The 115,343-nt window shown below is 39.5% G+C and carries 52 protein-coding genes and 3 tRNA genes (1 of these 55 running past the window's edge); 24 read left to right on the top strand and 31 right to left on the bottom strand.

The genetic code is table 11. From position 1 onward, the window contains the following. On the top strand, positions 1–281 hold the end of the coding sequence (locus tag ORQ98_RS12130) for a formylglycine-generating enzyme family protein (RefSeq protein ID WP_274689074.1). 580 nt of this gene lie to the left of the window's left edge; 281 of the gene's 861 nt are visible here — the last part of the coding sequence; the start codon falls outside the window, past its left edge; it ends in the stop codon at positions 279–281. Positions 282–297: 16 nt separating this feature from the next. Here ORQ98_RS12130 and ORQ98_RS12125 read toward each other — a convergent pair whose 3' ends face one another. The 7 genes from ORQ98_RS12125 to ORQ98_RS12095 all read right to left on the bottom strand — a co-directional run bounded on the left by ORQ98_RS12125 (position 298) and on the right by ORQ98_RS12095 (position 10,999). Beyond that, a complete protein-coding gene (locus ORQ98_RS12125; protein ID WP_274689073.1) occupies positions 298–2,784 on the bottom strand; it encodes a LysM peptidoglycan-binding domain-containing protein in 2,487 nt (828 codons plus the stop codon). 14 nt (positions 2,785–2,798) lie between these two features. Beyond that, positions 2,799–4,031, bottom strand: coding sequence for a DUF4123 domain-containing protein (locus ORQ98_RS12120; protein ID WP_274689072.1), 1,233 nt, complete (start codon positions 4,029–4,031; stop codon positions 2,799–2,801). A 22-nt stretch (positions 4,032–4,053) separates the two neighbouring features. After that, positions 4,054–6,057, bottom strand: coding sequence for a type VI secretion system Vgr family protein (locus ORQ98_RS12115; RefSeq protein WP_274689071.1), 2,004 nt, complete (start codon positions 6,055–6,057; stop codon positions 4,054–4,056). A 123-nt stretch (positions 6,058–6,180) separates the two neighbouring features. Next, positions 6,181–6,576 (bottom strand): hypothetical protein, encoded by a 396-nt coding sequence (locus ORQ98_RS12110; protein WP_274689070.1) that lies wholly within the window; start codon positions 6,574–6,576, stop codon positions 6,181–6,183. Positions 6,577–6,793: 217 nt separating this feature from the next. Then, positions 6,794–7,264: a hypothetical protein gene (locus ORQ98_RS12105; RefSeq protein ID WP_274689069.1), complete on the bottom strand. Its 471-nt coding sequence runs from the start codon at positions 7,262–7,264 to the stop codon at positions 6,794–6,796. Between the two features lie 811 nt (positions 7,265–8,075). Then, positions 8,076–8,420, bottom strand: coding sequence for a PilZ domain-containing protein (locus tag ORQ98_RS12100; RefSeq protein WP_274689068.1), 345 nt, complete (start codon positions 8,418–8,420; stop codon positions 8,076–8,078). Between the two features lie 74 nt (positions 8,421–8,494). Then, positions 8,495–10,999, bottom strand: coding sequence for a DUF1631 domain-containing protein (locus ORQ98_RS12095; RefSeq protein WP_274689067.1), 2,505 nt, complete (start codon positions 10,997–10,999; stop codon positions 8,495–8,497). Between the two features lie 656 nt (positions 11,000–11,655). On the opposite strand from ORQ98_RS12095, the gene ORQ98_RS12090 reads away from it, so the two are divergent. The 3 genes from ORQ98_RS12090 (at position 11,656) to ORQ98_RS12080 (ending at position 11,894) form a co-directional block, all read left to right on the top strand. Next, positions 11,656–11,731, top strand: a tRNA-Asn gene (locus ORQ98_RS12090). Positions 11,732–11,733: 2 nt separating this feature from the next. Beyond that, positions 11,734–11,810, top strand: a tRNA-Pro gene (locus tag ORQ98_RS12085). An 8-nt stretch (positions 11,811–11,818) separates the two neighbouring features. Beyond that, positions 11,819–11,894, top strand: a tRNA-Lys gene (locus ORQ98_RS12080). An 88-nt stretch (positions 11,895–11,982) separates the two neighbouring features. On the opposite strand, the gene ORQ98_RS12075 is transcribed toward ORQ98_RS12080, so the two are convergent. Together ORQ98_RS12075 and ORQ98_RS12070 are read right to left on the bottom strand one after the other, a co-directional pair. Further along, the gene (locus ORQ98_RS12075; RefSeq protein ID WP_274689066.1) at positions 11,983–12,174 is read right to left on the bottom strand and encodes a DUF3094 family protein; all 192 of its coding nucleotides are present in this window, start codon (positions 12,172–12,174) and stop codon (positions 11,983–11,985) included. Positions 12,175–12,335: 161 nt separating this feature from the next. Then, on the bottom strand, positions 12,336–13,517 hold the full coding sequence (locus ORQ98_RS12070) for an acetyl-CoA C-acyltransferase (protein ID WP_274689065.1): 1,182 nt from the start codon (positions 13,515–13,517) through the stop codon (positions 12,336–12,338). Positions 13,518–13,717: 200 nt separating this feature from the next. Between ORQ98_RS12070 and ORQ98_RS12065 the strand changes: the two genes are divergently transcribed. The 3 genes from ORQ98_RS12065 to ORQ98_RS12055 all read left to right on the top strand — a co-directional run bounded on the left by ORQ98_RS12065 (position 13,718) and on the right by ORQ98_RS12055 (position 17,838). After that, a complete protein-coding gene (locus tag ORQ98_RS12065; RefSeq protein WP_274689064.1) occupies positions 13,718–15,361 on the top strand; it encodes a fatty acid--CoA ligase in 1,644 nt (547 codons plus the stop codon). Positions 15,362–15,655: 294 nt separating this feature from the next. Continuing rightward, positions 15,656–16,831: a response regulator gene (locus ORQ98_RS12060; RefSeq protein WP_274689063.1), complete on the top strand. Its 1,176-nt coding sequence runs from the start codon at positions 15,656–15,658 to the stop codon at positions 16,829–16,831. A gap of 356 nt (positions 16,832–17,187) precedes the next feature. Continuing rightward, a complete protein-coding gene (locus ORQ98_RS12055) occupies positions 17,188–17,838 on the top strand; it encodes a YiaD family glycine zipper/OmpA-like lipoprotein (RefSeq protein WP_274689062.1) in 651 nt (216 codons plus the stop codon). A 54-nt stretch (positions 17,839–17,892) separates the two neighbouring features. On the opposite strand, the gene ORQ98_RS12050 is transcribed toward ORQ98_RS12055, so the two are convergent. From ORQ98_RS12050 to ORQ98_RS11990, 13 genes are all read right to left on the bottom strand, one after another. Then, complete coding sequence (locus ORQ98_RS12050; protein WP_274689061.1) at positions 17,893–18,288, bottom strand: hypothetical protein; 396 nt, start codon at positions 18,286–18,288, stop codon at positions 17,893–17,895. A gap of 18 nt (positions 18,289–18,306) precedes the next feature. After that, a complete protein-coding gene (locus tag ORQ98_RS12045; RefSeq protein WP_274689060.1) occupies positions 18,307–19,095 on the bottom strand; it encodes an anti-sigma factor family protein in 789 nt (262 codons plus the stop codon). Then, a complete protein-coding gene (locus ORQ98_RS12040) occupies positions 19,092–19,604 on the bottom strand; it encodes an RNA polymerase sigma factor (protein WP_274689059.1) in 513 nt (170 codons plus the stop codon). The genes ORQ98_RS12045 and ORQ98_RS12040 overlap by 4 nt, the downstream gene beginning before the upstream one ends. Positions 19,605–19,628: 24 nt before the next feature. Continuing rightward, entirely contained in the window at positions 19,629–20,003 is a 375-nt protein-coding gene (locus ORQ98_RS12035; RefSeq protein WP_274689058.1) for a COG4315 family predicted lipoprotein, read from the bottom strand. Between the two features lie 146 nt (positions 20,004–20,149). Next, positions 20,150–20,569 carry a Spy/CpxP family protein refolding chaperone gene (locus ORQ98_RS12030; protein ID WP_274689057.1) on the bottom strand — a complete coding sequence of 140 codons (420 nt, stop codon included), beginning with the start codon at positions 20,567–20,569 and terminating at the stop codon, positions 20,150–20,152. A gap of 278 nt (positions 20,570–20,847) precedes the next feature. Then, complete coding sequence (locus ORQ98_RS12025; RefSeq protein WP_274689056.1) at positions 20,848–21,858, bottom strand: acyltransferase; 1,011 nt, start codon at positions 21,856–21,858, stop codon at positions 20,848–20,850. A 138-nt stretch (positions 21,859–21,996) separates the two neighbouring features. Continuing rightward, positions 21,997–22,668: a response regulator gene (locus ORQ98_RS12020; RefSeq protein WP_274689055.1), complete on the bottom strand. Its 672-nt coding sequence runs from the start codon at positions 22,666–22,668 to the stop codon at positions 21,997–21,999. A 179-nt stretch (positions 22,669–22,847) separates the two neighbouring features. Next, the gene (locus tag ORQ98_RS12015; RefSeq protein WP_274689054.1) at positions 22,848–24,272 is read right to left on the bottom strand and encodes an ATP-binding protein; all 1,425 of its coding nucleotides are present in this window, start codon (positions 24,270–24,272) and stop codon (positions 22,848–22,850) included. A 74-nt stretch (positions 24,273–24,346) separates the two neighbouring features. After that, the gene (locus ORQ98_RS12010; protein WP_274689053.1) at positions 24,347–24,814 is read right to left on the bottom strand and encodes a hypothetical protein; all 468 of its coding nucleotides are present in this window, start codon (positions 24,812–24,814) and stop codon (positions 24,347–24,349) included. A 72-nt stretch (positions 24,815–24,886) separates the two neighbouring features. Next, positions 24,887–25,357: a DUF4234 domain-containing protein gene (locus tag ORQ98_RS12005; protein ID WP_274689052.1), complete on the bottom strand. Its 471-nt coding sequence runs from the start codon at positions 25,355–25,357 to the stop codon at positions 24,887–24,889. Between the two features lie 28 nt (positions 25,358–25,385). Next, positions 25,386–25,874, bottom strand: coding sequence for a hypothetical protein (locus tag ORQ98_RS12000; RefSeq protein ID WP_274689051.1), 489 nt, complete (start codon positions 25,872–25,874; stop codon positions 25,386–25,388). A gap of 31 nt (positions 25,875–25,905) precedes the next feature. After that, the gene (locus tag ORQ98_RS11995; protein WP_274689050.1) at positions 25,906–26,766 is read right to left on the bottom strand and encodes a hypothetical protein; all 861 of its coding nucleotides are present in this window, start codon (positions 26,764–26,766) and stop codon (positions 25,906–25,908) included. A 13-nt stretch (positions 26,767–26,779) separates the two neighbouring features. Next, positions 26,780–33,193, bottom strand: a complete 6,414-nt coding sequence (locus tag ORQ98_RS11990) for a hypothetical protein (protein WP_274689049.1) — start codon at positions 33,191–33,193, stop codon at positions 26,780–26,782. A 659-nt stretch (positions 33,194–33,852) separates the two neighbouring features. On the opposite strand from ORQ98_RS11990, the gene ORQ98_RS11985 reads away from it, so the two are divergent. The 9 genes from ORQ98_RS11985 to ORQ98_RS11945 all read left to right on the top strand — a co-directional run bounded on the left by ORQ98_RS11985 (position 33,853) and on the right by ORQ98_RS11945 (position 86,151). Then, positions 33,853–71,436, top strand: a complete 37,584-nt coding sequence (locus tag ORQ98_RS11985; RefSeq protein WP_274689048.1) for an Ig-like domain-containing protein — start codon at positions 33,853–33,855, stop codon at positions 71,434–71,436. Between the two features lie 84 nt (positions 71,437–71,520). Next, positions 71,521–72,345, top strand: coding sequence for a peptidylprolyl isomerase (locus ORQ98_RS11980; protein ID WP_274689047.1), 825 nt, complete (start codon positions 71,521–71,523; stop codon positions 72,343–72,345). 506 nt (positions 72,346–72,851) lie between these two features. After that, a complete protein-coding gene (locus tag ORQ98_RS11975) occupies positions 72,852–73,748 on the top strand; it encodes a peptidylprolyl isomerase (protein WP_274689046.1) in 897 nt (298 codons plus the stop codon). Positions 73,749–73,812: 64 nt separating this feature from the next. Next, positions 73,813–77,076 carry an Ig-like domain-containing domain gene (locus ORQ98_RS11970; RefSeq protein WP_274689045.1) on the top strand — a complete coding sequence of 1,088 codons (3,264 nt, stop codon included), beginning with the start codon at positions 73,813–73,815 and terminating at the stop codon, positions 77,074–77,076. Between the two features lie 77 nt (positions 77,077–77,153). Beyond that, positions 77,154–83,360: an Ig-like domain-containing protein gene (locus ORQ98_RS11965; RefSeq protein ID WP_274689044.1), complete on the top strand. Its 6,207-nt coding sequence runs from the start codon at positions 77,154–77,156 to the stop codon at positions 83,358–83,360. 3 nt (positions 83,361–83,363) lie between these two features. Then, the gene (locus ORQ98_RS11960) at positions 83,364–84,278 is read left to right on the top strand and encodes a hypothetical protein (RefSeq protein WP_274689043.1); all 915 of its coding nucleotides are present in this window, start codon (positions 83,364–83,366) and stop codon (positions 84,276–84,278) included. Positions 84,279–84,295: 17 nt separating this feature from the next. Continuing rightward, positions 84,296–85,177, top strand: a complete 882-nt coding sequence (locus tag ORQ98_RS11955) for a hypothetical protein (protein ID WP_274689042.1) — start codon at positions 84,296–84,298, stop codon at positions 85,175–85,177. Positions 85,178–85,219: 42 nt separating this feature from the next. Beyond that, positions 85,220–85,591, top strand: coding sequence for a hypothetical protein (locus ORQ98_RS11950; RefSeq protein ID WP_274689041.1), 372 nt, complete (start codon positions 85,220–85,222; stop codon positions 85,589–85,591). Continuing rightward, entirely contained in the window at positions 85,552–86,151 is a 600-nt protein-coding gene (locus tag ORQ98_RS11945) for a hypothetical protein (RefSeq protein ID WP_274689040.1), read from the top strand. Before ORQ98_RS11950 ends, ORQ98_RS11945 begins: the two co-directional genes overlap by 40 nt. Positions 86,152–86,381: 230 nt before the next feature. On the opposite strand, the gene ORQ98_RS11940 is transcribed toward ORQ98_RS11945, so the two are convergent. Together ORQ98_RS11940 and ORQ98_RS11935 are read right to left on the bottom strand one after the other, a co-directional pair. After that, positions 86,382–86,846: a signal peptidase I gene (locus ORQ98_RS11940; protein ID WP_274689039.1), complete on the bottom strand. Its 465-nt coding sequence runs from the start codon at positions 86,844–86,846 to the stop codon at positions 86,382–86,384. 410 nt (positions 86,847–87,256) lie between these two features. Next, on the bottom strand, positions 87,257–87,829 hold the full coding sequence (locus tag ORQ98_RS11935) for a hypothetical protein (RefSeq protein ID WP_274689038.1): 573 nt from the start codon (positions 87,827–87,829) through the stop codon (positions 87,257–87,259). 504 nt (positions 87,830–88,333) lie between these two features. On the opposite strand from ORQ98_RS11935, the gene ORQ98_RS11930 reads away from it, so the two are divergent. Then, complete coding sequence (locus tag ORQ98_RS11930; RefSeq protein ID WP_274689037.1) at positions 88,334–96,529, top strand: calcium-binding protein; 8,196 nt, start codon at positions 88,334–88,336, stop codon at positions 96,527–96,529. Between the two features lie 101 nt (positions 96,530–96,630). Here ORQ98_RS11930 and ORQ98_RS11925 read toward each other — a convergent pair whose 3' ends face one another. The 5 genes from ORQ98_RS11925 to ORQ98_RS11905 form a co-directional block, all read right to left on the bottom strand. Then, positions 96,631–97,545 carry an acyltransferase gene (locus ORQ98_RS11925; protein WP_274689036.1) on the bottom strand — a complete coding sequence of 305 codons (915 nt, stop codon included), beginning with the start codon at positions 97,543–97,545 and terminating at the stop codon, positions 96,631–96,633. A 513-nt stretch (positions 97,546–98,058) separates the two neighbouring features. Continuing rightward, positions 98,059–100,167, bottom strand: coding sequence for a phosphate acetyltransferase (pta, locus tag ORQ98_RS11920; RefSeq protein WP_274689035.1), 2,109 nt, complete (start codon positions 100,165–100,167; stop codon positions 98,059–98,061). Positions 100,168–100,175: 8 nt separating this feature from the next. Further along, positions 100,176–101,390 (bottom strand): acetate/propionate family kinase, encoded by a 1,215-nt coding sequence (locus ORQ98_RS11915; RefSeq protein WP_274689034.1) that lies wholly within the window; start codon positions 101,388–101,390, stop codon positions 100,176–100,178. A 301-nt stretch (positions 101,391–101,691) separates the two neighbouring features. After that, entirely contained in the window at positions 101,692–102,132 is a 441-nt protein-coding gene (locus tag ORQ98_RS11910) for a hypothetical protein (RefSeq protein WP_274689033.1), read from the bottom strand. Between the two features lie 416 nt (positions 102,133–102,548). Beyond that, complete coding sequence (locus ORQ98_RS11905; protein WP_274689032.1) at positions 102,549–104,117, bottom strand: hypothetical protein; 1,569 nt, start codon at positions 104,115–104,117, stop codon at positions 102,549–102,551. A 543-nt stretch (positions 104,118–104,660) separates the two neighbouring features. Between ORQ98_RS11905 and ORQ98_RS11900 the strand changes: the two genes are divergently transcribed. The 7 genes from ORQ98_RS11900 (at position 104,661) to ORQ98_RS11870 (ending at position 113,316) form a co-directional block, all read left to right on the top strand. Continuing rightward, positions 104,661–105,929 carry a hypothetical protein gene (locus ORQ98_RS11900; RefSeq protein WP_274689031.1) on the top strand — a complete coding sequence of 423 codons (1,269 nt, stop codon included), beginning with the start codon at positions 104,661–104,663 and terminating at the stop codon, positions 105,927–105,929. Positions 105,930–106,028: 99 nt separating this feature from the next. Further along, positions 106,029–106,877, top strand: a complete 849-nt coding sequence (locus ORQ98_RS11895) for a hypothetical protein (protein WP_274689030.1) — start codon at positions 106,029–106,031, stop codon at positions 106,875–106,877. A gap of 407 nt (positions 106,878–107,284) precedes the next feature. Then, positions 107,285–109,261 carry a coiled-coil domain-containing protein gene (locus tag ORQ98_RS11890; protein ID WP_274689029.1) on the top strand — a complete coding sequence of 659 codons (1,977 nt, stop codon included), beginning with the start codon at positions 107,285–107,287 and terminating at the stop codon, positions 109,259–109,261. Positions 109,262–109,415: 154 nt separating this feature from the next. Beyond that, positions 109,416–109,985, top strand: a complete 570-nt coding sequence (locus ORQ98_RS11885; RefSeq protein WP_274689028.1) for a hypothetical protein — start codon at positions 109,416–109,418, stop codon at positions 109,983–109,985. Between the two features lie 3 nt (positions 109,986–109,988). Next, positions 109,989–111,080 (top strand): hypothetical protein, encoded by a 1,092-nt coding sequence (locus ORQ98_RS11880; RefSeq protein WP_274689027.1) that lies wholly within the window; start codon positions 109,989–109,991, stop codon positions 111,078–111,080. A gap of 73 nt (positions 111,081–111,153) precedes the next feature. Next, positions 111,154–112,251, top strand: a complete 1,098-nt coding sequence (locus ORQ98_RS11875) for a hypothetical protein (protein WP_274689026.1) — start codon at positions 111,154–111,156, stop codon at positions 112,249–112,251. Between the two features lie 423 nt (positions 112,252–112,674). Next, positions 112,675–113,316 (top strand): site-2 protease family protein, encoded by a 642-nt coding sequence (locus ORQ98_RS11870; protein ID WP_274689025.1) that lies wholly within the window; start codon positions 112,675–112,677, stop codon positions 113,314–113,316. Positions 113,317–113,373: 57 nt separating this feature from the next. Here ORQ98_RS11870 and ORQ98_RS11865 read toward each other — a convergent pair whose 3' ends face one another. Beyond that, positions 113,374–115,014, bottom strand: a complete 1,641-nt coding sequence (locus ORQ98_RS11865) for a pre-peptidase C-terminal domain-containing protein (protein ID WP_274689024.1) — start codon at positions 115,012–115,014, stop codon at positions 113,374–113,376. A gap of 164 nt (positions 115,015–115,178) precedes the next feature. After that, the gene (locus ORQ98_RS29600) at positions 115,179–115,322 is read right to left on the bottom strand and encodes a transposase (protein WP_425347684.1); all 144 of its coding nucleotides are present in this window, start codon (positions 115,320–115,322) and stop codon (positions 115,179–115,181) included. Positions 115,323–115,343: the final 21 nt, after the last annotated feature.

Below are 115,343 nucleotides of genomic sequence, written 5' to 3'. Positions count from 1 at the left end.
CTTTCGCCTTCCCTGTTGAAAAGTTTTCTCCTAACTCAATAGGAATTTATGGTATGGAGGGAGGTAGGAGTGAGTGGGTAAATGATTGGTATGATGAAGGTTACTATAAAAGCTCACCAGTAGATAACCCTAAAGGTCCTGATAAAGGAGTCAAAAAAGTTTACAGAGGAAGTGATAGAAATGGCGATTCTAATTTGATTTATTTATATAGAAGATATACTAATGATATTAATTATTCTAGTCGAAGCATAGGTTTTAGATGTTCTTGTAAAGTTAAATAAGAAGTTTGTGATTTTATTAATCCTGATTCTGTTGTTTTTGAAGTTTTTGTTTTAATATTAAAGCTTGGTCTCTATAATTTTCTTGTAATAAAAATCTGTAATACTTGTTTAAGTAAAGATCAAAGTCAAACCAATTTATATATCCCTTTAGGTAAGCTTCTTTTTCAAGATCTTCACTGACCTTCTGAACAATTAACTTGATAGTTTTTTCATCTCTTTTTATAGTTTCGTCATCAATAATTACTCTAGCAAGTGGCGCTGCTATCTTATCAATGCTTACTTTAGGGGAATCACGATCAAATTGTCGTACTTCGATACCACCCCACCAACGATCTAATTTTTCTTCAAAGGCTTTGACAATCTCATCTTCACTAAGATCTTTTGTTATATACCCTTGGCTGTGAGAGGGCCACTTAAATTTAGCAATATCCTGTGCTTCTATAAATTCTTTTTTGAAGTCAAATTTAATTTCAGCAAATTCTCCCCATTGGATTTCAATTTTTATTTTACCAGTTACTCCTGTCCAATGAGCAAGTAATCTAGCTGATAACCAGCTTTCATCAGCGATGCTTCTTATGTTTGGCTTTATGAAACAAGTCCCTTTGGTTTCAACACCTGAACACACAAGGGCTTCAAGGGTGGCAAAGTCTGCTAGTTGTGCCCTTAAACCTATTTCTACCTCAATTTTACCGGATATTTCCAGTTCACATGAACTGTTCTTACTAGGCTTATCTTCAGTCAACCAGGCCATGCCACCCTTGGTTGAAATTTCACCTTCTATTTTTAAGTAGACCTGAGCACCAATATCTTGATTATAGCTAATGCCTAGCCCTATCTCTGCATTGAGATTGATTAGTTTTAAACATAAAGAGAGTTCAAAGTAATTAAAAGCTTTATAACTTTTTTTGCTTTCTTTACAGCACCATTTAGCTGTTACTCCTCCTTTCATTAATGAAAAACCCATTTTTATATAAAGGCCAAACTTAGGTCCTTTTGAAAGCTCATTTAGTGCAGTGAAAATTTCTTCTATATGGGCCCCTGTTTCTATAATAGCATTTAGTGCATTAAGTGCATCTATATTTAATTTAGTTCCATTGCAAATAATTGATACGCCCATAGGTAAATTAAATTTGGAGTCATTTTCAGTTACTGGAATGACCTCTCCGTTTTCATTCCCTCGATCTTCTTCTGTAGTTAGTACTCCATTTTCATCAACTGGTCTTCCTTTTTTATCAGTTCTGTTGCCTTCAGAGTCATAAACTATATCTGTTGTATTGCTTTTCCCAAATCTAGAGTGGGTCGTATACTCGTGTAGATTCTGCTTTTTATCTTTATCGTTAAATAATACTCTTGGGATATCGTCTTGAATAATATTGCTACTACCATAACTACGCCGTCCTTTTTCAAAGCCTTTCCAAGCAGGAAAACCTACCTCAAGTTCCCATATGTCTGGGCTATAAACTCTGATAACTATATCATTCAAGCACATTCCTGATGCAGTATACTTTTTGTAAACGGGGTAAAATTTTTTATAAATACTTAATAGTTGAGTGATTTTTTTGTTTGCTGTGTCAAGCGTATTTTTTTCTCCATAGATAGCCATTAGAGTAAATTCTTTTAAGTTGTTTTTAGATTTTGCCTGAATAGCATGGTTCGCATAATATATTTTGTCAGGAGCTTTTTCTCCTTCAAGTGTAATAGTGATCTCATCATAGTAATGACCATCTTTTAGTTTATTGGCAACTACTCCATAGTACTCTTTAGGTTTTTCTGTTAGCTTTTGCCTTTTTTTATGTGAACACTTAATAGTAAAACAGCAAGTCTCCATACATTTTTCACAAGGCTTTGTTGCACTACTTTGAGTAGCTGTTTTTTCATCTGATTGGGTTGTATTATCTTCTTTGGGCTCAGTCGTAGCTGTTTCTTTTGATTCAACTAGTTCTGGTTCGACTGGTGGTTCGAACTTACTAGTCGGTGATCCATATTTACCGCTTGTTGTATCAAACTTAGAAGTAGGTGAACTAATGGTATCAAATTTACTTCTTGGTCTATCAAATTTTGAGTCTGGCCAACTAGCTTTAGTGCTTGATGTACTAGCTGATTGCTGTGTTGTAATCTGGCTTTCTTTATGTGCTGGCAATGACGATTCGATTGTTGCAGTTTTGCTGGTAGGAAGTTTGCTTTGATTAGATATTGGTGTAGCAATATCTCTTGTTGACTTTGGAGTACCTGTCTTTAGTTGCCAGTCATTAACTTGTTCTTTACCTGGCTTGATAGGTGTTTGAGTAGGGGTGATATTTTCTAGCTCTTCAACTGACTGTGGTAATGTTTCCTGGGTTGGAGTAGGAGCTGGAATTCGCAAATACTTAGTTTGCAAAAGTAAATTGTCATGGCCAGTTAAAAAAGGGTTAGCTTTATCTAGTTCATCAACTGATACATTATGTGCTTTTGCAATACTCTCAAAAGTGTCACCAGGCTTTACTCTGTATGCATGTAAGTTCATAGTTAGACAACTACTTAATACTCATCAGTTGTTTCTTGAGTCAATAAATTAAAAAAATGAACAAGTGCAAAACGGTATTTATTAAACTCACGAGAAAAGTAACTCACTGGTATATATCGTTGCTGGTTATCGATAAGTTCATTTTTATAATATTGATATAAATATGCCATTGCCTGAAAAGCTTGCTGTTTTTTATTGAGTAATTCCTTGTATGTATTCATATATAATACTCGCTTACCCATATCTTGTTCATCAAATGGCTTGATTGGTGTTATTGTTCCGTCATCTTCAAATAGTATTTCATAGGTTATGCAGCGTATTGGATCAAAAGGGAGTTCAGGATTTTCATATACTAAGGCAGCATATTTTTCTAACAACTGTACTTTTTCTTCACTATCATATTCGCTGTTATCTAGTATTGCTGACTCTAGATAGTTCAACTCCTGTTCAGGCATTGCCTGGCCAAATTGATTCATAACCTCAATTAACCTGATAACGAGTGCTGTTTTTTCAATATCGTATTCTGCAGCCTGATCAATCCAAAACTGAATCATATTATGCATTTGTTTTTTAGTTAGACTGGTATAATCTTGATTGTTGCTAATAAGCTGATTAGCAATGGTTTCTTCTACTTTTATTCGATGTTCATCCAACAAACTTTGCCATTGGTTAGTACTAAATTCATACCAAGGTTGTTGTTCTGGAATCTCACTATCCATTGGCTCAGGGTTCAACCATAATACCCAGTCTGGTGCTAATACATTTTGGAAGCGCTCAGCATGGTAATGATTGGGTACAATTAGATGTTCAACTGGTCCTAGTAGCTGACATTTCTCTAGCTCATTACTTGATTGTAGTAATGGATTAATCACTCTTGGGTCATAATGACGAAAAATAAGTTCTTCTGAATCTGGTGACTTTATATAGAGAATACTTTGTAAATAAGGTAATAGTTTATCGAAATGGTAGTCATTATTGATTGCTAAGAGTAGCCCCCAATTTTCAGGTGCTTTATTGGTAATTAAAAAGTTCAGTAATCTTGAGCTAGATGTAAGTAATACCAGGTAGGGGGAAATTTCAATGCATGATTCTAATTGAGTTTTTTTATATAGAGGAAAAAAATTAGCCTCTGGTTCAACGTCAAAAAGTGTTGCTGTAAAGTCATTAAATATAACGGTGTCTATAACACCGTACAAATTTAAATTTTTACTAAAGATATGTTGTTTAAGGTAGTCTGCAACTGTCATAGGATGCTTCTTCGAGTTTTGGTTATAAACCACAATCCTCACATTCTTCTTTTATTCGGCAGTCTTCAACTAATGGAGTGCCGGTAAGTGATGCATTAGTCAATGCTGCCATGACACCACTGACGACTCCTACTGGTAATGACAAACTGAAACTCCCATGCCCCACCTTCCCAGCCGTTATCGTTGATTTAGGCGACACAAACACCCCGGCGGCATTTACCTTTATAAAAGAGCCGCCTGCGGTGACGGTGGCTTCGTTTCCAGCTTCGATAACCATTTTCATACTGGCTTGGAATTGTTGTTCAGTGCCGGTTTTTTCGGTGTGTATACTGGCGGTCTTTAGTTGGTATTGCTGGCCGCTGGTGATGTTTTCAGATTGGCCTATTTCGCGGTTGGCTAGTTGGTCTTTTTTTCGGTGGTGTTCGCCTTTGATGGTTTCATAGCGGGATGCATCGACGATTAAGTGGCGGTTGGCTTGGATTTGTTCTCGCTGAACATGTTTAACGATTAAATTCCAATCTTTTTCGCCATGGAAAAAAATTTGTTCTTGACCTTTTTTATCTTCATAGCGAATTTCATTAAAGCCGTCACCACCTAATGAGCTTTGGCTTTTTAGTGTCAGCCGGGTTTTATTAGGGGGTAGTTTATAAGGTGGTTTGTTATTGGCGTGATAAATTCTAGAAAGGGCGATGGGTTGGTCGGGGTCGCCATTGATAAAGTCCAGCATTAATTCCTGGCCGAGGCGGGGCAGGGTGAGTTGTCCCCATTGTGGGCCGGTCCAATTATGGATGACTCGTACCCATTTTGATGTATTTTCATCATTCTGGCCTTGGCGATCCCACTGAAATTGGATTTTTATTTGCCCATATTCATTGGTATAAATTTCTTCGCCGGCGGGGCCACTGACAACTGCCGTTTGTAAACCTTTTAAGTGTAGTTTAGTTTGCTGGCTTTTTATTCGAAAGGGTTGTTCGGCAGGCATTGCTGTAAAGCTATTATGGTATTGGCTGCCTCTATTGGTAGTGGCTTCTTCTTCCTCAGCTTGAGGTTGCTCGCCCACATGATTGACTTGTTTAATAATAACTTCCTGATTAAGTCGGTTGGTAGGGTGTTGTTGGAGTTGCACTCGATAACCGGCAATTAGGCGTACGGATGTGCTTTTACCTACTATATTAACCTGGCTTGCCTGGTCTGCTTCGAGCTGTCGTTTGCCTTGTTTATTGCCTGCATCTGGACGAAGATATTGGCCAGGGTAATGATAGCGCTCCAGTTGTTGATAGTGTTCGGCATTTTGGCTGACTTCCAGATCTAACCGTGGGTTAGTAAAGTCGTAGTCTCTTAATGAGACTTTACCTACCCCCACAGCTCGCTTAAGTGAGAGAGTAAACGTTGTATCTTGCTCTGCAACCATACTGGATTTTGCTTTAAATATGATGTTTTTACCTTCAATAAAAGTGAATGCAGGTTTGCTATCGCCAAAAATAAGCGTGTGTCGCTCTTCTTTATGTTCGAAGTGGAAATGAATGCCATCTTCAGCCATTAGCCGGCAGATAAAGTCATAATCTGTCTCCTGGCTTTGCACGCAATAAATACGAGGTTGATAGCTATTGGCTAAACGAAACTCGTAGTTTTCTCCACTGATATTGGCATCTTCCAATACTTGCTTGATGATTTCTGGTGTAGTGAGCTGCTGGAAAATCTGGCTGGTCGCCCGAAATTTTAAAAACCAAAGTTTTGGTACAATTTGTAGTTGGTAGCGACTAAAACGTCGACCTACGGTTAATTGTTTAAACTGACTCACTTCTCCATGAATAAGCCGAGATTGCTGCTCATCTAACAATGTTAACAGAGCGGCTTGTTGATATAGCTGTTTGAAGTTCAAAGCAGGGTTTTCACAAACAACGAAAACATTGAAACTGTATGTATCAGATAAGTTTTCAGTACCAGTGAAAGAGACAACGCGCAGTTCATCTTCACACCCTGATACTGTAATGGTGAATTGACTTCTATTAGCGGCTACTGGCATACAACAACTTTGAGTTACTGCAGATTAACGCTTAAAATTTATACAAAGATAAGAGTAGCAGGTGTTATTAGTGCTGCATCCTATAAAATAGGTATGCAGCTAATAGAATAGAAGCGCGATGGTTTACTGACTTTTTAGCTGGTTCAGTTGTTGGCTCATATCCTTGAGCATTTGTTTAAGCTGCTTAATTTCTTGTTCTAGGGTTGCAAGCCTATCGTTATAACCTTGGTCCAGATGGTTAATAATTTCAGAGCCAGACTGCCGACGCTCAATTTTCATTGCGTAGCTACCTTGCTTATTGGCTTGGCTGATAATCGTTGGGTTGCCGAATTCATCTTGTTGAAAAGTCAGTTGGTGCTGCTTAAATATCTCTGTTAGGGCTGCTCTGGTTTTGCCATCCAGCCCCTGTTGTTTTAAAAATTCATCTACGGTTTGATCGCTAGCCAATATGGGGTCACTGAATGACAGGGCAGGTATAGCAGTTAGTATTGTTGTTAGAACTAAGCTATGTGGCTTCATATTTTATATCCTTAACTATTGAAGCAGATATACTCTTCGCTCCTAATTACCTATTAATATAGGCTCATGAGCTTGGTCATTTGATGGTCTCACCTAAAAAAGCCTTCGCATTGAGTATATATTTCCTATAAGTTAGCCACTATACGCTAGCAGACGAGTAAATGCACTGTTTGGCTTGAGTGTTAAAGTGGAGTGTTTAACCTTTAGGAGCGTCCTATTAGAGGTGCCCTTTAGCCAGCGGATAACAATAAGGCGTGTATTTACCCAAACGAAATGTTTTTAATTGTCGAATACGGTAGTTCACCGGTTGGTTGTGACTATCAAAGATAGCCATAGTGCAGCTATGGCTATCGGTATTAGCGGGTGATTGAAAAAGCGGTGTGTATTGCTCATTGGCGTTGGCATGAAACTCAACAACTATCTGGCAAATATTATTGCCATAGGGTGGTGTTCCAACAAACCAGAATGTATTCATCTTGTTGGCAGGTATCTTAATTATTTGAGGGTCAAAACTACTGCTTGCGTAATTAAAATATTCACCCTTAGAGCAATTATTTTGATTGCTGAAGATAATTCCCTGATAAAAGGTTTTCAGGGTTGCTGTTGGACCATCAAAAGTGGGTTGATAGGTAGTGGCACAAGCAGACATTAGTGTAGAGCAAATTATGGTGAAAACAGCTTTGGTCATTGGGGTAGGTGACAATTAGAGGCTAAAACATGTGAATAAAAATTTTGTCTAATATCTCACAAACCTGTTATATAGACAATAGTTTTGTGAAGCTTGAGTATTTCATCTGGCCTTTAGGATGCTGCTGAATAACACACTTTCAGCGGCTCCTTTGGGTGAATTGATAATATTATCAGTATTCAGTCAAAAATATGGTTTATTATTTGTAGAGGCTTTGGTTTAAGTGACTGAGTTTTTTTAATGGAAATCGGCTGATATAAAGTAAAATAAGAAAAAGAATAAAACAAAAGCTGTATGAAATAAGAAAAGCAACTGTGCTACTTAGTTTATAATGCCAGATCAGAGAGTCATTTAATGCTGTAACTAGCGTTATTGGCTGTAGTAGTAGAGGGGTGCTACAGCAATCACAACTATCAAACGATTTACCAATGAGAGACAAGATAAACCAAGTCATAGTAACTGAAAATAAACTACGGATTACTGTCCTTATCGATTTCATTTTATTATCACAGCAGCAAAGTCAGGTAGTGCTTTAATACTATGTCGATCATCCTGTAGCTTTTTTGCTAAGGGTGAACGCATAATAAAAGCATTACCTAAACGTTAAATTAATAGAGGTGCCCTTTAGTCGACAGGTAGGGTATTCAAGTGTGACAGGGTAGTCTACTTAAACAACAAAGTATTACCAGCTGATACTTTGGGTTGCTGTAGCTAATACTAAGCACAGCTAATATCTAGTTTGGATATTCCATTAGACAGTAAAGGCTTAGATTATGTGGGCCGAACCGTTTGCTTAATTTGCTGACAAACCTTAAGCCGTTTTTTGTTCAAGCAACTCCACAAGTTGTTGTACTTGGCGTAAGCCGTGCTCTGATATATCAATGACTTGAAAGCCAGCCCAGCTATGTTCAGGTGTGTTACTGGCTTTTAACCATAACAACTCAGCAGCCAGGTCAATCGTATCTTTACCGCCAGCAGTAAATGATATTTTGATTTGGCATTGATATAGCCGACTGACGGAAAGTGGTTTGGTTGTGATCAGCATAAAGCCTTCGGTAGAGATATTCACTAGCGCTCCCAGGCAGTCACCTGAAAGCGTGTCGTAAACATTAACAGGTTGAACTGCTTGTGTCCGTAATAGCTGACGTTTTTCCATGGTAGATACCTATTTAAACCTGCTTATGCCATTGCTAAGGCAAATGTTAAGTAACAATTTAAAAAAACATCGGGCTAAGAAATAGTAGCCGTTTGCTTCTTGCTTAAACGTCTCAATACACTGTGGATAGTATCCAGTGCACGATCCATCAGTGGAATTTTTTCTATATAACTAATTTCGGCATCTCCACTGGTAAGCTCTCTTGCTAATACTTCAATTGACTTAACAATAACTCGATTACCTGATTTATCGACAAACATATAATTCCAGGTAGTAGGGCTAAACCAAGACAACTTCATATGGGTAGGTTTTTGCTTTGCGTTAAACTTAAACCAAGTACCAAATTCCAGCGCCTTTAATTGTTTAACCAGGCTTTCATCAATTCCCTCTAAGCCATTTGGTAGGCTTTCAGTGTCGTGTTCTACTTCCATACCTGTTGGCTCTGTTTCAGCAGGTGTTGTTATTTGCTGCTTTGTTTGTGCTGGGTTGGTGGTAGTGACAGCTTCAGGCTTCATATCTGTGGGAGGCTGAGCCTTTATTGCTGCTCGTTGGCAGAGCACGATTGGTTTAATTGCTGCAGTAATATCGTTGGCCTGGTAACTGCCTAAAGCTAACAAGGTTTGCTTAATATCATGCATTAAATGAGGCTGGCGCTCTTTCAATAGCTGTTTTTCTTCCCCGGTATACTTGGGCAAGACACTCCAAAAAATTTCATCGACAATTTGCAAGGCTTTACGCCAGGCAGGGCTGTCAGTGCCATGGCGTAATAGAATAAACACCAAAACATCATGCCATTGGGTTTTGATAAACTCGATAACTGCCGGAGGTATCTTATTACTGGTTGATAACTTTTTACTAATCACCAGATTAGCTCGGTTACGAGCGGCTACTAGTTTATCCCTTCCTTTAGCTGCTTCAACGGCCCGCTTTTCAATGATATCGTTTTGTTTTTTGACTGTTTCAATGAACGTTTTAAACTCCGCTACGAGTTCATCAAATAAACTGATATCACCGCTAAAGTCTTTCACAACCCGTCGTACAATGTGTTGAATCTTTGCTAAAACACCACGCTCGTCGTTTTTGGTGGGCGGCCATAAAACAGCGGCTTGGGCCATTGAGTTTAACAGCCGACGGGCAGGGTGTTGGTGTTTTACAAAGAGCTCTTTATCAAGCAGTGCAATTTTTAGATAAGGTGTATGTAAATGGCTTAATGCTGTTTTACATACATCAGGTAAGTTTTCATCATCCAGGATAAAGTCAAACAGCATACCGACCAGATCGATAATATCGGCATCTGCCTGAGCTATCGTATGGCTTTGCTTGTTTTGGCTTAGCTCATTAACAAAGTGTTGTTGAATCTGATCAACCGGCTGAGGCTTATCAAAATTGAGCTGATCTTCCTGCAAGCTGCTTTTTTGTAAGGTACCTAGTGCAGAAAGTAATTCTTTTTGACTAAAGGTTTCAGCATTGGGTTTATCAGCCAAGTCAGAAAAGCTCAATATGCTTTTAAAGTTACAAGGCTCGTTTTCAGCGTCTACTAAATTATATTTACGTTGTAAGTCTATTAATCCATTAATGGAATCAAATAGTTGTTGACTCACTTCATCCCACTGTTCTGGAGCATGAGCCGCATAAGGGTTATTAGTGGTTAAGGCATCAACAGCTTTCTTTGCAGCTATAGAGTGCTCATTAGGCTGGCCCTGCTCGTCATTCAGAGGCTCATCTACTACTTGTTCTTTTGTGGTGCTATTGGCAGCAATAGTAGCTGCAATTTTGGCTGCTTCACTTAAAGCCGTCATGTCGCTTTCATTCGGCTGTTGAGCATTGGATTGTTGTGGTTTTGACTTGGACTTATGCTCGCTAGTGGTTCCAGTATATTTTAAGTTCGGTAATATATTGGCCTCAATAAAGTGATTATTAATGGCCTGATAGGTTGCAGGTAGTTTGGCAATAACATAAATGTCAAATAACTGATAAAGTGCTTCTTTTATTCGCCTATCAACTTGGATAGGTTGTAGTGCTTCGCTTAATACCTCAATAAGCTGTTTAGGGGCAATAGGGTTAGTTTCGTCGGTGACTTTTTGGCCGCCGACTAAAATAGATAACCGTTGATTCATGCCATATAAAACTTCTGCACACTGGCCTGCTGCACGGGTGGCAATATTAAGTAAGATCATTGATTCTTCATAAGCTTCATCATGAAGCACTGATAGCTCATCAAATGTTATTTGTTGGCCATCTTCAGTATCTGTGGGTTTTGGCGTAAAGGAATCAATGAAGTGTTGAAAACGTGCGGATAGTTTTTGGTGGAAATCCCGCTCAACCTGTGGCCGCTGAATACGCAACTCTCTCATCCCATCAAAAAATAGCGACTGGATCTTATTGCTTTCAGCTTTGTCTGCTGCATCAAATAGCGCATCATCAACATGGTCAAACATTTCTGCCAGTGCTTTGGCAGTAAAGTTCATCATAGACTTGCGACATGCTTGTAATAGTTCGGCATGCTGACTATTGCCATCTCTAAATTGAGGGTGCTTGCTATGTAAGTTAACTACTTTGGAGTTATCCTGCTTGCTCATAGGGATCCTTGTGAAGTGAATCCATGCAAATCGTTGAGACTAATCTAAGGAACGTGCACGAAATAACTTACAGTTTTGGCTCCAATCCATCCCGCTTGGCTGTGTTGCAAAAACTCGACGTAGGCCCACTATGCCTTCTTTTTTGCGCCTTGCCAAACGGGCACCTTGGAATAAAAAGCTAGCAAGTTATTTCGTGCACGTCCCTAAGATTCTAAGCAAAAGTAGCCGGAAGATAAATTTTAAGAGAACGCTGGGCTACGGTTACACGCGTAATCAATATCACTGACTATATAAGCGGTAGCACTACTAACTACTACTAGTAGTATAGTAGTTGCCTAGTTATTGCATTGGCAAACCAGTAAAACCACTTATAAACTAGCGCTTAGCTTAGTTAAAAAGCCAGTATGCCTTTAGGTAAGCTTCAACTGCCGCAGAAAAAAATTAAGAATTTTTACGCTAACCCTTGACAGTTTTTCTCACTAAGGTATTATGCGCGCCACCAACGTTGAGGGGGCAGCCAAAACTGCTTCTAAAACAAGCTTCTAAAGCAGGTGGGCTTTTAATCTGTAGGATTTTACGTAAAAATCTGGTTAAATGAAGCTGGTCACTTTACAGAGGATGATTAAACTAGTAAGTTATCCGTCCGCTGTTGAAGATCCCCGATAGCTCAGTTGGTAGAGCAAATGACTGTTAATCATTGGGTCACTGGTTCGAGTCCAGTTCGGGGAGCCACTCGGGGTATAGCGCAGTCTGGTAGCGCGCCTGCTTTGGGAGCAGGATGTCGGGAGTTCGAATCTCTCTACCCCGACCATTTTCTAAGGGTCGTTAGCTCAGTTGGTAGAGCAGTTGGCTTTTAACCAATTGGTCGCTGGTTCGAGTCCAGCACGACCCACCATTTCCAAATCTACTTCTTCTTATAGTTAAATCTTTTCAGTTTTTTAAATCCCCTTATTGCTTCTTGTAACTATATAAATAGCTTTTCGTTAGCTGGTTATGCTGTTTACATAAAGCCAGGCAATGAGTCTACTGAGCAGGCCAAAGCCAACTACCACTAAAGTAATAATTAAAAGTAGCTTCATGGGTTTAAATGGCTGTCGTTCTACTTGATTAACAGGGGTGTTAAGAAACTGCTCCACCCGTTTCATGTCTTCTTTGGAAAGTTTGTTGTTGGTCATTTCACCACTTCTATATTTTTAGCCTTTTCCCTAAGAGGCTGTTGAAAAGGTATTCTTAGCACCCTCTCCCTCTGGGAGAGGGTGTATTTATTTTGAAGGGCTTTGAGTAGACTTTCATAAAATCCCCCTCAATCCCCCTTCTTCAAAGGGGGAGGTAATAGTTACAACATCTCAATTGCTACAGCGGTTGCCTCTCCACCACCAATACATAGCGAAGCAACTCCTCGTTGTTTGCCATAATGCTTTAACGCATACATTAAGCTAATAATGATTCGTGAGCCGGTAGAGCCAATCGGATGCCCCTGGGCACAGGCGCCACCATGTACATTCACTTTTTCATGGGGTAAACCGTGTTCTTGCATGGCGAGCATCGTCACCATGGCAAAGGCTTCATTAATTTCAAATAAATCCACTTGGTCAGCATGCCATCCCACTTTATTAAATAAGTTGGTCATCGCACCTACTGGAGCAGTAGTAAATAATGAAGGGTGTTGTGATTGGGTCGCATGGCCAACAATTCTTGCCATGGCTTGAATACCTCTTGCTTCGGCCTCAGTTTCTGGCATCAGGACCAAAGCAGATGCACCATCTGAAATTGAGCTGGAGTTGGCAGCAGTAATCGTACCGTCTTTACTAAATGCAGCGCGTAAGTGAGGGATTTTGTCTAGTTGAGCATTGCCAGGTTGTTCGTCAATTTTAACAATAGTCTCCCCTTTACGAGTTTTTACAGTAACTGGCGTAATTTCTGCGTCCAACTTGCCTGACTCAATCGCTTGCTGAGCTCGTTTTAAGGAGGTAATTGCAAAGTTATCCATATCTTCTCTGGATAGGCTATGTTTATCGGCGGTCTCCTGAGCAAAAGACCCCATCAAACGACCGGTTTCAGCATCTTCCAAACCATCTAGAAACATATGGTCTTTAACTTCGGCATGGCCCATTCGATAACCGCTGCGAGCTTTATCCAGTAAGTAAGGGGCATTGGACATACTCTCCATACCGCCAGCTACCATAATTTTATTCGTACCTGCTTTTATAAGGTCATGGGCCAGCATAACGGCTTTCATGCCAGATCCACATAGCTTATTAATTGTTGTACAGCCAGTCGCAGGTGGGAGCCCAGCTAATAATGATGCCTGGCGGGCAGGGCCTTGTTTTAGCCCTGCAGGCAACACACAGCCCATAATCACTTCTTCAATTTCTTCTGGTTTCAGGTGGGAGCGGTTGAGAGCTTCTTTTATTGCAGCAGCACCTAATTGTGGTGCAGTAACAGAGCTTAGTGCACCTTGAAAGCCACCCATTGGGGTACGAGCACCATTGACGATAACAATCGAATCCTGACTCATGATCTATCCTAATTGGTGATAATAGCGTTATTTTTTGATATGACTTTATCGTGCTCCACCGGTTTTGGCTAGCCCAAAATATTTCAGTACTGTAAGTCAGTTAACGTATACTAGATTTTGAGCAAATGTAACAAAAAGGTAGATAAAATTTTTACAGAAATATTAAATAGAAATATTAAAACAAAAAGGAATTTCCGGTAATGAAAACCAAGATAATTGACCCTACTCAATCTGCTTATAATTACCCCTTACTGCTGAAACGACTGTTACTCTCTGGTGGCCGTTATGAGCCCAATCGAGAGATTGTTTACCGTGATCAAATGCGCTACAACTATTCCACATTAAAAGAACGCATCTGTCGGCTAGCTAATTTACTGGTAAAAGCAGGGGTAAAGCCCGGTGATGCAGTGGGGGTGATGGAGTGGGATAGCCACCGTTATCTTGAGTGTATGTTTGCAATTCCGATGATTGGGGCCATTATCCATACGGTTAATATACGGCTGTCGCCTGATCAGGTGTTGTATACCATGAATCATGCAGACGACACATTGGTACTAGTCAATGATGAGTTTTTACCGATTATTGAAGGTATTCATGACCAGCTAAAAACGGTCACTAACTATGTGCTGCTGTCTGATAATAAAAATGCAGCAGTGCCTGACAAATTACCTTTTATTGGCGAATATGAACAGTTATTGGCTGAGGCCGATTCGCACTATGATTTCCCGGATTTTGATGAAAATAGCGTAGCAACAACTTTTTATACAACAGGCACTACCGGTAACCCTAAAGGAGTATATTTCACTCACCGCCAGTTAGTGTTGCATTCATTAGTCATTGCCCAGGCACTGGGCACCTTGTCTGGACATGATTTAATGAAGTCTTCTGATGTGTACATGCCTATTACCCCGATGTTTCATGTGCATGGTTGGGGGGTGCCTTACGCAGCGACCATGTTAGGTGCAAAGCAGGTTTATCCTGGCCGATATGAGCCAGAAATGCTGCTCAAGTTGTATATGACAGAAAAAGTTTCTTTCTCCCATTGTGTGCCGACCATTATGTTTATGATTGTTCAGGCAGCCAAGGCCAATAATATTAAGTTTGATAACTGGAAAGTCTTAATTGGCGGTTCCGCATTACCCAAAGGGCTGGCTGTTGCAGCAAGAGAGGTGGGGATTCATCTGAATGGGGCTTATGGTATGTCCGAAACCTGCCCTCTATTAGCTGTTGCTTATTTAAATGATGAACTACAGGCGCTAAATCCTGATGAGCAATTGAATTATCGGATTAAAACGGGCATTCCTTCAGCGCTGGTTGATTTAGAAGTAATGGATGAAAATGGCAAGTTATTACCTCATGATGGTAAGTCAGTAGGCGAAATAGTGTGCCGTACGCCCTGGTTAACTCAAGGCTATTTTAAAGAGCCAGAAAAGAGTGAAGACTTATGGCAGGGAGGGTGGTTACATACAGGCGATATGGCCACTATTGACGAGTTAGGGTTTGTGCAAATTTGCGATCGCATGAAAGACATTATTAAAACCGGTGGTGAGTGGATTTCATCCCTTGATTTAGAAAACCTGCTTTCACAACACTCGGCAATAGCAGAGGCTGCTGTTGTGGGCATACCTGATGATCGTTGGGGAGAGCGGCCTTTTGCTATGTTGGTGTTAGAAAAAGATCAAACGGCAACGGCGGAAACCATTAAACAACATTTACAAACATATGTTGATACAGGTGAAATTAATAAGTGGGCGATTCCTGATCGTATAGAATTTGTCGAGGCAATTCCTAAAACCAGTGTCGGGAAAATAGATAAAAAGAAAATTCGAGCAGATATCCAATAATCAGAGGCCATAAACAACTATTAGAGGTGCTCTTTACTACTCTTATAAAGGGATTTATTATCTTGAAAAATTTATGGTCTTTAAGAGTAGTATACCCAATACGAATGGTTTTTAGGTGCGGCCATCAAGTGACGAGGCTCCATGAGCCTATAAATAATAGGTGATTGGGGCGAGGAATGAAGATAACAAAACCTAGAAATCATTCGTGAAGGGTATATACCCAATACGAGTCATTGCCCATCAGCTACACTTAATGGGATTAAAATCGGCTTTTGTTTTCCCAAGGAGGGGGGTATGTCGTCGCAACATACCATCGCAATTTATGATGAGTCATTCAATGGTCCTTTAACCCAACGGCTTACTCAATACTTTGAAGTAATCCCTTTAAAGGTTGCCGATGACTGCTTTACTGCTGCTGAAAATCCGGCTGTTGATGTCATTGTGTTACGGGTGATAGGGAGTGATGAGCAACTACTAACCTTGTGCCAACAACTCTATGAGTTTGATCAGGGCAATAATATTTCAGTGGTATTGGTGGCGGACTGCCAGGAGCTAGACTTTAAAGTGAAAGCGCTGGAAATGGGGTGCCATGACTTAATAGCAAGTACTGTGTCAGACCAGGAGTTGAGTGCTCGTATAACGAAAGAGATATTCCACTCGATTGCCAGCCGGCAGTTGAAGAAAAGATTGCAGTTAAAAATACCTGAGTTTGCTGAAGATAAGCAAAAATTTTTGTTAAATACCGTTATCGATTTTAACTTAGAGGCACTGCAGACTGAGAATATTGATGAGTTGAGTCAGCAACTATTTAAAACCATGAGGGCCTTTAATTTAGAGTGCAGCTTGCAATTACGCTGTCATAATTCAGTAAAAAATATGGAAGCTCATGGTATGGCAAAGGCGCTGGAGTCGCAGTTGCTTGATCAGTTAAAAGGAATGGGAGAGCGCTACCAGTTTGGTAAAAAAATGATATTTAATTATGGTGATGTTTCATTGTTGGTTAAAGTCATTCCTGAGCAAATTAAGCAAGATAAAGATTTAGTATTTACGCTGATTGAAAAAATCCTTCAAGTCATTGATCGCCAACTATCTGTGTTAGAAGAGAGAAACCTGCTTAAAGAACAGCGAGAAATAATGAAAATGTTAGTTCTGAGGGTTCATCGTTATGTGCAAAAGACAGGGGATAGCTGTCAAGAAGTAATACAACAAGTAGCGACTATGACGGAAAAGACCACTCAACAACTTGTGCAGGCTATTGCTCGTTTACCTATTGATGACAATGACTTGAGTTATTGTGAAGAAATTATTAACCATAATACCCATCAGTTTAATGCATTGCTTGAGCGGGGTAGCTGTTTAGATGAAGACTTTGAGCAGATGATATGTCGGATGGCAGATATCGTTCTCTCTAATAAAGCCACTGATCGTGTGAGATTGATCTCTGAGTTACTGACCAGAAAGCCAGTCTAATCTTTAGTTATTGTTCAATAAAGTGGTGAGAGATTTATCAAAAGTGCAAGACACTCGGTAGATAGGTACTGGAATTGTGTTTTGAGGTATGCTCATTCACAAGTGATTTTTAAGCTTCGCATAGGGTATGAGCGCAGTTCACCCTTTATATAGGCCCATGGGGCTTCGTTATGCGCTGGCCACCCCTAAAAAACCACTCGTATTGGATATATATCTTTTTTATGCCGATTTCACAAACTTTGATCGTTTACTTTTTGTCGTCAAACAATGAGGTTACAATCGGCTGAACTAAAAAAGTGGCCAGTAGGTCACTATTGCTTTATGAAAGTAATCCACTTTTTGTATAGGATGCTTATATGATAAAGAAAATTGCTGCAACAACTTTGGCTGTAACAGTGCTGGCGGGCTGCCAAACGACCAACCCTTATACCGGGGAGGAAGAGTTTAATAAAACCTCAAAATACGGTGGGATTGGTGCACTAGCCGGTGCTGTAGTGGGTGGTTTGGCTGATGGTAAAAAAGGTGCCCTTAAAGGTGCAGCTGCAGGTGCTGCGGCAGGTGCTGGGTATGGCTACTATGTTGACCGGCAAGAAGATAAGCTAAGAGCGCAACTTCGTGGTACAGGTGTACGGGTACAGCGTCAAGGCAATCACTTACGCTTAATTATGCCAGGTAACATCACCTTTAATACTAATTCATACGACATTCAGGCTGGGTTCTATCGAGTACTCAACTCAGTATCAACTGTGTTGAAAGAATTTGATAAGAATGGTGTTGAGGTTGTTGGCCACACTGATAGTACTGGTGGTTATCAATATAACCAGCAACTGTCGCAGAAACGGGCGCAAAGTGTTGCTAGTTACTTGATCAACCAAGGTGTGACACCAAACCGGGTCAGTTATTATGGTGCCGGTCCTGACAACCCGATTGCTGATAATAGTTCGACGGGTGGTCGCCAGCAGAACCGCCGGGTAGAAATTAACCTGAAGCCGCCTGCTCAGTATTAATCCTTTCTACCCTAATTTATGCAACGTTAGGGTATACTCACCAGAAGGTAAGCTTTACCTTCTGGTGAGTTTGATTGCTAGCGCTGCTACAAATCCCCAAACCCAATTAAAAAATACAACAAATACTGGTGTCAGTAACCCAAGCTCAAGTCCAGCCATACCTTTATGGGCCTTATAGGGGAATACCACAAACAGTTGAACAGCCGTTGGACCTAAACTCAACAGGCTGCCTTTAAGCAATAGTTTAGATTTCATAAAAGGCAATAAAAACAATAGTCCCCAGATACCACCCCATACAATACGTGGGTAAAGCCAATCAGGGCTTAAAAAAGGGGCAATAGCAACATCCATTGCTCTGGTAATACCGAAATAGCCAAATGACCAAACCGTTAAGCTATTGGCAAGAGCACCCAAACAACCTGCCGAGAAATAAATCATTAGTTTTTTCATTGATATGCCATCAATCAGTTATGAGCTGAGTTGGTCGTAGGTCAATTCTGCCAACCCCAGTAATTGATCGCGCGGTAATTCACCTGTTAATGCATAACCTAATTCGCGGTCTACCCAATAGAATACACCTACCTTATTAGTTTGGGTGTAGTGAAAGGCGGTTTCACGATTTTCTGTTGCATCATGGCGAACATAAAGAGTAAGGCGATTGCCAGCATTATTTTCGTACATAAAATGCGCAACAGGGCCTTTGTCACCTGGTAATAGACGTCCACCGACTAAACGGTAACCACGGCTTGTTAGTTGAGGGATACGCAGCTGAATACCCAATCGTTTTGAAAGCCACTTAACAAGATGAGCTTCTTGATCTGCTCTTACTTCAACGGGGTGGCGCACTTCAGGGGTGTAAACCACATGCGCTAAAGTCGCCTGTTGAGCAATGGGTAAAAACGATGGTGGAGGGGTGGCAGCAATAGGAGGAATGTTTTGTTCTTGAGTGTACTTACCTTGAAGGTTAAAACCAACTATTCCACCGAAAGTCATCCAGGCAACAGCGGCAGCAACCCGAAACCAGGCTGATCTCTGAGCAGCAGGGCGGCGAGCAGCTAGTTTTAAATGATTGGGTATAGGGGCTGATAACTCAGCAGTAAAATCTTGCTGGATGAGTTGTTGCTGCTTTTTCCAATTATTTATTTGATTCGCTTCTTCAGGGTGTTCTGCTAGCCATTGCTCAAGCTCGTTGTGACGGGCTGGATCCAGTTGGTTGTCCACATAGGCATGTAGTTCATTTTCACTTGGCTTGTTCATTTCACAATCCTCAGCGAATGCGGGTGGCTATCATTGCTTGGATTATTATTGTTAGCAAGTATGGTGGCCAGTTTGGCACGGGCTCGGGAGAGTCTTGACATCACTGTCCCTTGGGGAATACCGAGAATTTTTGCTGTGTCAACGTAGGAATATTCTTCAAGGGTGACCAGCAGCAGCACTTCGCGCTGTTCAATTGGCAGTTGAGCAATAGCGACTCGGATATCACGTAGCTCCAAAGCATCAGCTTGGGTAGCTCGGCTGCTGGGCTCTTCATTGAGTTCATGGTAAGGGTCGGGCTGTGGTATGCGGCGACGATATTGGTTAACAAACACATTGTGCATAATTGTCATTAACCATCTATCCAGCCGACTACCACGTCGAAATAATGATAGCTTTCTCCAGCCTCTTTCCAACGTGTCTTGCACTAGGTCATCTGCTGCGTGTTGGTCGCCTGTTAGAGCAATCGCATAACGGCGCAAGCGGGGTAAATGAGCCTCAAAGCTATCCATACATCACCTCAAGAACAGCAATGATTATTGAACAACATGCCATACATTTTTAAAGCCATCGCCAGTGGTATCACCTGGTTTTTGGTCTTTAATCCAAAAGTATAGGGGCTTGCCCTTAATCGCCCACTGTTTGCTGCCATCATCTCGGGTAACAATGGAAAAGTCCCCGCTAGGCTTAGCCGCTTTGTCTGCATATAAAGGGGGCCAATTGACCGCACATTTGCCATTACAAACGCTTTTCCCTGAATTGGCGACATCTTTATCAAAGGTATAAAGCGTCATGCCATTATCCCCTACCAAAATGCCATTTTGTTTTTGAGCTGGCCCGTGGCCTGCATTAGCACAAGCAGCAGTGGTCGCAATAAATAGTGCGGCAGCGGTAAGACGTAGTTTATGCATCGAGTTACTCCTATTAAATAAATAAAACTATTAGCGAAAAGTAGTTTGTTGCTTTTCGCTAACAGTCATACTCATTAACAACTTGATTAGTGGAGTTATTCCCGAGCAATAATAAAAAAGTTTGTCGGTTATTTTAAATATCTATCCTATAGCCCTGTATTTTCTCCACGCGCAGAGTGTCTACCTTTGAAACCAGGGCCTTGTTCGCAATTAAAACGTTTTTTATGCTGCTGACGACGCTCTTTACGCTTTTCATGAAGTTGCTGGAATTTATCAATTTGTTCTGCTGATAAAACACTGGACAGCTGACTAACAGTGCTTTGATGTATTTGCTCCATTTCAGCTTGAATTTGTGGCCGATACTTTTCATGAATTGCACAACGTTGTTTACGCTGGTTGCTCATGATGGATTTAAATGCTTCTTTTTGCTCAGCAGTAAGGGATAGTTCCTTGGCAATCTTAGGTCCTTTATGCTTTCCAGGATGGGGTTCACTCCAGGCTAAGTTGTTGAAAGCTAAAGGAAGCGTCAGTGCCATTGCTGCTAAGCCATAACCTAGTTTGTTCATTGTGTGGTACCTCGTTCGTTGCTGTTGTTTGTTGATGATTTAAAGGTACGTAACAAATGAGGAAGAAATGTGAACGAAATAAGGAACTTGCCATTCGCTAAGAGTATAGCCAAAGCGAAGGGTTATTTATCTCCCTAAGAGGGTGTTGCAAAAGGTGATGAGCGAAGCAAAGACAAGGCAAAAATCGGCGAAAAGGCGGAGTTTATACTTAATAAATGAGTACTTTGAGCCGATTTTTAACGCTGTATTTGCAAGCGCAGTAGTTTTGCGACAGCCTCCTAAGGTGCTAGCCACTTGGTGTACTGACTCCTCCCCAACAACCAACTCGCCAGTAGCGCTAAGCCCCCAGCCAGACTGACCCAACAGAATATCGTCAATAAAGGGTTAGCAAAGTAAAGCTCATACTCTTTTAATGGCCAAAGAAAAATAGGGTGAATAAAATATAAACCGAGGCTGTATTGACTGACAAAGCTGACGACTTTTTTACAATAGCCTTTGATAAAACGGCTGCAGTATAAAAGAACCACAAATACCATGCCTGCAATGAGCACCCGATTAAGGGTTTTATAAGACAACCAGCGGCCAACAGTAAAGTCATTATTTTCTAAACTAAGACTAACCACCATTGCTATGGTGGTAATAGTAGCGGCTAACCCAGCTAGCACTAGTAACCAGTTAACCCCTTGTATGGGGTGCTGCCATAATAAGTAACCGAAAACTAAATAGCCTGAGTAAAGCACTAATTTATGAGTAAATGCTCCATCAAAATAAAATAAATGACAGCCTGATGCTGTTAACCAGGCTAACAATAATAGGTATAGAAAAATAGGCTGATCGCTTTTTACCAATGACTTAAGTAGCGGGATAACGAAATAAAGCGGGATAAAGTAATAAAAGAAGCCCAGATGATAATAGCTAGCTTTTTTATAAATAGTTTGTAATTTGGTTATTATTATATCAGGGTTAAAGCCTGTGTAAGTAAGCCCAGAAAAGCAAAGATAAAATAATGACCAGGCTAAAAAAGGAATAAATACTTTAAGTAATCTACGTTTGGTATAATAAGTAAGGTTAAAGGGGCGACTATCATGCAGTAATAATGCGCCTGAAATCATTATAAAAATAGGAACAGCCCAACGAAAAAAACTATCAACACTAACGGCGATTAACCAATCATTAAGCGGAACTTCATTGAGTAACTGACGGTATGGGCTGATAACATGAATAGCAACAACACCAATTGATGCAATGCATCGCATAAGATCAAAAGCAATCTCTTTATCTTGCTGCATAAGAGCCCCTTAAAACACAATTTAAGGAGTTCACTTTGCCATTGATAATTGCTTAAATCTTATTGAAGATTTTAAAACTTTAAACCGAACTTGTTTAAATATATAAATAAATTCATATACAGGAAATAATTAACAAAATTATTCACGAAAGGTGTAACCCGCTCCATATACCGAATGAATAATTTCTTGCTCATCATGAATAAGGGCAAGTTTTTTGCGAATTTTTTTGATATGGCTGTCAATGGTTCGGTCACTGACTATTCGGTGATCTTCGTAAATTCGCTCCATCAACTGTTGACGATTGAAGATTCTGCCTGGTTTATCTACCAGTATCTGCAATAATTTAAACTCAATGGCAGTCAGTGGAACAGGTTCATTAAAATAGGTGGCTGATAGCTGCTCTGCGTCTAGCTGCAAAGGACTGGCAGTGGTTTCAGTATTTGGCTGGGGGTGAATACGACGTAACACGGCTTTCACCCGAGCGACCACTTCTCTAGGGCTATAAGGTTTGCAAATATAATCGTCGGCACCTAGCTCAAGGCCTAATAAGCGGTCTATTTCATCAACCCGGGCTGTTACCATAATAATGGGAACATTGGAAAAGCTTCTTATTGCTTTGCATATTTCTAAGCCATCCATTCCAGGTACCATTAAATCCAGCAAAATTAGCTCTGGTTGATTAGCTTTCACCCAGGCAACGACCTCAGTACCTTCATGAAGCATTGAGGGGTTAAAACCTGCATGCTGAAGATAATCGGCCAGCAACTGAGCTAGTTTGACTTCGTCTTCGACAATCAGAATTGGCTTCATAATTTACTTAGTTTCTTAAAGGGCGTTGAAAATAAACTTAGTGCCTGATATGGAATAACAGGCTATTCTTCGCCGCTCTTGAAGAGCCATCCCTGGCTCATCAAGAGCTAAAGCAACATCCATGTTGCCGCTACAAAATAGCCTGTTACACCATATCCATTAATTTTTGCGATACTTTCCTAAAGCGGTAAAGCAATCATTAATTTTAAACCCCCAAGAGCAGAGTGCTCTGCCTTGATTGTGCCATGATGCCCATCAACAATCGCTTTAACAATCGCTAACCCCAAGCCAGACCCGCCTTTGTCTCGCTGCCTGGCGCTATCCACGCGATACAGCCGCTCAAATAATAAGGGAAGGGCGGAGTCTGGTACACTGGGTGCCGAGTCTTCCCAAGTGATAGTGATAGCACCATTTTGTTGCTGAAGGCTAACCTGAATACGACCAGGATTGTCTGGTGTACTGTCTGTATAATGGATGGAATTGACTAACAGATTAGTGAACAACTGCTGTATTCGGTTGGAGTCAACAGCGATTGTTGTGTTTTCACTAATGTCAGACTTAATGGTAAGTGCTAGATTGTGGGTGCTGATGAGTTGGTTGTGTCGCTCAAGCATATTGTGCAGGATAGGCATAATAGCCTGCTGAGAAAGCTGGTAGCTAACGGCACCGATATCTTCAAGGGCTAAATGATGTAAATCATTCACTAAATGGGTGAGTCGGCCAAGGTCCATTTTTAACGATTGAATACTGTCTTGGTTAAGAGGGCGAATGCCATCTTCAATGGCTTCCATTTCCGCTTGTAATACACTAATAGGGGTGCGTAATTCATGAGCAATATCAGCGAGCCATTGTTTACGCAGCTGTTCCTGTTGGCTTAATAACTGGCTCAGGATATTAAAATCATTGGCGAGTAAGCCCAGCTCATCGCGTTGATTTGTCGATAATGGTGAATGGGCCTGGCGATTTGCCAATTGATCCATGGCTATACGTAACCGTTGAATCGGTTTAACGATGGAACTGGCTAAAGGAATGGCCAGCAGGGCCATGATAATTACAACAATTGCCGTAATAATAATCATCAGCTTTTGATGCTTTTCAGCAAAGGCAATGTCGTTAAACTCAGTCAGCTCTTTACGGGGGATTAGCCCAACATAGCCAACCACTTGTTGCTGATATTCAATAGAATGCAACAGTGGTGTTACTGTGTTAGGCACCCTGCCTACCAGTAATTGTTTATCTTGATCAAACAGCAAAAAACGGCGTACATATCTCCTGAAAGGTGGTGGATGTTGAGTAAGGCGGTTAGCTAACCGAGGAGATAAGGCAGAAATGACTAACTCGCCCCAGCGGGGAGGGTGAATCACAAGCCCTTGCCAGTTTTGGTATTGCTCATAATAACGAGTGACAGCAGGCGCCAGTTTTTCAAGTTGAGCACTGTCACGTTGGTTAATGTAGCGAAGAAAACCACGATCAAAGCTCCACTGCATAAAGCTATACATGGTTAAAGCTACCAGGCTAGTAGCGATAACAACCAAAATGCACAGCTTCCAGCGAATGCTGAGAAATATTCTAGGGGGTGGAGGCAGGCTTGATTTGTCGTTCATGGTTTTATACTAACCATGAACAGTGAGTTCAGCAATATAAAGCTAAGTAAGGAAGAAGGCAAAGCCGACTAAAACTACCTTGCACTATCAATAATCTGATTGATTTTATACTGCAGGTAAATGTTGGTGAAAAAGAAAGTTTTAATGCCTCCAGCAAAATACTTATCACCTCTTTTTGAACCAGTCAGTTCATTAAGCCGGTTTCTAAATGCATAAAGCCAAATGATATAGACAACTGTCATGGTTAAAGAAATAAAGCCAAGTAGGGCAAGTGAAGCCAAACTAGAAATGAAAAACAATGACAGTATCATTGCAACGTACCCAACTAAGGCTATTCCTGTTAATACACCAGAAATAGGTCTTTGGGTAATAGAGTTGAGTACTTTTGTTCTCTTGTGGAACCAAACTGGGTAGTAGATAAAGCCAAAAAACATCATAAAAAAGAATACACCCCAAGCACTAAAACGAGGGAATGCACTAATGTTTTCAATGGCTTTATTACTATTTAAACTTGCATCAGGTGCTGCATATGGACTAGACATAACTACTTTTTTACTCCTTAGGGTTGTTTGTGTTAAATTTTTAGGAAAACCTGCTTTTTATGGAGTGAACTACTAACTCTCACCATCAATAATCTGATTGATTTTATATTGCAGATAAATATTAAAAAACAAGAGAGTAAAAATACTGCTCACAAAGTATTTGTCACCTTTGTTAGAGCAGGTGACTAGGTTTAGCCTATCTTTAACCGCAAAAAGCAAAACAATATAAATAATAATGAAAATTAAGGTGATAATTAAATTAATCATTATCATGACTATGTCTTCCGCCGCAAATGAAGCAGCGAAAGACGCGATGTAAGTAAACATGGTTAGGTTGATTAAAACCGGAGAAATCACCTTTGGTGAAAACTGATTAATCAATCGGCTACGGTGGTATAACCAGTACATGCCGTAGATACCACCCGTGATAAAAGTAAATAAAAAAACCAACCAGGCACTGATTCTTGGTAAAGTGGATATTTCCTGTATTGGTTCTTGAGCAACTTTTAAGTTGACATCGGGTACTGCGTATGGGTTTGACATAGTTTTTTGTTTACTCCGTAATGATGATTTATTTATTGAAATAGCCAGACTCTATCTTTTTTATTATATACATTAACCCATCATAACCATAATCAAGTTTCATCAGCTTATTCTCTAATAGCTCATCTCGAATTTCATCTTCTTGATCATAATTTAATACTTCATATAGTGTTTTTACTGGTTTGGGTGGGGTATGTTGATATACACGAACGTCGTATTCATCTTGATAAAAGATATCTGAGTGAGTTGCTCCCAGTAGGGAAATGCCTTCAATAATTTCTTCTGGCATCCACTCGCGTTTATTAACAGTTAGCTCCCAGATTAACTCTTGTTTTCCCACCTTTTCTAAATAATCAGGGTCTTCTATAGATTCTATAAATTCAAAAGCGTCTTGTTCACTCTCTTCCACTTCATCATCGAAATCTGGCCTGGTATCTTCATGTAGAAACCAGTAAGCTCGGTCAAGTTGTTTTTTTGTAGCAAAACTACTTTTGGCCCATAAGGTGAAAAATGGCATAATGACTTCCTCTTAACACTAACTAATAAATTTACTTATCAAATATTGGCTTTTCAGTCTTAACTTTTTTCCATATATCAAGTAAAAAGTTGGGTGCTATGCCTGACTCTAAAATATCGTAAATTTTTTTACCATATTCAATATGCTGTGAATAAAATTCGTCTTGTAGTTTTAACCCATAAAGTAAACTATGCATATCAATCTTTAAACTGTTAATTGAGTATTCATCTTCAAACTCTTTTTTATTTAAATATTTGAAGCAATCAACCATAAGAGGAATTAGGTATTGATAAGGATCGTATGGGTTTGATTTTATACCCTGTTTAGTTTTTTTTGTAAAATATTCTCCGCAACCACCAAATATATATATAAAAGTAGTATTGGCGTCTTTCCATGGAATAATTTTAACATCTCTTTTTTCTATTAAGATTTTTTCATCTGTATAGTGATCACTTAATACAAAAAACTTGACCATTCTTTCTTCTAGGCCACCAAAGGCGCCATACTCTGTATATACGCCGCCCTGGTTTGCACTATCAAAAAATAGTCTTCTGTTGTCCTCGTAGGTGTTTATTGAATGAGGTATAGGGTAGTTATCAGTCATAGCTTCCCAATGACTAACCCAGCGTTTTTTACTGGTATCGGGATGCAACCACATACTAACTAGAAGATGCAGCCAATAAAAATCGGCATCAAAGTCTTCTACTAGCTTTTGATAATCACCATTTATATTTAATTCTTCATCTTTGCCAGTTAAAAAATATTGTTTTAAATATTTGTGTTCTTCTCTTTCAATAAATAGCATGTGATTTTTTAATGAATATTTTACATGCTTCCACTCAGCTTTGCGTTTTTTTATCCAGCTTGGATCATTTATATCGATTGTTGTCATAATTGTATACTCCTTAACGATTTCTTACCAGCTCATCAATAACTAAGTCGCTAATGCCATTAAATATAGTGTTTTTAGCATTTAACAAAAACCAACGCTTAACCGTAATGATGTTTATTTCCTTATTTGCTCTTTTCTTGCTATCGGGATAATTAAACTCATTTGAGTTTCGATAACCGAGTGATATCGACCCTTTGCCTGTACCTTGTCCCTTTTTAGGTAGTTTTGCCATACTGTTTCTGACAATTTTTAATTGGTCTGGAGTTGGGCCTGCAATAGTGGTTAATTTAAAACCTTGTAGATACCACTCAACACCACTTGATAGCTGCATTTCTTCAGCTGTTTTATTTTTGGGTATTAATTTGTTAAATGTCGATGCAACTTTGTCTAAGTAGTATTGTTTATGGTATGAATATTTACTTTCTGCCTTTTTGGTGGTTGCCTTAGTGTTTTGGCTTCTACTATCTAAGTCCCATGGTTTCCATTTGTTAGTAAATTCTTTACCTATTTCTGTACCTTTCCAACTTTTTTTGTTTGAAGGTTTTTTTCTTCCTTGTATAGATTTTACTTCTATCCAAATAGGCTTTTCGTGCTCTGTATTAGCAACAACAATATCTGGGTAACGCCCATATTGTTTTTTAGGGGTTAGGTTGACAATTTCACCCTTTTGATTTCCCCATAGACTAATTTTCTTATATGGTTCAATGGCCAAAATTTCACCACCTAAACCTGCTTCATGTTTTAAGTGCATAACAGCAATCATGGCCAAATGGAATTGGTCACCAATATTGTCATTTTTATAAAAGCCTGAGTTTAGTGGTGAAAAGAATGCAGAGTAATATAAACTTCGGATTTTATCTTTTACTTTCGGGATTGTTATAGATTTACACTTATTGGTTTTACAAATTCCATTCATTTTGTCTTCTAAATAAGCGACAACCCCCATCATAACTAACATTGGTATTCGTGAGCTTACTTTTCCTCTATTGCTTCTTCCTCTAAATAGGTTGAATGCATATCGGCGACCTTTATTTGATGTTATAGCAGCACCAGCTTTTACAGTCAGTTCTTTATGAACTAACTGTCTTAGATCTACATTATCAAGGGCTGCTTCTCTAACCTCATGAAGTGTTTTAGTTAATACTTCTCCAGCATTTTTGGGTGCAGATTTTTGAATACCTTTAAATGCTTCATTGATCATTTGTCCCAGACGTTTTCCTTCGGCTCTTTTTCTTTTTGTACTTTTTGATGCATAAGCCTGATCCACCAAGAATGATAAAGGCAACTCTGGTTGATTATTCTCTGCCACCAGGTTAACTAAGGGGGGTAGCCCATCACCTTCCCAGCCGTTGGTGGGGAGGGCCAGGTAGTTTACCCAGCTCCAAAAGTCTTCGGTACTGGAGATGGCATTGACCATGATGGGTATCATCTGTCGTGCTTCTTCGTCTGATAGTACTTCTGCAACAATAAATAAGAAGGGCAGTAGAGGCTCAACCACTTTAAAACTTCGGGTTTTGACCACTTTATCTGTTACATCACCAATTACCCCAGCAAATAACTTAATAAACTTGCGGTTGGCTGGCTTGGCAATAAACGGTTTAATCACCTTCATAAAGGGTGAAAGAGGTTTGGCTAGCGGTACAATATCCACGATAACAATAGCTGCATTCATGGCTAAGGCAACGGCATCAAACTCCTCCATATTGCCTTCAATTAAATAGCCTATTTGCTCAATAACAACCTCAAACTCCTCCACTGGGAAGAAGAAGCCTAAAATATCACCAAATAAACCGGCATGAGCTTGTGGAACTACGTAATTGAGTATATTGGTTGGGTATGGATCAGGTGCAATATCAGTGATGGCGGCATATTGAATGGGAGGCCCGATTAACCCCACATCAGCAATATGAGTGGCAAGCTTTTTAAATGATTCTGTATCAATCAAGCTTAGGTAATGATGATTATCACCTGAAGTGACAGCAACACGTACTAAACGTAATGTACTATTATTGCTGTGGAGCCTTCCGGCTGAAACGACATTAACGGTTTGTTTACCATTGCTATCTATAGTAACTGCTGTTTGGGTATCACCTTCAACTGTCGTAACCAAAGGCTGGCCTTGCCAGTCATAAAACCGCAAGCTGCGCATTAAACCTTGGTAATTTTCACCAATCTTAATTTGTTGGCCCCGGTAAGCAATTTGGCCTGCGGCATTAGTGGTATAAACCTGATCAGCACTATCGACGTATAATTCAAGCTTGCCTTGATAAAAACGGGCTGAGACAGTGTGCCATTGATTGAACGACACTGGTTGGCTTTCTACCCATTGGTGTCCTTGGTCAGTTTGTACTCGATAAATCAAAGTGCCAGTATTGGTAATCTGTAATGATTGGCCTTGTGCTAAGTTAACAAGGGTGCCGGCTTGCTGGGGTTTAATCTCTACACGAAAACCTGTGTTATTGGTTTGTTTAATTGCATCAGCGTCAGGTATGCGAACAAGGGATTCATTTTCGAAGCGATAGCTATGGCCTTTGCCAAACTTGTTGTCTGCTGCTAGCGTGATATTTTCACGAATAAAGCGGAAGCGTCCTGTATCATCTATAAACTGTCCACGCTCATCCGCATTATGCCAACCATCTGCATTCATATAAAAAGCAGCAGTTGGCAGCAGGTTCGGATCAAATACATCACCTAATGTGAGTGTCTTTGACTCACCCGCTTGTCCCTGTAATGTCAAAATTTTGGAAATACTGTAGTTGAGGTCAATTAAGGCATTGTCATAGCGTTGATATTGAATGGTACCAGAAGCAGTTTGATCGCCAATTAATGGCTCAATATCAGCCATGGTTAAGCTTGGGGTAGTACCATAATCAACATCAATGGTTTTACGGGTGACACCACCATAACCTACCCGAGCCGTTAGCTTGATTTTGCCTGCAATAGGATAGGTTGTTACTTGACCAGTAAACTGGCCTTGGGTATTGGTTTTACCCAACCCATTATTAATAATTAAATGAGCAGAGGATAAACTGACATCAGCATTTTTGACTGGCTTACCACTGGCAGAGGTCACAGTGACTTCAACCGGGTAGGTTGTACCAGGCCGCCACTTGTCATCAACCACAATGTTCAGGGTTAACGGTTCAGAACTGGCGGTGGCTTTAGCAATGCCTTTACCCGAAATTACTTTAAGCTGAATGTTGTCATCCCATTTTTCAGTGCCCGTAATGACAGCTTTGGCTTTACCATGAGTAGTGCCTGTTTCAGCACTGACCAGTTTGGCAAAACCAGTTAAATCAAAACTAACGGAAGTACCATCCATCACGTAATTGCCATGGGCATCGGTTACTTCAGCGGTAACCTCCCAATTACTGCTGCCCATTGGTCCTGGCCGACCAGTGGTGGATAATTTAACTGAATGGGGTTTCCCAGGTAATACTTCTACTGTTTTAAATTCATTACTAAGTTCATCTCTTCTCACCAACGAGGCTTTAACCACAGTTTTGGCCCCTGCCGTTCGGGGCATGGTAAAGTCTGTTGCAAAAATACCTAACTCACTATCTGTTTGGGCTTTAGGAGAAAATTTCCCGATATTAGCAGTGTCTTCCCAAAAAATAGTCAGAGGCTTTTTATCTTTTTCATCACGGCCAGCATAACCCACTAAGTTGGCAATCAATGGAACAACAGGGTCATCAGCAGTCACATAATAGGTATCATTGGTTTCTAAATCATGGCCTGCTACTCGGCTATCGATGGCAAGATACTCAAACGCATACTCCCACAAAATATTGCTGGCATCATTATTCAGAAACAGTCGTAGGGTTAGGTAGTCTTCCGGTTCGATTTCTGAAAGGTGTTCGATATTGTTAAAAACGATGGTTTGTTCGCTGCCTTCCCGTTTTACTTCAAAGCCATATTCTTGCTCGCCCATAGCGAGGACAAATTCTCGTTTGCCGTCGATGGTTTCCAGTTGGTTAAAGGCTGGGCTGATTAAATCGAAGGCCACTTCTAAAGCATTGTCACTACCACTAATAACCGGAATTTTTTCACCGTAGATATTAACGGTTTTGTTATCTCCGGTTTTACGGCGGATGGCGTCTATTTCTAAATCGTAAACAGAAAACTGTAACTCAGGACGATAGACCCAATGATAAATCGGCTCAAACTCGTTTTCTTTATCTAGGCGTTGTAGTTCTGCCTTTCGGGCAAGTGTATGCTTCTCGTCATACAGCTGTACTTGTAAAGGTACATAAGTTTTTGGACGGTACTTTAAAACACCATCATGATCAGGGTTACTAGAAAAGTCATTTTCCCGATCGATTGGGCTACCATTAACCTGAAAATAGTAATGAAAGTTACCGGCATTTCCCTCAGTAAATTTCACCAACTGCAAACGACGACCAGGGTCTATCGCAATTTCATGAATCTGACTGGCGGCTAATGGATCATCACTGTTGCTGGGGTCTTGCACAATTTTGGCTAAACGTGCTGTATAACCACGACCTTCTAACTCGGCAGGTAATGGTCGGTCATTTTCATCCAACCACTCGGTATGTACTTCAATAATATAGTCACTGGTTAAGGCTGCCCCTTCATTGCCGATATTATGACGCTCTGCATCGCTATTGGCTTTAATCCCTTGTGGTTGGTAACGACGGGTGGCCCATACTTTTAAATTGGGGGGTGACATAATAATAGTAGGTACCGGAGAGGTAATATTTCCACCAGCTTGGGTGCCGCCCAGGGTGGTTAATGCGGTACCGATATAACCCGTAGCCCGGTTAATGGCGATTACCCGAACGGGCTCTCCTGTGCGTAAATGATCTGCTTTATGTTCAAGCAGGGCAGGGTTCATTTTGTTTTTGGCTTGCCAATCGCTCCAGTTATCGTACAAGCGCCTTTTAATACTAAAAGAGTCTTCTGGGCTGCGTACCATCATTTGATAGTAAAAGTTATTATTTTTACTGATACCGGTTTCTTTACGAAGTTTGGCTTCATTATCACTGAGCCCAACCCGCTCAGTAATTAGCTCGCCAGTAGACTCACGAAACACATAAATATCAGTATTGGCTAAATCGGCTTTACTGATGGTTTTTAATAAGCCTTGAGGGGTAGTATGAGATTGTTTATCAATCAGTTTGGTAAAATTCGGCTTACCATCTCCACGATCATTGCTGGATAAATAGACACCTTGCAGATCACCTTCTGCATTATCAATAAAAAGCCCATCATCTGGGTTGATTTTACCCCGAACAATTCTGTCCTTTGTACCATCACCATCATAGTCCAGTCCTTCTTGCAGCATTAGGGTTTCAGGGCTGGCTTCTGCTGTATAAGTGGTTCTATCTTCGGTGATTTCAACATTATTAAAAATCACCTGGCCGCTGACTAAATGGACTGCAACGGGTATATCTATACGTGTGATATTGTCTGGTATTAGGCTAGTCGCTGCTTGACTATCTATATGAGACATTAGTCCTACTATGCTAGTGCTGTTAATGTAAGCTGATCTACCATCACACAAGTCGTATGACTGTTTTTGGATATAATAAGGAACTGTAGGTTTTCCTCTTGGGTTAAAGTTACTGTAATAAAGGCGGGTATAAGAATGGACAGTGGGTGAGTAGCTAAAACCAGGGCAGGGTGATACACGATAAGAGGTTGTATAGCGCCCATTTTCATCGGTTACGCCATAACCATTCACGTAACCAGTAACACTTTCAATTGATACACCAGGTATAGGTGCAAAGAAGCTTTGTAGTCTACCGCTAATAGAACTGGATTTATATTCTGAGCTATCTTCTACTTGGTCACCTTCTTTTTTGGTACCAAATGCAGTGAGATAACCAATACGATTTTGGCTTTGGTATAAAATTTCGCCATTTTCCGCAATTAATAAAGACTGAATATTATCATTGATAGTTGGGTAGTTTAGTAAATCAACAGGGAATGATTTAATAACCAGTTGCTCTCCATCTGTTACCCCGCGGTGTTGTAAAGCGGGGATTGCGACTACTTTTGTATCAGCGGGTAATAGAGGCAGGTTTTTAATAGGCTGGTTTAATGTGGAGTTAAGCGAGTTATTCTTACGAAAGCTGTTGTATTGATTAATAGGCAGTAATTCAACTTGATTATTATACAGCTTTTTTAAGTCATCATATTGTTTGATAAAATTACGATAAGTATTTCCTGAAATTACCTGAGATTGTGCTGCTTGTTCACCACTCACAGGAATACGGGTATGCCCTCCTGCTTGGTTATATTCAGCCCAAAGCGGATAACCACTCTTGTCTTTAACAATAGCCCTGGCAAATACGTAACCAGAATGAATCCCTTGTTCAAAACCATTAGGATTTAACCCATAAGCAGGGAGTTGTGAAAGGCCAAATATGGCCGCTGCTAAACTGAATAACCGCTTTAACAACATTTATTATTACTGCCTGTATAACTGCTAACCATGCCTTGTGACACTCTTTTGTAAGAGTGGTGGAAAAACCGCGAGAATAATCTGTACAGCAACTGACTTAAATTATAAGTAGTCTGTTTGCACTACAAACCTTGATGAATAAAATTTAATCAAAAAATAGTGGGCGGTTATTTTGCCAGATATTTAAGCTACAAGTAACCCTAAATTTGGTTATATTTTTATCGTTGTTTGATTAAGTTTGCTTGATAGGGCAGGGCGAATTGTTAGAAGAGAGTATAGAGTGGGAAATTGTTAAGTTTTGTAACAGAGGCGTTATTACCACTTGGATACAAAATGCGTGGTGTGATATATTCTACAGAATTTATGTGTGCTTATTTTACGGTTTAGATAATACTTTTTGGCAGGTTTGGTGGCTACTATCACTTCTTATTGTCATCAGCCATGTTGCTATTAAACGTATTAACACAATAGCCGTATAAATTTTTTATACCTATAGCCAAAGTGAATGGCTTTTAAGGGCGGCCGTCAAGCGATGAAACCCTATGAGTTTATGTTTTTATAAATGATTAGGGTGAAGAGCGATGACAACAAACCTTAAAACCTTTTCACGAAGGGTATATTTTCGCTGTAGTTTAATTGCATAAGTAGTCTCTCGCTGTATGAAATTTAGTAAAATTGCTGCATTTTTTGCCTGGGTAATTGCCTTTATGGCAGCCATGGCCAACGCTTCCACTGTTAACTATGACCTGCGGTCTAAACAAAGGTTGCATCAATCCATCAAAAAAATTCAGTATGCTCTGAATGTGTCGGATTGTACTCAAATTGATTATTTTTTATATAGAGATAAAAAATACCCCGTTAACGAAGCGATTGCTAACAAACAGCTGGGTGGATGTGAGATTACCTTGGATGCAGCGACCGAGGACTTTCTTAATCCATCAGTAGACGTACATTTTGTTGATGGCAGCACTGAAACATACAGCGAACAATTTATTCTTGAAGATAATCAGCAGCCTCAATTAGCAATTAATACAGTTGGTTTTTCAGCGTTAGATGATCAGCAAGCTTTACGATTAGTACTAAACAGTAATGATAATATTGACTTAGCTTACTTAGCAGTCAATGTGGTAGGGCTGCGAGCCAGTGATCTACGTAATAATGGTGGCGTCATTCAGGCTACTAAACAATCAGCATTTTTAGCTACTCAGGGAACCGTTAGGCAATTTCCTGAAACCGACAGTCAAACGGAATTTAGTTTTACTATTCCTTTTAAACAACAGCTCACTGCTGAAGCACTGCAACATGATGGTATTTTATTAATTGAAGCTACAGCAGTTGATGCTTCTGGCAATAAAAAATCCTTAAGTGAATTACGCTTTACAGGGACCGATGTTGAAGAAAAAGCAAAATCACTGAGTGTTTTTCCTGCAAATGTTAACCTGACTAATATTTTAGAAACGGTTGCCTTGACACCTGTAGTGGATTTTCAGTATAGAGGTGCTACCCAGTTACCAGGTTTAGGGACTGGCATACAGTATCAAAGTTCTCGTCCAGATTTAGTTAAAGTAACAGATTCTGGTGTATTAATTCCGCAAAAAGAGTTTAAAGACGAACAGGTTGCAGTAACCGTTTTATACCCTGGTTTACCTGAAGTGAGTGTACCAGTTACTGCACATTTTTCTAAAACCTTAGAGAGGTTAGCGTTTAAGGACGTAACAGATGTATTGACAATTGATGGACTGAATCAATTTATTAAGCTGCCACCAGTTGTTGCCTATTTTAAAGGTGAAGAGACACCAGTAGAAGTAACAGCAAATTTCCCAGTAGAGATAAAACTAGCCGGTGCGGTCAGTGAAGTTCTAAAACTCAATAAAAATAATGAGCTGATGGCAAAGGCTGTTATTCCTGAATCTGTGCCAGGTAAGTTGATGATCTCATCTCCACTATTACCAGGACTAACCTTTACAACCAATGTAGTGGCTAAGGATGCCCCACCGACAATTGAATTTACTTTACCTAAAAAGGTAATAACAAGTGAATCAATTGAGTTGAAACCTGTTGTCAATGATGATGTGGCAATTAAGTCTGTTAAATTTTGGTTGAATGGGAACCTGTTAGATGAGGTAACTGAGGCTCCATATCAAATAAACTTTCAAACCGTTGAATCCATGGCTGGATCACAACTGTCTTTTAAAGCTGTAGTGACTGGTAGCTTAAATCAAGCAGTTGAGTCACAAGTACAACAGGTGTCGGTTGTTCCGCCTGAAAAGCCAGTGATTCCAGAATATACAATCGATCAGCCGGTGAATAATAATCGTGTGGTTGAAAATTCACCTTATCGCTATGCACTGGCTACTAAATTGGGTGTTATCCCTAATATAGAGTCAAGTAGTGGCATTACTCGTATAGAAATCTTCCATGATGGCACAAAAGCAGGTGAAGTCACTTTCCCTATTATTGAACAACGAAAGTTTAAAGGTGCTGATGGTAAAGAAAAAACAGCACTTTATGAGGTCTGGCAATTAAAACTGAATGCACCCAATATTTCTGCAGACACAACCAGTGTGAGTGTCTATGCCAGAGTACATGTTGCTGGGGGCGGTTACCAAGATAGCCCTGCTCGGCTATTACGAGTATTGAAAAACCAACGACCAACAGTATTTATTAAAAATCCTATCCCTAACAGCAGTGCGACTGTTGGGGAAAACTTAGTGGTTACCACAGAGGTGATTGATGATACTTTATATCAAGGCACTCAAGTGGAATTACTGGTTGATGGTGAAGTTGTTAAAACCAAGCATATATCCGAAGAGAAAAAAGCCTTAAGTTCTGAAGATAAAAACAATAACTATCAAGCATCTGGCAAGCTGGAAAGTTTTGAGTTACCCATTAGCAAAAGCTGGTTAGGCGAGGTTATTAAACTATCGGTTCGGGTAACTGACTGGCATGGTCAAGTGGTGGTTTCATCTGAACGAAAAGTTTCAGTTCAAGGTGATCAGGCACCAACAGTTGCTGTGACCAGCCCCGTTAAAGGGCAGCATGTCACTTCAGGTGAAATAATAGAGCTAAGAGCAAATGCCACAGATGATGTAGGCATTAAAAAAATAGAGTTCTTTGTCAATGGTGTCAGTGTTGGTGGGGATTACCAAGCCCCTTTTTCCGTTAACTACCAAACTCCGGAAAATCTGGTTAAAGAGAAACTAGAAGAACAAACTCTCGCAATTTATGCTGTTGCGACAGACACTAATGATGTCAGCAAAACCAGTGAAACGATTAAAGTTACCTTAGGTTATGATGAACAACCACCCGTACTAAATATAGTATCTCCAGTGGCTACCATGACAGCGGGCAATGAAAGTGTTGCAGCTGTTACGGAAGATTCTGAAATAGTTTTTAAAGTAGCTGGCTATGACAATATTGGTGTAACCAAGCTGACGGTTCGTGGCATAAAAAGAACTAATCAGGGATATGAATTAACAGGTAATGAAGAACATATTCTGACGGGCAAGGACTTTCCACCTCAAGTGGTGCCGACTGGGTTAAATGCCTATTCAGCACTTAAGCTGGTTACAGTGCCTAAGTTTGAAGTGGGTGATGAAACCCTTCAAGTGAAACGCTATCAAGTCACTGTAGTAGCAGAAGACGAGGCAGGTAACAAAACCCCAGCAGCGATTGTTATTGAAGTAAAACGAGATCAAAAACCAGAAATTAAAAATCTGACTTTAGATAAATCAGCTTACAGTACTAAAGATGACATTCGCCTTAGCTTAACTGCAACGGACGATTTAGCGGTGACTGCATTAAAGTTTGTATTAACGGATGAAAATGGCAAAACCTTAATAGAAAAACTGCTGAGTGCAAGCACTAACAAAAATAGATTAATCCCCCAGGCAATTGTCCAGCATACTGAAGATTTTAAACTGGCAGCCTTAACTGAAAAACTAGCGAATAAAAATCAAACCCTTAACTTAACTGTTACCGCTTACGATAAACGTAATATTGAGCAGTTTGCTACCACAGCCACTAAAGCAGTATCGATTAAAAATGATACAGAGGCACCTAAGTTTGCATTAACCAGCCCAGCGCAAGGTTCAGAGCTATTTATTGGGCAGTCTGTTACATTTAAATGGGTTGCAGCAGATAATAATGGTTTAAAATCCTTAAAGGCAACTTATGGTTCTCAAGAATTATTTTCTAAAAAGTATGCTGAGTTAACCAAAAGAGAAACTGGTAGCTTTTCGTTTGTCATACCTGAGTTAACCGAAGAGGAAGCAAAAGCAGGTATTGATATTGAGTTAACAGCAGAAGACAGTTTTGAAAATAAAACGAAACCGGCCATATGGCATTATCAAATCAGTCGTGATACACCACCTACGATCAGTATTCGTACACCAGCCCATGGTTCACGTTTGGTTGAAGGTGAGTCGTTTCAACTCGCTGCGCTGGTGAATGATGATAGGAAACTAACCGAAGTTTATTTCTTTATTCGGCAATATGATGAGAGTGGTCAGCTTGTTCGAGAGTTAGTACGTGAAACAATTAAGTCATCTGAACTAGCTGCAATTGTTGATTCTGGCCGTTACTTAGTCAGAAATATGTTTGTTCCCCATTTACCTGAAACAGGTCAGGTAAAAGTTGGTGTATTTGCTAAAGATAATAAATCAGTGAATGGTAGGGAAGTTGGGCAAACCACTGAAAAAATATTAACCTTGGAAATTCTACATGACCAAAATAAACCCAGCTTAACTTTAATAGAACCCTTAGAAGCCGTATCCGTTTATCCTGGTCAGACCTTTAAAATTAAAGGTGAAGCCTGGGATGATAAATACATTGATATTAATAATGTTAAAGTCACGTTCACCTTACCTGATGGTGAACAACAATTCGTTGATTGGACAGAATTTAGTGCAACACCTGAAGTAGAAGCAATCACCTTACCAAATCCTGGTACATTTGGTGAAGTGAAAGTCGCTGAGCGCTATCATGTTTCGTTTAAAGGGGTTATTACACTACCGATTGAGTTCGTAAAACATGCAGGCAAATCGGCTTCATTTACTGTCACTGTAAGAGATAATGGCTACAATGAGGAGCAAAGCCCGGCTATTCCTGTACATATTTTAAAGGATGAAGATGCGCCTGTTATCAGCGTATTAGAGCCAGAAAAGCTACTTTATGACCAGCAAAAATATAAAATAGATATTAAGATTTCTGACCAATCTTATGTTAAGCATTATAAAATTTATTGGCTGGATGGTGAGACAGAAGAAGTATTAGCTGAAGATACAGCTGATACAGATCTGGTACGTTATTACAATGATAAGGTGTCGTTGGCTAAATATAGCCCTGTAACTGAGCAGCGCACTTTAGTCTTACGCATAGAGGCGGAAGATGCTTTAGGTAATAAAGCAGAATATGATCATAAAATTCAGCTACATCCAGACCCTGCACCTGCTATTAAACCTATGGCAGAGCATAAACAACAGGACTGGGAGCAAGGCCTGTTAAGCTTAATTAACTGGCAGGTTGATGATAATTATGCTGATAGTGGCTTGCCTATTAAAACAGCCACACTGTATAGCTCCTTGCAAGGCTTTTATCAGCAGAAAGACCTTGCTTTGGATGAAAATACCGGCCAACAAAATAGCCGACAGCCAAAAGGTTTAACAGTTGTTCCGGATCCACGCAACAAAACTTATTTCCCTGCCATTGAAATAAATTATCCTGAAGCCAGTCAGGATATATCTCTGCAAATTAACAATAGTGAGTGGTTAAAAACGACAAAAGCTGGAAAATTAGTTGTTTCTTCAAATATTGGCAAAATAACTCAATTAACCTCATTGGCAATTGCTGGGGATGTTCCTGCTAATATTCAATATCGGGTTAAAACCTTAAGTACTAATGTTTGTCTTGCCAGTGAGAGTGAGAAGGTTTTATCCAAAGCAGAACTTGATCAAGTATTAGCGATTGACGAAAAATTAAATGAGTCGCTGATGCCTTTTGCTAGGTCACTACGACATGCCAGTCAGGTTATTATTTATCCTGAGCTAGCTGATAATGCTGGGAATGCAATCAATACTGGTAACACAACCAATCAAAGTCAACCTGCACTGAGCTGGTTAAAAGCGATTGTGGTTGAATGGACTGCTCCTGCACATCGCATTTATGAAATAGATCAGCATAAGTTTAATGTTAGCCAGGCTCCTGCAACCATTAGTTTAATGGTGCGAGATAATACGGCTGTTAATAGTGAAAGCGCTGATCAAAATACTAAATGGGCGTGGTTAGGTTTAATTCCAGGCATGGATGCTCATAAAAAATCATTTGGCTATACGACAGCGGCTGCTGTACCTAACTGGTTAACACCAGGTGATCTAGTGGTGACGTTAGCTCATGCGGTTGATCACTTAAGCAGCACTCGTGATGCTGTAGCGCTAAAAGTGCTTACCCAACATTCAGTGTCCAGTGATTTATTGCGTCCTGAATTAACCATTGAAAATCCGCTATCTGGCACTATTGCTAAGCCACATCAACGCTTTGATTTAAAGGCATTGGTTAAAGACAATAGCCATGGTATTGAGCGCCTACAATTATTTGAAAATGGTGAAAAGATTCAAGAGCTAGGTGGTCAGTACTTTAAAAAAGATGATACCTATAAACTGTTTTATCAAGTACCTGCTGAATTCAACCAAGGTGAGTTAAGTTTACAGGTTGTTGCGCAGGATAAAGCGGGTCGCCGTGCTGTTGAACAAGTGGATTTACCACTTGTGACAAATGAGGTACCGCACTTTGAACTGACCCGTTTTAGCAGTTACTTAGTGGGTAGTGAATTTAAAATTAATTATACCGATCCTGTTCGAATTAATTATGGTGAGTTTTGGTTACGCCAAGGAGAAACCTTTGAGATAGCCGCTCAGGTAAATGATGATGTTGGTCTGAAATCATTTGCTATTTACAAAAAGTCTCGTACAGGGGATTTAGGTGATCCAATTGCTAGTGAGAACTATATTACATCATGCCCCAAGCCTTGGGTTAAACATGCGAAAGAAGCATTTAAAATTAAGTTTAATGAGGCTGAACCTACAGAATATGAGATTGTTCTTACTGATACATTAAATCAGGTTGCTAAAAGAACCATTTTAATTCACCCGATGGCGAATATGGCGCCACAAGTCCGTCTAGTGTCTCCAGGGATTGATCAAAATATCGTTGCTGGTACTTTATTAATTGAAGGTGTAGTTGTTGTTGCTGATGACCGGGAGTTATCACAGAATAAAATAAAGATATCTGTGAAAGACCAGAATATACCCATTACGCATGTGAGGTTAGACGCCAAAATTGATCAAAACTATAACATGGCTTTTGATGGAATATTTAATGATATAGCCACGAATTACAATCGTACGTTGGCGAGGGATTTTGGTCGAGTTGACAGTGCTAATTCACGGCAAATTAAGTTTGCTATGAAAATCCCAAGTGGGCTTGTGCGTAATTCTGAGGATGTCACAATCCAGGCAACGATTACAGATAGTGATAATGCGATAGGTAGTGATCAAGTCACTTTTAAGGCAGAAGCTGATAAAATAGCACCAAAAATAAGCATTGATAAACTAACAGAGTTAGATGGTGTTATAGAAAACACCGATTTTACTGCTAGTATTCAGGCGTTTGATAATGTAAAAGTTAACCAACTTAAGCTCTATACTACTTATGGCTTACACTCCCCTGATGGCCGCTACATAAAACAGCCTTATCAGTTAGTAAGAACGATTCAGGGTATTGAGGATAAAGATTTTAATGATCGTACTCCTAATATTGAAACCCCAGTGTATAAGCAGGTGGTTCATAGCAAGCGTATTTTAGAACTAATTAAACAGTTTGGTATTGATCAGCGTAGCTTTACTGAAGATCACCGCTTTGATATCTGGCTAAAAGTGGAAGCGACAGATAGCAATGGTAACCCTGAGATGAAAGAGAAGGCTCTTTCAATCAGAGTTGATGAAAAGCCTAATATTGATATTGTAGAGCCATTGGATGGTAGCAAAGTAGCAGAAGGGGATAAGTTATACGTTAATGTCAATGCATTTGATGATGTAGCGATTGATCACCTGCGTTTGACTGTTTTCCATACGGGTAATGCTAACCCAGAACAAGCCATTTATGATATGAAGTTAAAGGCAGCGCCTTATAACTTTATTGTCGATGTGCCAGCATATAACAAACAAGATGAAAGCAAAAATACCTTAAGATTAAAAGTTGATGCGATTGATAGCTTCGGAAATAAATATAAAGATGCGTTAGATAAGCACACGATCAGTAAACCACTTTCACTAGAAATTGTTGAAGATGAAAGCCCTGTTGTTGTCATTGCTGAACCTAAACCTGATTCATCCACAGGGCTGATCAAGCGAATTGAAGGTGAGTTGTTACTCGTACAAGTCAATGCTATTGATGATTTAGGTATTGAGCATGTGTCGTTAAATGTTAAAGGGCTGATTTCTGGTAATAAAACCCTGACCGATGCCCAATTCCCTTATGAATTTTTAATTAATATTCCTTATGGTCAGGCAGGAAAAGATATTCTGCTATCTGCCCAAGCTGTAGAGAAAAAATATACTGCAGATGCTGAGGCAAGAGTTGCTCGTACGGTAGAAACCACAAGAGTTGTTGTCGTTAAAGATGACGAAGGACCAAACCCTGTAACAGTAGTAAAACCTGAAGCAAATGCCAGTGTGAGAGAAAAAGGCTATTTAGATTTGCTGGTTGAAACTGAAGATAATGTGCGAGTGGCATCAGTACAGTTTTTATTGAAGCATGGTGATAAGGTAATTGGTAAGTCGATTGCTTTACAAGCGCCTTATGCCGGGCAATTTAAAATAGGGACCATTAAAGATTATTGGAAAGGAGAAGGGGATTTACCCAAGGAATTAAGCTTAACCTTTGAAGCTATTGCCACAGACGGAGCCGGTAATCGTACTACAAGTGATGCTAGAACAATTAATTTATTGGGTAATCAACCACCGAATCAATTAGCGATCAAGGTATTTGATAGAAAAGCAAAAGAACACGGTAAGAAAAACAAGGATGCTTCTTTATCAACAGCCATTGCTGAAGGTAGAGAAGTTATATTAGAAGCCTCTGCTGTTGACCCAGATGGGGTTGGAATTCAACGTATTAGTTTTTATCAGGTGGTAGATCCGGCAGACCCCACTAAAGATATTAAGTTAAAAACAGACGAAGCAGCACCCTTCCAGTTCCATTACACTATTCCTAAAAAACCGGGTGAAAAAGTACAATTTAGAGCTATTGCAGAAGATATTGATGGTTATCGCTCCCAACCTGGTGGTTTGCTGACTATTGATATCACCAAAGACCAAGCACCCAAGGTAGCAATTATCAAACCTGATAATAACCAGTCGGTTGTGATTGATGGGCAACCATTGGAAATTACCGCTGAGGTGAAAGATGATCTTGGCTTTGATGGAGTAGACCGAGTCCTGTTTTATGTGAATGGACAGTTGGTTGCTACTCGTTATCAAAATAAAACCACTGAAACAGGTAGCTCAGTTCAAAAAGTTAATTTCAGCGCATCCATTGATCCACCCCAAGGCGTTGATAGTTTTGCTATTCAAGTAATGGCTTATGATATTTTGGGTAATTTAGGTAAATCACAAATTGTTCGGGTTGGTAAAATTGATGACACTGTTATCCCTAAAATTGCACTAATAGGCCCTGTGTCTGGTGAAGTGCTCACCGAAGGAGATGAGCTTGGTATTTTTGCTGCTGTTGATGATATTGGCAGTGATAACCGCAAGGTTAATGCTGAACTTATTTATGAGTATCAGGATGAAAATGGCCAATGGAGTGCTATTAATCCAGCATCCACTATTGAGCTAGCTCAAAATGAACAAGAGTTGCTGGGAGATGAGCCAAGAAGTGAACCTGAAAATCACTATTATATATACTGGCACCGGTTTACTTTAACAGTTTTCCAACAGCACCGTTACAAGCGATTAAGAATAAAAGCTTGGGTAGAAACTGAAAATCATGGCCGAATTTATGCTGAAGAGTCTATTCATGAAATAGGGCAGCGATTTAGCCAGCGTCTGTATATAAAACCTAGTGGGGGAAGTGGTGATTCAGTAGGTAAGGACGTTTTTTATACGGCAGTTGATCAATACAACTCGTTTGAGCGTAAAGGGGCTGTAATTGCCGCCTGGAGCACTGTTAATCCATTAACCTATGAGCCAGGTATTGGCACCAAGAGCATTAGCCAATTAAATAAAGGTAATAAATCAGCAGTATACCCTCGTACTGGCCTTTATATGTTGGAGCTCGCTAAAGATAGGGATAGTAGTGGAAGCAGTGAAAAAACTGAAATACTACTGCATGACAATTGGCATGGCTATTTAGATATATTTACGGGTGTCATTTCTGAACTGGCAGTGCAGTCTGACTTTGTGTTGGCTGCTAAATCAGCAGTGTCTATAAATAATGCTGAGAAAATAGCTGAACATGAATTTGTTAATGGTTTAGTAGCAGAACAAAACAAAGTAAATACTGCAACAGATGCTAAAGGCCGTAATGATAAATTTGCAGGGAGTGAACTGTTAATTTTTGCCTGGCAAAATGGAGATGGCCAATTTGGATTATTACCCACATTACAAGGAAGAATTGGTTTACCTTATAACGATGTATACGGCATTAGTCGTCAAGATAACCTGGCTTTTGTTGCCAACGGCCATGGTGGTGTTCAAGTAATTGATATTAGCTCTCGTACAGCCCCTTACCATGTTGGTTATATTAAGCCTGATGGTTTTGCTCGTGATGTGGCAATAGCCAATGGTTTTGCCTTTATTGCGGCTTCTCACGATGGCGTTGTTGTTGCGGATATTACTGATCCTTCCATGCCAATTGTGGCTAAGTTGGATACGCTTGGGGTTGCCAACCGTCTGACTATTGATGGTAATAGACTCTATGTGACGGATATGTCTGGCAGTGGTGGTGCATCTCAGTTAAGTGTCATTGATATTTCTACCCCTCATCAGCCTCGCTTACAGCGGACGATTGCATTAATACCTGCCCGTGAAGACTGGGTGGCAGATGGTGTTTATGATGTTGAAATTGTAGGGCATCAAGCTTATGTCACGGTTCATTATTCTGATCAGGAAGATAAACCTGCCCAAGCCTTAATTGAAACGATTGATCTAGGCCGGTTAGCTAATCCACAACTGGATGCCACGTTACCAACAATTACCCATAAGCGTGCCAGCTGGTTAGACAGTGGGGCCAGAGGTTTAACATTAGCCCGTGGTTCTGTATTTACCGCTGCAGGTAAACAGGGGATTGCCCGCTTAGAAACAGCTGAACTTGCTGTTACTAATCATTATCCTGCTACGGGTGAGCAGTGGATGCCAGAGCCAGATAATGACGTAACACCAGTATTAGATGACCGTATTAGTATAGAGTTTTCCGATGTCATTGGCATAGAAGAAGCCAAGCTGGCTAAATATATTGATGTATGGGTTGGCCTTCCAGGCAATGGTGATGAAGCGAAAAAACTGGTTGCCAATAAATTGGGCGTTGGTCTTGATGAAATTGGGGCGCTTCCGTTATTAGGAGAAAAAGTTACTGATCTATTTGATATTCAATTTGCTCGTCGTGATGGCAATCAGCTGGCTAAACGATGGGTTGAGCTTGTTCCTAAGGATACTAAGAATCTCCAGTTAAATACCCGTTACTATGTTCAGGTGAAAAAGGATTTAGCACCTGAAAATGGCGATGCCATGGGCAGTGACTATGTCTTTGATTTTGTTACTTACCCTCAGCAGTTAGCAAATAAACCGACAATACTAGGTACTGATGGTATTACCCCAAGTGTGGGTGATATTCAAGGGGGGACTGAAGTTGCCATTAAAGGCAAAAACTTTGGTGATAGCCCTCAAGTGTGGATTGGCGGCCAACTACAGCAGGTAATGTCTGTTGAAACAGATGAAGCCACTGGGCAGCAGACGATTCATATTATTACCTCTCCTCACTATGCGGGGGCAGCAGCAGTTAAAGTAAAAAATACCGCTACTGAATTATCTGTTGTGCGAGTAGGTGGCTTTATTTATACGGATCAACTGCATGTGTCTTTTATTGATCCATCAGTGGTTTCAACCAAGCAAATTGGTGATCAACAAGTAAAAATTGTTGGCCACGGTTTCCATAAGGGTATTACGGTTACCGCTTACCCAACGGGTAAGCCTGAGGCTGCAAAGGTATCCACAGTCGATCAAGATAAATTATCGCTTTATAGTGCAGAAACCATGCACTGGGTGCTGCCTAACTTTACTGATAAAGGTTTTCCTGATTACCGTGGCTTTATTGATGTTGAAATCAGTGATGACCAAGGCCGTCGTTTTGTTCTACCCAGAGCGATTTTTTACGGTAAATTACATGCAAATCGTGATTTGCATACCAGTACTGAAGAACCGTCAAGTAAGGACTTTGTTGCCCGCAATCCGCTTAAAATGCCGATGGGGCGAATTACTGACTTAGTTGCAGATGAAAGTGAAAAACTACTGTATGTATTAGGGGTTGGGGTTAATGCGAATCGGGTTAACCCTTCAAGTTATGCAAGCCGCCATGTTTTTGAGCATGACTATGTGCCTGGCTGGATTAGTGTTATTGCATATCAACCAGATTTGGAAGCAGAAAATAATAGCTTTGGGGCTAGGTTGAGTGCTGCTGCACCTATGTTTGGATTGGGCTACTACAACTTACCCCAAGAGCTAAAACCATACAGCATGTCCTTGAACAAGGCTGATACAAAGTTATACGTCACCGCTCGTGGGGTTCACTTCGATGAGTTTGATACTCAATATGAAGATCAAACTTGGTTGTTAGTATTTAATAGCATTGAAAATAAACCCGTTGATGATGCAGTACAGCCTGAGTCGGAAAATAGAGGAATTACTTATGCGTTAAGGTTGCCTACTGATGAGTCACCAATTGATATTCAACAAGCAGGCAAGCTGTTGTTTATTAATTTAAGTAATGATGGTATTGCGGTAGTTAGTACCCTTAACCCTGAAAAACCATCATTGGTTAAGATTATTAATCGTTACCAGTATAAAGGCCAACCTGCAAAATTAGTGGCAAAACAACTGGTGATTAAAAACAATCGCCTCTATGCAATAGCAGATGCTGTGGTTGTGTTTGATATTACTAAACCTTCGTTGCCACAAATCGGCGCATTTGAAAATAAACAGCCGATGACTGGCGTTGCTGGCCAGTACCGTTTGGCAGCAGGTGATGTAGCAGTTTTTGAAAATACCTTACCTGACTTATGGCGTCAGTTAGGGAAATTTAATGGCTATGGCTTTGAAGTGCCTGGCCAGGCTGATGCGATAGCTTCACAACAAACAACCGTGGCTACAATTGAAAACAGTGGTGCAGGTTGTGAAGAAGGCTCTAGTAAATATTTAGGTATTTATGATGTTAGTGATGTTGAATCAATTAGTTTATTAGATGCAATTAAGCTAACTAATTGTACAGGTTATAACTCCCCTGGATTTGATTTTGAAAACACTAATAGTCAGGAAGCAGGTTATGTTGGCCAGCCATTGTATTACACAAATGATGGCGTGTTAGCGACAGTCGTTAATCGTTGGGGAGGAGAAAACGCCGAGTCTTCAATTTTGTATTTAATTGATACTAAAATACAGGACTTGGTTGCAGCATCACCGGTTGATGGCAGTCAAGGGGTAGCCTTAGATACACCTATTATTCTCACCTATACTCGGCCTATTACTACAGCTAAAGAGGTATTAAAGCAGGGTATAAAACTGGTTAAAGTCACTGAAAATAGTGAAAACCAAATAGTTGAGTTTGATTTAGCTATTAAGGCAAACCAGCCTAATCAATTGCGTATTATTCCCAAGTCTTTACAGGCAAATTCTCAATATCAATTAGTTGTTACTGGGGATAAAGTATTACGCCGCTCAGCAGAATTATTTAATTATCAATTAAGTTTTACTACCGCTAATTTTACTGGTGCTAACTTAGCGATTGAAACCGTTTCACCTCAAGTGGTGCCATTACAAGGTGGTGTCATTAATGTCACTTTGAAAAATGTAGTGAGTGGTACTACCCCAAGCTTTAGTATTTCTGATCAATTAGGGTTATTGGGCGATAATGCAGGTGTTGTTAGCTCAGAAACATCGGCGGCGACTACTACAGATAGCACTGATGGTGGTGGTATCACTTACCAAGTTAAAGTGCCTGATGGATTGCCAGGGCCAGCCACGTTAGTTGTAACAGACAGCACTGGTCGCCGTGCAGAACAGATAGGTGCATTTGTTTATGTTGAGCCACTTCGTTTAAAAGAATTATCACCAGTCGAAGGCAGTTTAGAAGGTGGCACTATAGTCACTATTAAAGGTGATGGCTTCCCGTTAGATGCCAGCCAGCTGGAAGTACGTTTTGGTAAGGTTGCCAGCACTGAAGCCAAAGTACTCGATCCTCAAACACTACAAGTTAAAACTCCGCCAGGCCGGTTGGGGATGGTTGATGTAACGGTTAAAAAATTAGATGATAATCAAGAAAAAGTACTGGAAAAAGCTTATCGCTATGTACAACCCGCACAAGCGAATATCAGTACTAAACAAGTGATTACAGCGATGGCCATTGATCCTTCCCATACTTATCTAATGGTGGGGCAGGGCAATTACATCCGAGTATTTAATATTAGTAGTGATCATTGGCTAAATAAGTCTGAAGATACTGATGGTGATAAGCAACTGGACGGCCCATTAAATCCGGATGATTTAATGAAGCTGATAGATCTTGATAAAAATGGTATTGATGATCGGCAAATTTTGACTACAAACCTACCCGCTGGTTATGTTGCCTTAGGTATTCAAGGCTATTTTAAAAATACCACTGATCGGATATTTGTAACGGCAGCTAAACCGAGCGGTGATAGTTTTACGGATGCTAAATTATTTATTTTGTCTGTCAGTACAGATATTAAAAATACCCTTATATTAAGGGATTTACCATTGCCTGCTAATTTTGCCAAAGGGCTAGCTGTTAATGACCACAATGCCGTATTAGCCATGGGTGATGCCGGTATCGGCCTAGTGGATATTTATATCCCAAGTAAAGCCTACTTGTTTGAAACCTTAAAATTACCTCATCAATTACCTGCCTTGGATATTGCGCGGCTTGCTGACAAGCCTAGTCGTGATGTGTTGTATGCAGTAGCCGCAGGTGACTGGGACTACAAAACCCAGCAATTAACCAGTGCGGAGCGTGCAGGAGAAGGGGGCTTCTATATTATTGGTCGTGGTCAAAATGGGTTAACCATTGTTAGCCAGTTGGATATACCGGCCAGTAAAGTCATTGTTAAAGGTGATTATGCCTATTTAGCGACAGGTGATCGAGGGGTTGTGGTTGTTAATGTTAGCAACCCTGCTAAACCCGTCGTCGTAAGTCGTCTAAGTGGTATAGGCTATGTGTATGATATAGCCAGTAAGGGGCACTTGCTCTATCTAGCACAAGGTAGCAATGGCATCTTATCAGTTGATGTGACTGATCCTGCTCAACCTAAAGTATTAGAAGGGATGGATGCTTATCAGTCTAATCATTTAACCCACGTCATTGCCTTACCTTATTCTGCTGTAGGGGCGGGTAGTCAAGATCGGAAAAAATACCCAGGGGTTATTCAGGTAACCAATGATGTGGCGTTAGCGTTACATCGGGTTGAGCCTATAAATGGTATTTTGGATTACAATGCTGAAAATAAACTGCTGGCTAAATTAGTATTTAGTAAGGATATCGCAGCAGACTTTAATAAAACTAAGTTTTCAGTCACTAAGGAAAATGGCGACCCAATTGAATATGTTATTAATCTAAATGGTAATGATGCTGAAATTACACTAAATAAAAATCATGGTCTAAAAGTTAATGACAAGCTGTTTATTTACGTAGCCAGTGTCTTAGCCTCATATAATAAAACGACAAAAACAGTCTTATATCAGTTAGAAAAAGACCAGAAAGTGTCTTTAACCTTCCGTGGCAAGCGCCCAGACAACATTGCAATTGAAGCCATTTTACCAAGACGGGTATTAGCAGGTAAAACCCAGCAGGTAACAGTGGGTGTGTATGGTGCACCGCTAGATAAAAGCCGGGTTGAGCTATGGGTTGCAGGTAAGCAGTTATCCATCAGCAAAATTGAAAGTCATGATAACCAAGAGCGGTTAGCCATGATCACTGCTGAAGCACCAGCAATTGATGTACCTGGTTATTACGATGTATGGGTAAAAGTTGAAAAACAAGGCATTTGGCAAAAAGCGATTTTACAAGGCGCTTATGCCGTTGATCATGCCATTAAACTGCTCTCTGTTACCCCAAGCTGGGGGCCATTAACTGGTGGCACTCAAGTTGAATTAAGAGGTGAAGGTTTTGAGCCTGGTAACACGGTAATGGATGGTTTGCAGCTGTTTATTGGCTCTACCCCTGTAACTGATTTCGAGGTACTGGCTACCAACCGATTAATTATGCGTACCCCTAAAGGTGTGGTGGGTCGTCATGAAGTGATTGCTGAAAACCGTTTTGGCGACCAAGTACGTCTTGATCGTAGCAACGGTTTTGGTTATGGCTTGAAGCAATTAGCTGTGACTCAGGCTACCCGAGTGGGTCCGGTGGCTGTAACCGTTGACCAAACTGATGGTGTTGCTTATACCGCAACTGGCTTCTTTACTGAAGTAACGCCTTATAGTGGTAAAGATCCGTCAGTCATGCGCTCATTTGCGGTGAAATATCAAGATCAATATTTACCTGAGCAGCTGCGCCTTGCCACATTTGATATTAACAATCCATCTCAGCCTTTATTAGTTGGTGGTGCACCTGTATTGCCAGAAGCTAAACAGGATGATGAGTTGGTAAAAAATGCGCTGCTTAAAAAACTATTAGCAGCAAAAGCATTAGGTGATGATCCAATTGACTCTATCTTTGAAAATGGCAAGTTGGAAGACAATCTTACTGAAGAAGAATTAAATGAGTGGCTGAAAGTACAGCATAGTTATTTACCCACAACGCTAGACTCATTAAATGCACAAATTGTTAAACAATGGGAGCTGGATAGTAACGGCACTGATTTAGTAGAAGCCAAATATGCTTATATTGCGAGTGGTTCTGGTGGTGTTGTCCAACTGAATGCAAATGATGGTAATGGTCTACCGCTGGTGAGTGTGGTAAATCATGAAGATGACTTTAAGCATACGACAGATATTACTAAACAAGGGGATGCACTATTTACTGCCACTGCTAATGGTGGAGATACAAAACTTGGAGTTGATGAGACTTGTAAACGGGGAAGTGCTAAGTTTACGCCAGGTGCAGTACAAAGCCTGTCGTATAAAGCTGCCAATGACCCAGTCAGTTTTGGCGATGTTGGTATTGTTGGTGGTGCAACAGTATTCTTTGATGGTGAGTGGTTATATGCGGGTGGAACCCTGGGTGGTGTATCGCATTCCCCTGCAATTGAAGAGTGTAGGCATTGGCGACTGGTTCAAGGGGCTCGTAGTCGTGATGCTGTTGGGGGTTCCTCTACAACAAAATTAGGAAATAGTTTTAGTGCCATTAACTTGCTTGATCCAAGCTTAACCAAGTCGCAAAACTTTGATGTCAATATCCAAGATGTGGTGGCTTATGGTGATCATTTAATTATTGCTTTGGGCGGTAAAGGCATTGTAATTGTCCCTAAAGATGATTTAGAAAAGCAAACTCCGTTCTTAATTGATGAAAAACTACAACACGCTGCTGGACATGTTCGTAAGTTAAAAATATTTGGCAACCTGTTATTCTTGGCCGCAGAAAATGGCTCTGTGGTGGTGCTGGATATTAATGACATTAATAAACCTAAAGTCATCAGTGCTGGTAATATTGAGTCGGTTGATGATATTGATATTTTTAACGACCGCTTAATTGCTGCTGGGGGTAAAGCAGGTTTACGGGTATTCCAGTTACCCCATAGCTTTGTGGCTGCAGCTAATGTGCAGCCTGGTGGACTGTTATCCAGCCATCAAGATAGCCATTTCACTTTTAGCTTTAACGAGCCTGTTAGTGTTAAATCATTGCAAGCAGCGGGTGCTGTCACTTTATCTGTTATTAGTGAAGAAGATGACCAGCCAACGCCAATTGAAGTGACGGTAGAATCAGTAAATGAGGTTGAAGGACGGACTAAAACCTTTACTGTTAAATTCGAAAAACAGCCAAATACTCGTTATGAATTAGCCGTTAATCATGTAGAAAATTTACGTGGCTCCCATTTATGGGCACCCTTTATTCGTGAATTTAAAACCACGAAAACTGCTGTCCAGCGTCCAATCATGACGCGTATTGCTCAAGGTAGCTTATTAGCGGATGATAATCAGGCGCAAGTTAAAGTATTTGGTCAGCATTTCCAAGCTGGAGTCACTAAAGCCTACATTAATAGTTATCCAATTAACTTCACAGTTAATTCTGCTACTGAATTAACTATTTCAGGGGTTGTGTTACAACAGCTTAACCTGGAGCCAGGTCAATATCATTTACGCTTGGCAAACGATGATCTTTCATCTGTCTATCTTGGTGCGATTGTTTATGGCGCTGAGCTTGGGCAAGCAGAAATTCAAATGGATTTAGACGCAGGTGAACAGTCGGGAGGCTATGTTGTAACGGCAACTACGCCTGAAGACAAAGGTATTTTCTTGCCTGGCACCAAGGTGAAGTTCCAGTCACGTAGAGATAACACAGTTGTTATGTCTGAGTTTTTGCCAGGTGGTGGTGAGATTCGTGACTTAAAAGACGACGTTATCAGCCTGGAAGAATTCCGTTTTAAAGTCCCCGCTTCTGAATACCCTGGTGTTTATGATGTGTATGCCATTATTCCTTCAGGTGGCAGCCATCAAGAAATTAAACTGGGTGAATTTGCTTATACGGCAGGTGTTGGTCGTGAATGGAATTTACCAAACTATCCACCAATGGAAATTGGTGCTGCTTTTGAGCGGGATGATACGTTATTTATCGGTATTAAATCAGGAGCAAAACCAACGGCAATAAATCGATTTTTAATGCCGAGTGGCTTTGAAACCTATGATGTATCTATTCCTGATCGTCCCGTTCGGTTAGCTCAGCTAAGAACCGAATCTCCTATTACTGGTGTGGCAGTGGCTGATGGTGTTGCTTATTTAGCAGCACAACGAGAGGGCTTATTGTTAGTTGATGTAAATAATCCCGCTCAACCGTTTAGAGTACGTTCTATTAGTTTACCTGGGCAACGAGCAATGGATGTGGCTATTGATCCCGTTAAACAAGTATTAGCTTTAGCGGTAGCTGATGATTTAGGTGCGGGTTTTATTCGCTTCTTTGATTTAACGGATGATGAGCTAGGTCAACCGGCTGGTTATAGCAGCATTATTTTCCATGCAAAATCAGACGACAATCAGCTGCAAGGCCAGCCTATTGATATTGCTTGGCAGGATGGCAAGTTGGTTATCCTGCACCTGTATAAAGATAACTTAAAACTGGCTGAAGTATCTGGTTTTGGTGGCACTCTACAGCAGAAGCTGCATAACTTGTCGATTGAAGCAGCACAAGATTTTAAGGCAGGACAAGCTAAAGACCTGCTACAGGCTTCCATGCAAGTGGAATATGGCCAGGTCCATATTGGTACCCATAATCGTCATTGGGTATTAGTGCCTGATCAAACAGGTGAATATCAGCTTTCTCACTGGCAAAAGCGGGAAAAAGGCGGGGAGCTATTTGCCCAAGGTGGGCAGCTGATGTCGTCTAATCAGGGTGGTGTTCTACAAATTCGCACGACTAACTTAGCGGTAACCGCATTTACTCCAGCTGCTGGCAGTGTCATCGCGAAAGAACAAACCATTCGGGTTCGTTTTAATAATTTAATGAATACTGACAAAGATAAACTAACTGATTGGTTACAGTTAGTTGACCAAGCAGGTCTGTTAATTGATCAGTCTGCCTATGAAGTAACTGCCATTAATAGTCTGGTTGGTGCTTATTTAGATATTAGTTTTAATGAGACCATGCCAACCGGTGGCTTTACTATAAAAGTAGCGAAGGACTGGTTGGACTTAACCGGCAAACCAATGGTTGCTGGTGCAACAGCGCATTACACTTATCAGCCTGTGCAACGCCCTGCTATTGAGCGAGTAGAGCGCCTAACAGAAGATACAAGTCATGATTCAGCTATAGATGGTTCAACTACAGAAAGTGCTGTTAATAAAAACACTCACTTATTCCATGGTGATAAGACTGAAACGGTTAAATTAATAGGTGACCACTTTGCATCTGGCTTAAAAATATGGGTGGGTGAAACCCTGGTTACTGGTTCAGTCACAGTAGCGGAAGACGGCAAGAGTGTTACTTTTGCTATGCCAACCTTAAATTTAGGTGTATCAGCGACAACGTTGCCTATTAAAGTGGAGCAAGCAGGTTTAACCACTATTAAATTAGGTGCATTGACTATCCTACCTAAAACTCATATTGACAGCTTCTTCCCATTATCTGGCCCACCAGAGGGAGGTAATCGTGTCAGTATTTATGGTCGTGGTTTCAGTTATGGCGTTACGGTTAAGTTTGGCAATAATCTGGCGGGTGATTTAAAGGTTATTAATAGTCATCATATTGAAGTGCGTGCGCCTTCTGGCAACTTTGGTTCAGTTTCCATTACTGTGGAGCAGCCTAATTTCCCTGGTGAAGTCAGTAAAGCCACTGAAAACTATTTTTATGCAGGTAAACAAGTTGGCTCTATTAATTTACCAACCGATGTGCCTAGCCCAGTGTCTGCTTTAGTGCAAAAGGACCAGCTGTTGTATGTGGTTACTGGTGGTTCGTTTAGTGTGCGTGACCGTAAAGGTTTAGAGCATCCTGACTTAATAAGTTCTAATGCAAGGCTCTCGTTATTAAATGTTGCAGATCCAGTAAAACCTGAAATAATCGAAAAACAAAACGCTAATAACACAAACAAGCCTTTCCATTTTGATGCAACAAGTAACCAAGAAAATAATGGAGTAAGTTTAAGTGAGTTTGTTGATATCACCCTGGAAGGTAATCGTTTATTTGTTGCTGGTAATAGCAACGATGGGAGAAATTACTTTTTCGATTTTGATATTACCTTAGCCACAGACCCGCTGTTATTAAAGGACTATCCATTACCTCAGGATGAAACCATTAGAAGCCTGGCAGTGAAGGATAATGTGCTTTATGTAGCGACACGCAAAGGGCTTCGCATTTATAAAGTACAGGCAAATGATCTGCAGTTAATTCGCCACCTAACTAATGAACAAATTAGTGGTGCGCCATATCGCTTGAGAATAGCAGACGATAGTTTGTGGATAGTACAAACAGGGCTACGTAAACTAGTGCAAGTTGAGCTGGCCAGTGGTGAGTTTAAGGTTATTCGCGAAGTTAATGTAACTAATAGTAAAGAGAGAAGAATTAGACCTGAAGATATTTGGGTTCAGGATAACTTATTATTAGTTGCTACTGGTCGTGATGGAACAGTACAACTCTATACCCTGGATAGCGATACATCAGCTACTAAAATTGCTGAATTAAAACTAGCCCACTTAATGGCAAATGGAGATATTTCAGCCAATCGCCTATACCTTCATGGCCAAACCCTTTATGTAGTAGCAGAAGAAGGGGATGTACAGTTATTTGATATTTCCAGTTGGCTAGCCGGCAATGTAGCTGAGCCTATACCATTACATTATTACTATGCCGTAATGGGTAATACCACAGCACTTGCTGTATCGCCTCGTGCACTTTATGCGGGCACTGCTTTTGGTTATTACAATGGTAAGGCAGTAGAAAACCCTGCACCAGCAGATGAGCTGCCAACAGCTTTAGGTGGTGGTTTAAATACGATTAAAAATGATTTGCTCACTATTATGGAGCAATTCCCTGCACCAAGTGGCCTACTTGCCAAAGGTGAAAAGGTTGAGGTGCAATTTAACCGTTTAATCAGTAATACCCAGTTAGCTAAGGAGAGTATTAATCAGTTATTTACAGTCAGCTTATCTGGTGTGCCTGTGAGTGGTACTGTTAAAGCATATACCAATAATGCGGGTACACGACTTGTATTTACCCCAGCGGCCTCTTGGCAAGCTAATAAGCAGTATCGTGTCGTATTGTCTGGTGGTATTAAAGATATTCATGGTGAGGCTTTAGGTGCTGATTACCGGTTTAAATTTGTTGCCACAGGACAAGTCCGTCCAAAATTTGCCTCTGTTACCCCAGCATTCTCTAGCTGGCATAAGGGGGAAACCGTCCAAATTACGGGGGAAGGTTTTACTGAGAATAGCAGTGTGTCGATTGGTGGCCAACTTGTGCCAACTGAATCAGTCAAATTGACCAAAGCGAATCAATTAACTGTTACTGTCCCGGCACTATCTGAGTCACCTGCAGAAAATCGTTTGGTGGGTATAACCATAAGTAATGGCTCATTAAGTCACTTTAAGGCGGCTCAGCTGACTTATGTAGCCGACCCAACTATTGAACAAATTGGTCGTTACTCTCGTGATCATCAAGAGTTAAATGACAATATACATCAGTATCAGTTTAATCAGCAGGATATCGTTGCCATTCAAGGTAAAGGCTTTAGCCCTTCAACTAAAGTATTAATCAATGGTAAAGCTGCAGAAGATGTCCGATTTGAGTCATCTGAAATAATCAGCTTTAGATTGCCTGCAAACACTTTAGGTGAACTCACTATTTCTATTCAAAATGGTGATGGAAAGCCTGTTGAAAATAAAAAACTGTTAATTACCCTGGAGCCAAAACAACAAATTACCGATATTGCAGGTTGGTATCGGAGTGGCTCTAATTTATTGGTCTGGAAAGATAGTGAATTCAGACTTTATTCCACCTTAGAAAGTGATATACCACTGCTGTTGTCTACAGCTAATGTCAACCGTCCTGTCCATACGGCTGTAATGAATAATGGTTATGTGACCTTGCTGGTTGGTAGTGGCTGTGGGAAAACTGTGCCTACAGGTAAGCGCTGTGATGTACAGGTATGGTCTGTCGCAGACCCTTATTCACCTGAGTTGGTGAATACCATTAATAATGCCCGTGGCTATGCTATGGATAAATTGCGGCCACTAACAAATGGTTTTGTTGGGTATGCGGAAAATAACTTGGTGTTAGGTAATGAACTAGGTGCTGATTTATTACAAGTTACTTTAACTGATGCAAATAACCGCTTAGTGGATGTTGCGGTTGTGGAAGATCATCTGTTGTTATATAGAACCAGAACCATTGAAGCCCGCTCAATTGCCACCCCAGCAACAATAGCTGAGACTGTTAGCCACAGCATTATAGAAAAACCACTGACTATGAAAGTTAATGGGGCAATTGGTGTGATTGCAGGTAAACGAAGTTTGCAATTTATTGATACCAGCAATTTACCCGTCAGCTTACAAAATATTGAGGCAACGAATTACCCCGTTAATGTTGAAATTAAGGATATTGCATTAAGTGGAGAATTATTGGCTATTGCTCAATCATCAAAAATTAATGTTTATGACATTAATGCAAGTCAAGAAAATAAATTAACTGATTTGGTGCCGGTATTTACTCGGTTTGCTAATACTGATCAATTGAGTATACAAGGCAGTTTGTTAGAGTGGAATAACCGTCGCTGGTATTACAACGTACAGCTACCCATTGCCAATGCTTATGCGATATATCCAAACCGGTTAGCTAACAACGGTAACCCAATTAGTCTTCTGACCAGTGGTGAAAGTAAGGCATGGCAATCCGTTATTGTGCAGGTGAGGAAAGCGGACACCAATGAGCTGGTGCCTGGTGATGTGGAGCTAAAAGGGAATATTCTTAGCTTCCGGCCAAGAGGTAAATACCAGTTAGATAGCCGTTATAAATTAAATTTCTTTAACCAACCCAAGCAAACCGTTAACTTACCTGCGATGGACTTTAATGTGCCACGTCAGGTTAAAACGGCAAAACTATTTGGTTTTGAACAAATCTCAGTAGCAGGTATTGCTCCTACTGCTATGAATAATGAGGATGCTACCCAGGTTACTATTGTTGGCCAAAAATTAAATCAAATTACTGAAGTTAAAGTAGCAGGTAAAAGGCTGTTAAAAGCTAATAATGATTTTACTGTCACTACTGATGGCAATGAGTTGTACTTTAACCAACGTTTAACTCAAGTAGGGTTACATTCGTTAACCTTAGTCTCTAATGAACAAACCATTATTTTACCAGCCGCTATTAATGTAACGGAGAAATTGGCGTTAACAGCAGCTGTTAGTCATTATGGAACTGACGAAGAAAATGTAGGTTCTACTGAGCAGGCATCGATTATCAGTGATATTGGTGGTACAGCAATTCGCTTGCAAGGCAAAGGGCTTGGCACGGATGTGAAATTGTATTGGTTGGCTGAAAAAGAAACCTTTGCTGAAGATACTAGCCTGCAGCTGAACTATCGTTATGAAAATAATGAAATCCAATTTACTGTGCCTGCTGTAGCTAAAACCGACAGTTATAAGGCAGGTAGTAAGTATCGGGTTGAGGTAGTACGGCAATCAACCAATGAGCAAGTGACATTAACACCTAACCAGATGTTGACGGCGATGGATGACACAGCTCCTCATATTCGCGTGAAACATCACTTGAATTATCAGCAACCAGTACGACTTGAGGCAGATGAGCCGGTAACCTTTAGTCAGTTTAAAGTGGTTCGTGTATTTAATGATTATGGCAACCAACCACCACAAGATGTCACTGAGTTCTTTGTTCAAGATCAGTTGGTGGCAAATAATATTATTCAAATTAAACCCCAAAAAGGTTATGCCTTAGCACATAATTCTATCTACCAAGTAACAATAGAGGGAATTAAAGATAAGCATGACAATATCGCTTACGGTAATGATGTGACTGCAGGACGGTATGAACATGATGCCCAAACCCATGACCGTTTACCACCACGGAATATTCAATTAACCCGTGCTGATACCAATAAGGTTATTACATCTACCAGTGATGATGGTGATGGTCAGGCGGTGTTAACGAAAAACCGTGAGTATTGCTTGATTGTTTCAGCTGAAGATAACAGGAGAGGCAAATTAAGTTTTAAATACCGTGAGTCATTTGATGGTGGCTTTAATTTTGGCCCTGAAAAATCAGTAGGACAGTGTAAAAATGGACAAAAAAGTTTTACTTTAAGTGTTCATAATAAAGCTGAAGGTCTTGCATTAAAAGTAATTGCCAGTGATGGACAACAAAAAGTTGAGCAGATTTATCGGATTAAACTAAAAGACCCTGAAGTAAAATTAGCCTCTTTTAGTACAACACCTGAAGTAGTGGAAGAAGCTACAACCGCAACCTTGATATTTAATGTAACTGGGGATGTGGACTTGGTTGACTGGGATTACAGCCAGGTTCAGGTGAAGCTCAACAATAAGTGGCAGCCAGTTGAAACAACTAAACAGGCATCAACAGATAAACGTAGTCAAACCATTACGGGCAAGCTACGTCATCCTAAATTAATTAAGCTTACCAGTGATAATCCTAGAAGTTTGCAACTTGAAGCACGGCTTCGGGTGAATATTGGTTTAAATACCATCAGTGATTTAAATGCCACTTATACCTTGCATTTAGATAAAACCAAGCCAACCATCAGCATTGTTTCGCCTAAGCATGATGACTTTGTACCTTATGGTGAGCGAGTGGATGTACTCATCAACTCATTTGATAAATATGGTATTGATCGAGTAGAACTGGCGAAAAATAATGAAGAGTGGCAATCATTAAAAACACCAAACCATTATAGTTTTACTCAAGAAAAACCAGAGGATAGCAACTCAAATAATGGCGGTATTGAAAGTATTAACATTAAGGTACGTGCCTTTGACCCGAATGGTAATGAAAGTGATCCAGCGGCTAATGGTCGGTCGGAAATTACCATACATTTTTATGATCCAGAATTAGGGGCGCCACAACTTAAGATATTGTCACCAACAGATGGGGCTGTATTCCACGAAAAACAACCAGTGACATTTGAAGTATTAATGCGCAATGTGTTAGAGGCCACTTTATATTTGGATATTGCTGGCCAGGCTGATCACTTGGATAACCCTGCACCGATTAAACTGACGCGTAGTGCAGAAGACAAAGAGCAAGTATTTGTAACGACGACAATTCCTGCTATTGAAAAAGACGTGGTTGTGTTAGCTCGTGTGGAAGCTGGCACTGCGTTAAAAGCCCGTGCTCACCTAAATGTGAAAAAAGATAAGGGTATTGATGAAGCATTAACAATTAACAGCCAGCCAGCAACCCATATTTTGTCGGGTACAGAGCTATCTGTACAGGCTGCAGTAGAACCAGAAATGGTAGACTATAGCAGGCAGTCCAAACTGGTGGTTAAATCAGATCAGGCAGCATTAGTTGAGGCAGAATTGAAGCAAGGCATTCAGTTTTGGGAGACACCAACCAATGTAGCTAACTTAACCTTAGAGGCTTTATTAAAGGACTTATCTGGCCATAGTAAAACTGCCAGTCATACCCTACAGGTGATGCCTTACTTTAATGGCGATAAATTACCTGTTTATCAAACAACAGATGCCACCTGGCAAATTGAGCATCCTGTTTATGCGCCAGGCTTTAATAACAGTAACGCTGCTTTAATTTGGGTGGAAAACCAGCGTGGCGGTGGTTTTAACATCCGTAATGTAGAGCAGCAGTTAGTAACATCTGAACAAGGAAAAGTGAAATTCCTTGGTTTTAATGGTCAACAATTAATAACCCAGGTATTAAAAGGTGGTGATGACCACCTAGTGGTATATCAGGCTCAAGCAGGTCAATGGCGATCTGTATTTGAGCAAAAAATTTACGGTGATTTGATAGGAGTAAATGGCCAGGCGGTATACCTGCAATATGGTCAAACCTTGTCTGCACTGGTGTTAACCAACAATCAACACAACCAATTACAAGCAGTGCCTGCTGCAGGCATTAGTGTGGCAGAGCCAATACGTGCTGTGCAGTTGGATCAAGGCCAGTTATATGCACTGACGGCTTCTGGTTTATACCAATTTGGCTTAACGGTGGCTGGTGGCTTTTTACAGCTTAATCAGCAGTTATTCCTGGCTTTAGCTGACCAGCAAGGGTTGGCAGTCAGTGGTAATCGTTTGGCTACTTGGGTAACCAACCAATCGGTTACTAAAGTACAGCAGTTTGTGATTAGTGACCAAGGTGAGTTGATACAAGCAATTGATCAAGCAATAAACTTACCTAATACCATTAACCAAGCTCACTGGGATAACCAATGGCTTTGGCTTGCAACTGAACAAGATAATCAGCCTTTATGGAAGGCTTATCAACAAGCTAACCAGGTAGCAGACTATCATGCTAATGAGCTGTTATTTACACCAACTGCTTTATTTGAAGTAACGTCTCAGGCGATTTTACAGCGTGCTATTCAAACTTCGACATCATTACCAGAACCAAAGATAACGACTAAAACAACTGTCACGGGTTGGCAATTAGATGTCAGTGCTGAGCCATTACAACCAGAGATATCACAGCCTGACTTAAAGCTGTGGTTGACTGATCAGCAAGGTAAATTATTAATTGTTGCTCGTAATGGCCAGCAATTGTTGCTGCCTTATTCTCAGAAAAATGACAGCGTAAATCTGCATTGGCAAAGTCGTGCAGGCAGTGGACAAATTGCTGTTAATTTACCTGCAGTGAATAATTTTATTGCTAATACAAGCCGGCAGCCAGCCAATGGTCAGACGTTAGCCTCCGCTGGTTTAGTACCTGTCACTGCATTGTTGGGTAATGATAATAAAGTCAGTCAAGCCAGTTTAGCTGATAAGCAGGCTATGGCATTAGTAGCAAATGCGGCGACTGGCTGGTGGCAATTGCCAGCTACTGTAGAACCGACAAATCTGGTTGTTGAATTAAATAGTCAGCCAGCGACATTAAACTGGAATTTAATTAAATCGAGTGACAGTTCTGCTAATACCCGTTTGCAAGTATTACAGCCACAACATAACAGTCAGTTAAAAGAAGGTGATGAGGTAACAGTTGAATACCATGTGGCCACCACTCACCCTGATACTAATGAAAATATTAATTTTCACTATGCCGTCGTTGGTTTATATGACTTTAATGATCAGCTGATTTTCCGTCGGATAGTGAAATCTGCAAAAGGTAAGCTGTCATTTAAACTGCCTTCACTGCGTGGTGAACAGGAAAACTATCAGTTAAAAGTTGATGCCTATGCTGGGGCACATTATCAATACGATCAGGTTGTAGTAGGCTTGCGTTTATCACCCAAGTATACGCTACCTGTACCACAGTTAGTGGGCTTACCGCTATCTATCATGGCGGGTGCTGACTTAAATATTTCCCTTGAAAATAGCCTGCCTGTGGGTGCTTATGGCCAACTGGTGTTGAAAGATGAACAGGGGAATGTGTTAGCAGCAGGTGAAAAATCTATTCGCTATGCTATACCTGATTTGTCTTATATTAACCAAACCCTTGAGCTGACAGCAGAAACTACTGATGATTTTGGTAATAAAGAGATTGTTGTACGCATGATAAAGGTGGTTCGTCCATTTATATTAGAAAAATCTAATAATTTATTGGCTCATGACCTGTTGTTACCTGATGTTGGTTATAGCTGGTACTTACAAGGCCGTGAGCTATATACCACAACTGATGGCAAAGTAACTCAGCTGGATAGGGACTTCAGCCAGCTACAGCGTTTAGGTGACCGGTTAATTGGCTTAGACCCTAATTATGGTCTGTTATTTATCGACCCAGCTGAAGACTATTTAGAAGTGGGTCGTCATCCATTAGCTGGCTTAAAAGGTTTTGTTCAAAATGGTCGTGAGTTGATTGCTTGGAGTGATGAACAAGCTTACCGCTATCAAATTCGTGGCAATGCATTAGAAAACTTACAGACAGTTAACTTAAATAACTTGAATGAAAATAACCAAAGTCTGTTTATTCAAGCAGTGGAGTGGAATAACCAGTTTTATCTACTCACCCAAAATGGTTTATACCCTTGGGACAGCGCCAGCCCTGTAGCATCAATTAAAGAAGCGAAGTGGGCTAAAGTGCACAATAGTGGTGTATGGGTGATGACAGAACAAAACACCCTGCATCGTATAGCTAAAGTAAGGCAAGTGCAGTCTATTGCCTTGCCTGGTTCAGCTGACCAAGCCCTAGCGGTTGGTAATTATTTATTATTGGTTAATCAGGCTGCTCAGCAGTTATATGTGGTTGATACAAATATTGCTGATCAGCCACAATTAATTGGTCAATTTACTGTACCTGAATTACAGGGTAATCAAGTGAGCTTTGCCCAAGGTAACCTGTATTTAGGTGGTCATACAGGGGCCGTTTATAAAGTCCAGTTTAATGACAACAATTGGCAAACCGTGTTGGCTGCTCAGCCAAATAAAGGATTGGTTACAGACCTGAGTTTACATAATGGCCGACTACATGTGGCAGCAGCAGGTTATGGAGCCTATCAACGCTACTTCCAGAATGGTAACTGGCAATTAGAGAATTACCTGTCCACTTATACCAATGAAGTCAACCATATATTAGCTGATGGAGATAACCGCTATCTGGCTTTAAAGAAGACCAAGCAACTAATTAAGGTGACTGGTCAAGGGCTTACTATGCGTACTGAGCAACTCTTAACGGGAGTTGAAGTTGAGCGCATGGTGCTTACGTCTGACTATATCGTGGCGTCTTCAGGAACAAGACTGTTTTATGTCAACCGTCATACCCATGAAAACCACATGGTGGATTTGACTAAGCAAGATGCTACGGCAGGTGAGGTAATTACTGGCCTAACCAATTTACAAAATATTGTTTATGTCACTACCCAACAAGGACGAATTTTCCGTGTGGATGTTGGTGGTCAATGGCCAATAGAAACGCATCAGATCAAAATTGAACCTGCTTATACAGGAGCAGCAGCGGCGATTGCATTAGTAGGAGCAGGTTTTGAAAAACTATATTTTGTTAATGGACTACAAACCATTACGGTTTTGGATGTTAATACACTTAAAACTAAAAATATTAAATTACCGCAATTATCAGAAGGCAGTGCAGGGCAAATTACTGCAATACATGTCAATCAGGGAGTGCTTTGGGTTGGTTATGTTGATGATGCAGGTGAAGTATTAATCAGTGCGTACAGTTTAGCAAAACAGCAATGGCTTGAAGGGTTAACCAAGCCAGTCAGTGAACTGACTGAAACCCGTGCCAGTGCCAAAGTGACTGCAATAGCAGTGGAAGGTAATTGGTTGGCTATTGGGTTAGGAGGTGAAGGTGTTGTATTAACACAATACCCAATGGCATTAGTACATGCGGCAACCCAACTGGCTGAGCCTAAGCAATGGAATATCGTTGTACAAGGCGATCAGTTATCTTTTGCCTTAGAAAATAGTCAAGCGGTAAAAACAGTTCAGTATGTACTGAGCATTATTGACCACTATGAATTAGAGGTGGGCAATAATCGAGTGACAACTGAAGAAAACATTGTTGGTGCTTCTCAACAAGCGCCATTTACTGCAGGTGTTGTGGTACCTGCCCAGTTGCGTAATGGCCAGCCATTCTTTATTCGTTCCCGAATAGAAACCTTCACAGGGGAAGTAATTGAAGGGGCTGAGCGGGGAGTGGTGCTACAGGGTGAGGAGCTGCCACAAAATGAATTTGACGTTGAGTTATTTATTGATAGCACCAGCTATCTGCCAAAACCCTTTAAAATTGAAGCATTAGTTAATAACTCAAGATTCCCTGTGCAACAAGTAGAGTATTATATTTCTGAAGGGAAAACCGCCGATGGAGCCTATCAAATGATAGGTAAACATTATGGCCCGGAATATGTGATCTATCGTAATTACGAACAAGAACGCAATGGACATTATATTAAAGTTCGGGCAATCGATATTTATGGCAATGTAGCAGAGTCCGCTGCTAAACCAATTACCCGACAGTACGACTCGAAAGACCCCACTTTATCTTTACGCGTTGAAGGTGAGTCGGTTTATAACAATAAAGTGATTGAAGGCCACCCATTTGAAGTACTGGGTAGTTATAGTGATGAGCAAAGTGGAATTGATGTTGCTTTCTTATACCGTAATGACGAACTGGTGAAAGCGGAAGTTGGTGGTAATCAAATTCATTTTACTGAAACCACACCTGTAAAAGGCCAACAGTTAAAGTATAAGCTGGTTGTCAAAGACTATAGTGGTAACACTAATTCAACTGACTTAAGTTATACCGTTATTGAAGATACGCAGCCTAAATTAACTGGCTTAGTCATAAATGGGCAATCATTAGCACTTGATCAATTATCAACAGTAAAAGCCAGTGTTCGTGAACGCAGCAGCTTTGAAGTGTCTGTTGCTGCAAATGACGATGTTGCTTTAGACCATGCTGAAGTGATGTGGAATGGCTTTAGTCAAACTAAGGACTTCTATAAAAATACTTCAGGTTCTGTTTATTTTACAGTAAATGATTTGCGTGATGCTCGGGTAGCTGAAACAGGAGAGCAAACTACTTTAACCGTAAAATTATACGATAATGCAGGACAAGTCCGTCTGCATCAAGTGCCAGTGAAACTGGTGAGAGATCAGGCCCCTGATATCGAAAAGCTTAAGGTTAAACCGCCTGTTGCTGGTATTTACGGGAATAATGCTGCTATTGAATTAAGTAATTTAGATAAGATTGATGATGGTGGGAAAAAGCAGTTATTACTTCAAATTTATCAAGTGATGTCTAATGGTGAGCTGGTTCTTTTAGAGGAAACAAGCCAAAAAGGCTGGCGCAATTATTTAAATGTAGCGCTAAAACTGCCAACAACCGATGTTTTTCCTGATGATAACTATCGCTTTAAAGTCAAAGTCATTGATAGCTTAGGTCAGGATGCGGAATCAGTAATCTTTACGATTCCACTAACCCAAAAACCAAACACAATCAGCTTTATCAAAAGTGATGATGCAGCGATTAACCCAGCTAAGGTTAAAGTGGGCGATACAGCGATTTATCAAGTAAAAGTGCTTGATAGTGCGGCAAAACCAGTAGCTAACCAGCAAATTCAATGGTTATTAGTAGATGATGAAAACCGGGATGACCCAAAACCGATAGTTACCTCTGCCACTGATACAACAGGCGTTGCCCAATTAACCTTTGATACTGTTCGTGAAGCCAAGAAATACTTTATTCAAGCGAAGCTGACTGAATACTCCTATATTGGTGGTGTTTCTACTCCAGTCACCATAATACCTGGAAAAGTGGCGTCTATTGATTTGGATTATCCACAACAAGTGGTGGCAGGAAGCGGCTTTACCATGCGCTTTGCTGCCTATGATGCAGCCAGTAACGAAGTCACCTTGGAAGAGTCTGTACCATTAACCTTGAAATTACCCGAAGGTTTCCATTTTGGTTTTTCCAATAACCTGAATGTAGTTAATGATGGTAATAGAGAAAGTGCCCAGATTTTAGTTAAACAAGGTGTTGTGGTTGAAATTGAGGCTGCGACTAAAGCGGGTAATGGATATCAGTTTGAGCTGGTTAAAAATGGGTTGAAAATACGAACCAGACAAGGGAATACTTGGGTAGAACAAGATCCTGCAATTGACTTATTACCAGGAAAGCCAGTGGGTTTTGCAATTGAAAAAGACGAAATTACAAAGCATCCACTTGGTAGAAAAGAGTTGTTAGAAGCAGGTGACAGAATAAAATACAAACTGAAACTGGTTGATGCTTTTGGTAACCAGGTTTCTCATATACAGCAAGGAAACGAGTTAGTTGAAGCTGATATAGAAGCCTCTATAACACTGGAAAATGATGAGTTGAATGAAGAAGTCGAGCTACCAACTTCTTTACGGCTAGATAATGGTAAACATAAAGATGGTTTTGAATTAAGTAGCTCAAAACCAGCAGTCGTTAGATTTACAGTGTTAGCAAACCAGGGAGCATTGGCTGAAAACCCAATTAGTAAAACATTAGAAGTTGAATTTTTGAAACGTTTGCCTGCTATTACACAGGCTAGCTTTGAGCAAGTGGTTAACTCAATTATCACACCATTGGTATTTGAGTTAAGTGAGCCACTCAACCCCATTTATTTTGACTCTAATAAATTAACCATCGTTAAAGCTGGAACAGATGAGGTGATTGCTGGAGAGTGGCAGTTAATGGAGCAACAGTTGCGTTTTGTTCCAGAAGCCCAGCTAATACAAGGGGAAAACTATCAATTTAATACGGTGAATACTGGTCTAAAAGGCAAGGCTGTGGACGATGATATATTGCCTCAACAGATAATTATTACAGCACCACATATTTACTTTATGCCTCAGGGGGCAGTAGCAAAGAAAGAGCAAGAAGGAAAGGTAAAATACTTTGCTTTAGAAGGGAGTGAATTTAAATTACTGGTTAACTCAAGTGTTAACCTTTATTCCACAGGTGCTAAATGGAATTGGTCAATAAATAATGATCTTCAGAGCGTTGATATTGATCCAGGTAAAATGGAAAAGTCAGTTGTAATACCAACAATTTCAAGTGATGGAAGCGAATCACCTGCTTATCAAGATGGAAAACTAACGACCCTTAGCCTGTTGATCGATAACTCTAGCAGTGAAGAAAATGCTGTTAAAGTTGCAAATAATCTCGCCATTAATATCTTGAAAGTAGGTGAAGATTATGATGGTGACGGCATTAATAATGAGCTGGAGTTTAGAACTCCAGGTCTTAATCCTGCAGACCCAGATACTAATGGTAATGGCATTTTAGATGGGGTTGATGACCATGATGGTGATCGCTTATCTAATAGCAAAGAGCTGGAGTTAGGTACTGACCCTAATAACTCTGACTCCGATAATGACCACTTAAGTGACTACTATGAGTATAAGTATCGTACAATTACGGATGATGAAGAGCGCTTCAATGATTTTGATGGTGATGGTATACCCGATGTGGTTGAGCATATCTCTAACTCAAGCCCAGCCAATGCAAGCGACTTTGAGGTAGATCCTTTTTACATTACCAAAGTTGAGATTATTGAACGACAGTTGAACTATGCACTAGGCAAGGACCAAGGGATTATTGTGCCTAAAGTACGGGTGCGATTTGAAAAAGATGACCTTAGTTTCTGGTTTTTTGCATCAGAAGTCAGTGGGTTATTCAACTATTACTCAAACGATCCCACCATAGCCAAGCCAGTTACTGGTGGTTTTGAAGCGCTGAAAGCTGGAAGCACAACCCTGCGGGTAGAGCTAGCTGAGCTGGCAACAGATGAATTAACAGCAAAAGTTGATTTAACTGTTACTGGTGCACTGATCCAAGAAAACACTATTCGTTTACTTGAAATGCCACAGGTGCAGCGTATTTATGCTGGAGCAGATCAGTTAAAAGTTTTCTTAGAGTTTATTGGCGATAAACCGCTGGAATTAAAGTCAGCCAAACTTGCAGAAAATAATCTATGTATAACTTCTACAAGTGCTGTAGAAGAAGCTACAAGAGAAAGTAGTGAAAGCTGTATAGGCACTATTGGCGATTACTTTTATGGTGAAAGCCAATTATATCGTGGCTATCGGTTTGTCTTGAATGTGGAAAAACCACCAGTGAACTGGAGCAGTAACCAGTCAATTGAATTACAGCTAATAGCATTACTGGATGGTGAGGAAAAAACGCTTACTTTAGTTATTCCTGTTGTGGAAGATCCAAAATTACAGGTTGAGTGGTTGGATAGTGCAACAGATAGTTCTGCTCAAAATGTAATTAGTGTATTAGGTAGGAATTTAAAACTAAATGACCCTGGTTATAACCAAGTTCAAGTTGAACTGTTAGCTGATGGGCAACCAGTTGAAGCACAGCAAAATTTAGAGGCTACTATCAGTATAGAATATAAAGAAAGCAAGTATGCTCGTCCCATTAAGCGTTATATGACAGATAATTTAACAGAGTTTAATCGATTAGTGAGAGCCTGGATCGAGGAAAACCCAACTGTAATGTACAGCTTACGTTTTACTGAGCAACGCTCAGACCAAAACTATACCGTTGAAATTCCATTAGAATTACCGTTGCCTAAGGAAAAAGTAGAAAGTTTTGACCAGAGTACGATTGATGACAGTCGCTTGAAAGAAACACAAGCCTCTTTTACCCCTATTGGTAGTGGCAAAGTAAATCTGGATATCAATAAACTGGAGTTATTGGGTGTTAGGCAAGGATTAATCAATGAGCTAGAAGACAAACTGCTAAATAGCCCAATTAAACCACCTGTCAGTACGTTAACTGATGAAAATGCACTTAGATTGCAAATGCAGTTTGAATACCAGCCATCAGAAGGCTCTCTGACACTTGAGTATTATTGTGAAAATAAAGGGACTTGCAGCTTAGATTTAGTGCAGTATCTTGAGGTAACGGCTGAAAGCAGATACCAGCTTGATATTAAGCTGAATGATTTATTGGCCGATGATATTCAACAGTTAGTAAAAGCTCAGCGAACTGTTGCAGTGAAGTATCAGGGAGAAATGTGGGTATTACCATTGGTTGTTGAGCACTCAAAAGCTGAAATTGAAAAACTTCACAGCAGTAGTTTGCAGTTAAAACAGAATGAGCAAAAAGTCTTAACTTATCAATTGAGTGTTGATCCTACTAGTGTATTGGCTAGTTTAGATTTGAAGTATTATGTTTTAACCACTGGAGTTTTAGTCTCTCCAGAATGCACCATTAATAATTGGGCGCACTATGAGGTATCAAGATCTATTTCATGTAGTAAAAAAATTCAGTTAAATAAATTAAACTGGAGTATTGACGTTAATAAGGCATTAACAATTTTAGATCTACCATTTAAATTAAGCCATTTAACAGTAGCTGGTAACTATTCAACGGATGTAGTTATTGTTGACCAACTTGGAAATATTTATCAGGATCAACTATCGGTTGAAGTGGTAGATGTGAAAGAACCTCCAGTAACTATAACAGTAGAAGCAATTAAAGGGCCGTTAGATAAATACTGGTTTAATGGATATAAAGCAGCTGTTGGATTATCGATCAACTCAACAGTCCCTTATATTATACATAAAGCAGACCTGGTAGCTGGTGGAACCATATATCCTGTAGAATTTAAAAATAGGATTGATGGGCCTATTTATTCAGTATTGTTTAATCCATATGAAAATGTCCTATATGTAAACCAAGAAGACATAGAGAGCTGGCTGGCAAGTAAGTTAAAGAGTGTCAAGTTAATCTTTCAATTTGTGCATGCAACAGACGGGCTACCAGTTTTAAGTCCAATGATAGAACTGGATATTCCTTTAAATAGTTTGGTAGTGGAAAGGGAAAAACCTGACTTCTGGCTGCCTGAAAAACTTGCAGCTAAATTATACGCTAATGGTCATTACGGTATTAGTGTGCCACTTTATCTGAAAAGCGGGGGGAAAGTGGCGAGTGTTACTTTGAAGCAAGGTAGTAACGAAATACAAAAGCTTGAGGTAAGAGGGCCTTATTACAGCTCTTATGCTGACAAAGAGTTTGGCTTAAATTTACCTAAAGAATTAGCACCTGGTGAATACGAAGTAGAGGTGCAGATCAAAACAAGCAGCGACTCTCTAAAAACAAGAACATTCAAACTCATCATTCCCGAATACCGCCCATTAAAAGGAGAAGTTTATGATGTGGAGGAAGATGTCAGTTTTGAATGGATTGATGAAGCTAAATTGTTAGCAGGGGTTCGTAATCAGCAACTACAATTTAACCTTCGCACAAATAACAATAAGGTGGGTAGTGCGTATGCCCTATTTAATGGCAAAGAACACTCAGTAAGATTAAATACTGTTAATAGGATAGGTATTGAGGGTATTGATGCCTCTTTAGTAGGACAGACAGTGCCTTTTGAGTTAAAAGTGGGGGTTGAGACAGATTATGGTCAATACAATAATAAAGTACTTAAGTGGGGGACTATTTATCGTCAGGTCACCATTATTGAAGACCCATTACCTAGCTTTAATCCTGATGAGTTTAAGCAACCTATTATTAAGTCAGTTGGTGATAGCCTAAGGTTTGACTTTACAATTACTGATCCTGGTTTTAATGATTTATCAGTTGAGTTGCTGATAGATGGTCAACCAGTTAAACAAGCAAACTTTAGTGTTAAGACTATTGCTGAGTTGGCAAGCGTACATGCTACAGGTTATAAGGCAAATAATGGTATTGAGCAGTTAACACCGTTATATTTTAGCTTTGTAAATAATGAGAAATTATCAGATCAAGCCTGCCCAATTTCATTCACCTCATCTTTAAGTGGTATTAAAACAGCCTTGTTTAAGGATGATGGTAGTTTTGAGGTTGGTGATAAACAGTCTGGTATAGTGCTAGCTGAACAGATATTAGACACCAATACAGTAAAATATAAATTGTGTTTATCTGATAATGTGCAACTGGATAAAGGGCTATATATACTTGGTATTATCACAGAAGGAGCTTCGGTAAATGAAACTAGTATTGATGAAGCTTTTGTTCAAGGAAAGTACACATGTACGAGTTGTCAGCAGTCAATAAATTTAGCTCAGTTAGAATTAAGTAGTACTGTTGAATCAAGTAATTCAACTATTAGGCCTTACTTAAAGCTAACTGCTACAAGAATTGGTAGTGGTAATAAAAAATACTATCAACCTGACTGGAATGCCTGGTATCAAGTGACCAAAGCTGATGAGGCAAAAACCTTTAGCTGGCGGGTAACTGAACATCGTGTTGGTGAAGATCGACAGATTACTTCCCTTGAGTTTAAGGTCAAAACTGGTAGCAACAATAGTATTCCAACAGTATTTAAAGGCACTTTATCTGAAGAGAAGCCAATATGGACTTTTGAGTTTGATGTAACAGAAGGAAGAGAGGTTTATATTTGGTTTGTAGAGAAACCAATGAATTCAAAATTAAGCTATTTCCTTTATAAAGATACAAATATTGGAAATTATCTTACAAATTACACTTCTACTCGTAGAGATTGTGATAATAGAAGGCTAAGTAGGGATCGAAAAATAAAAACTAGTATTGGCTCTGGTCGATATAAACTAATTGTTAGTGATTACAAGCTAGAAGAGTCAGAAGCTTTAAGTTTAAAAAGAACAAGTCCATTAAATTATACTGGTGACTTTGTTTTAAAAGTTGATAAACAATTCACAGGATGTAGTTTATAATGGTCTCTGTTTGAGCTGTTCTTTACAGCTCACTGGTTGTATAGCTGTTTAAAAAATAGCTTATTGGGGGAGTCGTTTAGTTCAATGAAAGCAGTAGTCGTTGGTTTAGTGTCAGCCAGTTTGTTATTAGCTGGTTGCCAGGAAAAAGAACAAGTTGTAGCCAAAGTAGCTGATGAAAAAATTAGCAAAACTCAGTTTGAAGCTTATTTAAAACATAAACATATCCCAACAACAGCAGAAAAACGGGTTGGGGCTGCTTTAGAACAGTATCTGGAGCGTGAAGCGCTGGCTAAGGCTATTGAAGATAGTCAGTTTTTAGATAATGAGTTGACTGCTGCTGAATTAAACGAATTTCGTAAGCAAATGTTGATCAGTCGTTATTTTGAAAAATACCTTAATCAAGCTGTAAGCGAAGATGCTTTGCATAATTATTATGCAGGTAACCCTGATCAATTTCAAAGCAAACGGGTGAATGTTGCTCATATTTTATTAAGGGTTCGCCCGAAAATGAGTGAACAGGAAATTGGTGTAGTAAAAACCAAAGCTTATGAAGCCTATAGCAAGTTAAGGGCAAATGAAGACTTTTCAGAGTTGGCTAAAACCTATTCAGAAGATCGGTTATCGGCTGAAAAAAATGGTGAGCTAGGCTGGATTAAAGAAGGAGCAATTGACAGTGAATTTTCTAAGGTTGCTTTTAGTTTAGAAGAAGGTGAATTCTCCAAACCTATTCGTACCCCTTTTGGCTTTCATATTATAAAACAGTTGCAAGCCCCTCAAGTTGTTAAACGGCCTTTTGAAGCAGTAAAAGGGGATATCCGTTATCAATTACGGGCGCAAGCCAAACAAGCGGAGTATGAAAAGCTGTTAAAACAAGTGAAAGTTGAAAAAATAGCCAGTAGCAAGGGTTGATTTGAGTATTTGATAAGGGCTTTATAATCCTTTCCTTATGTGAGGGTGTGGCAGAGGTACTTGGAGAGCTGAGGTTGGATCGTGCCACAGTTTCATTTCCCCCCTTTGGAAAAGGGGGGCTAGGGGGGATTTAATCGTAATAGGCAAGAGGGTTGCTGAAGATGCTTTGAGTGGGTTTTCATAAAATCCCCCTCACTCCCCCTTTGTCAAAGGAAGAGGTTGGATTATGCCATTATTCTTCCTTTTGCAATACTTTCCGTGATGAAGAGGGGACATATTTATGAGCCGCTCGGACACAGCAATATTAATATATAGCCAAAGCGAATGGTTTTTAGGGGCGGCCGTCAAGCGATGAAGTCACATGAGTTTATGTTTTTATAAATGATTGGGGTGAAGACAGTTTATTGCTCCTGCATAAACTGCATTCACATCATCCTTGATGCTTAGCGGCGACAACAAACCCTAAAAATCATTCGAGAAGGGTATAGTCTAGGTTATTCTACAATATGAAATATCTCATACCATTACTTTTCCCATTGTTACTATTACTGGCTGCATGTGAAAAACAACAGGCAGATAAAAATCCTGATTCTTTAAATCAAAATGAACATCAGCTTCAGTCTACAGAAGAAGTTAATACGTCTGATGATGACCAAAAAATTGCCAAAGTAGGTGACTGGTTTATAACTCAACAAGAATTGGATTTTGTCACTGAAAGAACCGTTGGTTCTAGTACGCTGGCAGTTATGTATGATCAGATTGGTGAAAAGCTATTAGAAAGCTTAGTCATATCTAAAGCGATGGCACAGCAAGCATCTGCAGCACTTTCTGCTGATGAAAAAACAGCTTTAGAGCTAAAAGTAAAGGCCTATCGAGAGGAGCTACTGGTGCGTCAATATTTGACTGACAATGCTCAGCTTGAGCCTGTGACTGAGAAAATGATTCAAGATTACTACCAAAAACACCCTGAAAAGTTTGGTGGTATTACAAAAAAACGTTATCGTTTAATTAGGACAACTAACTTATCAGTGGAAAGAAAAACACAAGCTATCCAACAGTTTGATCTACTGACTAAAGATACTGATTGGCATAAATTTATAAACCAATTACAAAAAAACAATATTTATGCGATCACTCAGGAAGCTGAAGTGAATCCTGATGTCGTAAACGATGAATTGAAAAATGCATTAAAAAATACTCAAAAGGGAGAGCTTTCAGAAATAATTGAGATTAATGGTGAGCTGTATCGTTTACAAGTGTTAGCAGAAGTTAAAACACCTGCTAAAACACTTGAAGCTGTGAGTGGTGAGATAAGAAAGATACTGTCATTAATACAGTTAAAGAAAGCTGTTAAGGAAGCTTCTACGAGCGCCTTGGATAAAGTGGCTGTTAAATATTACTAAGAATAGCTATCTATTGAGTTGAATTTTTTTGCTTTTATCAGACTGAGTAACGGATGGATAGTGGATGCTAGAATTAACTGCTTATAAAAAGCTGACATATATTACTTTATTGGCTTTCTTTTCTATAGGGAAATTACAGGCAAATGAGTTACCCCTTTGTAGTAATGTCTTTGGCAATGGAGTTCAGTCGCACTATGCCAATGGTAATGTGTTTTTAGCAAAAGATGTTCAAATTGACTCAAGCAGTCAACTTATTCAAACGCCAAAATTAACCATTATTAAAGATAGTACAACTAGTGTTGCAAAAAATTGTAGCGATTCATCTTGTAAAGCTACAGGACAGCCTTCTGCTAAATTAACTATTCCACATTTTCCTGAACTAAGCTCAAGAATTATTAAGTTATCTACAGCAAATAACATATCAATTACTTTAGGCGAAAGTGAAAATGAAAACCAGTGGCAAGAAGTAAATCTGGGAGAGGGCGGCGATATTCGTTTGTCACCTCGCCATAACCATTATAGGATTGGTAAGCTAATATTGAATAAAAATACTCAGCTTACACTTCCTGCTGGTGAGTATTGGATTGATGAATTATATATGAAGCAAGGAAGTCAAATAAAAATTGCTAATAGTGCTTCAGTTAAAGTGTTCATAAAAACCAAAATAGCGTTGGATAAAGAAGCAAAGTTTAATCCAATTAATCAACCAGTACTATTGATGGTTAAAGGTAGCTTAAAACTAGGACAAAATAGCCAGTTGTATGCTTGGAGCTATATTAATGGGTTAGCATGGTTCGACCCAGATAGTGCTATTAAAGGGGCAATCTCTGCCAAAGAAGTGCATTTGGCTAATAAGTCTTCTGTTCAGTTTCAACCTATTGAAAGATGGTTATTTACTGGAGAGCCACTTTGTAGAATAGCCCCTAGGCTATCAACCATACTTGAAATTAGTGATATAACGCCAGCATCAGGAACAGTTCTAAATAAGGGTAGTGTCATAGTTGCAGGTACGTTAACAACTAGTTTATCTAATAAAAATGAGATAATAGCTCTATTATCTGGTACACCATTAAATTTAACATTAGTTGGCGATAGGGCTGAAGAAGGGAATAGTAAATACAAGTTTTCTGCTGAAATACCATTGAGTTTTGGTGAAAACACCCTTGATTTAAACTTTGCTACAGAAGAAAAAAGTTTACTTCACAAGCTAAACTATACTTATCAGCCAGATGATTTATCACAATTTAATCCTCCTAAGGTTACTATTCTGTTTCCCTCTCATAATGCATTAGTGAATGAGGATAAAGTGACCATCTATGCAAAAATAGAGAGTGTTATTGGGGGAGTTACTGTTTCCGTAAATAACGGGGAACCAATAAAGGCAACGGAAGTTAATAAGGGAAGTTATATTTTTCGGAAAAAGTTCAACTTACCAAAACAAGAGGAAACTCAATATCAACTGATAGTAAGAGATACTTTAGGTCTAGAAACATTAAAAAGCATAACTGTTTATCAAGACTTTATAAAACCTGAAATTACTGTATTAAGTGGCTTGAAATCAAACTCTGAAGTCAATGTGGTGAGTAGAGGAGAGTATCAGCTAGTTGGTGAAGTGAAAGATAATAATATTCGTAGCTTCACTGTTAATGGCAACTCAGTTCCTTTAACTCCTATAGGGGAAAATCGCTACTCATTTGAAACACTATTAAAATTTCCACCAAATGATGACTATTACGTTCATATTAAAGCGAAGGATAGTGCGGGTTATAAAGATGAAGAAACATTTATTCTGAAAACAACCAATCAACTTACTATGCAGTGGGTAAGTCCAACTTTTCCTTATAAAATAACTGATGTTACGAAACCTACTGTTAAGGCATTGGCTGCTCTTGCAAACTACTCAGGAAATGAAGAGTTTGAAGGGGAGCTATTATCAGCTAATGGTCAGTCTCAGGCAATTTCAGTTCAACAGCAAGATGCTTTGTTAAGTGCAGAGATTACTTTACCAGAGCAGAAGGGTGACTATACCTTGAAACTCATTGCTAAGAATAGCGATGGAGATATTCTTAGTGAGCTTAAAGGTATAATAAAGTCAGTCTCTGAAACAGACATGCCAGTCAAGGTTAGCCAAATTACACCAGTCAATGGGGCACAAGGGGTTGAGCCAGATAGCTTTATTAGTTTGCAATTTAGCCAACCTGTGAAGGCAAGAGACGTCACTATTGAAGTCAAGCAAACGGCCCATGGTCTGACATATAGTAACAACTTAAAACAGAAGCAAAAGTCAGATAAAGATGTACAGTTTTTATTTGCTGAAGGTGCAATGCTGCAACAGGTTAATTTTGACCAGTCTCCAGTAATCTATGAGCAAAGCCCATTACCTGGTGAGCATACTGTAGCGTTTTATACAAATGAAAGCTTAAGTTATAACGCACAAATATTTGTTACAATTAAATATAAGGGTAAAGAAATACTTCGGAGTAATTTTTTTACTCGTCCACTACCGACTTTTATAGAAGGTGGGGTTGTTAATGCTTTAGGTCAAACACAAGCTGGCGTTGAAGTGCTTATTAAAGAGTTAAATAGAAAAACGGTCACTAATAAAGATGGTGCATTTGCCTTTGGTTTTGGCGATAAAGTAAACCAGACAATACCTGGAGGTCGTTACACTTTTATTATTAACCCAAACCAGAAGATTCAAACTTTGGGTGTAGTCGATATCCCTGTCACTATTGAAAATGGACGTCGAAATAAACTGAGACTGTTGCAAGCACCTAGTATTCAACCAACGATACCTTATCAGTATATTGCTTATGACAAGAAGAATGTTTCACTTGCTCAGGAAGCTCTAAAGCTAAAGTTAGGTAGTGAAAAGTTAATTTTTCCTGAAAATACCCCCCGCCGCATTCATACCCAGTTTATACCTGGTAAAGGTATCGTTCGTCCTGTTTATCCTATTACGGGTCCAAGCTGGGCATATCAGCTACAGCCAGCAGGTATTAAAACCACTGGGCCAATTCATCTTGAAATAGATTTACCTCAATTTCAGGGTGGTTATGGTTATTTACCCGACACATCAGAAAAACCTTATTACGTCTTAATGGTTGGTTATAAAAGTGATAAGAATATTATTGCTCCAGTTGGTATAGCCCAAATTAACCATCAGAAGCTTACTACCTTGCAAGACTATCCAGTGAATTATAGCCGACTAGATTACATAGGTTTTTATATGCCACCGTATAATCAACAGGAATTGTTTGGGCAGTATATTAAAGGAGAGCTGCTGTTTGAACAGCTGGCTGCAATGTTAAATAGCGTAAATGAGTAGCAGCTAAATTTATTATGGCTGGTGCTATATCACCAGCTATTTTGGCAGTATGAATGAAAACAAGGCAGTAATAATAAATGTTGTTAAAGCGGTTATTTCGTGTAGCGGCGACCATATTTGGTCTTTTACAACTACCAGCTTATGGTTTGAATCCCGATGGTTTTGAACAGGGAATTCATACTGGCCATGTCTTTGCCAGAGCCATTGTTAAAGATAAAGAGGGTTACCCACTCTGGGCAGAATATAACCAAACAGGTGGGCATACTCAAATTCCTGTGGGTGGCGTCCGTGCATTTAAAGCCACTGTTATTGCGGGTACGACTTATCGACACTATATCAAACAATTTGATGACTTTAAAAAAAGCTACAACAGCCAATCTGAATTGCTGACTTTTGATCAATACAACAGTCTTCGTGAAAGTAACTCGCTTAACTCTGCCTTAAATCAGCCAATTAAAAATTTACCGCAATTACCTGCTGATACCAAAGTTGTTGCCATTCCACCATTACAATACCGTGGTGTAACAGATGGTGAACAGCTACCGATTAAATCATTTCCTATTGACTTGCTTAAATACCCAACTATTGATGATGGTATTCAGTCACTGCTGGTTGCTGAAGATGGTGAAATTCTATACCAAAGCCAAAGCCGTATTGGCTATCTCACCGCCTTTGGAACTAAAAGTGCTGATGACCAAGTAGAAGACAGTTCAGAATATAAAACCAATGCTTTTCGGGGCAACATGCAAAACTTTTTTGCGCCGATTCCTGGGGTATCGATTGAAAGCATTACGGGCTATGTGAATGGTTATGGAGTAACCGATGAAAATGGCCGTTATACCAGCACTTATCGTTTATCCCCCTGTCCTGGTTTTAGTTATACGCCAACGGTTTATTCCCATATTCGACTTTATTACAACAATTTCAATCCACGGGGAAAACCCACTGTTCCTTACTATATACAGCGACTGTCTTATGATAATTGTAATGGGATGGGGGCTTTTCCTCCAGGCTATGATTTAGCTGGGCTTAGTGCGCAACAACAAGTCAGAGCCATGGTGGCTGCCTCACCAGAAAATGTGCAACGGATTGATATCCCTGTTGGTGTTCATTTAATCAGTGGGCTGGTAGTTTTTAATAATGTGGAAATCACTGAAGATAAAACTACTTCTTATAGTGGGGAAGCGAGTGCTGAAGCGCTAATGCTACAGACAGGAATGGACTATGATGGTGATGGAAAATCAGACAATGTTTATCGAGGAAAGCTTAACTCCGATGATGGTCGCTTTGTTCAAGACGAACAAGGTGATTTACAAGGTGTATATTTGTCAGGCAGCGTTCGTAGTGACTACCAACCGAATTTTACCAAACTGATTGATAAACAGCCCCATAAAACTCATCAGGGCTTACTAAAAACTATAAACAAAGAAGACTTAGCCAATACTGATATTTATGTGTTTCGTGAATCAACTGGTGAATTAATAACTGAACGGGTTGGGCTCAGTAAAAATGAGGCTAATAGCTATGATACTGGAGTAAGTAAAAATAATAGTTTTTTTTACCAAATGATGGTACGTAGCCCAGAGGATTTATTTAGTACTAAACGCCAAGCGTTTAATGACTGGAACGATTGGCAAGCCAAAAATAAAATGAATCCTGCTTTATTTCAACGGAAAGCCGATCATTTACGCACAGGTGAACCCATTCGGGTCATCGCCATTAACCGGGCCACTGGTTATATCGGCACTGCATTAACCACCCTGGGAGGCACCCAAGCCGGTGGTGATATCACCTCCCCAGTGCCCACCATTATTCTGTCACCACCTAATTTAAAAGTATGGGCCACCCGTCGTTATCAACCACAAGGGGCTAAAGCCAATAGCGATGCAGAACGCCACAATATCGGCAATGAAGGGGCCGCTTTAACCAGTGACTATATCATTGAGGTACATACTGAGTGGCTGGATGATAATGACCGACCATTACCAGCTGAGTTAGAAGGCCGGGGGTATACGGCACGTTTAGCCAAAGTTGTGCTGGACCCCAGCAACAGCGATGATCCATTAGCTGCCAGTCAGATTCATGAAATTGCGATAGACCCTGGACGCCGTTTGCAGTTGGTTAAGTTTACCGAGGGAAATGCGGGTAATTTTCACTATTACTTCCAAGTCAATGGCAACCCAATCGATCGGGAAAATGACTTTTCTAGTAACCCTGATCATAATGGGGTATTAAAATACCGCCCAAAAACCTATGTACCCTTAAAAGTACAGCTTTATGACGAAACAAGTACACTTGCTCGAAAAGCAGAGTTACAACGCCTAGATAAAAAAGATGAGTTTGAGCCGATTTACCATTGGGTCTATCGTCCTGAATTACAATTTTCTGTTTACGATTTAGAAATAGACGCCATCCGCCGTAAAATGGGTGACGATAAAACCGTTAATATCTACGGGGAAAAAATACCCGTCATTAGTAGTAGTGACAATGCCTTAGAAGTAGCCTTCGATTTAATCAGCCCCGCCTTTAATCAGCTGGAAACCATCGACGGCAAACGAGAATTTGTGCTAGCCATGGGTGAGCAGGAATATGGCTTTGAAGTAAAACGGGAAGGCAGCGAACAAACCATCGTTTTTAACAATATCGAACACCTTTCTGAAATTGAGCCAGAAGATTATCTAACCCTACGACTGTTTCTGAATAATGATGCCAGTAATATTTTGTGGGAGTATGCGTTTGAATATTTATATATTGAGCCGACAGTTATTGGCTATGAGAATCAAACAGAAAGTGTTTATTATGTAACGGCAGACAACCCTAAAGTAGAACTAAAAGCAGCAGTTGCAGGCTATGCCTATAGAGAGAAAACTACAAAGCAACCGATACAAGTAGTTTGGCAAGCTAAAGGTGATGGCTCTTTTGATAAGCCAATACAATCCAATGCTGATACAGGCATGTTTGATAATACGCTTACTATGAAGCCAGCCAAAGGTGCCTCAGCAGATGTTAGCGTTGCATTAATAGATGGAAGCTCTTCAGCATACTGGAAGACAGTAGAGGTATTAGCTGGTAAACCCCATCACTTGACCATTTCTACTTCTGGGCAAGCGGTTACTCTCAAACAGGGCAGTGTCAAACTAGATGTATATGTTTATGACCAACACAACAATTTAGTAGAAGATGGTACTGAAGTTCAATTTGAATTTGGCGATAACTTCCTGATCCAAGAACAGCAGCTAGAGACAGTAGATGGACATGCCTATATTGTACTGACAGGTGGTGAATATGCTACTGAGGATTCTGTTGTAAAAGTCTTATCAGGGCCAGCAAGTAAAGAAGAGCATTTATCAATAGAAGGCCTTAACGTTGCAGTAACAGCTGATACAGTCACTCTAGCAAAACAGCAATCCGTGACTGTAACAGCTACAGTCACTAAGCCAGATGGTAGTCCGGTTGTTGATGTGCCTGTGAGTTTTTCAGCAGTTAAAGGTTTATTTGCTAATCAAGAGCAGCTTACTAATGAGTTTGGTATTGCGCAAACTCAGTTTACCGCCGGACTAAATGAACTCACTGATACTTGGGTTGCACAAGTAGGATATGTTGGTATTGGTGAATTAAATTATACCATTCAATCTAATGGTGGCAGCATTGATGCTTTAGATGCCATGTTGGTTGCTGATGAATCAGTTGCCGGAGATATTACTTATGATCACTACGGTGTGATGAGTACTATTGGATACCAAACACAAGGTACTGTGGATGTTCGGGTTAATTCAGATGCTACTGTAATTATTGGCGATATGGCAGACCCTAATCTGGAGCCTTTAGTATCACTAGCTATGAATCGACTGACAGCTACTGAAGGTAAGCAGATTTTTGAGGATGCGCATAAGCTTAATCATGCTACGGCAGAAGATATAACGATAGTTCGGGACCATCCCTTAGGTGCTGGGCGTAGTGCGCAGTTTAATAATGAAAGTCGTGTCACTCTGAAGGCTAATTCTAGTTTCAATTTAACTGAAAATATTGGGTTTAGACTGGATATAAAACCAATGAGTGATGGGGTTATTGTTGATCATGCAGCAGGAGCACAGCGTTTAAGCTACAACGATAATACCTTAAGCTTTAGGGTAACCACTGATACTGGCACCTTTACCATACAGGCTCCTGATGTTGCAAATAATAGCTGGCATAGGGTGGCTACACGGGTAGCGAATAATACACTTGAGTTATTTGTTGATGACCAAGTTTACAGCAAGCCTATAACTGGTTCTTTGAAATATAGTAGTGGCACAGCCATTGTTTTAGGTGGGCTGGATGCAGTTATTCGAAGTTTCAGATTATACGACTGGAATAGTTTGCCCCTCATTACTTTTGCTGATGGCAAAACAGCAAAAAATATCACTACTGGTACCCAAACACTTACTATTAAAAGTTTGGGTAACCTTGGCAAACTGCTTGATTCAAGTCAGTTGCGCTCATTGCGTGTGGCTATTATTACTGGTGATCAACGCAACTATGCTTCCTTGCTAACTAAACGAGGTTATCAGGAAGTTGCTCAACAATACCTGAGAACAACTTCGCCTCAGACGCCTTTTGCTTTCTATATGGTGCCTAACCCACTGAGTGGTTTGGTGCCCACGGCTCATGCATGGAGCTGGGATGGCGTGTGGGAGAGCGCTAAAAGTGCAATTAGCTATATCATTCCTTATGAAGACTTTATTGTGATTGGTGAACAACTGATTTATTTAATGAATCGAGATTGGGAAAACTTTGATGCCACCAAGTTAGCTTTTGCCTCAATAGGAGCTGCAACCATAATCCCCATCGCCAAACCACTGAAACCCTTACTAACACCGTTAAAAAAAGTGGTTAATGGCATGAAGCGTTTCCCTGGTGCCAAGCATTTTGCTGGAGCAGTTGGCACCGCAGTTAAAGCAGGTTTAAGTGGCAAAACAGAGAAGCTGGAAAATCTGTTACCATTTATATTAATTGCTGTCGAGCTTTATCAAGACCCTGAAGTTTTCGAGTTTATGATGAACGCAATTGAGAGTGAGGATGATCTATGGGTTTGGATTAATTTTATTGCTACTGTGGTTGAAGTTAAGGGAGGCTTAAATGAACTTGCAAATATTGATACTATAAAAACTGATAGTTCCTTACCATTGTCTTGGGTATTTTCTCAAGCTTATGCTGCTGACAAAAAAAGCAGAAAATTAGTTGGTCAAGATGCGATTAAAATTCTAAAAATTGTTGAGAAAAATGTAAAAAATCCTAAAAAATTTACTAACGGACTAAAACAATTTCTTGATGAAGTGGCTGATTCTGCAAACGCAAAGTGGAAACCAGTTGTTAAAAGTGGTAATGCCCTGCGCTATTTAACAACATTAGGTGGGCAAAAAATTCGTGAATTTCTTCGAAACAGTCATACCTGGCGTGTCAATCGTTGGGTGGTGTTGGCATCATTGGTTTATTTAGCTGAAGAACAACAAGCCGGACGATTAGGTATAGATAAAGAACAATGGGCTGCTTTGAGCGCAGATGTTTTCTCCGGCTGGGCTCTGAGACGTCATGGAGCTATGTTTCAGTTAAGCCAAATAGCATACTATCATTTGCATAACCAATATGCTGAAGGAGTAAAAATATTAGGTATTGAAGTTGTTCGTCCTGGGTACTTATTGGTTAATGGTGAAAGGCTGCTAGGTAGTGAACCGTATAAACGGCGTATTGATATAGTACTGGATGATGGCGAGGGTGGTGAGCATTGGATAGAGACCAAGTCATTGGCAGGGCCATATCTACGAACTTGGTTTGAACAAAAGCTGGAAGTTAAATCAAAGGCTGAGGGAAATCCGTTATTTGAGGAAGGAAAATATCGTTCTTACTTTCGCCAATTTTTCCATGATATGCGTTTAAATAAAGCATTTATTAATAATAAAAATAAGTCAAAAATAATTGACCATAGAGGTAAAAGTAATGGTAAGTACTCATGGTATTTTCATGATTTTAAAACTCTCACAAGCTCTAAGCCCCCAACAACTGCTGATATAAAAATAGCACGAAATGAGTTGTGTGAACCTCCCAACGTTCGTAGTAAAGAAAAGGTGTATCAGTCGAATCTGAATGGTACGATTGCTTCTGTGAAGTTATTATGTAAAGCGAAAGCAAATAATATTGTTCGACGTAATACCAAAGACTATTTTGCTGAGTTGCTGGAAAAATATGCATCACAGCTAGAAATACAGGATGTAATAAAAATTGCCAGAGAAATAGGTGTTGATTAAAATATGATTAAATCTATAAGCTTTCCAGATATTGATACCTCATATTGGAAAACTGAAGACAAAGAGTGGGTAGTAACACGAAAGCAGGAGTGGAAAAATATTGAACATATGTTTCAAGGTAGTGCATCTAAATCTAAAAAGGCTATGGGAGTTATCAAACAGTATTTTTTAAAAGGAAAAATGCCAGATTTTAAAGCTTTTAGAGACTGGAGCCCTTATGATGGTCACTTAGATTTGTTCTGCTTTATTTGGTTGCACCCTTCTTGGGATGAAATGGTATTGCAAGCGCTACGTGATGCCTATATTGCCCATGAATATGTTAAAGAAAATGATGTTCGTACCGGTTTTGGGTTGATGGTTGAATATTGCTTTGTTTGGCCATGTTGTAAATACACTGAGGATGAATCAATAAGTATATTAAGAACAGGTCATAATGAGGTTATTTTTAAAGTATTGATGGGTGGTTTACTACAAATGGAATATTCAGTAGGTGGCATCATAAGACAGCTTCCTAAATCTGAGTTGTACCACCTTTCACTTATGACCGACTGGTTATGTTTAGAAAAATTGTATGAATATAATAAAGATATGGTGTTTCAATATGATTTAACTTTAGAATGGTGGTATCAATCGTGTCCGACAAATGAAGACTTTTTTGAAAAAGATAAAATTTATAATAAAGATGGCACCCTTTATCTATACCGGTATCTATACCGTATCCATCATTTTGATACTAAGAAAGAAGGTAATACTTGCCGCTCCCATTTTGTTCATAAAATGCGTAGAATTTTAGATGAGCGTGAATTTATACCTGAATTCAAACAAATGTGGTTAGATATTAAGTCGAATAAAATAAATGTGGAAGAACCCTGGAATATCCACTGGAAGCCAAAGCCTAAAAAGCCACGTTTACCCTAATCAATAATACTTATATTATGAATTTACAGGAGTTTGATGCATCATACTGGAAAACGGATGATAAAACTTGGATGGCTGAACGTAAAGCGCAATGGGAAACTATTGAGCCTCGTTTAAAAACTGGCATGAATAAGACTCAACGGGCCATGAGTATTATCAAACGTTACTTTTTAAAAGGTATTATGCCTGACTTTGAAGCTTTATCTGACTGGAAAAGTGACTTTAGGCATCTTGATCTGTTTTGCTTTATTTGGCTTCACCCTTCTCGAGATAGACAAGTCTTAAAACAACTGCGAGATGCTTATATGCATTCACCTTTAGTTGATAAAAGTGATGTTTGGCTGGGGATAGGTGGCTTTTTAAGGGGGGGGGAAATAGATGCCTCCATTGACTTTAAGAAAGGTAAGAAAGATACGTCGAGTTGGCGAAGGTATACCGGTGAAAATGAGTTGCTATTTGATATTTTAATCGGCGACTTAGCAGAGCCAGCTTATCCAGAGAAGGGTGGAGCAAGTTGGTCAATTAATAAATACCAAGCTAGCTTTTCAATAATTTTTTCTATGGGAAAATTACTTTGCAACAAAGAACTCAACTATATTAACCAAGATTGCCTGTTTCAATTTGATAACTATTTAGAATATTGGTACTTGTCTTGCCCTAAAGATGAAAGTTACTTTTCATCCAACAAATTACATCAGCGTCAAGTCCCATATTTTGAGCAAGCTCTCTATCGCATCTGCCACTTTGACACTGAAAAAGAAGGTAATACTTGCCGTACCCGCTTTGTTCATGAAATGCGTGAGATACTAGATGAACGTGAGTTTATCTCAGAGTTTAAACAAATATGGACGGATGTGAAGGCCGGGAAGATTATAATCGAAAACCCTTGGGTCCGTTAGTTTAGTGGACTGGTTATAACTAGCTATGCGGTAGTGGAAGGTATGAGTGATGCTGTGAGTTTTCCTGAAATAGATACCAGCTATTGGCAAGTAAAAGATAAAACCTGGATAGCTGAACGTAAATCACAATGGGAAACTATTGAGCCTCGCTTAAAAACTGGCATGAATAAAACTCAGCGTGCCATGAGTATTATCAAGCGTTACTTTTTAAAAAGTATTATGCCTGACTTTGAAGCTTTATCAGACTGGAAAAGTGACTTTAGGCATCTTGACTTGTTTTGCTTTATTTGGCTTCACCCTTCTCGAGATAAGCAAGTTTTAAAAAAACTGCGAGATGCATATATGCATTCACCCTTAGTGGGTGAAAGTGATGTTTGGCTGGGGATCGGTGGCTTCTTAAGAGAGGGGAAATAGATGCCTCCATTGACTTTAAGAAAGGTAAGAAAGATACGTCGAGTTGGCGAAGATATACTGGAGAGAATGAGTTGCTATTTGATATTCTAATCGGCGACTTAGCAGAGCCAGTTTATCCAGAGAAGGGTGAAGCTAGTTGGTCAATTGATAAATTGCGTGGTGAATATCGTGATATTTTTGGTATGACGCAGTGGCTGTGTAATAAACAACTCAACTACATTAATAAAGACTGCCTGTTTCAATACGATAACTATTTAGAGTATTGGTGCTTATCTTGTTTTAAATTGAAAGAAACTGATGCGGTAGCAAAAAGAAAAGCCTTTGAAGATTGGGATTTAATACAGGAAGGGCTTTATCGAATTTACCATTTTGACACTGAAAAAGAAGGTGATACTTGCCGTACCCGCTTTATTCATAAAATGCGTAGAATTTTAGATGAGCGTGAATTTATACCTGAATTCAAACAAATGTGGTTAGATATTAAGTCGAATAAAATAAATGTGGAAGAACCCTGGAATATCCACTGGAAGCCAAAGCCTAAAAAGCCACGTTTACCCTAATCAATAATACTTATATTATGAATTTACAGAAGTTTGATGCATCATACTGGAAAACGGATGATAAAACCTGGATGGCTGAACGTAAATCACAATGGGAAACTATTGAGCTGCAGCTGAAATAAAGTTCAGCAAATAATGAAGAACCCTTGGGTTCGTTAGTTAAGTTAGTTGTAAATGGTTATTCAGTAGGACAGAAATGAATGATGCTGTGAGTTTTTCAGATGTTGCTCTTAGTGAATTTCATGTAAGTAACTATTTGTTAGCAAGTGATGTCGGTAATCAATTCCCAGCAAAACCAATTTAACCTGTCCAACAACTTGTTTACTTTTGATGCCTCCAAAGCTGCGGCTATCATGGCTATTGTTTTGGTTATCACCTTGCATGAACAATAACCCATTATTCAATAGTTTGCCATTTGGCCACTGAGTTATACGCTTAACCAGCCATTGATGTGTATTACCATGTTGAAATACTACAACATCATTTACTTTTAATTGCTGGCTCTGATAGACCCATGTATCAAGTAAAATAAACTGTCCAGGTTTTAATGTTGGGTACATTGACATACTAGGCACAAAGTAAATATGAATTCCTAACCAGTGATGTTTGGTGATAAATCCTGTAATTAGTGCAGAATAGCTAAGTATAATAAAAATACAAGTATAAATAAGCTGATGTACTGGCTTTGTGGTCATGAGAGATTTTTTTGTGAGGCATAGGGTTATACTAATGGTGTAAATAAGGAAGATATAACCAAGAAAAAATTGAATATATATGGGGGTGAATACTAAACGAAGCCAACAAAGTGTTAATGTACCTATCATTAAAAAAACTTGAATTAAGCAAGCTATACGCCATTGACCTAGCAGCACCTGGCCTGCGCCCGGTGCTATTAAACTAAAAAATATTGCAATGACTCTTGATAACACAATTAACCGTTTTTTCTTTATGAAATAAGAATCATTATTTTACCAGAGTATTAGAAAAGCTTTCACCAAAACTTATAAATTTGAGGAAAAATTGTCAAGAGATATAGTGTTGGTTGATTTTTGATCGCTTTTAAGGTGGTAAGTTACACAAAATAAGTGACACTCTCAAGAGTTTTTTACATAAAAATACTTTCTGGCAGTGTCCAATAACTTTGTTTTGTGACACCTTTTTCATGCATTTCGTTTTTTATTTTATAATATAGTGTAGTTGCTGCTTTAATTTCTTCCTCTGATGTATTTTCTGTACTTTTCTCCCAAAGGTCGCCGGAATATAATAGCTCAAAGGCTAGTTTCTCAATTTTTTCAATATCTAGCTCTAAATTACCAAGCATATACTCAATCGCACTTAAAGAACCTTGCAGCGCAGCCTGTCTTATAAAGTGAGTAGCCTCTGCCATGACCTGACTGTGTTCATTACGGTTGATTTTCATTTGATATGCTTTCCAATATAGATATACACCATACATTTCCATTCCTGGTATTGAGCCTAGCTCAGCACTTTTCTTAAGTACATTAGTAAAAATATCTGGATAAAGTATTTCAAGCTTTGCTTCGTATAAGTCGACTCCATAATAGCTATCACATGGGTATTCTTCATATGAAATGTCATCATAAGCCTCTTCATCTAAGTCTGAACATATATCAGATAATAATTTATTTATCTCTTCTAAGCTTTTAATAGTATTCATGTCTGTATCCAGGTCGTACTGAATTTTTTGAAGTACATATTGTTTGCTTATTTTTCTCATATAGATGCCTTTAAACTTAATAGATACATATTTAAAGTATATAGGGAATCTAATGATATTATCTACTACAATAGCTGTACGAAATATAAACAGATTTTATTTGTAACTCGTTGTATTATTGTTGTGCTATGTTATAATTCAAAAGCTGTATACATTGCTTAGTGGAGTACAGATATTGTACATGGTAGTAGCTGTATATCTTAGACTTTGGAATTATATTCTAAGTCAATCACTTTCAGGTTTATCTTCTGATCAATCAAGCCGGCAGATTGTCGGACTTCCTTCTTTAAACTATTTAGACGTTCTGCTGATTAAGAATAAAGCTTGTCGCGCAATTTGATTGTGAACACTTACATTTTATAGCTAAAACTTATTAATTGTACACCCTGTAACCAAAGCGTATACAGCATCAATAGTAAACATTTGTAGTATTAAAGGTAAATTATGGCTTTAGAAAACTTGAATCAAAACTATACAAACAATAGTTATGAAAATGATCGGAATGAGTTTGTAAAGGACTTACAAAACCGTAGCTTAAAGGCTACAGGTCAACCATTAGGGATTTATATTGACTCAGAAGGTGAGCCAGCTATTGGCTATGGTTTTAAATTAACCGGCCGTAGTGCGGCAGTAACTGCATCGCTTTTAGAGAAGCATTTAGCAAATCCAGTAAGTGATTACCAGTTAGCCGTTTTAACTGCTTTTACTAAAGATAAAGCATTGCAATGGGAAGGTAGTCCGTTAAGTGGCCAAAAAATCACCGTTGAACAGCTAAAGTCTGAATTAATCAATGTAAGGCTGAAGTCAGAAGTTGAAGCTGCTACTTTGCTTGAAAATAACTTAGCAGCAATTGAAAGCAAATTAAATGCATTATTGGGTGGAAGTGAGCAGTTGCCTGAATCTAACGAGCGGATAGCAATCATCTCGTTATTGATGGATAACGTGACAGCTGCTGGTGAGTTGGCTGGTGATAATCTTGATGCATTGAAAAATATTATCACTCAAAATGCTAATGACCCAGGTCAACGGGCTCAGCTTTGGAGCTTAATCAAATATCAGTCTAATACTGAAAAAAGCCATTTAACTCAAGAAATACGTGACCAACAAGCAGAGTTATTTTCATTATATGCAGGGGAGGGTGAGCCTGCCTCTGATGAAGAAGCAAAAGTTATAGCCTATATTTTTGAAAATCAAAGATCAGCAGTAGAAACTTATCTTACTGACATGGGGCTAGATACAGAGGCTCATTTTGATGAGCATGTAATGATAGCCACTGACTATCTGGGTGGCCTTGATAAGACAATCATTGGTGCTGATAGTCGCTATAAAGATATCCAAGGTAATCCGGTTGATGATAAAGATAAGTTAATAGGCACAGAGGGCGATGATCTAATTTATGGCCAAAGTGGGGTTGATGAGATATTAGCCGGTGAAGGTGATGATGAAGTTTTTGGTGGTGCTGGCAACGATACAATAAAAGGTGAGGATGGGTTTGATTCAATTGAAGGTGGAGAGGGTAATGACACTCTATTTGGTGGCGAAGGTAAAGATGTAATTGATGGTGGTCTAGGTGATGATATTATTGAAGGTGGCTCTGGAGCTGATCAGTTAAGTGGTTATGAAGGCAATGACACTATTCGAGGTGGTGATGGCAGAGACAGCCTTTATGGTGATGAAGGAGCTGATAGAGTAGAAGGTGGTGCGGGCCTTGATATTTATGATGCTGATGATGCTGATACAATATTGGATAGTGATCATGAAGGAACAGTGACACTAGATGGATTTAAATTAGTGGGCGGTGTTCGATCCGCTGAAGACCCTACCAACGAGTTTTATAGTATTGATAAGCAATTAACCTATAGGTTATCTGGCACTACTTTAACTGTAAATGGATTAACAATTGAAAACTACTCCGTTGAGAATAATTCCCTTGGTATTGTTTTAGAAGGACTTGAGGCAGGGGAAACAATTGATGATCTCGATGACGATGAAGTACCTGACTTTGGTACAGCTGAAACTGTTACCTCCCCAATTATTATTGATATGGATGGCGATGGTGTAGAAACCTTAAAGCTGGGCCATCAATATTTTGACCATGAAAATGATAGCTTTGCGGAGCGTACAGGTTGGGTAGGAAAAGATGATGCCTTGCTGGTATGGGATAGAGATAATAATGGTAAAATTGACCACGGTGGTGAGTTATTCGGTAACCAAGCCGCATTATCTTCTGGTGTAAAAGCAAAGCATGGTTATGAGTTATTGGCAGAATTAGATGATAATCAAGATGGGGTTATTGATAGCCAAGACACTATTTATACCACACTAAAGATTTGGCAAGATAAAAACAGTAATGCTAGAACTGATCGTGGTGAGCTATTAACTTTAGCTGAAGCAGGTATTAAAAGTTTAGGTACCCAATACACTGAGTCAAAAAAAGTAGATGATCAAGAGAACCATCATAAACAAATTGGTGAAGTCACTTTTAATGATGGTCGAACGGCGGTTGCAGCTGATGTATGGTTTAATACAAATGAAAGCTACAGAATTGCCAAAGGCCGCTTTAGAATCACCCATGAAATTTTAGATTTACCTAATGCCCGGGGCTATGGCCATATTTTAGATTTGCATCAAGCGATGTCTAAAGATAAGAAGTTGCTGCAGATGATTAAGGAATTTTCTGCTGAGCAAGACTACAGTCAGCGGGAAAAGATGGTACTTGATATTATCTATCAATGGGCTGGTGTGACTGAAGTTGATCCTAATAGCCGTGACCCAAGGAGAATGTATGATCATGTCATTGATGCCCGCAAGGTTGTAACTTTAGAGAAACTTGTGGGAAGAGGTTATTTAGGTACATGGTGTGGTGGTGCTCGAGATACAAATCCACATGGCCATGCTTCACCATATCTTCATGAACAGTTTAATAAGTTTCAGCGTTTTGTTAGTGCTCAGTTAAATGCTCAGTTAATATTTGATAAAGAGGTTTTAAGTGCCTATTTTGAGTCTGGAAGTCGTCACTTTAAAATTAATTCTGAAAAGCTACTAGAGTTTTTTGAAGGCTTGTATGCAAATGATAAATTTGTAGAGCTATCCAGGTATATTAATGTATTAGAAGGTGTGGCTGAATACTCATCGTCAGTTAAAGATAAGGTGGATAACGCAATATTATTTATTGCTGATAATATTGATATAAATGAGTTGAACCTTCATGAAACTATTGTTCAATTATTTAACCAAGCAAGAACAGCTGAAGTTACTTTAATTGCAGACTATCTGTTTACTCTTGGTTTGAAAAATAATGAACTTTTAATTGAAGTTGAACAGATCTTTAAAGAAGCAGCTGAGTCAGTGCCTGGTATTTTGAAATATATTGATAAGTCTATTGGCGGTACTGATAATAATGATTCATTATATGATAAAAAAGGTATAAATATATTAAATGGGGGGATGGGTAATGATAGATTAAGTGGAGATGGAGGCGATGATACTTATATATATGCCTATGGCGATGGTAAAGATATAATTTATGACAGTAGCGGTCATGATGAGATTCTATTTACTGATGTCTCCTTTAGCCAGTTATCTTTTGAGCGTAGTTTGACAAGCATAAAGATCATTATCAATGATGAGCAAGGTCATCCTAGCGGTGGTGAAATCAAAATAGATAATTTCTTTGACTTTGATGGAACTATTGATGATGGTCGGATTGAGAAATTACGTTTTGCTGATGGCTCAACGGTAGACCTACAAAAGGTTATAGAAGAGTTATCAATGAGGTCTACAGAAGAAAATGATAAAATATTTACGACTTCTGAGGCTGACACAGTCGCTGCATTAGCAGGTGACGATAAGATTTCTACTTATGCTGGTAATGATACCATAGATGGTGGGTCCGGTAATGATGAAATTTTAGCTGGCGACGGAAATGATATTATAATTGGTGGGGCAGGTAACGATAAGCTGATAGGAGAAAAAGGGAATGACACCTATCGTTTTAGCCTTGGGCATGGTCAGGATATCATTGAAAACTCCAACGAAAAATATATACCAAGTGGTACCATTGAGTTTGATGAGTCGGTACTTATTGATCAAATAGAAATTACTCGATATAAAGATGATTTAAAAATATTTACGTCATCAGAAGACTCTATTACTGTAAAAAGATTCTTTGTCAATGATGCAAATACAGGTAATGCGGTTAAAGAAGTAGTTTTTGCTGATGGAACTAAATGGAATATCAATGATATAAAAGAAAAAATTGTCAAATCTACAAACCATGAGGATTATATTGTTGGCTTTGATGAAGATGACAATATCTCTGCTTTAGCTGGTGATGATGTCATTGAAACTAATAATGGTAACGATATTGTTTCTGGTGGAGATGGAAACGATAAAATATATGGTGGCCAAGGTAATGATAATTTAACTGGTGATGCTGGTAATGACATTATTGAAGGGGGAAGTGGTAACGATACCATAGCGGGTGGAGCTGGAAATGATAGGTTAGAGGGCGACTACGGCGATGACATATTAGCAGGTGGTGAAGGTAATGATAACCTACAAGGTGGTTTAGGTGCTGATCAGCTTACTGGCGGTTTAGGAAATGACTCTTTGTCTGGTGGTGATGGTAATGATACTTACCTTGTAAAACAAAATGAGGGTAATGACACTATTACAGACACTGATGGTGACGATACTCTACAGTTGCAAGATATTAATTCCGATCAGGTCATTGCACGACGTGATAGGGATGATTTAGTGCTTCATATTAAGGGTACAGAAGACACTATTCGTCTTAATAATCAGTTCACCCATCAAGCGAATACAGTTAGCCAGTATGTTGTGGAACGAATTGTTTTTGCTGACGCTGTTGAGTGGGATCTTGATACTGTTAAACAGAAGGTCTTAGAGGGAACTGAGCTTGATGATAATATCCAAGGTCATGCAGAATCTGATGTTATTAGTGGTGGTTTAGGGAAAGATATAATTGCTGGTAATAATGGAAATGACCAGATTTATGGTGGTGAAGGAGACGACACATTATCTGGAAATAGTGGTAATGACATTATTAAGGGTAATGAAGGTGACGATAAACTTTATGGAAATTCAGGTAATGATGAGTTGTTAGGAGGTCAAGGCAACGACATTATTGCTGGCGGCCAGGGTGTAGATAAGATAGAAGGTGGCCAAGGTAATGATGAGCTGAATGGCGATAGTGGTAATGATATTTTATCTGGAGGCTCTGGTAATGACCAGCTAACAGGTGGTTATGGTAACGACACCATGAAAGGTGATGAAGGAAATGACACCTTAGTAGGGGGAGATGGTAATGACCATATGGAAGGAGGAGCTGGTAATGACAAGTTATATGGAGGAGAAGGTCAAGACACTTTATTAGGTGGTGATGGCAATGACATTTTAGTCGCTGCTAATACTTCTTGGGATAATACTGGAAATACCTTAAACGGTGGTAAAGGTAATGACCTGTTAGTGGGATCATATGGTGATGATACGTTTGAATTTAATTTGGGAGATGGCCAAGATACATTAATCATAACTGATGAGGCTCTTGTTAATTTAACGCCTGGAAAAGATACTCTACAATTTGGCGAAGGAATTAAAGCAGAGGACTTGCTGTTTGTAAGAGATAATTCAGAGGACCTACATGTACTGATTAAAAATACTGAAGACCAAATAACAATAAAAAATTGGTTTGTTGAATATACTAATTCTGAAAACCATTACTTTAAACTTAATAAAATAAAGCTTGCTGATGGAGAAGAGTTATCAGTTGCAGATATTGAGTCACAAATCACCTGGTTGGGTACTGATGGAAACGATGAGTTTGCTAGCCACGAAAATAAAGGTGAAACTTTTATAATGGGTGCTGGAGATGACAAAGTTTTAGCTGAAGGTGGTGATGATATCATTCATGGTGGTTCAGGCAATGACCATCTACAAGGCGATGCTGGAAATGACCAGGTATTTGGTGATGAAGGGACAGATACACTGTTTGGTGGTGCAGGGAATGACACATTAAATGGTGGGGCAGGAGTAGATAAACTATTTGGTGATGAAGGTAATGACACACTAAATGGTGGTGAAGGGAATGACTATATAGACGGTGGTCAGGGTAATAACATTTTGATTGGTGGTGAAGGTAATGACAACTTAAGAGGAGGTACTGGTAATAACCAATTAGCTGGTGGCCAAGGAGACGATAAATATTGTTATCAAGGTGGCTTCGATATTATTGACAACTCTGGTGGCGGTAAAGATGGAATATTTTTTAAAAATGGCATTACTAAAGAGCGCTTAAGTTTTACCCGTGATGGAGATGATTTATTGATTCATGTTGATGAATCTGAGCAGCCAGCTGTAAAAGTGCTAAATCATTTTAAAGGAGATGAGTTTGCGATTAGTTATGTTCAGCCTGATGGCGGCTCGTTAATTCCAACTCAGGAGATTAATAGCTATGTTGCTGCTAATGAAGTTGAAGGTGACTTTAATGCAGTTGTAGATGGTACTGACCAATCAGAACAACTTGATGGAACTGAAGGAAAAGATTTAATTCGTGGCAAGGCTGGTGATGATACAGTTTTAGCCCAGGGTGGTGATGATATTGTTCATGGTGGTTCAGGCAATGACCATCTACAAGGTGATGCTGGAAATGACCAAGTATTTGGTGATGAAGGAATAGATAAACTGTTTGGTGGTTCAGGGAATGACACATTAAATGGTGGGGAAGGAAATGATACCTTACAAGGTGGTGAAGGAGATGATCAGCTATTTGGCGAATTAGGGGGAGATACACTGTTTGGTGAAGCAGGTAATGACATACTAAATGGTGGCGAGGGAAATGACTATATGGATGGTGGTCAGGGTAGTGACATTCTAATTGGTGGTGCTGGTGATGATACCTTGAAGGGAGGTGTTAATAATAACCAATTAGCTGGTGGTCAAGGAAACGACCAGTATTATTATCAAGGTGGCTATGATGTTATTGATAACTCTGGTGGCGGTGAAGATTGGGTATTTTTTAAAAATGGTATTACTAAAGAACGCTTAAGCTTTATTCGTGATGGAGACGATTTATTAATTCATGTTGATGAAACATCGCAGCCTGCAGTTAAAGTATTAAATCATTTTAAAGGAGATGAATTTGCGATTAGTTATGTCCAGCCTGATGGAGGATGGGCAATCAATGCAAATGAGATTGCACAACTGGTAGTTGATGTTGATTCAGTAGAAAATGAAAATACTGAAACTAATTCAGGTGAAACAGATAATACTGGTTCAACTTCTACAGAAAATGAAGAGTCTGGAGAGGAAAATTCAAACGGAAATACCGGCACTAATGAAGAGGAGAATCCAGATACAGGTAGTACTGAAACTGGTAATGAAAATAGTGAAACAGGCAGTGAAGAAACGAATAATGGAGAAGTAGAAACACCGGATAACCCTGCTGACTACGATAATATTGTTGAAGGAGATGAACAGGGAACTCAACTGTTAGGATCTGAGAAAAGAGATTTTATTCGAGGCAATGGTGGTGATGATGAAATATATGGATTTGAAGGAGATGATAAGCTCTTAGGTGGAGAGGGTAATGATCGTTTGTCTGGTGGGAATGGTTATGATATTCCTGATGGAAATGACATTTTAGAAGGTGGTACTGGAAATGATCGGCTATTCGGTAATAATGGTAATGACCATTTAGTGGGAGGAGCTGATAATGATAGATTAGATGGTGGCTCTGGTGATGATCATTTAATTGGAGGAATAGGTGATGATGTCTACTTTTTTAGTGAAGGCCATGATGTAATCGATAACCAGCATGGTGGGTTAGATAGCCTAGTGCTTCCAAAAGGCTTAACTGAAGAGCAAATTATCTTTAAGCGAGAAGATGATGACTTGTTAATTAGTATTGAAGGTCGCCCAAATGATAGTGCTAGAATAGTTAATCATTTCTTGGGGGGAGAATATGCGATTGATGAAGTCTATCCAAACGGCGGTACTATTATTTCTGCAGAGAAAATCAACCAAATTATGGAAGCCAGGGAAATTGGAGGCGATATTGATCGTGTCATTGATGGTGACGACTCTAATAATGGCCTTTGGGGAAGTTCTAAAAATGAATTAATAAGAGGTAAAAAAGGCGATGATCAATTAGCAGGTCATGGAGGAGATGATATTTTAATTGGTGGTGAAGGTGATGACCTTTACTTTTTTACTTCCGGAAATGATGTTATCGATAATCAACATGGTGGCCGTGAGGACCGAGTCCAGTTACCTGGAGGACTTAGTGAAGCACAAATGAGTTTTATACGTGATAATGATGATTTGGTTATTAAAGTTGCGGGGCAACCAAATGATAGTATTCGTGTATTAAATCATTTTAAAGGAGGGGAATACCAAATTGATTATGTTTATTCGAATGGTGGATTCCCAATATATGCCGAACGTATTAATGAACTAGCGGTAGAAAGTACAGCAAGTAGCAGAACGGAGCGATCTGTTGCACTACTCACAGAGGCTATGTCAAGCTTTGCTGATAATCGTGGTGTAGCTGATACAAATATGGCTGTGAACCAACCAAGTACGCATACAGTAATCACTGGCTCTTCCTTGGCTTCTTAACCTCTTAAAATTTAGGAGTAAATAAAAAGAAGTGCAGCTTTTTAGTTGCACTTCTGATTTATAAAATAAAGAGCTGTAGAGTCTGTAATTTAAGCTAACTATTAGCTATGTGATAAAGAGGCTTTTTCCCTTTTCAACTCCCCCAACAGCTGATCTTTTTTCTCCCACAATTCTGTTACCCATAACTGAAACTGCTCGCGAAATTGACTGTCATTAATATAATCTTTATTGAGAAATTCTTTGGGAATTTCGATTTGCTCTATTCGAATAGTAACGTCATTGATTTTTCCGCAGAGAAAATCCCAGTAACTGAGTTGTTTTTCTGGGTAGTAGATGGTGATATCTAATAAGCTTTTTAGTTGATCGCCCATGGCGCCGAGGACGAAGCCGATGCCGCCGGCTTTGGGTTTTAATAAGTGATTAAAAGGGGAGTGCTGGTCACGGTGTTTTTCGTCGGTAAAGCGGGTGCCTTCTATAAAGTTAAATACAGCGACTGGGGTTTCTTTGAATTTTTCGCAGGCTTTGCGAGTGGTGGCTAAGTCTTGGCCTTTTTTTTCGGGGTATTTCTCTAAGTAGGCTTTGCTGTATCGTTTCATAAAGGGAAAATCTAATGCCCACCAGCATAGGCCAATTACAGGTACCCAGATGAGTTCTTGTTTGATAAAAAACTTAAGCATAGGGATACGACGATTAAGGATATGTTGTAATAAGGTGATATCTGCCCAGGACTGATGATTACTGGTCACTAGATACCAGCCGTCTTTTTTTAAGCTACTTAAGCCTTTTACATCCAGTGTTAGTTGTTGGGTCAGTTTCATCCATAAGCTGTTTATGGACATCCACAGTTCAGCGATTTTGATCAGTATTTTTGCGCAGATTTGTTGCCAGGCGTTGATAGGGATTAAGAGCTTTAATAAAGCAATGATTAGTAATGGGCAGCTGAGTATGATGGTATTTAAGGCTAGCATTAAGCTGGCAATGCAGCCTTTTATCGGTGGAGGCAGTTTTTTAAGCATATGAAAAGTACATCCTATTAGGTTACTGCTTATACCCTTCGCGTATGATTTTTAGGGTTTGTTGTCATCACTCCTCACCTCAATCACCTATTATTTATAGGCTCATGAGGCTTCGTAGCTTGACGGCCGCCCCTAAAAGCCATTCGCAGTGGGTATATTAAATTATGACAGTAAAATAGCACTTTGCTTAAAAGGTGTGAATATTAGATGGTTAGAAGAGTTTTGGTGATATGAGGGCTATATAAACGATACAGAGTGCTATCGCAAAACTGATTCCCCCCTTTGATAAAGGGGGCTAGGGGGGATTTAAAGGAGCCAGCATTTTGAATCATCGTATGTAAAAATCCCCCTCAATCCCCATTGTTAAAAATAAGTTTAGTGTTTGATATGGGATAACAGCGCATTCTTCCTCCGCTCTTGAAGGGCCTTCCTGGCCCATCAAGCTATGCCTTAGATACAGAATACTCTGTTACCCCATATCCGTTAGCTTTGTGAAAACCTCATGGAGGGAAATTATTTCCGACTACTAAACTGATCTGCTTGGATGGCGGTGAGAGCGATGGTGTAGACGATGTCGTCGACTAATGCACCTCGTGATAAGTCATTGACGGGTTTACGTAAGCCTTGCAGCATGGGGCCTACACTAATCACGTCGGCACTGCGCTGAACGGCTTTATATGTCGTATTACCGGTATTGAGGTCGGGGAAAACAAATACTGTTGCTTTGCCTGCGACTGGGCTGTTGGGGGCTTTTTTCTTGGCGACACTTTCAATAGCGGCAGCATCGTATTGTAGTGGGCCGTCTATTAATAAATCAGGCCGTTTTTGTTGGGCTATTTTGGTGGCTTCGCGCACTTTTTCCACATCACTTCCTGTGCCTGAGCTACCGGTGCTATAGCTAATCATAGCGACTTTAGGTGAAATGCCAAAAGCGGCTGCGGAGTCGGCACTTTGGATAGCAATGTCAGCCAGCTCTTCAGCATTAGGGTCTGGGTTTACCGCACAGTCGCCGTATACCAAAACTTGTTCTGGTAGCAACATAAAGAAGATAGAAGACACCAGCTTTGCATCAGGGTGGGTTTTAATTAGCTGAAAAGCTGGGCGAATAGTATTGGCTGTGGTATGTACGGCACCTGATACCAGGCCATCGACTTCCCCTTGCGCTAACATCATGGTGCCTAATACGACATTATCTTCCAATTGGGCTTCAGCCATTGGGGCATTGAGCCCTTTATGTTTTCGTAGCTCAACCATGGGAGAAATATAACGGCCCCGGACGATATCAGGCTCCATAATGATGATGCTTTCAGGTAGCTGAAAACCTTGGTCTTGCGCCACTTGATGAATGTCTTCTGTTTTGCCCAGTAAAATACATTCTGCAATGCCGCGCTCGTGACAAATAGATGCGGCACGTACGGTTCTTGGCTCATTACCCTCGGGTAGCACAATGCGTTTTTTCGCCTGGTTGGCTCGTTTAATCAGCTGATAGCGGAAGGCCGGGGGTGACATACGAATTTCTACTTCGGTTCCACAGCGCTCTTTAAGCCACTCGCCATTGAGTCTATCGGCTATTGAGTTCATTACCAACTCAATACGCTCCCTATCATCAATAGGGACTTCATTATTTAGCCGGTCTAAGGTAGTTGCCGTGTTATAAGAATTGAGCTGAGTCAGTAAAATAGGTAGCCCGTGTTGCTGAACATTTTTTTTGCATAAGTTCATTATTTGCTCATGGGGCTCAATACCGTTGGTAAGCAATAACCCGGCAAGTGGTACGCCATTACTGGCAGCCATACAGGTCGCCAGGATGATATCGTCTCGGTCTCCTGGGCAAATAATAAGCTTACCTGGTTTAAGTAAATGGCAAATATTGGCAGCGGTTCTGGCGCAGAGCACTTTACCCGTCACTCGTCGCTGCTCGATATCGCCCTTATAAAGAATTTGGGTTTGTAGCAGGTCGGCAATTTCTTTCGTGCGAGGAGAGGACATGTCCTCATTCCAGGGAATATAGCCGATCGGGTGGAATTGCTTACGACGAAACTCTGGCAGTTTATCAAACACTTCACTGCTACTGTCTTCTATTTGTTGAATCTGCTCAAGCGATAATTTGTTGATGATATAGCCGATCACTTTTCGGTGCTGGATACCACCAAAATTATCAGCCGTTATTTCTAATTTATCCGCTACTTCGGAAAGGCTATCCTCTTGGCCAGAGGCAACCAAAATAACATCAGCATCCAGTGTTTTTGCGATATCACCATTTAAGCCAGTCACATAGGGAGCCGCTCGGGTTGGGACTAAACCTTCAACGACGACGACATCTGCATCAATAGCAGAGCGGTCAAATTGCTCGACAATTTCCTCCATCAGCATATCGCGCTTATTATCGCCTAATAAATCTTCAACTCGCTCCAATGAAATAGGTGTTGGTGGGGTAAAACCCATCACTTGCTGTATCATTTGCGTTGAGCGTTCAGGTCCTTGATCGGAAGCATGTTGCTGAGCAATGGGCTTACAAAAACTGACCCTTAATCCAACGCTGTCTAATGCTCGAACTAAACCAAGTGCAACTGATGTGAGGCCAACGCCAAAGCTAGTTGGGGCAATGTAAAATGTATGCATTGGTTACCTCAGTGTTCAGAAGTTGCAGGGGCTTGGTTTACCAGGCTAGCAGTATCCCGGGCAATCATTAACTCTTCGTCGGTTTTCACAACTAATGCGCAAGTTGATCCTGGTTGAGTAATAACCCCTTGTTTATTGCCATGTTGCTGATTAGCTTGTTCGTCTAATGTAAACCCAAGAATAGCCAGTTGCTTGATAACTTGCTGTCTAACAAAAGATGAATTTTCACCAATACCACCAGTGAAGACTAATCCATCAAGGCGGGGAAGGGCTGTGGCTAAGCCACCTAACGTTTTGGCTAATTGATAGCAAAAAACTGAAACAGCCAGTTGAGCCTGTTGATTACCCTGGCTAGCTGCCTCTTCGAGGGCGCGCATGTCATTACTAAGTTCAGAAAGACCAAGTAAGCCACTTTCTTTATTAAGAATACGACTGATGTCTTCCAGGCTATAGCCATACTCATCAGCTAAAAACGAAAATAAATTTGGGTCCAGGTTGCCACTGCGTGTTCCCATCACTAAGCCTTCCAAAGGCGTTAACCCCATTGTAGTGTCAACTGCCTGGCCGTTACTCACGGCTACTGCACTACAGCCGTTACCTAAATGGGCACAGAGTAAATGGCTATGTTGATAATCAATGCCTAATTGTTGGCAAGCTGCTTCAGCTACATAACGGTAACTGGTGCCATGAAAGCCATAACGGCGCACACTTTTTTCTTTATAAAAACGATAGGGGATTGCATATAAATAGGCTTTGGCTGGCATGGTTTGATGAAATGCTGTATCAAACACAGCAACCTGAGGTAGTTGGCCAAAATACTTTTCGGTAATGGTAATGCCCAATAAGTTCGCTGGGTTGTGTAATGGGGCGAGTGGCTGGCAATCAGCGATGGCCTGCTTAACTTCTTCATTGATTACAGTTGAATGAGTAAAAGCTTCACCACCATGTACTACTCGATGGCCAATGGCAATTAAGGTATCGGCTAATTGCTGCTCGGCTAAAAGCGTTAAGATGGCTTGCATTGCCAGGTCATGGTCAGCAGTTTCTAACGCTGTTGTGTGTTTTTGCTGGCTTGCCCGCCACACCAGTTGGGCTTCTGTTTCGCCTAGTCGCTCTGCAATGCCAGTAATAAGCGCTTGTTCAGAGGTTGGATTAATGACGGCAAACTTAATGGAGGAACTGCCACAATTGATAACCAGAATGTTGGAAGGTGTAGTATTCACTGCAAACTATCTTTTGTTAAGAAATGAAAGTGTTAATCACTACAGCATACCCCATCTACTGGGTATATGAGATGACACATATCTATTGTAGTGCACCATTGGTGATTAGCTGACTTTTGGTCGAGGTTAGTCTAACTGACTGGTGTGCAAAGAAAATACGTAAAGCTACGAAATAAAGTAGTAGTGAGGAATGGCTGTTTAATTAGTAGACAGGTTGATGGGTGCTTGAGTGTTGTGGTTACTTACCTAATGTGTAGTTGTTACTCATTAGGTAAGTCAATGTTAGAGGTTAGCTGGCCACTTACTTAACTGTGTTTTTGGGTGGTATAAATTGTAACTTAGATGAATAGTTGTTTTTGGATGAGAGAATCACTTTTTGCTTAGTGTTAGCTGAGGAAATAAGTAGGATATTATGGTGGTTTTTTCCATGGGCAAAAGCCTTGATGACTATATCCATACTTTCAAGTTGTTTGGGTGCGGTATTTAGCTTAAATGAGACCTTGGTTTCGTGGTGCCCTAATTTAACGTTATTAAGTTTTAAAGGGATTAATTGGCCATTCATAGTAAAAGCAATGTTATTTTGCAGATAGTCAACAAGTTGCTTTTCTTGCAATTGTTTAGCAGGCTTTACTTTGAGAGGTGGTTTATTGGTGGATGGTAGATAAGACTGCACTGTTGCCTGGGCTAGAATAGCCGTTAAATGCCAGGTGGATTCTTGCTGTGTTAGTCTGAAAAATGACATATTGCCGCTGTGAGCCAAGGTTTGGGAGGGTAGCAATAAGTATATGAAGCTAAGTAATAGTAGCGATAGGCGTTTGGTAAATTTGTGCATTACTTTTAATTTTAAAAAAGTAAGTCCTTGTTTATTTTTAAGTAAACAGTTTACAAGAGTAGAGTCTTTTAAAAAATGGTAAAAAATAAGCATAGATGCCCTTACTTATCTTTATCGTATTTATAAAGTAATAAAAGTCAGTCTGAATTAGTAACAGTATAAAAAGGGGCTATCAAATAACTTTACATTGGTTTACAAAGCGGAGGTGGTGCAAAAAATAAGGTCACTTTAAATCCCCCCCTTTATCAAGGGGGAGGAATAAGGAGGTAAAAAGCTGTTATATTTGAAACAGCTCCTTAGTAAAAAGTTCATTCGCGAAGGACATACTATAACTCAAACGACACTGGAGGCCTTTCAGGCCAAATAATAATGGGTGGCTCTGAAGAACCTTTTTCGCACAACCAGCTTACTTCATAATCAGCACACTTGCCATCTGTTTGATGTTTATTCCAGCAGAATAATCCTTTTCTGGGAGAGAGTAGCAAGCGTTCTTTTAGGCTCAAATAAGGCTGTCCTGTTTTGGAGCGCGCTTTTATGCGAATGGGGTTGGCACAACCTGCAGGCATTTCTAAATCACCAATAAAGTTTGCCTGGTGCTTACTTTGCCAGCGGCTCCATTGGTAGTCTGCATAACGATCGGCAGTTGTGGTGCAACCAGATTGGTTGTTGGTTGAATCAATATCGCCATCAATACTGCCTTTAATGCAGTTGATGTCTAACACGGTTCGGTACTGTTTAATATTATTATTTGGAGCTAACATTTCCAGCTTGCCATTTTGAAGCTGTAACACTTGGTAAAAGTTTACTTTAGGAATAAAGTTGGTTTTTACTTCTTCTGCACTGTTCGTAGCAGATAAACGATTTCGACTGGTTCCTGAAGGGTCTCGTCGTCTAAGGGTAAGATGGGTTTCAGTAAATAAGGCTGTACTGAGCGTGTCTTGTAATGACAGTGTTTCACCTAATTCTTCAACTTTACCTGGCGTAAGTGAGTCAGCAAATTGAATACCACACTGACTGATATCATTACATTTCAGTAGCTCTGCCATTTTGGTACGAACATCCTCTCTACTTAATAGTGGGTTCATACCTGACTTTAACTCTCTAAAAGTAAAGTTATAGAGTTTTATCCAGTCTACATTTAGCTTGATAATATTCAGTGGACGGTCACTAATAGTCCAGTCGACAACCCCTGTTAATAAATGATTCCATGGGCTGCCATTGTTTAATAAGTCTTGCAGGTGAGGCTTCCAGCCAGGCAGGGTGATCGCATCAAATGGAATTTTAGTGCTGGTGCTGCCTCGTTCGTGTAATTGTGTTTCCAAGCTATACAGAAGATTAATATTAATATCATAAACCTGGTCAGTTCCCTTTATTTTGCATAAAGGCATAGTCACATGAGACTCGCTGGAATGCTCAACAGGAATTTTTTCTATCTTGCACTCTAGTGCTAGTTGACCGTTAATAACATCAAATGCTGTAGCAATGAAATTAAGCTGAGCAAATTGATGTCTTGCTGGTTGTATTGATGTGTAGCCAAGCTGCTTAGCCTCTTTTTTGAGTTGCTTAACTAAAGCACCGTTTTCAACGGTAGAAAAAGTACCACCAAAGCCAACCATTTCTTTATCGGTAAAAGGCTGGGTTAATCCAAATAGGGTTACTGCGTAAAAGTTAGGTAAGGTTTCGTTAGTATTTATTAGGTTGTTATTACTTACATTGGCCATAGCTGAAGGTGCGATTCTTTCAATGCCACCAAAGCGGGAAATGTAAAATAGCTTTTTTGAGTTGTTTGGATCAGTGATTAGATGAAACTGACTAATAATCTCAGCTGAAAAATTTGCAGATAAACAGGATAGAGGAATATAAAATAACAGAAAAAGAAGTAGTTTTACTTTCATAGAACTTCCTTGTGATATCAGTGTGATACCAATCAGATGTTTATTATTTTTAATGATACCTTTTTAAAGAGTGGTACCTTTAGAAAGATGGTGCGAACTTAATGAAATAGAGACTACCATAATTTAAATAATGTAGTAATGTCTCGCATAACATTTTTCTTTGTGTTATATGTACACTCCTTCATGAAAACTACTATTATTGACTTGTATCAAAAGGCATTTTTTTAGCTATGTAAGTCTTTCCTTTAAATGCACCCAAAAGGACTTGAGAAAGTAAACTTAATAAAAATATTTTATGTGGAGAATCACTAACTTTTATTAGACAAAAGTCTAATTTACAGTGCTTATACCTAACAAATAGCATCACTGGCGCCTAACTAGAGAGAGTGTAGTAATTGGCAGTAAATGTGTGGTAGTTGGAAGTAAAAACAACAAGAGATAGCTCCGTTTATATTATTGAAAATTTAATATTAAGTTAGGTGCTCCATTCATTAACGTTAGTATAAATATTACTCATTTTTTCTACAAGGAAGGAAAGTCATAATGAAATTAGGCAAAACTCTTATGGCGGCCGCTGTTGCAGCTACTATTCAGCAAGCCGCTGCAGCTCCCATTAGTGAAAGCCCTGATGTACAATTTTCAGCGCGTATTTACGATAACTTTTATTTACTGAAAGACGGCGTTGATCAATCAAAAATTTATTACATTCCAAAGCGTGGTAATGTGGCTGTACAAGGGGTGACTAGCTCTCTACCAGTACCTCGTTTTAATGTATTTCACCGGTTTCAGCAGTCAGGTTATTTTGCTGGTGAAACATTAAGTTATTTAGGTGGTTCTTTCTCTACCCTGGGTGATTTAGATGCAGTTCAAGCATTATTAGATGAAGCCAATAGCTACGGCTTGAGAGCGTATCCTGCACCTGCTACTGAGGCTAGAACTACTTTCTTATCAACAGGAAATCAAATCGATAATGGGCGTTTAGATATTGCTTGTTCTAATGAAAAGTTGACTATAGATCAAAATGGTCAGCAACGGCAAATTGAAGTACCAAAATGTACCATGTTAAACAGCGATAGTGGTGAATATGATCTAAGCACTAACGTAATGTATCGTTTTAGAGCAATGATGCCACCTAGCCAAACAGTTGTTAACCAAGACTTACCATTCCAAGCAGTAACGACTCCAGGTTGGGATCAACAAATTGATGGTGTTTTAATGAGTGGTGGGCAATGGGATAACATTCTGACTGCTCGGATTGACTGGAAAATTAAAACGGATGAAAAATATCATGCAGTCAAAGTAAAAGTTGACTGGGGTAAGTTGTTTAAACAAGCCAGTCAATTTACCAGTCAAAACCAAAATGCTAACCAAGAGCAAGAAGTACAACAGTTCTTCCAGCAGCAAGCACAATGTCAAGATGTTTCTCAGTGTGGTGCAGTAGTCCAGTTCCAACAAAACGATGGCTCTTTTGGTACCGTTGCGCCTGAAGATGATCGCTATCAACAAGCTGCTGATGTATTAAGAGATAAGCTGCAAAATGAACTGTTCAATGAAGTAGCTGCTTTCCAACAACAGCAAGAGCCAACTCCCACAGGTCAGCAACAGCAGCAGTGGGATCCAATCTATACCATGAAATCAAACTATGACAAGTTGATTAAAGGTAAAGAGGACTATGTGTATTACTATACTCCAGGGGTAATGCGTAATTATAACACTACCCTAAACTTCAGCTGTATGAAGCGTCAACCTATGGGACGGGTTGTTTGGAATATGGAAGACCCAGGTTGCTTAGCATTAATTGGTCAAGACTAAATAATAAAAAGTTGTAGTGGTAGTTCTGCGCTGAATGCTTTAAGCATTCAGCGTATAAGAGCCCCTCTAATAATTATATTAAAATACGGGAACAAGAAAATGGATGTAACAAAGCGTCTGCTATGCTGGATAAAATACTGGCTGTTAGTTATGCCTGCTTTGCTAATAACTAGTTTTTCTGTTGCTCATCCAATCAACTTTACTGATTTGGATTGGGGACGATTGATTGAAAAAGATAATATGGTATTTGTACCAATTAAGGACATCCAACGAGGCCCTATTTGGTATACAAAGTATAACAAGGTCGTTTCAAAACCAACGAAGGTCTTTGATTTTAAAAAAGTCGTTGTTTCGTTATACCCAAAAGCACATGAAGAAAATAAGTATTATTCATTTGTTCGGGATCATGATATCAAAGATGCCAAAGTTAATTTAATCCCTCCTGGACAACAAGGTTGTCAAATCGACTCTGAAGTAGTTGCACACTTCAGCCATTTACCAGAAAGCTATCAACCGAAGTTATTACCTGGAAATTATCCTTATTTATGTGAAGTCATGGTTTTTTATTTACCGGAAAATCAGTCTGCTGTTTTTCGCCTGTTAGCGAGCAATCCAGTATTAAAGGTGAATATGAATATACCGGTTAGCTTTGAGTCATTGCCTCCTTTACCAACCCAAGAAATTATTGAGAACTTGTCATTTGAAGCGATTTTATCCTATTCAAGGCCGAATAAGGGATTTTGTACAAAAGATAAAAATCAACTGTTTTATTACAGTGCTAAGCTGGCACAAACTCATTCATCTTTATTTGTTTCTAGTGATCCTTATTTAGGATGGAAAACCTTGATTGACTTGTTTGTAGAGAGAAATGATCAATCATTCTGTATTAATAGCGATACCATGCTAGGCACTAACTATCTTAAGCGTACCATTCAAATTCGTCATTAGTCACAAACAATCCAATATTATATAAAAACCGCTAAACCTGCTCTAAATATATTTGGGTGGGATTAGCGGTTTTTTCTTTTTAGATGAAAATTTTTGTTGGCAGTTTGGTAAATATAATATTTTTTGTTGGTTTTCTGATTTGTTAGGCTGTTAGTTTTTTAGGAGATTTGTATTAAATTAGTAATACTTGTTATTCATAAAAAGTATATATTTGTTTAAGTATGTTAAATAGAAGGGTTGATTTGTAAAGTAGAGTGGTAGTTTGATTTGTGCTCAAATTACTAATAAAAACTACTTATGGGGTGAGTCTAATCAATTATTAGCGAGCCTTTAAAGATTAAAAATACCTACAGTTTATTCAATGGAATTGTAAAATAAAATATTTTCTATTCCTTCGGGGTGCAATAATGAACAAACAAGGATGTAAGTCAGAGATGCTCAAAAGTAAATTCACCGTTTCGCTACTTGCCATGGCTGTTTCTGCTGCCACAATGCAGGCTGTAGCATTACCCAAGCCTAACACTAATACTGCTAAATTAGACAAATTCCAATCCTATGCAATAAAAAATGATCCCCTATTGAAGGGGGTTAGTATCTTAGGAGATCATGACCCTAGACTTAAAGTGTTATATGTTTCTCCATCATCTAAAAAGACCCAAACTGGCTCATTTGAAATTAACAGTACCCCTGGTTGTAATTACTTACAAGGGCAATATAACATAACTTACAATATGCCTTCTGGTGACTTACAAGCTGCTGCTAAAGCAGGTCCTTTTTCACCTTATTTTGATAGTCAGTTTGGTAATTATGTCAGACAAACTACTATTTTAGATAAAATGGCCAGCAAAATAGCTGAGATAGATAGGCTAAAAGAACAAAATAAGGCAATAGTGGCTAAGTATACTAAGTATAAGTTTGAGTTTGATACTGCCCAAGCTGACTTTGATAAAGCCGATAGTGAACTAAAAGCCTTATCTTCTAAAATTACAGAACTCATTAGCTTATTAAGTTTAGCAACAGAAGAAGAGGAGATAACTGCATTAAAAGAAGCTATTGCTGCTGCTAAACAGGAAGCTAAAGAAAAAACACCTGAAGCAAAAGCGGCTTACAAAGAAGCTTATAAACGTTTGATAAAAGTTAGGCCGCTTTATAGCCAGGCACTTGGTGATTATCAGGCAGCAATACCAAATATGGAAGAAATCCAACAGCAAATATCGACATTGTCGAGTATTTTTGTAACGTTCAATAATAGTTCTATTGAAGCATGGAATAGAAGTGAGGAAATTAGACAAAAACTTGAAACAACACCAGTGGGCATTGCTGCTGCCAGTTATAGTATTTGGGGGCAAGAAGAAACATTACTTCGTGCAGCAGTGAATCGATACAGTTCAATTAATCACTTTTTCCATGGTTATACCGTATCTAGGCTCCCTATCTTTAATATTAAAGGGCATGCTAAGAGAGATATGAAAATAAATAATCATGTCTCAGGCTCTACTGCAGGTACTTCAACTTTATCTCATAGCACTGTGGGTGATGCAGGCAATAGTCATGCTGTTTCAACAAATACTGAAGTGCCTGAACATATGTTTACAAAAGATGGTGCGACAGTAGAGCCAGAAGCTAAAACACTCAAAAATAACGGGTCTGGAAATTTTAGAAACATAGTTACCCGTGGTGCATATTGTACTGGGTCTTCTACACCACAACAAAATATAGTAAAAGCGGAATATAAGGCTTCAAATTATAGCTTTAATCCAGAAATTACAGTGCCATATTATAAGTCAAGAAGCAGTAATGTATTGGCACAAACAGTTGCTTTTGATTACGATTACTTTGTTAAAACAGACCCTATTAATGTTAGCTGTCGGTTAGATATAGAGAAATTCCAGTCATTTATTGCATCAAAAGGCTCAAGCGGTTTCTTATTTTGGCGTAAAAGCTGGAGTGAAACTGAACGTAAGCGAATTGATAAGTCGGGTATGAAGTGTGATGTAGATATTTCACCCTCTGGTGCGAATCCAGATCCTCTCAAAGAGCGTCAACGTATAGAAGGTATACGGCAAATGATGATCAAGGAAATTGCTGCTGAGTTTATCCTGACCTATGCAAAAAGCTGGAAAGTATCGCAAAACTCACCTGTAGTACCTAATGGTGAAGGTGCTAAAGCTGTAGGCACTGCACTTATGTCACTCTGTGGTGGTAACATGTATTGTCAAGTGGGTAGTATTATACTCAAAAATGGTGCTGAACTATTTGGTAGTAATAAAGGTAGAACTAAAAATAAAGACTTCTTAAAAGGAGTTATTTCTCGTCATTATAAAGAGCAATCTTTCACCATTAACCATGGTACAGCAGTGGTAGATGTAAAAGTAAGACTATAATCAGCAGTTAAATAAGTAGGTATACTCTTGGCGCATGATTTTTAGGGTTTGTTGTTACTAAAAATCATTCGCTTTGACTATATGATCGCTGTTACCTGCTTTTTTTATTATCAGATATAGGTTGTTAATTGAAGATGAGATAATAGGATGTGGTATGTTGAAAAAAAGGATATTAGTCGTTACTGGTTTAAGTGTTTTAATAGGGTTGGCGGTAGTTTTTTGGCCTGTTCAATTAGAGAGAGAGGTTGATGGAGTCAAGCAGGAGCCTATCGTAAAGCTTGAGTATGAGTCAGTTGAAAATAAAATAGCTGAAAAGAAACCGACAAACAAAGTTATTGAAAAAAAAATGGACCTTAACGGTATGAAAGCCTATGTGGAAGAGCTAGATAATCATGGAATTATGCCTAATGAAAAAATAATAAATAGGATTGAAGAAAGAACTAAACAAGAAAAGCAGTACTTTGATGAGCAGGTTACAGCTGTTGACTTGTCGCTAGAGAAATATCAAATGCTCGAAACAAAACTTGCTGATATGCAGCTTAATATAGAAAATTACTCCCAAGAAACATTTGATGTTATAAATCAGGAGCTACAACAACTCACAGAACAGTTGTTACAGGAGCAGCAGATGATGTTGGAAGCTTATAAAATTTATAATAAAAGGTATGAAATTGTATCTCAAGAAGTACTAGAAAATTATATGGCTTATTCTATAGAAGATTAAAAAATGAAAAATATTTTATTCGCTATCATATTGGTTCTATTGCAAACTCAAAGCTATGCATTAACGAATGAAAAAAAAGAGCTTTGTGCCAAGATTATCCCAATTATCGACCATACAGTGTCTGCTACCTGGATTCAAGCCATTTATGATCAGCTTACTGAAGAGCGTAGTAATTGGAACTATCAAGGTAAGGAAGACGCGTTTTCATATAATATAGAGCCTGAGGGTTATAAAACAGTTGAATTCACTTGGCGCTATGAAGATGAAAGCTTACAAAGTATCAGCTGTACTTTTCCAGATAAATGGGTATTACGCTTAATTAATATGAAAGATATACTGGTTTCAGAGTCACTTAAAAATAATCACAAAGACTTAGGGCTTGGTCGTTATATTCGAGCCGTTGGTGGCTTATTATTCCAAAAAATATCGTTTACTGATCAAGCGCTTTCTCCAGTAGATTTAGTTTGGTATATAAATAGTTCAATTGATTTTAGTGATGTAGAAACAGGTGCAGTAACTGCTTTGTTAGCAAAGTACCCGTTTGTTGACATTAATCAAACGACAATAAAAGCTGACTTTGCTTTAGATACAGATGAACAGGTACCACTTGTTGCGTTAACGGTATCTAACCATCAAGACTTCAGTGATGAAATGCGTTGGTTATTGGTTAATAATGACGTGCGGCAAAGAATCGTTAATGGTGATTTTACAGGAGAGCACTTTCTGTTTCCGTATGCAGACTCATCAGCTAGTTTACCAAATAATGAAGACATGCAAGTTAGCTTTAATGAGTCAAAAATAGTACATTTAAATCGATTAAAACCTTTTGATATGAGTACTAGCAGCTATATCGATTGTGATGGCGCTTTTGGCCCAAAGGCTTGTTTGCGTATCATTCATAATATGTTTTACCCAAAGTTAGCTAAATTTGATGAAACAGAAAATGGTAAGCTATATATAAAAATGTTAATGAAGCTAAAAGATAACGGCTTTAGTATTAATGTTTATTCAGTTGATAAAAGTGGATTAGTGTCTTTAGAAGGGAAGGAGAAAGTGGCGCAACCAAGTGACATTGGTATTCCAGTTTTATTTTGATAAGTGTTGAGAAATATCTGTTAACTCCATCTGTAATAAAGGGTTTCTATAATAATAAGGTTAATGAGAAAATATGTTAAATAAAATAAATTATTTTTTTGGCGTTTTGTTGGTTCTGTTTTGCGTAAATAGTACGGTAGCTGAAACTAGTGCTCCGGAAGTAACCGAAACCATTTTAGATAATAATGGTGAGGTTTTTGGCTTTCTTACAACCGACCCAAAAGTGATTTATGTGGTGCCTAGGGAGTGGAGTATTCATAATCGTAAAGTTTTTCTTGAAAAAATACCTAGCACAAATGATTATGAGCTTTATTTTATTCTTGGACCTGACTTTAGAAAATCAGCAGCTAAGATCGCAGAAATTCAAGCCAGTAATCCAACTATTGTATTTCTACCGTTGCCAAAACAATATTCTCAGGCAGTGCTGAATATACCTGACGCCGTAGGAACGATACAAACAAGTTTAACGCCAGACTCTGTATTTAACCAAAGCCCTTTGTTGTATTACAAGTTACGGATTACTAAAGAGCAGTTAAACCTGTTTAAAATATTGACTCAAAATAACGCGTTTATGACGGGCTTGATTGAGTATAAGTTTCCGTCAAGAAATGAAATGTTTGAGGCGCTTGCTAGTATAAAGGTTGATTTTAGATCTTCAGACTTAGACATCCGTGATCGTAATGAAGAATATCATACTGAGTGGATGAAGTATCAGCTTTTTAATCGACATATTCGCTTGGACGGTGTCTTAGATAAAAAGTTTTATTTAGGTTCAGGTATATCAGTTGATATTACTGATAGTATATTTAAAGGGTATATGCTAGAAGATAAAACTGTAGTAAAAGTCAGTAATAAAAAAATCTATTTATTAAGTAGCAATAATATCCATAACTTTAAAGGCGAAGTATTTTTTCGAATACCACTCTTAAGCAGTAATATCACTGCTACCATGGATATTAGTATGGATCTCTACTTGGACTTGAATACACTGTCGATTTATGTAACAAAGCTTTATCCCAATAATATAAAGTTTAAAAATACCAATGTAGGTTCATTTTACATTAAGCTATTGAGAAAGTTTTTACAGCAGAAGTCTGTACTTGATGATTTATCTAAAGCGTTAACTAAGGAGTTTCAATATAGACTATTAAATCAGAATTTATTTATTTGATCTTGGTTGATAAGGACACCTTCGCGAATGGCTGTAACCCAGTTTTATAAATGCACCACTAGTAAGTTAGTAGGTGAATTATTTGGTAAGCATTCGCAAGGTGTATCAATAGCAAGTAGTTATATGAAATAAAAAATCGTATTACAAATAGTAATTACAGATACCTTCCTATCACTTTGATACCTCATGGTGGATGCCTGAAGAGCTTAAGCTTGAATAGGAGCTACTAGGCTACTGGATACAAAGCACTTGTAGCCATTGTTTCGGCAGTTGTGCTTGCTGCACTCATAACCTTGCTTAATACACGCTTGCTAGATGTCCTTAGTTGCTTATTTGCTAATGGAATCAACAGGCGGTAAGCTTGATGCTTTGTGTATTACAGGGAAGCCGTTGTTACCCTGTGCCCTAGGAGTTAGTCATAGAATGCTGCAATTACTCTATCAAGGTCAGATAGCCGCCTTTATCCTTCTACTGATTGCCATTGTGATGGCACTTACTTTTCATGAATATGGCCATGCGTTAACCGCCAAGTTATATGGGGATGATACTGCAGAGCGAATGGGGCGGTTAAATCTTAACCCCATGTCTCATATTGATCCGCTTGGGCTATTAATGGTAGCAGTCATTGGCTTTGGTTATGCCAAACCGGTTATGACTGATCCTCGTAACTTTACCTCTCGCTGGGCGAGCATGGTTGTTGCGGCCGCTGGGCCTGGTATGAACCTCTTATTGGCCTTAGTAACCATTAATTTATATGGTTTTGGGCTTGCTCAAGGGTGGGATATATTTGAGGGGCAAGGGCCAAGGCTCTTTTTTAGTTATCTCGCTATTATTAACCTGGTGTTGATGATTTTTAATTTGATCCCTCTAGGCCCTTTAGATGGCCATTACATTCTGCCTTATCTACTGCCTAAGCACTTGGCTGCAAAGTATCAGGAATACAATAGTCGCTATGGTATAGGGGTGTTACTGGTATTAATGGCACTAAGCATAATGGGAGTGCCAATTTTTGATTTTATTTTTAAATTGGGTATGACTATTTTACCTTATATCACCTTTGTTTAATCAACAGTGTTAGCTAAGAGGGGCAATCCCTCTTAGCGTCCCAGTCAGAATAATCTATTAGTAACGATACCCTGAGTCATATTCCGCTTTTATACTCACCCCTGAATAATTAGTAAAAGCATGTACCATGATATGGTAGGTCCCAGCGGGGAAGCTGTTAAAACTGCAAGACTCCCTTTGTCTTACCGTATAGGGACGACAGCCCCAGTAGTTAAAGCTTGGCTTTCTGTAGTATCTAACGTACATGTCAGCATCCCCTCTAGTATTTTCCATTGTAAACCTGAGGTTTCTTGCACCCTGAGGGACTGTGAAAGTGAAATAGTATTTGTGGCCCTTTCTAGCCGATAAATTTGTTTTAGCTATTCCATTGCTTAGTTGATTACCATTGTCTGGGTTCGGGTTCGGGTTCGGGTTCGGGTTCGGATTAGGTCTTGGATTTGGAGTAGTATTTGCTACACCTGTGTTATATAGCTTGTTCCAGGCACAGTATTTATTGCCATTTTTTTCTAACCAAAAGTAGTTGCAGTTTGAATCGTAGCTGTTTCTACCGGTACGGACTGTATAACCAGAAAGCTTAACACCATTTAAATGGAAGGATGAGCCGTTACGTTTTAGCGAGAAGTGCTGGTGAGGGCCTGTCGAACGGCCTCCGTTACAGAGAGCTTGAGATTGGTTATTGGCGTAATTGGCAATTCGCTGATTGCGTGAGACTGTTTGGCCAGTACGCACTTGAATGTTACTTAAATGGTAATAGGTAGTCGACCAGCCCCCTTCATGTACGATTTCTAACGAGCAGGATGAGTGTCTAACGGCTCTGCCTGGCGCCGCTGAAACTACCCAAATATTAGACAGGTTATCTCCCCAGCGACCGCCATTATTCAAGTCTAGTGATGACTGAGGATAACTTCCGCTACCCGTATTAGTGTGACTACCGCCGAAATACCAGTAGCTACCTTTGGGGTAGGGCAGTTGCAAAAGATTCGCCGGGGGGAGGCTAGCACGATTATAGTATTCAGCTGCTTGTGGTTGTTGGGCTTGAGAGCTTGCTGCTGGGAAGAGCTGTTGATAGGTTTGGTAAAAGCGGCTTAGCTCTGTTTGTTGATAGGCAGCAATGCCTTCTTGTTGATTGAGCTGAGCTTGAGAGTCAGTTGTTTTATCTTTCGCAGCAGATAAAAGTGCTTCTATTGATGACGCAAAAAATTCGCTGTGTTCTGCATAGTTTGCAGCACCTTGCTCAGTAGCCTGGTGATGTAAGGCTTCTGTTTGATAATAATGAAGTTTGGATAGACGAATGGCGACATCTCGAATTTGCTTTGAAAACCCTTTTTTATTGGATAATTTTCCCAACGGTTTCTTCAAAAGGTTGCTGTTAATTGGCTGGCTACTTACCATACCTGTTTGTTCTTCTATTAAAGTAATTAACACTTTAGGACTTATTGTTGAATACCCACTCCAGTGAGAAATGGTTTCTGCATAAGGTGATAAATGAGGGGCATTTTTATCAAGATAATCCTTAATATCAAAAGCAAGCATTTCTTCGGGAGTATAAATCAAATGGGTTGTTTCAAAATTATCAGCAAATGTGCTGGTTTCATTTGATTCATAACTTTCTGCATTTAGCGAGGTAATTGCTGAACAGCTAATACATATCATGCTAAATGAAAGTGCATGTAAAGTGGGTCGCATCCAGTTTGTCATAGATTATTGTCCTTAAGTTGCTTATAAGCAAAAATCAAATTGCTCTGTTAAGAACTTTCCTTAAAAAAGTAGTTATTAAATATAAGAATGGTGTAGTCATTAGCCGTTGACATAACTGCGTGGGAATATTGCATCTGAATGGAAGTATTACTATAGCTAGAAAATTATAAAGTGGCATATTGAAGATGCTGTATAAATAACTTGTCTATATCATCACAGCGATGCTGTTTTCTTATCGCTTTTGCCTGAGCCCATTTGTGTTCAATTGGATTTAAGTCAGGACTATAGGGAGGAAGGTATTCTAAGATAATGCCTTCTTGTTGGATTGC

It is taken from the genome of Spartinivicinus poritis (genome assembly GCF_028858535.1).
GTDB classification, from domain to species: Bacteria; Pseudomonadota; Gammaproteobacteria; order Pseudomonadales; family Zooshikellaceae; genus Spartinivicinus; species Spartinivicinus poritis.
This window is presented reverse-complemented; position numbering and strand designations above follow the sequence as displayed.

Excerpts from the sequence above, each read along its gene's own strand:
- ORQ98_RS12000 (WP_274689051.1), bottom strand. The coding sequence starts at position 25,874 with ATGCCATTTTTCACCTTATGGGCCAAAAGTAGTTTTGCTACAAAAAAA.
- ORQ98_RS11985 (WP_274689048.1), top strand. The coding sequence starts at position 33,853 with ATGAAATTTAGTAAAATTGCTGCATTTTTTGCCTGGGTAATTGCCTTT.
- ORQ98_RS12065 (WP_274689064.1), top strand. The coding sequence starts at position 13,718 with ATGAAAACCAAGATAATTGACCCTACTCAATCTGCTTATAATTACCCC.
- ORQ98_RS12105 (WP_274689069.1), bottom strand. The coding sequence starts at position 7,264 with ATGACCAAAGCTGTTTTCACCATAATTTGCTCTACACTAATGTCTGCT.
- ORQ98_RS11995 (WP_274689050.1), bottom strand. The coding sequence starts at position 26,766 with ATGACAACAATCGATATAAATGATCCAAGCTGGATAAAAAAACGCAAA.
- ORQ98_RS11940 (WP_274689039.1), bottom strand. The coding sequence starts at position 86,846 with ATGACCACAAAGCCAGTACATCAGCTTATTTATACTTGTATTTTTATT.
- ORQ98_RS11990 (WP_274689049.1), bottom strand. The coding sequence starts at position 33,193 with ATGTTGTTAAAGCGGTTATTCAGTTTAGCAGCGGCCATATTTGGCCTT.
- ORQ98_RS12025 (WP_274689056.1), bottom strand. The coding sequence starts at position 21,858 with ATGCAGCAAGATAAAGAGATTGCTTTTGATCTTATGCGATGCATTGCA.
- ORQ98_RS11980 (WP_274689047.1), top strand. The coding sequence starts at position 71,521 with ATGAAAGCAGTAGTCGTTGGTTTAGTGTCAGCCAGTTTGTTATTAGCT.
- ORQ98_RS12060 (WP_274689063.1), top strand. The coding sequence starts at position 15,656 with ATGTCGTCGCAACATACCATCGCAATTTATGATGAGTCATTCAATGGT.
- ORQ98_RS11900 (WP_274689031.1), top strand. The coding sequence starts at position 104,661 with ATGAAATTAGGCAAAACTCTTATGGCGGCCGCTGTTGCAGCTACTATT.
- ORQ98_RS11960 (WP_274689043.1), top strand. The coding sequence starts at position 83,364 with ATGATTAAATCTATAAGCTTTCCAGATATTGATACCTCATATTGGAAA.
- ORQ98_RS12100 (WP_274689068.1), bottom strand. The coding sequence starts at position 8,420 with ATGGAAAAACGTCAGCTATTACGGACACAAGCAGTTCAACCTGTTAAT.
- ORQ98_RS11870 (WP_274689025.1), top strand. The coding sequence starts at position 112,675 with ATGCTGCAATTACTCTATCAAGGTCAGATAGCCGCCTTTATCCTTCTA.
- ORQ98_RS12030 (WP_274689057.1), bottom strand. The coding sequence starts at position 20,569 with ATGAACAAACTAGGTTATGGCTTAGCAGCAATGGCACTGACGCTTCCT.
- ORQ98_RS12075 (WP_274689066.1), bottom strand. The coding sequence starts at position 12,174 with ATGACCAACAACAAACTTTCCAAAGAAGACATGAAACGGGTGGAGCAG.
- ORQ98_RS11880 (WP_274689027.1), top strand. The coding sequence starts at position 109,989 with ATGAAAAATATTTTATTCGCTATCATATTGGTTCTATTGCAAACTCAA.
- ORQ98_RS11965 (WP_274689044.1), top strand. The coding sequence starts at position 77,154 with ATGTTGTTAAAGCGGTTATTTCGTGTAGCGGCGACCATATTTGGTCTT.
- ORQ98_RS11895 (WP_274689030.1), top strand. The coding sequence starts at position 106,029 with ATGGATGTAACAAAGCGTCTGCTATGCTGGATAAAATACTGGCTGTTA.
- ORQ98_RS11950 (WP_274689041.1), top strand. The coding sequence starts at position 85,220 with ATGAGTGATGCTGTGAGTTTTCCTGAAATAGATACCAGCTATTGGCAA.
- ORQ98_RS12070 (WP_274689065.1), bottom strand. The coding sequence starts at position 13,517 with ATGAGTCAGGATTCGATTGTTATCGTCAATGGTGCTCGTACCCCAATG.
- ORQ98_RS12120 (WP_274689072.1), bottom strand. The coding sequence starts at position 4,031 with ATGACAGTTGCAGACTACCTTAAACAACATATCTTTAGTAAAAATTTA.
- ORQ98_RS11910 (WP_274689033.1), bottom strand. The coding sequence starts at position 102,132 with ATGTCATTTTTCAGACTAACACAGCAAGAATCCACCTGGCATTTAACG.
- ORQ98_RS11890 (WP_274689029.1), top strand. The coding sequence starts at position 107,285 with ATGAACAAACAAGGATGTAAGTCAGAGATGCTCAAAAGTAAATTCACC.
- ORQ98_RS11970 (WP_274689045.1), top strand. The coding sequence starts at position 73,813 with ATGCTAGAATTAACTGCTTATAAAAAGCTGACATATATTACTTTATTG.
- ORQ98_RS11905 (WP_274689032.1), bottom strand. The coding sequence starts at position 104,117 with ATGAAAGTAAAACTACTTCTTTTTCTGTTATTTTATATTCCTCTATCC.
- ORQ98_RS12040 (WP_274689059.1), bottom strand. The coding sequence starts at position 19,604 with ATGGATAGCTTTGAGGCTCATTTACCCCGCTTGCGCCGTTATGCGATT.
- ORQ98_RS12115 (WP_274689071.1), bottom strand. The coding sequence starts at position 6,057 with ATGCCAGTAGCCGCTAATAGAAGTCAATTCACCATTACAGTATCAGGG.
- ORQ98_RS12015 (WP_274689054.1), bottom strand. The coding sequence starts at position 24,272 with ATGAACGACAAATCAAGCCTGCCTCCACCCCCTAGAATATTTCTCAGC.
- ORQ98_RS12035 (WP_274689058.1), bottom strand. The coding sequence starts at position 20,003 with ATGCATAAACTACGTCTTACCGCTGCCGCACTATTTATTGCGACCACT.
- ORQ98_RS11975 (WP_274689046.1), top strand. The coding sequence starts at position 72,852 with ATGAAATATCTCATACCATTACTTTTCCCATTGTTACTATTACTGGCT.
- ORQ98_RS12125 (WP_274689073.1), bottom strand. The coding sequence starts at position 2,784 with ATGAACTTACATGCATACAGAGTAAAGCCTGGTGACACTTTTGAGAGT.
- ORQ98_RS11875 (WP_274689026.1), top strand. The coding sequence starts at position 111,154 with ATGTTAAATAAAATAAATTATTTTTTTGGCGTTTTGTTGGTTCTGTTT.
- ORQ98_RS11955 (WP_274689042.1), top strand. The coding sequence starts at position 84,296 with ATGAATTTACAGGAGTTTGATGCATCATACTGGAAAACGGATGATAAA.
- ORQ98_RS11935 (WP_274689038.1), bottom strand. The coding sequence starts at position 87,829 with ATGAATACTATTAAAAGCTTAGAAGAGATAAATAAATTATTATCTGAT.
- ORQ98_RS11925 (WP_274689036.1), bottom strand. The coding sequence starts at position 97,545 with ATGCTTAAAAAACTGCCTCCACCGATAAAAGGCTGCATTGCCAGCTTA.
- ORQ98_RS12110 (WP_274689070.1), bottom strand. The coding sequence starts at position 6,576 with ATGAAGCCACATAGCTTAGTTCTAACAACAATACTAACTGCTATACCT.
- ORQ98_RS12050 (WP_274689061.1), bottom strand. The coding sequence starts at position 18,288 with ATGAAAAAACTAATGATTTATTTCTCGGCAGGTTGTTTGGGTGCTCTT.
- ORQ98_RS12005 (WP_274689052.1), bottom strand. The coding sequence starts at position 25,357 with ATGTCAAACCCATACGCAGTACCCGATGTCAACTTAAAAGTTGCTCAA.
- ORQ98_RS11930 (WP_274689037.1), top strand. The coding sequence starts at position 88,334 with ATGGCTTTAGAAAACTTGAATCAAAACTATACAAACAATAGTTATGAA.
- ORQ98_RS11885 (WP_274689028.1), top strand. The coding sequence starts at position 109,416 with ATGTTGAAAAAAAGGATATTAGTCGTTACTGGTTTAAGTGTTTTAATA.
- pta (WP_274689035.1), bottom strand. The coding sequence starts at position 100,167 with ATGCATACATTTTACATTGCCCCAACTAGCTTTGGCGTTGGCCTCACA.
- ORQ98_RS11865 (WP_274689024.1), bottom strand. The coding sequence starts at position 115,014 with ATGACAAACTGGATGCGACCCACTTTACATGCACTTTCATTTAGCATG.
- ORQ98_RS12095 (WP_274689067.1), bottom strand. The coding sequence starts at position 10,999 with ATGAGCAAGCAGGATAACTCCAAAGTAGTTAACTTACATAGCAAGCAC.
- ORQ98_RS12020 (WP_274689055.1), bottom strand. The coding sequence starts at position 22,668 with ATGAAGCCAATTCTGATTGTCGAAGACGAAGTCAAACTAGCTCAGTTG.
- ORQ98_RS12010 (WP_274689053.1), bottom strand. The coding sequence starts at position 24,814 with ATGTCTAGTCCATATGCAGCACCTGATGCAAGTTTAAATAGTAATAAA.
- ORQ98_RS12045 (WP_274689060.1), bottom strand. The coding sequence starts at position 19,095 with ATGAACAAGCCAAGTGAAAATGAACTACATGCCTATGTGGACAACCAA.
- ORQ98_RS12055 (WP_274689062.1), top strand. The coding sequence starts at position 17,188 with ATGATAAAGAAAATTGCTGCAACAACTTTGGCTGTAACAGTGCTGGCG.